Consider the following 115,056-nt stretch of genomic DNA (forward strand, 5'->3'; position numbering starts at 1 on the left):
AAATAATTGACTTTTGTTTTGTAAGCGAGTAAAGTTAGGGAAGAAATTATTATTAAAAAATAAATATGAAACCTTCTTATAAAGAGAGGCGGAGGGACTGGCCCTACGATGCCTCGGCAGCGGACTCGATTTCAGAGTGCTGTGCCAAATCCAGCAAGCATGTGCTTGAAAGATGAGAAGAGCGTTTCTTATAGATGTATAAGACCTCTTCTCGTTGGAAGAGGTCTTTTGTTATTCATTAGAAAAAGGTTGAAACTAGGGAGAGATGGTACTTTGAAAGAAACGAGAGGAAATGGTTTGGCATTATTACCACTTGGGATATTTTTGGCGCTATTTATTGGTTCTGGAATTATTACAGGTGATTTCTATAAATTGCCGATACTTGTAGCAATTTCAATTGCTGTAGGAGTCGCTTTAGCAATGAATCGTAAAGAAAGTTTTCATGTAAAAGTGGAACGATTTGCTAAAGGTGCAGGGAACCCAGACATTATGATTATGGTTCTAATTTTTGTACTGGCAGGGGCATTTTCTGAAACAGCAAAAGGGATGGGTGGCGTTGATTCTACAGTTAACTTAGCGTTATCAATTTTACCACAAGGATTTATCGTAGCTGGCATTTTCGTTATAGGAGCATTTATTTCATTAGCGATGGGAACTTCAATGGGAACAATTGCTGCATTAGCACCAATTGCTGTAGGTATTAGTGGGCAAACTGATATCTCAATTGCACTTACGATGGCTACTGTTGTTGGCGGAGCGATGTTTGGTGATAATTTATCATTTATTTCAGATACAACAATCGCAGCTGTACGTTCACAAGGAACAGAAATGAAAGATAAGTTTAAAACGAACTTTTTAATTGTATTACCAGCAGCTATTATTACAATTGTACTATTAGTAATCATTACTTTAGGAAGTGATACGCAGATTAAAACGCATAGCTTTGACTGGATAAAGATTTTACCGTATGCAGGAGTACTTATTACAGCGCTACTTGGTTGGAATGTACTTATCGTTTTAACTGGTGGAACTGTACTATCTGGGGTTATCGGTCTTTTAGATGGAAGTTATACGTTAGAGAGTTTCTTTAAAAGTGTAACGACTGGAATGGGCGGTATGATGGAGTTAGTATTACTTGCTATTTTAATTGGCGGTATGGTCGAATTGATTCAATATAATGGTGGCATTCAATATTTAATGAATATTTTAACGCGTAACATTCGTTCAAAAAAAGGAGCAGAGTTCGGTATAGCTGGTTTAGTAGGTATGACGAATATGTGTACAGCGAATAATACGATTTCTATTATCTTTACAGGTCCGCTTGCGAAAAACATTGCAGATCAATATGAAATTGATCCTCGTAAATCAGCGAGTGTATTAGATCTTTTCTCGTGCTGTGTGCAAGGTTTAATTCCGTATGGTGCGCAAATGTTAACAGCAGCAGGATTTGCGGCGTTATCTCCAATTGAACTGTTACCATATGCGTTTTATCCAATCTTAGTTGGAGTATGTGGAATCATTTCTATATTAATTGGTTTCCCGAGGTTTTCTAAAGTAGCGGAAAAGAAAGAGTATGATAAAACAGCATAATGAAAATGAAGTGTATGAAAAGTAACGAAAGCCGTACAGAGAATGTTCTCTGTACGGCTTTTTATGTGCGGGAAAAGAGTGGATGATCCCATGCTACCGTATGTTTTTACAAAAGGCTGAATGCAACTCGGTCTTAAGTCTGAGTTAAAAACGGTTCTTAAGCTCGTTATGGAAAAAAGAAAAAATAGTTAAGATAAGAGTATCAAATCGAAGGGAGGCAAGCACAAGATGAAACAATTTCTAGCGTTTATCGCGGCTGGTATTTTAGCTTTAATTGCTCTTGGTAGTCTTGCTGGTATTGTAGGATTCGCAATCGGAGCAGGAGTTGTGTACTGGAGCTATAAATCATTTGTGCGAGCACAATCATTTTTTGGAAAGTTAGCTTGGGGTATTGTTGGTTTGATCGGTTTGTCCATCGCCCTTTCTCATTCCCCAGCATTAATCGGTATTGCAGCATTAGTAGTTTTATACTACGGATACCGTGAGTGGAAAAAAGAAAAAGATGTAGTTGTTGATTCTGCTCCAGAAAGTTCTAAACCATATAGCAACTTTGAAGATGAGTGGAACAAGTTAATGAAAAACTAATATAAAATCAATCAAATTAAATTTATAAAGTAGAAGAGAGGAAGATTATAATGAAACAATCTTTATTCGGACGTGTACGCGATGCAATTTTAGCAGATTTTCATAATGTGTTAGATGAGAAAGAAAGAAAAAATCCAATTGCTATGTTAAACCAATATTTACGTGATAGTGAGCGTGAAATAACAAAAATTGAGAAGTTAATTCAGCGTCATAAAACATTAAAATCTAACTTTGCTCGTGAGCTTGAGCAAGCACGTTATTTCGTGAATAAAAGATCTAAGCAAGCGATCATCGCTCAAGAAGCAGGCGAATTACAACTACATGAGCGTGCATTAGAAGAAGTAGCTTATTATGAAGGGCAAGTAACTCGATTAGAAGAAATGTATGCAGGTGTTGTAGAACAAATTGATGAGCTAGAGCGTCGTCTTTCTGAAATGAAAAATAAATTAAAAGAAATGCACGCAAAACGTATGGAATTAATGGCACGTGAAAATATGGCACATGCAAATCGTCGTATGAATACTGCGATGCATAAAATGGATGAAAATAATCCATTCTTACGCTTTGAAGAAATTGAAGATCATATTCGCGACTTAGAAACTCGTATGAACGAGGAGCATGAACGTGATACATTTGATATGAAGATTGCAAAGCTTGAGCGTGAAATGAAAGAAAAGAATGATGTATCGTTAACGAAAGAGTTAACAAAATAATAGTAGTATATTATAAAACAGGCTTATGATATAGTGATAGGAGAAAAGGTGTTGGAAAGCAATGCCTTTTCTTCTATGTATATGTGACAAGAAGGGGGGAGCTGAAATGAAGAAACATTTTTCAAAGACACAATTAATGGGGATGCTCCTCATCATATTTGGATTCGGTCTTTTTCTTGATATGATACTTGGACATTTTGAACCAGGTGGTCTCATTTTTGCATTTATTATGCTTATGTTTGGAAGGCATTATCGTAAAAAGAATCGTTATGTACGGGGAAATGTATTTTTATTTGTCGGTGGTATCGTATTTTTATTCTTCTTATTTTCATCAGCAGCATTTGTTCTTGTCGTATTTGCTTGTTTAGCTTTAATTGGTTATCAATTGATTCAACAAGGGCATCAGCAAAAAGCAATGAAGGTTGAAATTAAAGAAGAAGGGATTATAGACGAAGAGAAGCAAATATATCGTACAGAACCATATTTAAAAAATATGTTTGTAGGCAATGTACGAATGATGGATCATATTTATGAACTTGAGGATATTAATGTTCAATATGGTGCTTGTGATGTGGAAATAGATTTAACAACTGCTATGATTCCAGAAGGAGAAACGGTAATTGTTATTCGGGGTGTCGTTGGTAATATTCGTTTATATGTGCCATATGATATTGAACTGTCTTTAAATCATTCTGTTATTGTCGGGCGTGTGCTCTTGCCAGGTCATGAGGAGACAGGGTTTAACCGCAATGTTACATTTAGAACAGAGCAGTATAAAGAGGCTCCTCGTCGTATTAAAATTATTTCTTCGCTTGTCGTAGGCGATACGGAAGTGAGGAAAGTATAATGAAGAAACAAAAAAATATTTCGTGGATGTATATTCGTTATTCTATGTTGTCCTCAGTTAGTATCGCACTCATTTGTACAATTGTATATGTATGGAAAAGCGAGCAACAAGTATATGATTTATTATGGAAGGAATCCATCGCTTCTGTTCCAATTGGCTTGTTTATTATGACTACAAGCTTACTTATCGGGGGAATTGTAGGATATGCAATCGGTTACTATATAGAGCAGCGTATACAAGGATTAAATACGTTTCTATTTGAAGTAGAGCGAGGGAATTTTCCGAGTGATGTTTCGTTTACCGCAGATGATGAATTTCATGAAGTGGAACGAAAAGTGATCGGTCTGGCTCGTCGATTAGAGGAGCAAGCTGGACTCTTTCAAAAGGTAACGAATGAACGAGCTCATTGGAATGAAGAGATGAGACAAGAAGCGATTTCCCAAGAAAGGCATCGATTGGCGAGGGAGCTGCATGATTCTGTAAGTCAGCAGCTTTTTGCAATGTCGATGATGATGTCGGCTATTAATGAACAAGTAGCTGCATTTCCAGAAACGACGAAAAAGCAGTTACAGCTTGTTGAAAATATGGTTGTAAATGCACAGTCAGAAATGAGAGCATTGCTTCTTCATTTACGCCCAGTACAGTTAGAAGGTAAGAAATTAACAGAAGGTATAGAAGAATTATTAACAGAACTATCTAGAAAGCAACATATGAAAATTGAATGGTTAATTGAACCGATTCAATTAAAAAAAGGTGTAGAAGATCACTTATTCCGCATTGTGCAAGAGGCGCTATCTAACACTTTACGTCATGCGAAGGCAAAGAAAACAGAAGTGCGTCTTCGAAAAATTGATCAATATGCAATATTGAAAATTATTGATGATGGTGTAGGTTTTAAAGTAGGAGTGAATAAGGCTGGTTCTTACGGATTGAGGTCAATACAAGAGCGTGTTCATGAAATTGGTGGGACATTAAAGGTACTTAGTTTTCCAAATAAAGGTACACAAATAGAAGTAAAAGTACCGATTATGATTGAGAGAGGGGGAGAATCATGATTAAAGTATTACTAGTGGATGATCATGAAATGGTTCGAATGGGTGTATCAGCATATTTATCAACGCAGCCAGATATTGAAGTAGTTGGAGAAGCTGAAAATGGAAGAAAAGGTTCAGAGTTAGCTTTGCAATTAAGGCCGGATATTATTTTGATGGACCTTGTCATGGATGAGATGGATGGTGTTGAAGCAACACGTGCTATTATTCAAGAATGGCCAGAAGCAAAAATTGTAGTTGTAACGAGCTTTTTAGATGATGAGAAATTGTATCCTGTTATTGAGGCCGGAGCGACAAGTTATTTATTAAAAACATCAAGAGCGAGTGATATAGCAGACGCTGTACGAGCTACTTATGATGGAGAAACGGTATTAGAGCCGAAAGTTACTGGTAAAATGATGTCTCGTATGCGTCAGAAGAAAGAACAACCTTTGCATGAGGAGTTAACAGAAAGAGAGTCTGAAATTTTGTTATTAATTGCAGAGGGGAAAAGTAATCAAGAGATTGCAGACGAGTTGTTTATTGCCCTCAAAACAGTAAAGACACATGTGAGCAATATATTAAATAAGCTAAATGTAAGTGACCGGACACAAGCGGTTATTTATGCGTTTCGACATCAATTGACGAAATGATAAAGTGAAATTTTAACCAGTGGGGTGGTCCCCACTGGTTATTAGTTTGTACAAAATCTTTTTATTGACGCCAATAAATGTAAGCGTTATCATTTAGTTGTTAACAGTACATACAAAGGGGAGAATGTATATGCTAGTTCAAACTATATTCGGCATGGGTAAGTCTAAAAAACTAGGGGATTATGTGAACGCATTACAAGCGCTTTGTGAAGAATATAATGTTGAAACAGATAAAATTGCAATTGTTGAGGCGACAGAAGAGTACTATTTATTTTTAGTAAAGCAAGAAGAGTGCTACGATGTTGTCAAAGTAGAAACAGTGGATACAAATATTGATTATTATACGAAAGCGTATAAAATAAGTAGTTTTAATCATAGCGCTTATCAAAAGTAAAAAAACTCCCTTTTGGGAGTTTTTTAGGATGCTTTTACTTCATGAGATTCGGTTAGTAAGGGAACTTTTTTCGCGCCACTTAGCTTAGCGATTGCAAGGCCAATAAGAGCTCCGGCTAATGCAGGTACTAGCCAACCTATTCCTTCATTATATAAAGGGATAAATTCAAAATATGATGTGATAAATGAAACTGAAATACCACCTTGTTTTAATCCATCAAATACGCTTACAATTGCAGCTCCAATTAAAGCACCTACATAAACAGAGCGATATCCACCAAAATATTTATGAAGTAACGATAGTAGAACAAGTACAATCGCAACTGGATATACAACAAGTAGAATTGGAACAGAGATGGAAATGATTTTTGTTAAACCTAAGTTGGCAACTAATAATCCCAATACACAAATGATACTTGCAAACGTTTTGTATGAAAATTTAGTCAATAATGTCGAGAAATATTGACTACATGCAGATACAAGTCCAACACATGTTGTTAAGCAAGCGAGTGTAACGATAAGAGATAATAAAAGTAGACCATATGGACCGAATAATTGTTGTACGATCACAGTAAGTAATTGTCCACCATTCTTTGCATATCCGAGCGAGACGCTAGTTGCACCGAGCCAGCCAAGCGCACCATATACAAGTACGAGGCCAGTAGCAGCAATAAGTCCAGCTTTGGCTGTTGCGATGGCAATGGATTTACGATCCTTTACACCTTTAGAGCGAATGGTATTTACAACGATAATTCCAAATGCAAGTGCTGAAATGGTATCCATCGTTAAGTATCCTTCCATAAAGCCTTTGAAAATCGGAGAAGTTTGATACTCTTGCATTGCAGGTCCTGATTGTCCAAGTGGTGTAAAGACACTTTTAACAAACAATAAGAAAATAGAGAGTAATAAAATAGGTGTTAATATATTTCCAATACGATCTACAAGTTTAGATGGATTCAAACTCAGCCAATATACGATAGCAAAGAAGATGATTGTATATACAAAAAGTACGAGGTTGCTAGAGCGAATCGTTTCTGGTAAGAAAGAACTAGCGCCCATTTCATAAGCAACATTTGCCACGCGTGGAATACCCATAGAAGGACCAATGGCGATGTATACAACTACCGTAAAGAATATTCCGAATAATGGGTGAACATGACTTGCAAGTTGCTGCATACCATTTCCTGATAAAGAAATTGCGATAACTGTTAGTAGTGGTAAACCGACTCCTGTTAGTAAAAATCCAATCATTGCCGGCCAAAAGTTTTCGCCTGCATTTTGTCCAAGCATGGGAGGGAAAATTAAATTACCTGCCCCAAAAAATAAAGAAAATAGCATAAGACCCGTGAAAAAAATATGTTTTTTTGATACAGTGTTCATTGTTTTTCCTCCTTTTTTAAAATTCATTTGTAAGAACACAAAAAACTCGTCCCTAAAGAAAGGGACGAGTTATATTTACCCGCGATACCACCCTAATTTATACATGTAGAAATAATTCTATATGTATACGGCTTTGCAACGTACAACATGATACGTGTTCCTTGTAACGGGGGACAGCCGGTAAGAACTTACTATAACATTCAGTTCTACTTCTCGGAGATGATTTTCGGCTACGCACTGAACGTTGGCTTTCAGCAAATCGCCAACTCTCTGGGGAACAGTTCTATAACGTACTCGTTCTCGTCAATGAATTTTTATTCAAGTATTCTGACAGTATTGTTACATGTTTTTTTTTGAAAGTCAATATTTTTTTGGAAGATATATTTATATCCAGAAATATTGAATGTGATATTTGTTGTAGTAAAAGGAATGGTGAATTGTAAAAAGGGAGTGAAATTTTGTAGAGAATTGTAAAGTTTGTGGAGAAAGTTGATATTTATAGGAGTAAAGAAGGTATTATTTGAATTTACAGAGAATAATACAACAATCCACTTGCTGGAAAGAACAAACCAAAAGAGGTGACTGAAATGCTTGCGATGGGAGTATTATTTGGCATTATTGCTATAATTGGTTTTATGTGGTTATATTATTCGCGTTCGTTTAAACAAGCAGAAGTTTTACTCTTTCAAAAAGGTAGTTTGTTGACAAATCAGTCTAGATATTTAGTATGTCCGAAGTGTGGAAGTGCACAGGCCAGAAGTGGAGGGTATCAAGAGTGTTGCAAAATTAGATTATGAAAGAAGGAAGCCTCACATTATTTTGTGAGGCTTCCTTCCTTACAATTTCATGGCACTCCAAATTGTCCATCGATCTCTTTCGATAATAGGAGATACGTTTTGTAAGGCAGTCTGTACTTGGTGTAAAAGTTGAGAAAGTTCATAGTCTGTTAATTCGTATAGAATGGATCGACCTGTTCGAGGTGATAAATCTTGTAGCAATGCCTCTACGGAATCATGTATTTTTCGTACTTCCCATTGTGTTTGAGCGGGGAATACGTGAAGAAAATATTTTTGTAATTCTTGCTGTATCGTGGTGGTTTTTGGACGTCTTTTTGATTCTATTTCAATGAGTTTTGGGAAGGTAGAGAAAAAATATCCACGGATGTGTTCGGGACTTCCAGGGATCGTACAATCTTCAATAGTTCGGTCTTGTACAATAAGTACACCGTTTTTCTTTAATATACGAGAAGCTTCACGTAGAAATGTAGGAACGTCTTGTAAATGATGAATAACTGCACGCGAAATAACAATGTCGAATGTATCATTAGGATAGGGGACGCTATGTGCATCACCGTGAATGAATGAAATATTTGAAAATCCGCTACAATTTTCTTTTGCAGCCTGTAATATTTCTTTTGAAAAATCAAGTCCAACAACACTTTCTGCTCCCATAAGAGCAAGTTCTTTCGTATAAATCCCGCCACCACAGCCGATATCAATTATTCGTTTATTTTGTATGTCTGTAATATTTTTTATCATTTCTCTCCAAGAAATATGGGCGTTTCGCTGTGCATATGTGTATTTATTATTTGCATCGTGAAAATTAATGGACATGAAAAAGACCTCCTTTCAATGCTTAGTATAGCGTATTTTATAGTGTGTCACGTTTTTGTTTTTTGTATGAAGATTATAAGAGTTTCTTATTGTAAAAGGAGGATTAAGTTGAAAAGGAAATATGTATTGCTGTTATTTGTTATGTTACTAGCATCTTGTAGTCAAGTTGAGCAAAAAAAAGAAACAAAAAAAGTGGAAGAGACGGTGAATGAAGTGAAAGAAACAATAGAGGTAACCGTTATACAAAAAAAACATAAAGAGAAAAAGTTACAGGAATCAGAAGCTAAGGTAGTAATAGACATTATAGATAAAGCTGAGAAACAAGAAATAACAGGTAGCTTTGGTGAACCTGAATATGAAATACAAATTAGTAGAGATGGGAAGAAAGAAACGTATTATGCATGGCTAAGAGGAGAAGACAGACGAGGATGGGTACAACATAAGAAAGCTATGTATATGCTGAATAAAAAAGATACAGAAAAGCTTTTGGCTATATTTCCAAATGTTTCAGAACAAAAAGAAGATGAGAAGCAGGTAGGTCCTTTAACGGAAGTAACAAAAAAAGATTTGCAGATTACCGCGTTTCATATTAAAGCAAGTGATCAAAAAGTGAATTATACGGTACGGTATACGATTTCACAATCACTATACAACAAGTTAGAGAAGGAACGAGAGTATTATTTGCAAGTCATTTATCCGGAAAAAGTTCAAAAATTAATTGGAGCAAAAGAGAGTGAAGAAATTTTAGGTGAAAAGGTAAAGGAAGGATATAAACAGTATGAATTACATGCTACTGTGCAGGTAAAAGGTGCTTCAGAATCACAATTAAAGGCATTAGAAACATATTATGAAAATTATGATTTGAAAATATTAAATAGTAAACAAGAAAAAATAGGTGTTTTTCAAAATATTATTCAAATTGTTAAAGAGTATGGTGAAAAAATGAATTTACAAAGGTAAAGTGAATCTTTATTTAGTCCTTACAGATTGGGGTGAATAAAAATTTGTCAATTTTATATGTACTTTCCTAGGAAATGATAATAGAGAGGGGACGCCCCTCTCTATTACTTTGCTTTTGCAGATGGCTCATTCATTGATTTTCGTGTAATAAGGAAAGAAATCATAAGAGCGGAAAGGATGATAAGGGCAATAAATACGTGATTAGGCAACAAATCTAATAATAATACGTAACTAACGGTATAAAAAATAAGAGTTGAAGCTAAAAACGATAGAGCGCCTATTATGAGAGATTGTAAATTCAATTGTGTGCACCTCCTTTTATTTATATTTTTGGCTAAAAATGGATTATATAAACATTATTTCTAACAATAGAAAAAAAGATGTCATAAATGATGCAACATGAAATAAATGTATTAAGGCAAAAAGAAAGAGGGAAAGAATTAAAAAAAGGAGAGCTTCAAAAATTGAAGTATTAGAGTATCTGTTACGAAAGTTTGAGCCGCTAGATTAAGTCCCATATAAAGATGAAAAAGAAACACATACCATTCATATAAGAGCAGCGTTTGAATTGTCAGAAAGAAAAATACAGGAATGGGATGCAGAAAAGAGACAACAGAAAAACTATTATAAAGTGGATACGAAAACGAAATGGACGGTATTTGCTTGTTATATCGGATTAATGGCTATACTCGGTTACGCAGCTTATGAAGGATATATTGTTTTACAAGAACATTTGCCAACGAGAAATGTATAAAAGAATATTGTCGAAATGATAGGGAGAATTTATACAGGAATTATATTTCTACGAGAGAATGTTACAAGTATAGTCATACATTGTAATAACTTTAGTAGAGAAGGAGTTCTGTATATGAAGAAATTGTTAAATGTATTCGTGATTATTACCGTAATGATCATTGCGAGCTATAGTCTTATGAAAGTATTATTACATTATGCGAATAAGCCCGCTGGGGTAAGTACAACATCTGAAATAGAAGATGTGCAAGAAGAGACAAAAGTACTAGATTTTATTCGTATGACACATGAAAGTTATAATAATTTCTTAAATTATGGTAAAGCAGAGAATTATACAGAAGGGGACTGGAACCAATTTAAACAATGGTTTCAACAACAAGAATCATCGTTAAAAAATATACATACAGACATAAAGAATGAAAAAATAAAACGTGATGTAAATAGAAGCTATGAAATTGTAAAAAAAGGTGTGGAGCTCCAAAATATTGAGTATGTAGTGTATGCACATCGCGTATACCATGACTTAGATATTATTGTAAATAAATATAGAGGTGAAACGAACATCTGGGGGTATACAGAATCTGGAGATGGGAAAGATATAAAGGTAATTGAACAAGCGATACAGTCTAAATAATAAGCTAGCTAGCATTCTAGTTAGCTTATTTTCTTTTGTAAGTGCACTGTTCATATATTTTTCACAAAAACACCGTGTTAATAGTGATTAAAATCACAATCTGTATTATACAATTCAGTTAAACTAAAAACAGTTAAGGAAATAGAGGAGTGGGATACAATGTTAAGTGAAAAAACAATTGAAATCGTAAAGTCAACAGTACCATTATTACAAGAAAAAGGCGTTGAAATTACAACGAGATTTTATGAAATTTTATTTTCGGAACATCCGGAGTTATTGAATATTTTCAACCATACAAATCAGAAAAAGGGAAGACAACAACAAGCGTTAGCGAATGCTGTTTATGCAGCTGCAACGTATATTGATAATTTAGAAGTTATTATTCCGGTTGTAAAACAAATTGGTCATAAGCATAGAAGTTTAGGTATTAAAGCAGAGCATTATCCGATTGTAGGTACATGTTTACTACGTGCAATTAAAGAGGTCGCAGGTGCACCTGATGAAGTGTTAAACGCATGGGGAGAAGCTTACGGTGTCATCGCTGATGCATTCATTAGCATTGAAGCAGAGATGTATGAAGAAGCGGCACATAAAGAGGGCGGATGGAAGGATTTCCGTAACTTTGTAGTTGTTAAAAAAGTGAAGGAAAGCGATGTTATTACATCATTTTATTTGAAACCTGAAGATGGAGGGAAAGTTTCTTCATTCATCCCAGGACAATATGTAACGGTTCAGATAAATATTGAAGGTGAAACATATACACATAATCGTCAATATAGCTTATCAGATGCCCCTGGAAAAGAATATTATCGTATTAGTGTAAAGAAAGAAAAAGGTGTAGATACACCGGATGGTAAAGTATCTAACTACTTACATGATCATGTAAAAGAAGGCGATATATTACCAGTAAGTGCACCTGCAGGAGATTTCGTATTAAATATGGATTCAACATTACCAGTTGTACTAATTAGTGGTGGAGTAGGTATTACACCAATGATGAGTATGCTAAATACGTTAATTGAACAAGATTCAAAACGTAATGTATGTTTTGTTCATGCAGCGATAAATAGCAATACACATGCAATGAAAGAACACGTTGAGGCAGTAGATAATGAATACGAACAAGTTAAAGCATATACTTGTTATTCTGCACCAACTGAAAAAGATTTAGAAATGAAGAACTTTGATAAAGAAGGTTTTGTGGAAAGAGAATGGTTACAAACTATTATTCCGACAACTGAAGCAGAGTTTTATTTCTGTGGTCCAATACCATTTATGAAACATATAAATGCTGTACTAACTGATTTAGGTGTGAAACAAGAACATATTCATTATGAATTTTTCGGCCCAGCAGCAAGCTTACAATAAATTGAACTTTAATAAGCAAAAAACGAGGTGTTATTTTACCTCGTTTTTTATTTGTTCTCGTAATAGTCGATTTACTGTTTCACGGCGTATACCGATCAGTTGACCAATTTCAGTTTGTGTTAATATTTCATATATAGGAATGTCACCTAAATATAGTGTGAACCATTCTTGTAAGCGATGAAGACGTTCTTTTGGCGAGACGGTCGTCAATTGATCGATACGCTGCTGCATCATTCTTAATTTTGATTGTAATTGCATGGCGATATTTGCATATGATGCAGGATTCGCTTGAAGTTGATCGTACCACTCATTACTACTTATAAGTTCAACTTCTGTTTTCATTAAAGCGATTGCTGTACCGTGATATTCCTTCGGTGAAATTAAAGAATGATGAGGTATCGTTTCTCCTGGAACGATAATATTGAATAGAAAAGGTGTTCCATCTTCTTCTATTCTTACTACTTTTAATAAACCTGTTTTTATAAAATATAAAGGACCGTCCTCGCCTTGACGGAATAGTACATCTCCTTTGTGTAGAATCAATGTTAGCCCCCCATTTAAACATTTCTATTACTTTTATTTTAGCGTATATGTATACAGACAATATGTTTTTAAACAGCAATTTCATTGACGAAATATATGCTATTACAGTAGTATACTATTTAGTGTGTAATAGTACTAGCAATGAATACGCTGTAGGGGGTTTAGTATATTGTTAGATGCGATAAAAATGACGGATATGAGAATTCCAGCGAATGCCATCATTCATGTAGAAGAGATGAAAGGTGGAGTCGTGTTATCCGTTGAAGTAGATGGCCAAATTATTTATACGATGGCTTATGATGAAGAAACAGATAGTTATGCTGAATTATATGATCGAAACGATAAGAGGGCGTGCCAAGTACATGAAGATTTTATGGGATGGTCACTTCTTCATTAAAAAAGATGTCAATATGACATCTTTTTTTATTAAACCGATAGAATATACAAAGAAATGAAATATAAGGATAAAATTTGTAATAAATGATTTTGCATTGTTAGCACTTTGTAACTGCAACTGAATTATTTTTTCGCTATCATAAAGATAACAGTCGCAGTCATAGGAGTGGTCAACGTGAAGAAAGTACATATTTCCAATTACATGTTATTATGTGTTTGTCTAATTTTATTTGTTCTCTTAGGAGGATTTTTATATTCATGTGTATAAGAAAAAACGCATTCTAAAAAGAACGCGTTATAAAAAAGAAGTAATGATTAATCTAGTCCCAAGAATAATTAATGTGATACGCAATAAATTAATTACGGCGTTACCGCTTAATTTTGTATTAATATATGCCCCGATTTTTCCACCAATCCATGCACCAGGAATAAGAATTAATGCGTAAATCCAGCTGACATTTCCAAGGGAGATGTGAGTTGCAGAACTTACAATTGCTGATAGAAATACGATAAACATCGAAGTTGCTACAGCAATATGTGCTGGGAATGCAAAAAGTAGCATCATTGCTGGAACAAGTAAAGCACCGCCACCAATTCCAAATAATCCAGATATAAAACCAACTATAAAGGCGATAAAGATAGCGAGAAGCGGTGGGAATTGATAGTGTACAGTGTTTCCTTCGTTATCTGTAAAAGAGCGCTTGATTACAGTCATATTTGATAAAGAAAGGGGTTTTAATTTGTCTCGTAACATAAGAAGAATGGAGACAAAAATAAGAAAAATCCCAAAATATAAAGAAAATGTATCTTGGTTTAAAAATTTATTCGCCCACGAGCCGATGATACCACCAGGGCCACTCCCGATAAATAAAATAAGTCCACTTTTGTAATCTACTCGTTTATGCTTTATATAAGTAAGGGTGGAAGATAGTCCCGTAAAAACGACTGTTACCATTGAAGTTCCTACTGCAAGTTGTGGTGACAGGCTATGTAATCCGATTAATAACGGAACAATAATAATTCCGCCGCCAAGTCCGACTAGACTCCCGACTGTCCCGGCGATTAGCCCGATGAAAAGTAACATGATGTATTCCAAAATTGCCAACTCCTCTATATAACTTATCCACCAATTATTATACACGCTTTTTCATGAGAAAAAGCTTTGTTCACAAAAAAGTCGTCTTCCTAGAAAAATAAGGAAGACGACTTTTAATTAAAAGATTAAATGTAATAAAGAATAAAATAAAGCAGCTAATGAAGCTGAAATAGGAAGTGTGATAACCCAAGTAATTAACATGCGTTTTGCAGTTCCCCATTTTACACCTTTTACACGATGAGAAGCACCAACCCCTAAAATAGAAGAGGAGATAACGTGCGTCGTACTAACTGGTAAGTGAATGAATGTTGCCCCGAAAATAACAAGAGATGATGATAAATCAGCAGCTACACCATTTACAGGACGAATTTTCATAATTTGTCCACCGACAGTTTTAATAATTTTCCATCCGCCGACAGAAGTACCAAGACCCATTGCAATGGCACAAGATAATTGTACCCAGAACGGGATGTCGCTAGAAGTATGATAACTATTCGCCATAAGAGCCATTGTAATAATTCCCATTGCTTTTTGCGCATCATTCGTACCATGTGTATAAGCTTGTAATGCAGCAGTGAAAATCTGGAATATACGGAAGTTTTTGTTCGTCTTCGTTAAATTAAAGTTTTTAAAGACGACTTTAAAAATACTGTATACGATATAACCAATAACAAATGCGATAATTGGTGAAATGATTAAAGCTTCAATAATTTTTATGAATCCTTTAAAGTTTAATGAACTAAAACCAGCAGCAGCGATAGCTGCACCTGCGATGGAGCCAATGATTGCATGCGAAGAACTACTTGGAATACCGTAGTACCAAGTAATCAAATTCCATGCTATTGCTGCAAGTAAAGCGGCTAAAATTACAAGAGAACCATTTTGTAAAGCGAACGGATCAACGATATCTTTCGTAATCGTTTTTGCTACACCTGTAAATGTCATCGCACCTAAAAAGTTCATAATAGCTGCCATAATAATTGCATGTCTAGGCTTTAGAGCTTTCGTTGAAACAGCCGTTGCAATAGCGTTTGCTGTATCGTGAAATCCATTAATAAAGTCAAAAGCTAAAGCGCAAATGACTACTAAAACGGTCAGTATCAAGAGTGTATCCATGATCAAACTCCTTACGCGTTCTTCATAATAATTGTTTCTAATACGTTTGCAACGCTTTGGCAGCTATCCGCTACTTCTTCAAGCTCTTCGTAAATCTCTTTGTATTGAATGATCTTAATTGGATCTTTTTCACGAGAGAATAAGTGCTTAATCGCGTGACGGCGAATATCATCACATTGTGATTCATAATCTTTAATCTTAATCGCATTTGTACGAATGTCGACTAATTTTTTGTTAGACATTAATTCAACAGAGTTTGCAATTTCAATCGCACATTGATTAATTGCTTCTACGAATTTAATCATGTATTCATCAGCTTCTGTAATAGAATACATTTCGAATAGACCAGCACTATGATCTAATCCGTCTAATACATCATCCATACTCATTGCAAGCTGTAGGATGTCCTCACGTTCAATAGGAGTAATAAACGCTTTGTTTAGCTCCATAATGATTTCGTGAATAAATGAGTCACCTTTTGACTCATACTCTTTCATGCGCATAGAAAACTCTTTTAAATCGCTAGCATTTTTAATTTTATACTCCACGAAAAACTGCGCGCCTTCTTTTAAATTTTCGGAAACATTCATTAACATTTCAGAAAATTTATCTTTTTTTGATTTAAAGACCATTATTAGTTACCCCCACAAAAGTAATATATGTAAAATATATTGGCTAGTCAATTCTAACAAAAAACTGTCGTTTTTTAAAACATTTTATCGAAAAGTTTACAAAAACTTAACATAACTCTTATTGTTGTATTAATAATATTAATAATATTAATAATCAATATTGAATATCTTACTTGTAGAATGTCCTTTTCTTGCAAAAAGTATGAATGTGAAAGAAAAGCTTTACACTACAGGAAAGACTACGTTATTATAATAAATTTAAAAGGAGGTATATTCTTCCTTTTGAAAAGAAGAGTGTAAACAAACGAAGGAAGTGAACGAATGAAATTGAAGAACACTCACTTAAAAAAAATGCAGGAGTGGTTCAACAAGAGGAAGAAGCTTCGTAATTCATTAATTGTATTAGGAAGTTTGCTCGCTACTCTATTTATTGCTATAAATATAATAATTTCTATTCAAGACATATCTGAATTAAAGCAAGCTGTTCCGCAGCCGACCTTAATTTATGATGCAAATAATGAAGTTGCGACTAAATTAGCTTCTTCTAAAACAGAAGGCGTAAAAAAGAAAGATATTCCTGATATTATGGTTCAGGCCATTGTTGCAGTAGAAGATAAGGAATTTTTTAACCATCACGGGATTTACTATAGTGGAATTATAAATGCAGTTTTTAAAAATATTACAGCAGGAGAAGTTGTAGCAGGTGGAAGTACAATTACACAACAACTTGCGAAAAATGTATTTCTGACACAAGACCGCACATACTCTCGAAAAATTAAGGAATATTTTTTAACAAAAAAAATAGAGCGTACGTATACGAAAGATGAAATCATTGAAATGTATATGAACCAAATTTATTTTGGTGAAGGTGCTTGGGGTATAAAAAGGGCAGCTAAATCTTATTTTGATAAAGATGTAAAAGATTTAACAATTTCAGAAGCAGCAACGATTGCGGGCTTGATTAAAGCACCATCTGCGTATTCACCTTATAAAAACTTTAACAAGTCAATTGAAAGACGTAATGTCGTATTAAGTTTAATGAAAGAGCAAGGGTATATTTCGGACGAACAGTATAATAAAGAAAAAGAGAGTGGACTTGTGTTAAAACGTGGCGTTGATGATAAATACAAGGGAAAATACTCTCAATATGTAGACTATATTGTTAGAGAGGCGATGGACAAGTACGAATTAACACAAAATGAAATTTTAGCAGGTGGTTATCGTATTTATACAGAGCTTGACCCGAAAAAACAACAGGCCGTAGAAGACGTTGTGAATAATGATAGTTATTTCAAAGATAGTGGCTCAGACCAACTCATGCAAACGGGTGTAGTTCTTATGAATCCCAAAACAGGTGGTATACCAGCTTTAGTTGGAGGCAGAGGGCCGTATCAGTTTTTACAGTTTAACCATGCAACCCAATTAAAAAGACAACCGGGCTCAACGTTAAAACCTTTGGCTGTATATGTACCAGCGTTAGAACAAGGATATGAAGTATACGATATATTAAAAGATGAACCATTTAACATTAAAGAATATAAACCACAAAATAGCGATCATACTTTTCACGGTGATGTGACAATGTATGAAGCCGTAGCAAAGTCGTATAATGTTTCAGCTGTGTGGCTATTAGAACAAATTGGATTAGATAAAGGATTGAAATCTTTAGAGCGATTTGGTATTCCATTAGTGCCAGAAGATCGTACGTATCCGATTGCTTTAGGCGGTATGCATGTGGGGACATCTCCATTTGTAATGGCTCAAGCATACAGTACATTTGCAAATGACGGAGTCCAAGTGGAAGCTCATGCAATTAGGGAGATACAAAATGCTGAAGGTGAAACGCTTGGAAAGTGGTATAAGAAAGAGACACGAGTGACGAGTGAGAAAGTTTCTCAAAAAATGACATATTTATTAAAAGGTGTTGTCGAAAAGGGAACGGGCGAAAAGGCAAAAGTTAATAATGTTGATACAGCAGGTAAGACAGGAACTACTCAAATTGTAAATGGCCCGAGCACCGGTGCAAAGGATTCATGGTTTGTTGGATACACACCAGATTTAGTAGGTGCGATTTGGGTAGGATATGATAAAACCGATAGCGATCATTATGTTCCGGGTGGTAGTCAAATTACGACGACAATGTTCCGGGATATTATGAAAAAAGCGAACGCAAATCCAGCTCAAAAAGCATTTCAGTTATCGCTCATATCTGAGGCTGATTATAAAAAACAATTGACTACAATAGAAGAGGAAAAACGAAGAAAAGAAGAAGAGAAGAGAAGGAAAGAAGAGGAACAACAACGAAAACAAGAGCAACAAGAGTGGCTTGATAAAGTGAAAGAATGGATTCCTTCATTTTGGTAAAAGAAAGAGGCGAATAACGAAATTCGCCTCTTTTTTGTATGAAAAACAAAATGAAACTTTAAATGGTAGAGATTTTCATCTATCTTTATTAGCTATTATTCGTTAAGTATAATGTTCGTACTGCCATAGGATTCGGAATCGTATGTGACACTTATTCTACCTTTGCTTATAGGTTCATAAAGTAATTCTTCTTCGTAATTACCGTTATTCTCATTGTGGATAGAAAGTGTAATTTCATCGATTTTTTTATTTGTATACTGATTTTTAATCGTTTCAGCAATTTGGAGTAACGCCTCGGAACTAGAAGCTTTCGTAATAAGCATTCCTTTTATAACCCTTTTTTCATTATTTGTGGAATTGGAATAAGGGATGTTGCTTTGTTTTGTATACAAAAGTTTGTATGGAGCAGTTTTTCTCTCTGCTTTTGATATAGTGGAATATTTTAGAGTTAAAAAAAATCCTACACATAAAATAATGCATACCATAAGTGCAAACCAAATGCGTATTAGTGACATAACTCTCATTTTCATCCCTCTTTCATATCTTTGACTTCACTATTTATCATACAAAATAAGGATTAAGATAGAGTAAATTTGAGGTAAAGAAACGTAAAGAAGGAGCACTTATCCTCCCAAATAAGTGCTCCTTTCTATATAAAGAGAGATTTAATGCACGGTTAAACGATACATATTATTATAAATATACTTTTTAAGCGAAAATTAGTAAATTCGGAATACAGATAGTGTTGCTGTTGTATCGCCTGTGTTAGGAATAGAAATAGTGTTTGCTGTAGGCTGTATAGAAATCGTTGTACCAGCTTGTAAAGTAACAATTGTAGAGAAAGAAACAGCACTACCGATAACGTTAGTTGAGAAATTACGAGTAGGTGGTTGACCATTGAATGAAATACCGAATCCAAATGGTGAAGACCCTGGGAAAGTTGTAGACGCTGAGAAACTAATATCATATACGCCTGTTTCTAAAATCGTTAAAGTATCTGAAGTATCATTGAAAGAGATATTAGTTAATTCAAACACTTGATTGAATTGAAGGTTTGTTCCAGGTGATATAGTTTGTGGATTTGAGTTTCCGATTGCGGCGATCGTTACAGGAATTGGTGTACCCGCTGGTCCGGTTGCACCAGTAGCACCTTGAGCACCAGTAGCACCAGTAGCCCCTGCTGGCCCTTGAATACCTTGAGGTCCTTGAGGTCCAGTAGCGCCGGTAGCCCCCGCTGGTCCTTGAATACCTTGAGGTCCTTGAGCACCAGTAGCGCCAGTAGCCCCCGCTGGCCCTTGAATGCCTTGAGGTCCAGTAGCACCAGTAGCGCCAGTAGCCCCTGCTGGTCCTTGAACACCTTGAGGTCCTTGAGCACCAGTAGCGCCAGTAGCGCCAGTAGCCCCCGCCGGTCCTTGAGGCCCAGTAGCGCCAGTAGCGCCTGCTGGCCCTTGAACACCTTGAGGCCCAGTAGCCCCCACTGGCCCTTGAACGCCTTGAGGTCCAGTAGCACCAGTAGCGCCAGTAGCCCCCGCTGGCCCTTGAACGCCTTGAGGTCCTTGAGCACCAGTAGCGCCAGTAGCCCCCGCTGGTCCTTGAACACCTTGAGGTCCTTGAGCACCAGTAGCCCCTGCTGGCCCTTGAACACCTTGAGGTCCTTGAGGTCCAGTAGCGCCGGTAGCCCCCGCTGGCCCTTGAACACCTTGAGGTCCTTGAGCACCAGTAGCGCCAGTAGCCCCCGCTGGCCCTTGAACGCCTTGAGGTCCTTGAGCACCAGTAGCGCCGGTAGCCCCTGCTGGCCCTTGAACGCCTTGAGGTCCTTGAGCACCAGTAGCGCCAGTAGCCCCCGCTGGCCCTTGAACACCTTGAGGTCCTTGAGCACCAGTAGCCCCTGCTGGCCCTTGAACGCCTTGAGCACCAGTAGCACCAGTAGCGCCGGTAGCCCCTGCTGGCCCTTGAATACCTTGAGGCCCTTGAGGTCCAGTAGCGCCTGTAGCGCCTGCTGGTCCTTGAACACCTTGAGGTCCTTGAGCACCAGTAGCACCAGTAGCGCCGGTAGCCCCTGCTGGCCCTTGAATACCTTGAGGCCCTTGAGGTCCAGTAGCGCCTTGAACACCTGCAGGTCCTTGAGCGCCTTGAGGTCCTTGAGGTCCAGTGGCACCTTGAGCCCCCGCTGGTCCTTGAGGCCCAGTAGCGCCAGTAGCCCCCGCCGGTCCTTGAGGCCCAGTAGCGCCAGTAGCGCCGGTAGCACCCGTAGCACCTGTTGCGCCTCCGCCTCCAAGACAACCTGATCCGTATTGAACTAGGATAGCTTGGATCTCTGTTATAAGTTTAACTAGTTTGTCGGTCGTACAACAATCTACTTTGAATAACTTAGCGATATACAATAAATAATTAAGCAGGCTTTGTAGTTCAACGTACAACGCTCCGCATGAGAAAGGTGTTGTTCTTAAAATAGTTAATAGATTAGCAATAATAGAATTTCCAATTTGTTTTTGTGCTGGAGATAAATCTAAGCAATTGAGAAATTTTTGTAAGTTATTTAGGGCAGCGATTAAGTTATCGATATTATTTTGAGAAGGGTTTTGAAAAACAGCTTGAATAGCTTGGCCAAGAGCTTGAAGAAGTCTAACAAATTCTGTAAGTTCGGACTTAGAGATGTTAATATGACTACAAGCTCTGACTTCGCAACAGTCATTACCATAAAATACTTTTCCTTTATTTTTATTGTTCATCTTTTCATTCCTTTCTTTCATAGAATCAATAGTCATTACTATATATTAAAATGAAATTTATACTAAATCCGTGATGGACAAACTACCATTTCTAAAAAAATAAGAAATTGGCCCGCTTGGCAAACAAATAAGTAAGATATAGAGAAGGTTTCATATAATGTAAAGAAGGAAAGTTCAACATAAAAAACTGCATGTCGATTGTTAAGGGATTTAACAATTGACATGCAGTTCGTGGATTGGATTTTATTTGTCTTGATTTAATCTTTCAAGGGCTGTTTTAGGTAAGATTGGAATTGAAATAGTAAAAGTAGTACCATCGTCATTACTAGTCATTTTTAATGTACCGTTATGATTTTGAATAATTTTTTTTGTTACTGCCAAGCCGAGTCCTGTACCGGAATCTTTTGTTGAGAAGAATGGATCAAAGATATATTCTTGAATCGCTGATGGAATACCAGTCCCATTATCAGTGAAAGTAATACGAACAAAATTATCTAGGCGGTAACTAGTAATTTGGATAGAAAGTTTTTTTTCCCCTTGAGCATCGACAGCGTTCTGGAATAAGTTTAAAAAAACTTGCACAAGTTCATGACGATCAATATGAACTAAAATATCATCTAATTCGGTAGAAAAATTATAATTAATTGAAATGTTATGTAAAAAGACTTCGCTAGCTAGTAACTGTTGAATATACTCACGTAAAAACGTATTAATGGGAAAGGGTTCTCTTGTAAATTCACGTGTTTTTGAAATAGATAAAAATTTTGTAATGATACTATTTGCGCGATCTAATTCAGGAATAAGTAAGTTTTTAAATAGTTCTTTATTAGATGGAGAAACAGTTTCTTGTAAAAATTGTAAATAACCTCGTACGGTTGTAAGAGGATTACGGACTTCATGTGCAATACCAGCTGCGATTCGCCCTGCTAACGAAAATTTTTCTGCATCACGTTCTGTGTTTAAATAATGAAAGACACTAATAACTCTAAAAATTTCTCCATTATAATCACGAATAATTCGGTTATTTAAAATACCATAGTTTTTGTCTAAAACTTCTTCATTATATATTTCCATGCCTGTTCTTAATGTTTCAAGAGCTTTAATTTTTTCTTCAGGTAATTTTAGTAATTGTTGAATTGGCTTTCCAATTATATCATTTCGTACTACACCAAAATCATCTGCCGCAGCCTGATTACATAAAGTTATATTTCCTTTATTATCAACAAAGGTTACATGATGTGAAAAAGCATCAAAAATATGAACAAAGTATGTTTCAAGTTGTTTAAATAAAAATAATGAATCGCAAGTAAGCTGAAAATCAGCCTCTTTATTCTCTTTTTGTATGTTTTGAATAGAATGAGTTGATCTCGTTTTCTTTATTTGTAAACCAATCTGTGGATTTTTATATGTGAAATGATGCGGTAATTGATTCACAAGTTCTTCATAAAAACGTACTTTATTTTCTAATTCTTCTATTCGTTTTTCATGAGACACAATATCATCTTTTGGAAGCATAAATAAATAACCCCTCAATTTAAAAATTCTTCCATCTAGTATATCATATTTTTATACGGATACTCTTAAAGAAGGGACTACTTAATGAAATTGATTGGTCGAAGTGTTCAGGAAGTGAGTAGAATGGATAGTAGGTGAAGTTAAAAAGGGAGGAATATATTTGCTTTTCATTGGAGTAACAGGGTGGGGAGATCATGATTCTTTATATATAGACCCCTATGAAAATAGAAATAAATTACGAACATATAGTGAGTATTTCCCTATAGTAGAAGTGGATAGTTCATTTTATGCGATGCAACCTGCACGAAACTATACAAAATGGGCAATGGAAACACCGAAAGATTTTTCTTTTATCGTCAAAGCATATCAAGGAATGACAGGACATATGAAAGGTGAAGTTCCTTTTTCTACGTTCGATGAGATGTTTGATGTATATAAACAATCTATTCTTCCTTTAATTGAAGCTGGTAAATTAAAAACGATTTTATTTCAATATCCACCATGGTTTGATTGTAAAAAGAAAAATGTAGATTTTCTTCGATATACGAAAGAAAAAATGGAAGGTTTGCCGTGTGCAATAGAATTTCGAAATCAAACATGGTTTTATCCAGAAATGAGAGATAAGACGTTACAGTTTCTAGAGCAAGAAAAATGGATTCATACAATTTGTGATGAGCCACAGGCAGGGATGGGTTCAGTACCACTCGTATTAGAAGTAACGAATGCAGAGATGGTGTTAATACGTTTTCATGGCCGAAATGTTCATGGCTGGCTTGATAAAGGGGAAAATTGGAGAGCGGTTCGTTGCTTATATCGCTACAACAATAAAGAATTAGAAGAATGGGTAGAAAGACTAGAACAATTAAAAAAGAAGACAAAGGACATATACGTATTATTTAACAATAATTCAGGCGGAGATGCAGCTGATAATGCGAAACAGCTTATGAAAATGATGAACATTACATATGGTGAGCCAAAGCCTGAGCAATTAAATTTGTTTGAGTGATAATAAACAAGAAAGGCACTGTACAAACAGGGGGAATGTACAGTGCCTTTCTATATGAAAAAGAGGGGTAACAATGTTACTGAGCGTTTGGTTGATTCATCAATTGTTGGCTTCGTAATAAATGATAATGGTTATCATTATCATTGTCAATGGTTTTCCTGAAAATAAATAAAAAATTTTTTATGGGATAGTAACGATAGGGAGATCCCTAATAGGAGTTTGGCTAAAGTAAAGAATTGTTTCGAGGTAGATTTCCTGCAAACCCCTGATAAAGTGAAACTTTAATCAGTGAGGTTTTGTTCATCCCCCACTGATTATGAGCCCTCACCAATCGGGCTTTTACGGGCAGCCCGACCTCCATCTAACTTCTTTATTTCCGCTGAATTTTGAGGTGGGGGTCATACTGCCCGTTAATGCGGGATAAAGTATAAAAAAAGAACAGCAATTAATGCTGTTCTTTGCTAGTGATGAATTGTTGTAAATCAAAAGGAGTTATCGCTTGGATAAATTCTTTTGAGATAAGTGTTTGAACAAGAGTACTCTCAGAAATAGAAGCACCTGTTTTCTTTTCATAAGCTTGTTTCAATAAATCAAGTTTTTCAGCCGTTTCTTTCGGTAATTCAATTGTTAAAGTGTTCATAATTTCTCCCCCTTACTATTAGAGTACCACTACAATATAGGAGAGACAAGAAAAGAGAATGTGAAACATAAAAAAGGTTACCATTTATAAATGGTAACCTTTTTTATGTATAAGAGTTATTAAGCAATACCGATATACTTTAAAGTTTTTGATGGAGTACTATGATCAAAGAAGTGTTGTAAAAATGCGATATCAACACCTGATTTGTATGCGCAATATCCCCAAGTTTTTCGAAGTGTATGTGAGCTAATCCCTTCTAATCCAACTTCTTTTGCAGCTTTGTTTAAAATGTACCACGCATGTTGTCTCGTAATAGATTTTGTTCCTTTTTGAGACTTTAACAATGGTTCATTACGTTTCCAAGTTTTACGTTCTTTCATGTAGTCTTCGATTGCGTGCTGTAAGTCTTCATTTACAGCGAACCATTTATGTTTTTTTACTTTTTCATTGTAAAATAAAATGGAATGGCGAACATTTTCGTTTTCATCGATTACATCACTAACTTTTAATTGTAAGATTTCACTTACTTTTAAGCCAGAATTTACAGCTAATACGAATAGTAAGCCATCACGTTTCGAAGATTGTAAAAGTATATTTTTGATAGTTTCTAATTGTTTTTCGTTTTGAATAGGTTGTCCTGCTTGTTTCATTTCACGCACTCTCCTCTTTTATATGTGTAAAGGAAAGGATTAACTTGTTTTTAACTATAAAGGGAGAGTGTGAATTTCATGTGAACTCCTAGTGAAATTAAGACAAATTATTTGACTTCTTTTACTTTTTGTAAATTAAAGTAGAATACAACGCTATTAGTCGTGTTATATACACCGTACTCAGCATGGTGGAGATCTAAAATGTTTTTTACAATAGATAAACCGAGACCAGTACCACCAGTATGACGGCTACGAGATGCATCTAAACGGTAGAAGCGATCCCAAATTTTTTCAAGACTTTCTTCTGGGATAGGATTTCCTGTGTTTTCGATTTCGACTTTTACTGTATCTTCCATTGCTATAACGGAGACTTGTATTTTTTCTCCATCTGGCGTATAGCGAATTGCATTGCTAAGTAAGTTCACAACCACTTGCTCAATACGACTACGATTCGCTTTCACAACTATAGAAGAGTCTACATCTATGTTCACTTGTAAATGCTTTTCTTCCATGCTAAATAATAATTTTGTATAGACTTGTTGAATTAATTCACCGATTGAGAATGTCGTCATATCTAGTTTGTACGTACCTGATTCTAATTTTGCTAATTCTAACATTTCAACAATAAGTCTGTTCATATTTTCTGTTTCTTCTAAAATAACATCTGTGTAATACGTCGTATCTTTACTAACACCATCTTTAATTCCTTCTGCGAAACTTCTAATTACACTGAGCGGTGTTTTTAATTCGTGTGATACACCAGAGATGAATTCTTTCCGCGTTTTTTCTAATTGACGTTCACGTTCAATATCTTGTTGTAATTTTGTGTTTGCAACATTTAATCGATCGATTCGATCTTTTAAATTTACAGATAACGTATTAATACTACCAGAAAGTCCGCCAATTTCATCGTCTGCTGTTACAGGTAATTTCTCGCTAAAATCAAAGTTGGCCATTTTCTTTGTAACGCGATTGATTTTAATTAATGGTTTCACAATGATTTTTGAGTAGTAGAAGGATAACAAAATAATTACGAGAAATACGATGATTAAGGCATAGACATAATAATCTTTTAAAACGAGCATCGCTTCATTAACAGGTTGCAAGGATGCTATCGCAAAAGCATATTCTGTAATCTCTCCATTTTCTATAATAGGTTTTACAAAGATACTATTCTTTATATTCTCCCCGCTATCTATGATATAAGTGTTTAATTGCTGCGAGTTAGCAGTGCCATTTCTAATAAGCTCTGCAAAATATTGAACGGCTTGTAATGTTTCAATATCATTTGCAAGACGAACCTCGGCTTTCGATGGAAGCTGTAACTTAGATATAGTACCAGTAAACTCAATTTGAGTAACAGTTTTGTATCGGTTTGTAAGTCTATTTTTAGAAGGATTACCATTAATAGATGAAAAATCTGAATTGGTATATTCGTTTTGCCAATGATTATAATTTGTTGTCAATTTTATTGGTGTTATTGTTTTGTTTTGTAGCAAACCTACGACGTTTATCACATCGTCTTTTTTCAATCCTAAGTTTTCGAATTTCTTATATTCTTCGGGTGTTAAAAGATTATTAAGCGGAATGGAATATGTTTCATGATTTTTAGGATTAAATACATCAATGTAGTAATTGTTGTCGCTTTTAATAATGCCATTCTTATTTAAAAATTGCATGTCAGCATTTGTTTTATCATGAAATTCTTGTTTTAGTTTTCTAACTTCCTCAGGATCTTTTTCGCTTTTTTCATAATTAGCTACGAATTTTTCAAAAGCAGTTTGAACGGTTTTTACTTTTTTATTGATATAAAATTTTTCTAAAAATAGAGATTGCCCTAGGAAAAAAAGGAGGAATATGATTGTAAATAATGTTGATGTTAATAGAAATAGTTTAAAGACGATACTTCTGTTTTTCACTGCGTCACCTCTTGTGAGAAATACTGTAAATGATTACTTTATTATAACAAACGTTACAAAAAAGTAGAGGAGAAAATCTGTCTCTTTCGAAAGTAGTTTTTAATAAAAGGTCACATAAAAAGAACTCGACAGACGTATGACGAGTTCTTTAATGTATTATTGTTGAATTGCTGCATCTAAAGCGATTTCAATCATTTCGTTAAATGTAGTTTGACGCTCTTCAGATGTTGTTTCTTCACCAGTGAAGATGTGATCGCTTACTGTTAATACAGATAACGCATTTACACCGTATTTCGCTGCTAATGTGTAAAGAGCAGTTGTTTCCATTTCTACTGCTAGTACACCGTAATCTCCAAGTTTTTTCACTATGTCCATGCTCTCACGGTAAAATACATCTGCTGTTAAAACGTTACCAACACGAACGTGTAAGCCTTTTTCAGTTCCAGCATCGTAAGCTTTCTTTAAAAGATCAAAGTTTGCAGCTGGTGCAAAATCAAAACCTGGGAATGTTAAACGGTTCATATTAGAATCCGTACAAGCTGTCATTGCAATAATAACGTCACGTACTTTTACGTCTTTTTGAATCGCACCGCAAGTTCCAACGCGAATTAAATTTTTAACTCCGTAGCTTTGGATTAATTCGTTTACATAAATAGAAATAGAAGGAACACCCATACCTGTACCTTGAACAGATACGCGTTTTCCTTTATAAGTTCCAGTGAATCCTAACATTCCACGAACGTTATTATAGCAAGTAACGTCCTCTAGAAATGTTTCCGCAATATATTTTGCACGTAATGGATCACCAGGTAATAGAATAGATTCAGCAATTTCGCCTTGTTTTGCTTCAATATGTACACTCATGAAAAGTCCTCCTTATAATGTATTGATAGAAATCAATATCATTTGCATTATACACTACGAATCCTTTTAATTAAAATCTTTTAATTATTTGTAATATGTTCAAAGCAGGAGGATTTCATAAATCACAATCTAGAATATATAAGTTAAGAAGTTTTGTATGAACAGAGACAATAAAAATAGTAGGTGATGTCTTGAAAAATCTTGTCATTGGATTTGTTGCTTTGTTATTTATTGTAGTAGGAGGATTTTACATAAAAAAGTATCAAGAAACAACAGAGACTGTAGGTGATGTTCAGGAAGTAAAATGGGATGTGTCAAATGGAAAAGGAAATGAGAAAGCAGATATTTTGTTTCAATTATTAAATAATAAAAATAGCGAAGTACGTGGTGTGAATGATCAAATTCGGGCAGTTATTGTAGACGGACAATTAAAACATGTACAACAAATGAAACCTACATTTGCAGGAAATGGATCATATAAAGTATCTTCTAAAATAGCGAAAGATGAAGGTTATACAATATTTTTATATGAAGACAAAAATAAGTCTGTGCAATCATTTGCGAAGAAAGATTTTGGGAAGGAAATAGAGGAGAAAAATAAGAAAAAAGTAAAGTTTCCAATCGATAGTGTACTTACAAAAAAAATAGGGGAGTATGAAGTTTCTCTTTTATTCGGTGCACTGCATCCGAATGAGCCAGTGACGTTAACATTTCAATTTCAAGCGAAAAAGGGTGAGAAATTGAAATTACATGCAGAGAGAGGAGAAGTGGAGGCGCTCTATATTGTGGATGAAACGAGAGAAAATTTTTTATATGCAATCCCTGTTGATACAGAGGGCCAATTACAATACCGTATTACATTTCCTGCCGAAGGAACGTACAAAATATGGGGAGATTTCTATATAAATGGTAAGAAATATGAAAAAGAATTTATTGTACAAGTTCAAAAAAGAAAAAACAGCTAACTATTTAGCTGTTTTTTCTTTTTCCTATTAATTTTGTTACAGAGAGCATTGTAATTGGTAAAGAATGATTCTTTCTAAATGCTAAATATTTACCGCTCCATGTTGGTTTATATTTTTCTTTAAAATGTCGTAACCCGCTGAAACTATATGTGTAACGAACATTATTAAAGATGGCAGCAGCAACCCGTTCAGACCAGAAAGATTGTGTCGATAAACCTACATTTGAAAGTGGTGCCATACCAATATTAAAAGAGTGGTATTCATTTTCTTTTGCCCACTGGAATAGGTGGATGAAAATTGCATCCATAATGCCGCTAGGCGCATCTGGATAATAGCGCATTAAATCAACAGACAATGATCCGTCTTGATATACGGGCATAAATGTCGTGAATGCAATGATTTTTCCATCTGCATCAGATAATGTAGCGATAGGAGCACGGCTAATATATTCACGATCAAAGTATCCGAGTGAGAAACTTTTCTCTTTTTTTCCACCGAGCCATGCATCTGAAACTTTTTTTAATTCTTCAAATAGTTCATCTGAGAACGGCGGCTGGTGAATAGAGAATATATAGCCTTCTCGTTCAAAACGGTTGAAAGTCGCTCGCATACCGGCGCGTTTTTTTCCTGTTATTGTAAATGCATTCAAATCAACGACAGCTTCTTCACCAAGCTTAAAGAAGTTGTAACCAAAATCATGATATAAACTCATCCATTTACTTTCGATTTGGTAGAATACACAAATGTATCCAAATCGGTCAGCTTCAGCTAAAAACTCTTGTAACACAGTACGGTAGGAGGAAGGATCTCCAATTGGATCACCTAGCACAACAAGACGTTTTCCAGTTATAGAGAAGAGAAGGAGCGCTTTCCCATCACTACTAAAGAAGAATTGTTTATCGCCTAAAAAACCTAAATGACTAAGTACATTTCCGCCATGTTCATCTAAAAAGTTTTGTAATCTTTTATCATTAGCTGGTTGCCCGGGAAATTCATTTCGATAACGATTAGCAATGAGTGAGCCAATCAGTAAAAATGTAGGAACGAAAAAGGCAGCTGCTAATGCACTTCGTTTTACTTGCGTAATATTACGAACGACAAAATCAGGTTTAAAAGCTTCTTTTGCACCTGCAAATAAAATACCTAAGTTTTTATATAAATATAAAGTTATAAGTAAGAATATAAAAACTTTTACGATATCAGAAAGTGAGACTTCCATTTTCTCGCGTACAAATCTTTTGCGAAGCATATATAATACAGCGAGTACAATTAATAAAATAAACGTTTCTTCAATATCAATCCCTTTTAGCGTATTAAAGATAGCTGCTCCGATTAAAGAAATAATCGTCATATAGTAAGAACGTTTTGTTCCATAATATATGCCTCGTGAAAGGATCAGGAGGAGAATACCGAATGTTAGTGATAAGCTAAAAGAAAATTGAATAAGATGTTTTGGAGCTAGAATATGTAAGGCGTGTGCTCTGTTTATACTTGTCGGTAGAATGGTCGATAAAATAACCATTAATCCAGCAAATACTGTTAAAGCAGCAGAGGCCCACGAACCTAGTTTTCCTAGAAAATCACGCTGCAAAGTCCATATAACACCAGTTGTTTCTAATGCAGGCGCAATAAAAGGTTTGTCTTCAAACTTTTTAATGGCCACGCCTGTCATTTCAAAAGCTGCAAAAATAAGACCAAGGCAGAATGGTAAAATGTAATAGACGAGGCGATATAATAACATAGCAGGTAGTAATACGCCTGTATCAATACCATATTGTCCGAGCCCAGTTAAAAAGACAAGGTCAAATGAACCAAGTCCACCAGGTACAAGACTAACAACACCAGCTAAAGCAGCAATTACATACACACCTAAAAACTTTTGAAATTCGATATCAATGCCAAATAATATTAGTATGACGTACATAACAATACCAGCAGATACCCACTCAACTAATGAAACTAATGAGTATAAAACAGTTGGATTTTTCTCTTCTTCTCGTTCATCTTGTCCTTCGGTTTGCTTTGGTTTTCTATTTTTTAGTTTAGAAAAGCCAATGTATATAGGGACGAAAAGGGCGAAGAAGATCAAAACAGGCCATAGCCACGGTTTTTCATGCAAAATAAAACTTGTGTCTAATATTCCAATAAGGCCGAGGAATGAAAGAATAGCGAGTCCGTTAATAAAAGCAGTTGTCATCCAGGCGATACTTTTAATCAGTTTGCCATTTTCTTTTATGTATGGACGATAAAGCATCGTACGTACACCCGCTCCAACGAGACCACCAAATCCAATAAATCCATTTAAGGTATTAGCAATCCATGAGATACGAAAAATCTTTTGGACAGGTATATCAGCTTTTAAATAACGAAGCATAACATAGTCGTAAAAGAACATTGTTGATACGGCAAATGCACCAAGTGTAATGGCTAAAAAGACTCCTCCGGTTGGAATGTTTTTAATTGTATTGATTGCTTCTAAAAAAGAAATGCCTGCTAATTCTTTTTTTGCTTGAAAGAATACAATGGTTAATACAACAAATGGGAAGATAATTTTCCCGATTTGTAAGAAACGTTTCCATGAAAACGACATAAATACAACTCTCCTTGTATAAGAAAACTGAGACAATAATATTATTATGACAAACTTCAAGAAAAATAAAAAGGTAAATTCCTGTATAAGGAAGCTATTTTTTATAAGGGTTATATTTAAAAGAGTATTTCGTTTGTCAGAAAATTAAGTTAAAATGAATTGAAAGAAGGAAGAGAGGGGAAGTAGATGATTATAATAGGTTATGCGGGATATGAGCTAGAGAAAGCAAAACCTAATACGTCAGAAGATTTTTTTAATAGATCTGAAGTGACATATATATTAAATGATAAAGAAAGAATCTTTTCTGTTTTATATGTTCGATATTTTGAAGAAGTTGTACAAGAAATTACTCCTTTTGAAGGAAATCCGGTATGTAAAGTAGAAAATCAAGACATATATTTGCGGGATATTGTAGCGATCTGTTGTTTACTGAAAGAGAATGAGCTTCGCATGCAAAAACGTTTGTATTTAAATAATATAGAAGAATTCCAACAATATTTTGATGAGGAAATAGTCGTGAAAGTACAAGAAATATTGGCTGAATTACATAAAAATAAAAGAGTAGAAATAGAGTGAACTGGCAAAGGAGAGGGAAAAATGTCTAATCTAATGGTGGAAAATCAAACAGAACAAGTTTCTATGTTTTTAGAAGATGTTATTCATTTGATAACCAATTATGTAAATTATCATACGTTGCCTTCTTTATTAGAAGAGACACCGGCAGGAAACGAACAATATTATAAAGGGTTATTAGCGTCAATAAGACGTCTTCTCGTTTTTTGTGAAGAAGGGCATGATGCGTGTTTTGTTTTGTTAAATAGCCAGCCATTTCGAAAGACAGCAGCTGAAAAGATTTTATATAAAATTTATCATCAAGTAATTGCAGAGTTTTTTTCACCAAAGAGTGATCATTGGTATGAAAATAGTCGGTCTGCTTATACAGGGAAAAACTCCATCGTTTTTCAACAAACGCCACCTGCATCTATAGAGCAAGTAATGAAGAATTTAGAAGGTAAATTTCAATTGATGCGTGAAGAACTAGAATATTATGAGACGGATTACCAAACAAAGATGTTACACAAATATTAATTGTGAAAAAGAAGCTAAGGGTACTTAGCTTCTTTTCCTTTTGTACAGTTATATAAGGGGTTTCCTTTGAATATATTTAAGGGGATAGCATTAAGGAGGTGTAACATGAGTCAGCAAGGTGTATTCACAGATTACTTTCATGAAGTAGAAAGCTGGTGTGAAAGTGTTCTTCACGTATTAGATAGCCGTGCAATGGAAGTGTATGATGTCCATATGCTTGCTTATAAAATTCAAACGTTATTAGACCGTATGAAAGAGCATGAGTATGATACAGATGCAGAGTTTATGTATGAAATAAGTGATGATGTAGAACATATTCAGCATCATTTGCAGGAAGTATTCGTGCAGGGAGAAGAGGAATATGAACTATGTGAAAGAGGGGATAGTGAACGAGCTGTTCCAATTGGAGGGCATATACTCCCACCACTACCTTATCCATATAATGCGTTAGAACCGTATATTTCTAGAGAAATTATGATGTTACACCATGATAAACATCATCGTAGTTACGTGGAAGGATTAAATAAGGCAGAGAAAATGATGGAAGAAGCGAGAAAAACAAATCAATTTGATTTAATTAAGCATTGGGAAAGAGAAGCTGCTTTTCATGGATCAGGTCATTACTTGCACACAATATTTTGGAATAACATGAAAAAAGGTGGCGGCGGAAGTCCAAGAGGGGCTCTTTCACACCGGATTGAACAAGATTTTGGAAGTTTCTTGCGTTTTCAAAAACATTTTACAGAAGCAGCCTCTAAAGTGGAAGGTTCAGGATGGGCAATTCTCGTTTGGGTTCCGCGATCGGGAAGATTAGAAATTTTACAGAGTACACTTCATCAATTATTTACACAATGGGATACGATACCGCTCCTTGTACTAGACGTGTGGGAACATGCGTATTATTTACAATACCAAAATCGAAAAGATGAATATATTAAAAATTGGTGGAATGTTGTAAATTGGCCGGATGTAGAAAAAAGATTTGAAAGTGCAAAACAAATAGAATGGACACCTTATTAGACGCAGGTTCTCTGCGTCTTTTTTATTGGAAGGAGAGGGAGATTTCGTTCATATTTTAAAAGGCCAAGCATACACTTGTACAAAAAGTGCCAAAAGGACGTGGGGGGAAATATGAGACGAATTTGTGTAATCATTACGCTTCTTATTATGTACGCAAGCGTTATACCAATTCCTACATATGCAAAGATGAACAGCAATGTCAGTGCTCGTAATGCTGTATTAATGGAGCAACATTCTGGACGTGTATTATACGGAAAAGCAGAACATGAGCCGCAAAAAATTGCTAGTATAACAAAAATTATGACGGCCTTGTTAGCTGCTGAATCAGGAAAAATGAAAGAAAAGGTATTAGTAAGTAATGAAGCGGTCAGGGTCGAAGGATCTGCAATTTATTTAAAGCCTGGACAGAAAGTAAAATTAGAGGATTTAGTATACGGACTCATGCTTAGATCTGGTAATGATGCAGCACAAGTAATTGCTGAAAATGTAGGAGGGAGTATAGAAGGGTTTGTATATTTAATGAATGAAAAGGCGAAACAAATTGGAATGAAAGATACTCACTTTTCAAACCCACATGGTTTGGATGGAGATGGATCCCATTATTCGTCGGCCTATGATATGGCACTTTTAACAAGGTATGCAATGGGGAACGAAACCTTTAAGAAGATTTTTGGGACAAAAACGTATAAATCAGATTCGTGGGATTATCCGTGGAAAAACAAACATAAACTTGTGACGTCTTATTATGAATTTGCAACAGGAGGAAAAACGGGTTTTACGAAGAAAGCAGGCCGGACGCTTGTTACAACAGCATCAAAAGATGGACTAGATTTAATTGTCGTAACTTTGAGCGCTTCTAGCGATTGGGATGATCATATGAATTTATTTGATAAAGGTTTTGAACGTTTCAAACAAACAAACGTGGTAGGACAAGGAGCTCTTGCTGAAATAACTGAAAAGAAATATGCCAATCATGTTTATACGAAAAATAGTTTTGCGGTACCTTTAACTGAGCAGGAAAGAAAGAATGTCGTATTAAAAGTTGAACTTGATAAAAGTGCGAAACTTAAGGATGGAGTAAAGGTTGGAAAGACAGAAATTTATGTTGGCAATGAGAAAGTTGGAGAACGAAATTTATTTTATAGTAAACGAAAGTTAGTAGCTACAACGGGAGTGTATTGGAATAATGTGAAAGAAATTTTTTCTCATATGATAGGTGTTGGAAGCGATGGTTAATCTCGTATGGGTAGCGATGGCAGTCATAGGGATTGTATATGCCATGATAAATGGAACGATGGAAGCAATCAATAAAGCAGTATTTGATGGAGCAAAAGACGCAGTAACAATTTGTATAGGACTCATTAGTGTTTTAGTATTTTGGCTCGGTTTAATGAAAGTTGCAGAGGAAGCAGGATTGTTAAAAAAGTTAGTGTCACTTTTTATGCCGATAGTAAAAAGGTTGTTTCCAGAAATACCAAAGGACCATCCGTCAATGGGATTTATTTTATCGAATATGATGGCTAACTTTTTTGGGTTAGGTAATGCTGCGACCCCTCTTGGTATAAAAGCGATGGAACAATTGAAAGAGTTAAATGGGGGAAAGGATTCGGCGAGCCGTTCTATGGTGACGTTTCTTGCGTTAAATACATCAGCGATTACTTTAATTCCTACTACTGTCATCTCAATTCGAATGACGTATGAATCAGCGAATCCAACTGAAATTGTTGGGGTAACATTCATTGCACAAGTACTTTCTATGATCGGAGCGATTTGGATTGATCGCTATTTTTACCGAAGAAGGAGTAGGAAGGGGCGGAAAAAATGAGTATTGTTAATACGATATCATTATGGGTAATCCCTTGTGTAATTGGTTTTATCCTTTTATATGGAACGATAAAGAAAGTGCCGACGTATGAATCGTTCGTTGAGGGGGGGAAAGAAGGGATTCAAATTGCAATCTCTATTTTACCGTTTATGGTTGGAATGCTCGTATCTATTTCTATATTTCGAGCTTCAGGTGCATTAGATGCAATGATATCAGTAATGAAGCCGATGTTAGATTTAATTCATGTCCCAGCAGAAATTGTTCCACTAGCACTTATACGTCCTATTTCGGGCTCTGCTGGTTTAAGTATTACGACCGATTTAATTGCCACATATGGACCAGACTCATTCATTGGGCGATTGGCTTCTACGATGCAAGGGAGTACAGATACGACTTTTTATATTTTAACAGTATACTTCGGAGCTGTTGGAATTAGAAAAATGGGAGATGCATTAAAAGTAGGACTTTTTGCTGATTTAATCGGAATTATTTGTTCGATTGTGTTTGTTTCTTTAATGTTTAAGTAATACTATTCATTTTTTATGCTATTTCGCTTATAATACGTATACGACCACTATTAAGGTGTTGCTTAATAGTGGTTTTTTTATGCGGTATTTTTGACAAAATAATGAACTTTTATTGTGAGCAATATGAAAAATATGGACAATAATAAAAGGTAAAAACATGGTTTGACCTTTATATGTTTATTATCATCGCTATGTTGTTTAAGTAAGATGAAGCGAAAAGCCGTCAAGCGTATGCGGTTGCCAAGTCTTTCTAATGTAAGGTAAGATAAATTCGAGGTGAAAAAAAGAAATGGAACGATTACAAAAAGTGATTGCGCAAGCAGGTATTGCATCGAGAAGAAAGGCTGAGGAATTAATTCAGCAAGGAAAAGTGAAAGTTAACGGAAAAATAGTGAAGGAGTTAGGAACGAAAGTAACTCCTCAAGATAAAGTAGAAGTAAATAACATCCCTCTTGAAAAAGAAGAACCTGTTTATTTTTTACTATATAAACCAACTGGCGTAATTTCAAGTGTATCAGATGATAAAGGAAGAAGTGTTGTAACAGACTTTTTCCCGGAGATTACACAACGTTTATTCCCAATCGGACGTTTAGATTATGATACGTCTGGTGTATTATTAATGACAAACGATGGGGACTTCGCAAACGTATTAATGCACCCTAGATATAAAGTTGAAAAAACATATGTTGCAAAAATAAAAGGTCCACTAACAGGTGAGAAAATTCGCATGTTAGAACGCGGTGTTATGTTAGAAGACGGAAAAACAGCACCAGCACGTGTGAAGATTATTTCTTGGGACAAGCGTAAAGAAATGGCGATTGTACAATTAACAATTCATGAAGGACGTAACCGTCAAGTACGTCGTATGTTTGAAGCGTTAGATTGTAAAGTAGTGAAACTAAAGCGTGAACGCTATGCTTTCTTAGAAGTAGGAAGCCTGCGACCTGGTGATGCAAGAGAATTGACACCACATGAGGTAAAACAATTACGTGCATTGGCTTCTACAAAGCCTCGCTAATCGATATTGTGAAAATTTCACCAGTGGAATGCTCCGCTGGTGATTTATTAAAAAATACATATATTCATCACTCGTCGAAGAGAGGGGAAACAATATGAAGAAAAATCGCTTATTATTTCGTGTTATTATTCTGCTCATTTTAAGCGGTGCTGTAGGATTTACACTTTATCAAGGGTATTTCACTAAAGAAGAGAAAATGCAAATTGGAAAAGAAGCACCTAATTTCGTTGTAACAGATTTAGAAGGAAAGAAAATTGAATTAAAAGATTTAAAGGGAAAAGGTGTATTTTTAAACTTTTGGGGCACTTGGTGTAAACCTTGCGAGAAAGAAATGCCTTATATGAATGAATTATATCCAAAGTATAAAGAAAAAGGCGTTGAAATTATTGCGTTAGATGCAGATGAAACGGATATTGCTGTTAAGAATTTTGTGAAACAATACGATCTTAAGTTCCCCGTTGCAATCGATAAAGGTGGAGAAATTATAAAAACGTATGGAGTAATACCATTACCAACAAGCTTCTTGATTGATAAAGATGGTAAGGTGATTCAAGAGATTAAAGGTGAACAAACGAAGGAACAACTGGAGGAGTATTTAAAGAAAATCACTCCGTAATAAAGAAAGCCTTTACATACAAGGCGCTTACCTATAGCGCCTTTGGTTTAAAAATTCTGAGTATTGCGGTAAATTAAGACTAGAATATACAATAGTACATATAGATACAGGGGCGGTGAGAGTGTTGAAAGAAATTAAGTGTGAATGTGGACATGTAAATCCGATAGGAACCGTTTTTTGTGAAGCTTGCGGGAAACCATTTGAAAGCAATGAAAATATAAAACTATTGGATATGCGCTATGAGGGAAGCGCCCGGAGATCTCTCACGCAAACAAAAACGATAGTCGATAAAATTTGGAGTTTTTTCTCTTCTGTAAAAGTCGGTGTATGGCTCATTGTAATCACTTTAGCTGCATCGGCGATTGGAACTATTTTTCCGCAAGAAATGTACATAACTCCAGGGATTGCACCAGCTGAATATTATAAGCAAGAATACGGATTTTTAGGGCAATTATACTATCAATTAGGCTTTAATAATTTATACGGTTCATGGTGGTATATGATTTTGATTGCTTCTATCGGTATTTCACTTGTGATATGTAGTTTAGACCGCGTTATTCCACTTTATAAAGCTTTAAAAAAGCAAGGCGTAAAAAGGCATCCTAGCTTTTTAAAGAGACAAAGATTATATGGCACTGGTACACCGCAAGAGGGAGATTTTGACAAAGTTCAAAAGAATTTAAAGAAAACGAACTATAATGTGAAAGTGGAAGACGGAAACGTTTTAGCAGAAAAGGGACGTTTCTCGCGTTGGGGTCCATATGTAAATCATATCGGTCTTATTATCTTTTTATTCGGTGCGATGCTTCGTTTTTTACCGAGTATGTATGTAGATGAAACGCTTTGGTTACGTGATGGTGAAACGAAAGAAATCCCAGGGACGGATGGCCAATATTATTTAAAAAGTGAGAAGTTTATAAAGGAAGTTTATGATAAAAGTAAGGACAAGGAAGTTTTTGATGAAGCAATTGACCGTGTAGGTGATAAAATGATTGCGAAAAACTTCCAAACGAATGCCGTATTATATAAAGCGGTAGGTGAAAAGATAGCTGGACAAAAACCAAAATTGGAAAAAGTAAAAGAAGTTGAAATTCGAGTAAATGAACCGCTGAAATTTGATCAATTTGCTGTTTATCAATTGAGTTATAGAGAAAATGAATTTAAAAGTATGTCCTTCCGTTTGCAAAATAAAGAAAATAATCAAAAGTGGGGACCGATTAAAGTTGATTTAACAAACCCTGCAGAAAAATATGATTTAGGAAATGGTTATTCTTTAGAACTATTAAGCTATTTCCCTGATTTTTATTTTGATGAGAATGGAAGACCAAATACAAAAACAAAATTACCAAACAACCCTGCATTCGTATTTAAAATGTTTACACCTGAAACACCAGATGGTGAAGTGAGTTTTGTTGGTATACAGCAAAATATAGAAGCTGATGGGAATAACAAATATAAAATGTCCTTTGCAGGTGTGGAAATGCAAAATGCAACAGCACTTACTGTAAGGAAAGATTTAACGCTTTGGATTCTCGGTATTGGAGGATTTATATTTATGGTTGGTGTCATTCAAGGTATGTATTGGAATCATCGCCGTATTTGGATACAACGCGTTAATGATGAATGGTGGATTGCAGGACATACGAATAAAAACTGGTTCGGTTTAAAGAAAGATATTGAAAGAGTACTAGAAGGTACAGCAATTCCGCAACCAAATGATAAAGTAGTCGATAAAAAAATTAGTTAAGGTGGGGAAACGATATGGTGCAAATAAGTAGTAACTTTCTCTTTACCGCATTTATTTTATATTTAATTGCCACTCTATTTTTTGGGGGAGCAATTAAAGAAAAGGGTCATAAATGGGCAAACGTAGGAATAACGATTACAATTTTAGGGTTTATTGCACAAACAGTTTATTTTGTAACAAGGTGGATCGCATCAGGTCATGCGCCAGTTAGTAACTTTTTTGAATTTGGTACGTTTTTCGGCATGATGCTTGTCGGAGCATTTATTGTCATGTACTTTATGTACCGCGTAAGTATAATCGGACTATTTGCATTACCAGTTGCGCTTTTATTAATTGCTTATGCAAGTATGTTTCCGAGGGAAATATCACCGCTTATTCCATCTTTAAAAAGTAATTGGTTACATATTCACGTGACGACTGCGGCTGCAGGACAAGCAATTTTAGCAATTAGTTTTATTACGGGCGTTATGTATTTATTGAAAAATGTAGATCAATCAGTGAAAAGTAAACGTACATTTTGGCTAGAGACGGTAGTATTCACACTTGTTTGTACAGTTGGGTTTATTGGAGTAACAACGGTATATTCTAGTATGAAATATGAAGCAAAGTTTCAATGGATTGATAAAAATGAACAACAAGTGGAAATGAAATATAATCTTCCGGCTTTAGTGGGGCCGCATGAAGGGAAGTTACTGACAGAAAATAAATTAGAGCCGACAGTTGAAGTTCCGGCGATTGTAAATGCGAAAAAATTAAATACTGTTATTTGGTCAGTGTTAGTCGGAACGTTACTCTATATTGTATTAAGGCTAATTTTACGTAAACGAGTATCAGCGGCACTTCAGCCGTTAGTGAAAAATACGAATAGCGATTTGTTAGATGAAATAGGATATCGTTCTATTGCAATTGGATTCCCAGTTTTCACATTGGGTGCATTAATTTTCGCCATGATTTGGGCTCAAATAGCGTGGACACGTTTTTGGGGCTGGGATCCGAAAGAGGTTTGGGCACTTATAACGTGGCTTTTTTATGCGGCGGTATTACATTTACGTTTATCAAAAGGATGGCATGGAGAGAAGTCAGCATGGTTAGCGGTAATTGGTTTTGCAATTATTATGTTTAACTTTATTGTAGTAAACTTAATTATCGCGGGTTTACATTCATACGCATAGAGAAATAAAATAGGAGAGTGTATGTCACTTTCCTATTTTATTTTTGTCAACTTTTCTTCTTTTTTGAGAAAAACATGACAAAGTAGCGGTTGATTTTGTAAAATGATGTCGAGGACATTATATACTGTTCAAAAAAAATACATAGTTTTGGAAAAAAATTGAACAAACTTTATTATTCTTGTGAAGCATAATATGGGAAGTGAAACATTTAGAAGATTGCTTAAATAAACGAGAATAGCGCAACATAATAGTATAGAAGGGTAGGTGTGAACCGTTGTGGTAAAAGTACGCAACGGGTAGAAATGGAAAATGAATCAAGAATTTTAATTGTAGACGATGAGGATCGTATTCGTCGTTTGTTGAAAATGTATTTAGAGAGAGAACAATACACAATTGAAGAAGCAGACAATGGTGATACAGCTTTAGAAATGGCACTGCAAAATGATTATGATTTAATTTTATTAGATCTTATGATGCCTGGTAAAGATGGTATCGAAGTATGTAAAGGGGTTCGTGAGAAGAAAGCGACGCCAATTATTATGTTGACAGCAAAAGGTGAAGAAGTAAATCGAGTACAAGGGTTTGAGGTAGGAACCGATGATTATATTGTGAAACCATTTAGCCCACGTGAAGTAGTGCTTCGAGTGAAAGCGGTCTTACGCCGTTCTGTACCAACAACATTCTTTACGCAAGATACAACGACAAAAGATGTTACTGTATTCCCTCATTTAACAATTGATAATGATGCACACCGTGTTACAGCAGATGGTAATGAGGTGAACTTAACACCGAAAGAGTACGAATTACTATTATTCTTAGCGAAAGCGCCTGATAAAGTATTCGATCGTGAGCAATTGCTAAAAGAAGTATGGCAATATGAATTCTTCGGAGATTTACGTACAGTTGATACGCATGTAAAGCGTTTACGTGAGAAGTTAAGTAAAAAATCACCCGATGCTGCGAAGATGATTGTTACCGTTTGGGGCGTAGGTTACAAGTTTGAGGTTGTGAACGACTGATGCTTTGGAGAAGTGTAGTAGGGAAGTTATGGATGACCATATTACTTCTCGTTTCGTTCGTGCTTGGATTTGTTGCGATTTTACTTTCACAGTTTTTTAGAACATATTATGTTGATATGAGTGAAGCTAGGCTTCAAAAGGTTGCAACAAGTGTTTCAGAGTTAATTGAAGAAGGTGCCGATGTCAAAACGATTGAGAATATCGCGTACAAATTCTCTGACCCACTTTCAAGGATCATTATTGTAGAAGATGGTAAAGAAATATCTTCTTCACCGAAACAAGAAGGATTAGTCACTCTTACAATGGATGACTTAAAAGAAGATAAAGAATTAGCGGCTGTTTTTACAGACAAAAAAGAAATTAAGAATAACATTAGAAAAGCCTCTAATAGTAGAAAGAATAAAAATACTGAAAATGATATTATGATTGTCGGAAAACCAGTACAGTCAAAAAATGAAAGTGCAGTGTTTGTATACGAATCTTTACAAGTACCGATACAAGGTATGGAAAGAACGACTGATTTTATATTCTTATCAGCAGGGATTGCGATTATATTAACAACTTTCTTTGCATTCTTCTTATCTACTCGAATTACAGCGCCACTTCGTAAAATGCGTGAGGTTGCTTTTGAGGTGTCGCGTGGGAAGTTTGATGCAAAAGCTCCTATGGTATCCCAGGACGAGATTGGTGAGCTTGCAACAGCCTTAAATCAAATGGGGAAACAGTTGAAGTTTAATATGAATGCCCTGCAGCAAGAGAAAGAGCAGTTAGCTAGTATTTTAAGTAGTATGGCAGATGGGGTTATTACATTAAATCAAGAGGGTGAAGTCGTTGTAATCAATCCGCCGGCTGAACATTTCTTACAAGTTTGGCAAGAAGAAAAAGAGATAGAGCTCAGTAAAAAACTACCTTCTGAACTTGTTGAACTATTCCATCTCGTTGTAGAAAGCGAACAACAACAAGTGGTTGAAATTAATTTACAAAAAGGTAACTATGTAGTTCTTATGACGCCGCTTTACAATCAAACGAAAATTCGCGGGGCTGTAGCTGTATTGCGTGATATGACGGAAGAACGCCGTCTTGAGAAGATGCGTCAAGACTTTATTGCGAACGTATCACATGAACTTCGTACACCGATGGTCATGCTTCAAGGGTATAGTGAAGCGATTTTAGATGATATTGTGCAAACAAAAGAAGAAATTAATGAGTTTGTTCAAATCATTTATGATGAATCCGTTCGTTTAGGTAAACTTGTAAATGAATTGTTAGATTTAGCGCGTATGGAAAGTGGTAATGTAGAGTTACATATAGGTGAAGTTGATATTCATCCTTTCGTTGAAAAAATAGGTCGTAAATTCCAAGGGATTGCGAAGGATAAAGAAGTTGCGTTGACGGTTGATTTCAAAGATTCAATTGAGCAGTACCCGTTTGATGCAGATCGTATGGAACAAGTATTGACGAATTTAATTGATAACGCAATACGTCATACGAACGCAGGCGGACATGTAACACTTGTAATTGATACGAAAAATAATGGTCTTATTTTTGAAGTGCAAGATTCAGGCGCCGGTATTCCAGAAGAAGATATTCCATTTTTATTTGATCGTTTCTATAAAGCTGATAAAGCAAGAACACGTGGGAAAAAAGGTGGAACAGGACTCGGGCTTGCGATTGCCAAAAATATTGTGCAAGGCCATGATGGGAAAATTGCTGTTTCAAGTGTTGTTGGAGAGGGAACTACATTCTCTGTATATTTACCGAATCGTATAATTTAGATATGTGTTTTTAAAGTTGATAATGAATAAAGTTCTACTGTTTTTTATTTTTTTGTAAAATCAATTAAATAAATAATAGTAGAACTTTTTTTCTAACTTAGTCGAATGAAGAATAATGAGAGGGGTGTCGTAAAGCGATGAAATTATATACAAAAACAGGAGATAAAGGAACAACAAGTGTAATAGGTGGCAGAGTGGATAAAGATGATATCCGAGTGGAAGCATATGGCACGATAGATGAGGCGAATTCTCATATTGGATATGCGATGACGAAACTACAAGGCGGGGCTTTCGGAGATATTTACAATGAACTTGAAACGATTCAACATGAACTATTTGATTGCGGGGGAGACTTGGCGATAGTAGGCGAGAAAATTCCTTATAAAGTAAAAATTGAAATGGTCGAAAACTTAGAAGGTAGAATTGATTCGTATATAGAAGAAGCACCGCCGCTAGAGCGCTTTATTTTACCAGGTGGAAGCGAGTCGGCAGCTGCTATTCATATTGCACGTACAGTTGTAAGGCGAGCGGAACGATGTATCGTATCCTTGCAAAAGGAAGGAGAAATAAATGCAGTTGTTCTAAAGTATGTAAATAGATTATCTGACTATTTATTTGCAGTAGCTAGAGTAATAAACGCTCGATTACAAGTAAAAGATGTAGAGTATAATCGCAGTGCAATCGTTTTTCGTAATAAGAAAGAAAAGGAAGTGGAGTGATTCACTTTCTTTTTTGTATAGTTTTTTCTGTAATATACCAAAATAGAGAAGGTATGGTCGTAATTAGAAAACGGAGGATGTATATGAAAGCTTTAAAATATGGCGTCATGTTATTGACAGTACTGTTTTTATCTCAATTACATGTGTACGCAGAGGGAAATCAATGGGCATGGCCTGTTGAAGGGCAGATAAGTGATTATTTTGGGACAAGGCACGGAAAACACTACGGTATAGATATAGCGGCACCGATCGGCGCGCCTGTGTCAGCTATTCAAGAAGGTAAGGTAACAAAGTCTTATTATTCAAGTAGTTATGGAAATGTGGTTTTTATTAAACATGGAGAATATGAGGCTGTGTATGCACATTTAAATAAGAGATATGTAGTTCAAGGGGATTATATTTCAAAAGGAGAAATAATTGGAGAAGTAGGAAATACAGGAGAATCCCGAGGTGCACACTTACATTTAGAAGTTCATCAAGGAAGATGGACGATGGCAAAAAAGAATGCGATGAATCCATTGCTTGTTTTACATGAACAAAGAAATGAAGCAGTTTCTTCATCGTTATACGTCGTCCAAAAAGGCGACACTCTAGTTAGCATTGCGCGGAAATTTAGAATGTCAGTTAAGGAAATTCAAGAAAAAAATGGGTTGCAACAAGAGCTGATTTATCCAAATCAACAATTATATGTAAAGTAAAAAAAGAGCTAGTTAAAACTAGCTCTTTTTTACCAAAAAATAAAGACACATATAAATCCAGAAATAGCTAAGTAGCTATATAAGTAAAATACTTTCGCTCTTGTTTTTTCGTTTGTTCGAAATAGTACAATAGTCGGTTCAATTAAACCAATTGTCAAACAAAGTAAACCAAGAAGCATACAACCGATTGAAATAGAGTACAGGGCGATTTGTGGTCCTTGAAATGGAATCATCCATTTTAATAAAAATGCAATGAGTGCAGTATAGCAAATGCTGCCGATGTATTTATTCAATGGTGCATTAGAACGGAAACCAGGAAGCTTTTTTAAGAAAGAGCGGGAAACAACTTCAGTTTGTAAAGATGTATGCTCTTCTATTATTTTTTGAGCTTCTTTTCCTTTTTGGAAAAGGGATAATATCCAGTTTCGCTCACCTTGAAAAATAAATTGTGAAGTTGTCAAATAATGATCAACCTTTACTTTATTCCAACTCTTCCATGGATGACGCTCACATAATTTTAATTTACTTTCTGTCTTTTTATCATACTGATAAATACTGATGCCATCTTCATCGAAAGCAGCATAGTATGTCTCGCTTGAGAATGTGCCTAAATCAATTGGACAGTAGAAAAGTAATTCTTTTTTTAAGTAAAAGTATTCTTTCCTTAAGTTTTTTTTCATTGTTTCTCGAATAGAGTGTCTCTTCTCTTTCTTCATGACATTTCCTCCATAATCCAGAAAATGTTCTTATCTTAACAATTCAACATCTTATCACTTTTAATTATATATGACTAGGGGATTCATAGGAGAAATGCCGAATACTAAAAAATATGGAGTGTATTGTAAAATATAATGAATGATTTTGATTATGTAAAATTAATAACTTATTTTTAATAAGTTACGATTTTTTTGTTCACAATACGATCATGTTGTTGTATAATGAAGTAGAAAATAGAATATCGGTCTATCTTCGGGGCAGGGTGAAAATCCCGACCGGCGGTGATGAACTATATGTGATTTTGTTCTAAGCCCGCGAGCCGTTAAGGCAGGATTTGGTGTGATTCCAAAGCCGACAGTACAGTCTGGATGGGAGAAGATGGAGGTTCAAGCGTTCAAAAAAGATAGGTATTTGAACGTCTGTTTGATGTGCCTTAAATTCTCCCTTTGTGTAAAACACAAAGGGTTTTTTCGTTCTATGAAAAAGTAGGCATAGCAGAACCTTTCCACTTTCCATGAGATGATCGATGGAAAAGGAGAGAGAAAGATGAAACAAAAAAACAGTGTAGTGCAGATGGTGAGTGTAGCAATGCTAAGTAGTATTGCATATTTACTGATGATGTTGGATTTCCCGTTCCCAGGGCTTCCGCCATTTTTAAAAATTGATTTTAGTGATGTGCCAGCTCTAATCGCTGCGATTATTTTCGGGCCAGTTGCAGGGGTAATTGTAGAAGCGATAAAGAATATTTTACATTACGGGATTCAAGGGAGTTTAACGGGAGTACCAGTTGGAGAAATTGCTAACTTTATTGCAGGATGTTTATTTATTGGACCAGCAGCTTTCTTATTTAGGAAGTATCGTACTGTTAAGAGTTTAACGACAGGATTAATGCTAGGGACAATTACAATGGCGCTCATTATGAGTGTATTAAATTACATCATCATATTCCCAGCTTACACTTGGTTTTTAAATTCACCAGCTATGTCTAGCGAAGCGATAAAAACAACGGTTGTAACGGCAATCTTACCATTTAATTTGATTAAAGGAATTGTTGTAACAATTGTATTTGTAGCGTTATTCTCACGCCTGAAAGTATGGGTATTTGCAAAAATGAAAAATGCATAAATATAAAATAAACCCATTAGTAGTATACAACTACTAATGGGTTTTTATTAAGGAGACTGAAAATAGAAAACAAAAAATACCCCTCAAATGAATGAGGGGTATTTTTTGAAGTTAATAAAAGACTATTCGAATTTTAAAGCATCGCCGTCGAATGATTCGTCAGCAACTTTAATTGAGTCAGTTGGACAACCTTCGAATGCATCCATCATATCTTCAAGTAATACATCTGGAATTTCAACGATACCTTGGTTATCGTCTAATGTTACGAATGCAATACCTTCATCATCATAGTCATAAATGTCTGGTGCAGCAGCGCCACAAGCACCACATGCAATACAAGTATCTTTATCAACGATTGTATATTTTGCCATCTTTTTTCCCTCCTGATAATATGTATGTGAAAAGCTCGCCATAAAAATTATAACCTTATTGTAAAACGGTTTTTAAAACTTTTCAACATAAAATTATAATGATAATCCTTATCAATTAGAGTGTCAACTAATTTCTGCATTATGTCATAAGATTTTCAAAATACGTAAATGTTATTTCGTTTGGTACAATATAATATATACAAGTATATATTGCCCATATGATAAGTTTAATGAGTAACGGTAGATGGCGCAATCATATCAAAAGCAATTAAGTTAGATTGAAAGGTGGAAGCGGTAATGCAACTACAATATACTGTATTGTATTGTTTAAAACAATTGAATGGTGAAAGAACCGTTTCTTCTATTTATTATTTATTAAAGGGAAAACGTTCTTCGCAAACGTTACAAGATGGAAATATGTTCCGAATTTCTTTTTTGTTTGGAATATATAAATCGTTAAATAGAAATGAATATGATCGTGAAGTTGCAAAGTTGTTGCAAGCAGATTTGATTCAAGAAATACATGAAAATACATATTTGTTAACACCTAAAGGTAAAAAGCAGTTACATACATGGGAGGAAGGGTATGCTTTTCCAGCCCATTTGCATGGTTTGCACTATGGTGAATTAGGTGAAACGTTTTGGAAAAGATTATCTTTAATTATTCAAACTGTATCTAATTTACAACAGAATAATACGAAGTTTATTCCTATTCAACAAGATACAGAAATAATGGTTTGGGTGAAACGCTTTTTAACAGGTATGCCGTATAGGCGTAGTGAATTGGCAAAAAGATTATGGAAAGAAATATATACTCTTTTAAGGAAATGTGATGTGGTAGAAGCGACGATTGTAACATATAGATTAACAGGATATGAACGTATCGGTTGTACATTGCAGCAATTAGCAGAAATTACGAAACGAGATGTTTTCAGGGTGTACTTTTTATTTTGGGGTACAATTCATTTCCTTATACAAGAAGTTCGCGATTATGAAAATGAATTTCCGTTATTATCTGAGATTATCTCTTATCCAAATGAGAGAGCTGAATTATTTAGTTTATCAACGAAAAAAACATATAATTTTTGGAGGCAAGGGCGCTCATTAGAAGAAATAGCGACAATTAGAAATCTAAAGGTTGCAACGATAGAAGATCATTTTGTTGAAATTGCTTTGCGAGAAAGAGATTTTTCAATTGAAATGTTTATGGAAAAAGACAAAATAGATAAAGTAACAGAAGTAATTGATGCATTACAAACACGTAAGCTGCGTGAGTTGAAACAAGCGGTTGGAGAGGATATCTCTTATTTTGAAGTTCGTCTTGTATTGGCGCGGATGGAGGGTATAAATGAAACTTGAGGAATATTTATATAGGTGGTTTGGATATTCTGAATTTCGTCCAGGTCAAAAAGGAGTCATTACAGATTTATTGGAAGGAAAAGATGTTATAGCGATGCTTCCGACCGGAAGAGGGAAGTCTATGTGCTATCAACTTCCAGGGCTTATGCAAGAAGGGACAGTACTTGTTGTATCACCATTATTATCTTTGATGGAAGATCAGGTTACACAATTAAAATATGTTGTGAAAAACCGAGTGATAGCATTTAATAGTTTTCGGACATTACAGGAAAAAAGAGAAGCGATGAAAAGATTAGCTTCTTATAAATTTATTTTTGTTTCACCAGAGATGTTGCAGTCGGAATTGTTAATAAGAGAATTGAAGAAAGTTCATATTTCATTATTTGTTGTGGATGAAGCTCATTGTATTTCGCAATGGGGTTATGATTTTAGACCAGATTATAAAAAACTAAATGTAGTTATTGAAAATATCGGGTCTCCTACGGTGCTAGCATTAACTGCAACAGCGACGAAAGATGTACTCCGAGATATAGCAGAGAGTTTGAATTTGGAGAATGTGACGCAGCATGTGTATTCTATTGATCGTCCAAATATAGCAATGGAAGTACAATTTGTGGAGACGATAGAAGAGAAGAAAGAGGCGCTTTTGGAACAGGTGATGTATTTACAAGGGCCGGGGATTGTATATTGTTCAAGCAGAGCGTGGACAGAACGTTTAACGGAATATTTAAGAGGAAAAGGCGTTACTGGTGTCGCTTTCTATCATGGTGGTATGGAACATGAAGAGCGCATGTTAATTCAACAGCAGTTTATGAATGACCAGTTGCAGCTTGTAATATGTACAAGTGCTTTTGGTATGGGAGTAAATAAATCAAATACGAGATATATTATTCATTTCCACTATCCGACTAATATAGCTTCTTATTTACAAGAAATCGGAAGAGCTGGAAGAGATGGTGAACCTAGTATAGCTATTTTACTATGCAGTCCGTTAGATCACGATTTACCAATTTCAATCATTGAAGATGAATTGCCAAGCCAGTCACAAATACAATTTTTATTTTCTTTACTGCAGGAAAGAATGTTTCAAACGAAAGAATTACCAATAGAAGAGGTAGAAGAAATTTGTTATAATGCAGCAAGATTTAATGAACAATATTGGCGTTTCATCCGCTATCATCTTGAAAATCTTGGAATCATACAACAGAGAAAATTAATATTAGAGAGCTTGTCAGATGAAATTATGACAAGATTAATAGCTGAAGTAGAAATCAGGCTACGTAATAAATATAGTGAGCTAGAAAACATGAAATCATGGATACAAGTGAAAGAATGTAGACGTGAATATTTGCTGCGACAGTTCGGTTACAGAAAAGAGGGCGAGTTAAAGAATTGCTGCGACTATTGTCATATTACAAAAACAGATTATAAAAAAAGACAAGCGCAACAATCGGATTTCGACTATAATTGGGAAACAGAGTTACAAAAGCTTTTCGGTCTAGAAAAGATGGGGGAATGATGAACATTCAAAGGCATAATATTGAAGATATGAGTCCGAAAGAAATAAGGCTGAATCTGTATATCACACAGTTCATTATTATCGGTATCGGTTGTTTACTAGCATATATACTATTCCGAGATATAAAATCGGTGTATAGTCTGTGGAAATGGGAACCGGTGTCTATACTTATAATAGGTGGCTTGTTAGCGATTGGTATTGTGTTATTAGATTATGTTGCAATGCGAGTATTTCCAGATTCTTGGTTTGATGATGGTGGTATTAATGATAGGATGTTTCAAGGGATGTCGGTTATGCATCTACTTGTTATTACATTCATTATCGGCTTTGCGGAAGAATTTTTATTTAGAGGTGTAGTGCAGACGCACTTTGGTATTGTAATAGCGAGTTTCGTATTTGCAGTATTACATATTCGGTATATAAAAAAGCCATTTTTGTTTTGTTTCGTCTGTTTCATTAGTTTTGTTTTTGGCTATGTATTTGAATGGACAGGAAATTTGTTTATAACAATCTTTGCACACTTTCTTGTTGATTTTATAATGGGGCTCCAATTAAGAAAATAAATGGAAGGTGGTGGTGAACAACATGAGAAGACGAATTCCTGATTTTGAAGAGGAATTAGAAGTTGAGCGAGTGGAAGAAAAAGAAGGTTTACCGCCGCGTAGTGAAATTCATAGAAATAAAGAGAAAAAACAAAAGTTTAAAATGAATCATATTTTCGTTCGAGTTTTAACATTTCTATTCATATTATTACCAATTAGTATTTTATGGTATACGGATAAATATATTCAGGTGAAAAGTGATGGTAATAACGCTGGAAAAAGTGCATTTGAGGTCATTTTCTTTGATTCAGCTAAATCTCAGTCCGAGGCATCATCTGAGAAAGTTGTCACGCATACGGTGAAAGAGGGAGAAACCTTAGAAAGTATAGCGAAGCAATATTTTTCAGATGAAACTGGGATCGAAGTGATTAAAAAGTATAATGATTTACAAAAAGATGAAGTGAATGTAGGTCAAGAATTAAAAATTCCGATAAAAGATAAGTCCACAAAGCGAGAGAGTTAGTAAAATACTTACTATAAAAACTGGGAATTATCTTTATGAGGAAGGGAGTAAAAAATATATGATATGGATTATCTTATTAAGTACTCTCGTTTGTATTGGTATTATATTTCTTCTTGTAATGTATACGGAAGCAACGCGTGATACGGTGCTAGAACATACTTTAATATTTGAAGAATTTCCGAAAAGTTTTCAAAAAGTAAATGTATTCTTTATATCAGATATTCATAGAAGGGGCATTTCGAATTCGTTAATTGAACAAGTAAAAGGAAAAGTAGATCTTGTAATTATTGGTGGTGATTTAGCGGAAAAAGGTGTCCCTTTATCGAAAATCTCTGCAAATATACAAAAGTTAAGAGCGATAGCTCCTGTATATTTTGTATGGGGAAATAATGATTATGAGATTGAATATCATGAATTGGATGCTTTATTATTAGAAAAGAATGTGAAAGTTTTAGATAATACAAGAGTTGTATTTGAGTCTGAATTAGGAGAGGAAATTTGTTTGCTCGGTGTAGATGATGTTGGCTTGAAACGTGATCGTTTAGATTTAGCGTTGGCTGATTGTAAGGAAGATGGTTTTCGCATATTAATTAGCCACAACCCTGATATAATAAATAAAATATCTGGAAAAGAACAAATTTCACTTGTGTTAAGTGGACATACACATGGAGGACAGATTCGATTATTCCCATTTAAAAAATATTTAAAAGGTGGCGTATATAAGCATTCAAATATGACTCTTTTTGTTAGTAATGGGTATGGAACAACGTTGGTTCCACTTCGCTTCCGAGCACCTGCTCAAACACATATTATTACGTTATGCGGAGGGAAATGATGCCAACTCTAAACGGAAAATATAACATAAAAGCTGTTTCGAATATAATTGGAATTCAACCAAGTACGCTTCGTGCATGGGAAAGACGATATCAAATTATAGCCCCAAAGCGGAATCACGCGGGGCATCGATTATATACAGAAGAGCATATTCAAATTTTGAAATGGTTAATGGACAAGGTTTCATCCGGCATGATGATTGGACAAGCAGTTCAATTATTAGAAGGGAATCGTTTGCAGAGTAATGTTCAAAATGAAATACATTACGATAGAGAAGTTGTTTTAGTGGACGATTTACTACAAGCTTTGTTAAAATTTGATGAAATTACAACTTCTGCATTGTTAAACGAGGCTTTTAGTATTTATGCAACAGAAAAAGTTATAGCAAGTATTGTTCTTCAAGTGTCAAATAAATTGTTAGCGTTAAAAAATAACAATGAAGTTACAATGGTGCAATTCCAATATGTCGTATCATTTTTACAAACGCGTCTAGGGATGGTATATCATAATGCATCATCGTTTTCTTCTATACACAAAGTTGTCGTGTTAGAAAGTAATATGTTGAAAGGGTTTGTTTTCTCAACGTATTTACGATTAAAAGGATATGATGTGATATATATTCGGGCAAGCTTAGCGGAAGATAGTATTTCGTTAGCTGTTGAGCAAATAAGACCTAAATATGTAGTAATCTCTTTTGATGACGGACGAGAACGGAAGAACGCAATGAGCTATGTGGATTTTTTGCAAGAAAAAAATGAGAACCTTTCTGTTGGGATTATAGGAGAAATAGGTGCTCGAGATCAGTTGAACATTCAAACAAGCCTAATTGGTGATACGAAAGAAGAATGGGATAATTGGTTAAACATGTTAGAATAGTTGTTCGAAAAGAACCATCTATTTTCTATTTCATATAATAAAAATTATATTCATTGGTTGCGTAGGGAGGGTATGAGATGAGGCTGGAACGATTAAATTACAATAAGATAAAAATTTTCTTAACATTTGATGATTTATCTGAAAGAGGATTAACAAAAGAAGATTTGTGGAGAAATGCACCGAAAGTACAGCAATTATTTCGTGATATGATGCAAGAAGCAAATAAAGAATTAGGATTTGAAGCGGATGGTCCGATTGCAGTTGAAGTATTTTCTCTACAAGCGCAAGGAATGGTCGTAATTGTAACGAAAGAACATCAAGAAGCGGATACAGATGATGAGTTTCGTGACGAGTTTATTGAAATGCAAGTGACTCTAGATGAAAGCGAGCATATCCTTTATGAGTTTGCTACACTAGATGACGTAATTAACCTGTCGAATCGTTTATATAACCTTGATGTAACTGGCGGAAAATTATATACGTGGGATGGGCGTTTCTATCTTTGGATGGAAGAAGAGGAGCAAATTCAATTACTGAAGGCAGATTTTATAGCTATTTTAGCGGAATATGGTAATCCGTCTACAGCAACTATTTATCGTCTAATGGAGTATGGTAAAGAATTAATGGCTTCTCAAGCAATTGAACAAATACACAATTACTTTGTGAAAAAACAAAACCTTAGCTAATGTAACATAGCTAAGGTTTTGTTTTTTTACCTTACTTAAATGTATCTTTTCAAAGTACTGTACATGAATACAATAAAAAATATTTAAATATTTAAGTATTTTACTTTTCTAAAAGTAATAAAAGGACTATAATGATAGTGAAAACGCTTGCAAAAGAAAATACTTTGTATATATTTGTTAGCGTTTTCTATTGCATTCCAAATTTAACGGTGTATACTAGGCAATGAAGGTTTACTAAACAAGTGAAATTACAGGGGGTTTACTTACTATGGTAGCCGAAAAGGGAACTCAAACAAAAACACAACAACAAAGGGAACAACATTTTGAACTATTGAATTCAACACAAATTGTTATCAGTGAAGCGTTAGAAAAATTGGGTTATCCAAACGAAGTATATGAATTATTAAAAGAACCAGTTCGTATGATGACAGTGAAAATACCAGTTCGTATGGATGACGGGACTGTTAAAATATTTACAGGATATCGTGCACAACATAATGATGCTGTTGGTCCAACGAAAGGTGGAATTCGCTTCCATCCGAATGTAACAGAAAACGAAGTGAAAGCACTTTCAATTTGGATGAGTTTAAAATGTGGTATTGTCGATTTACCATATGGCGGAGGTAAAGGTGGAATTATCTGTGACCCACGTGAAATGTCATTCCGTGAGTTAGAAAGATTAAGCCGCGGTTATGTACGAGCAATTAGTCAAATCGTAGGACCGACGAAAGATATTCCAGCTCCAGATGTATTCACAAACTCTCAAATTATGGCATGGATGATGGATGAGTACAGCCGTATCGATGAATTTAACTCACCAGGATTTATTACAGGTAAGCCACTTGTATTAGGTGGATCACATGGACGTGAAACAGCAACGGCGAAAGGTGTTACAATTTGTATTCGCGAAGCTGCAAAAAAACGCGACATTGATATTAAAGGTGCACGCGTTGTTGTTCAAGGATTCGGTAATGCTGGTAGCTTCTTAGCTAAATTTATGCATGATGCAGGTGCAAAAGTTATTGCAATCTCAGATGCTTACGGCGCATTGCATGATCCAAATGGATTAGATATTGATTATTTATTAGACCGTCGTGATAGCTTCGGTACAGTAACAAAACTATTTAATAATACAATTTCAAACAAAGAATTGTTAGAACTTGATTGTGACATTTTAGTTCCAGCTGCAATTGAGAATCAAATTACAGAAGAAAATGCTAATGATATTAAAGCAAAAATTGTTGTTGAAGCTGCAAATGGTCCAACAACATTAGAAGCAACTAAAATTTTAACAGATCGCGGAATTTTACTTGTTCCAGACGTATTAGCGAGTGCTGGTGGGGTAACAGTATCTTACTTTGAGTGGGTACAAAATAACCAAGGTTACTACTGGACTGAAGAAGAAGTAGAACAACGTTTAGAAAAAGTAATGGTAAGATCATTTGATTCTATTTATGAAACAGCACAAGTTCGTAAAGTGAATATGCGCTTAGCAGCGTATATGGTCGGTGTTCGTAAAATGGCTGAAGCAAGTCGCTTCAGAGGTTGGGTATAATATTATATTGTGAGAAAACGTGATTCCTTTCGAGGGAATCACGTTTTTTTGTTGAAGTATTAGAGTGAGGTGTTGTAAATGGGAAATGAAATGATGGAACGGGTAGAACAATTAGAAGAAAAGGTTAAGAGGTTAGAGGGAGAACTCGTAAAAACGAAGCAAGACCGAAAAGCAAGTACCGCTCGGGTGTTCGGAGAAGGATTATTGTTTTTAATATTTGGTGCGGTTGTAGTAGGACCGATTATCGCTTTTATATTAGTAATTATTAATTGGTTTGTTGAAAAATAAAATAAAAACAAAAAGAACGCTTGTTCTACACGAACAAACGTGCTATACTCTCCTTAGATAAACAAAACGGAAATGATTTTAAGGAGAGATAAATGATGAAAATGACAGTAGACCAAAGATTTATGATGCCAGCAGATGTTGTAGAACGAGTGGAAGTATTAAGAAACAAACAAAGTAAGCGCGGCACATTATTACAATCAGTAAATAAATTTTTCGGTTTAGATACGAAAGAAGATTGTGTTTGGTTTTACGGTTTTTATGGAGTTGCTGTAAGTATTTTATTATTTATGGTGTTCACATCAAATATTTTCGATTTTCTCTTCGCGTAAGAAATATGCTATAAGGACATTGCTACCGAATACATATATAAAGAAAGTAAGGTAATCTTCTGAAGCGGGAGTTGGTAGTAATGGCGATGTTTCCTATAGAGCGTAACTATATTGGATATGGAAGTTCACGACCGGGTATTCCTCTTTCTAAAGTAAGGTTTATTGTAAGTCATGATACGGGGAATCCTGGTAGCAATGCGATTGGGAATCGGGATTATTTTAATGAAATACAGCCGAAAGCTTCGGCACATACATTTATAGATGATAAAACGATATTGGAAATTATTCCTATAAATGAAGTTGCCTACCATGTTCGATATGGTGTGCCGACAGATAATGACTTATATGGGTATGATGCCAATAAGGCTGCCATTGGAGTAGAGCTTTGTTATGGTGGTGATGTTAACTTTTGGGAAGCATATACCCGTTTTACGTGGTATCATGCGTATTTATGTCAAAACTTCGGCTTGAATCCGAAAAAAGATATCGTATCACATAAAACACTTGACCCAGCTAGAAAGATTGATCCTGAAAATGTATTAGGGAAACAAGGTATTAAATTTCAGCAGTTTTTAGCAGATGTCTATCGGATGTACGTTTCGTTTAGATGACAAATATATGAAAAATGAATACAATAAAGATAGGTGCCTACTGCTGTAAGTAGGTTTTTTCTTGTTTTTATAAATAGTGTATTGGTAGAAGACTAGGAGTGAACCGAGTATGCAGAAAGAAACAGCTATTATAATTGGAGGCGGTCCGTGCGGATTAGCAGCAGCAATTTCGTTGCAAAAGGTAGGGATAAATCCGTTAGTAATTGAAAAAGGAAACATTGTAAATGCAATTTATAATTATCCAACTCATCAAACATTTTTCTCCTCTAGTGAAAAATTAGAAATTGGTGATGTAGCTTTTATTACAGAAAATCGTAAGCCTGTTCGAAATCAAGCGCTTGCGTATTATCGTGAAGTAGTAAAGCGTAAATCTGTACGTGTAAATGCTTTTGAACGAGTGGAGAACGTTCAAAAAGATGGAGAAGCTTTTCAGGTTGAGACGACAAAGCTTGACGGAAGTAAAGAAATATATATAGCAAAATATATTGTAGTAGCAACTGGATATTATGACAATCCAAATTATATGAATGTTCCTGGTGAGGAATTGAAGAAGGTAGCTCACTATTTTAAAGAAGGACATCCTTATTTTGATCGAGATGTAGTCGTTATAGGCGGGAAAAACTCGAGTGTAGATGCCGCTTTAGAGCTTGTGAAAGCTGGTGCGCGTGTAACGGTTTTATATCGCGGAAGTGAGTATTCACCAAGTATAAAGCCGTGGATTTTGCCAGAGTTTGAGGCGTTAGTCCGAAATGGTACAATTGATATGCATTTCGGGGCTCATGTGAAAGAAATTACTGAACATACATTAACGTATACAGTTGATGGCGAAGCATATACAATCCAAAATGATTTTGTATTTGCGATGACTGGTTACCATCCTGATCATAGTTTCTTAACAAAGATGGGTGTTCGGATTGATGAAGAGACAGGACGTCCAATTTATGCAGAGGATACGATGGAAACGAACGCTGAAAATATTTTCATTGCAGGTGTAATTGCTGCTGGAAATAATGCAAATGAAATATTTATTGAGAACGGTCGATTTCATGGGGATGCGATTGCGCAAACCATTGCAACAAGAGAAATATAAAAAAGAAGCTGTCGGAATAAACTTCGACAGCTTCTTTTTTAATCGTGCATAAACATGTTTTGGATTGCTTCATGAGAAGTTGTATTCTCTAATGCAACTAATAATTTAATACGTGCTTTTTGAGCGTTTAAACCGTATGTGAATACAATACCCATATCTTTTAATTGTTTGCCGCCACCTTCATATGAATATACATCTTGAACGATCCCGTTGAAACAGCGAGAAACTAATACGACAGGAATTCCTTTATTTATTAGCCGTTCTAGACTAGGAAGTGTTCTTGGAGGTAAATTACCTTGTCCAAGCGCTTCAATAACAATCCCGTCTACCGGAAGATTTTCAATTGCTGCTAACAATGTATCGTCCATACCAGCGTACGCTTTTAGAACGACTACATTTTTAGAAACCTTATTTACTGAATATGTTTCGTGATGTACTAAAGCATGGTGGAATACAACACCACGTTTTGTTACCATACCGATTGGTCCATACTGTGGACTTTGGAATGTTGCTACATTACTTGTATGTGTTTTCGTTACGTTTGTAGCGCAATGAATTTCGTCGTTTAATACGACTAAAACGCCTTTTTCGGCAGCTTCACTACTGCTAGCGACTTTTACAGCTGATAAGAAGTTATATAGACCATCAGCACCTAATTCATTGCTAGAGCGCATTGCGCCTGTTACAACGATCGGAATAGTTGCTTGTACTGTTAAATCTAAGAAGTAGGCCGTTTCTTCTAATGTATCCGTACCATGCGTAATGACTACGCCATGAATGTTGTCTTGTTTTACTCTTTCATCAATGATGACTTGTAATTGTAACATTTCGCTCGGTGTCATATGAGGAGATGGTAGATGAAACACATCTTCAACGATTAAATCAACATCGTCTTCTAAATCAGGAATGAATTTTAAAAGAGGATTTTTTTCACCTGGTTGTACGACCCCAGTTTCTTTATCTTCCTCCATTGCAATTGTTCCACCTGTGTGTAAAACTAGGATTCTTTTCAATGCTTATACCCCTTTCAAGTAAAAAAATACATTTAGAACATAACATGTTTTGAGTAAATTCGACAATGGAAATGTATAAAAGTATGCCTCGAAAATGACAATAAAATGAAATGCTATATGTACGATGTATAAAATTACGAAACGAAATGTGCAAATACAGTATAGGAGGGAGCCATTACGTTGAAAAAGATGGAGAGAATGCTTATTCGTATATTAATAATACAATTCATTTGTCTTTCTGTTGTGCAATTGTTATTTATACATAAGTCATCAGTGAAATATTTATCTAAAATTGTTTATTATGAAGGTGTCATGGTAAAAAACAGAGCAGAAATCTTACGGGTGAATAGGTAGTTTTCATTTTCTTCTATGAAGGATTATGCTACAATAATTGAGGATTTAATGACGTGAAGCAAATGAGAAGAAGCAGGAGAATACCTGCTTTTCGTTTTGTTTTATAAGTGAAAAAATGAGGTGTTACAATGGATAAACGAATTTCAATTGCTATAGATGGTCCAGCAGCAGCTGGAAAAAGTACAGTTGCGAAAGTTGTGGCGAAGAAGCTTTCTTACGTTTATATTGATACAGGCGCAATGTATCGTACAATTACATATGCAGCCCTTGAGCAAAAAGTGGACATTGAAAATGAAGAGCAGTTAATGGAAGTTGTAAAAAATGTGAAAATTGAGTTTCAGCAAGGAGAAAATACACAACTTGTATTTTTAAATGGACAAGATGTTTCGGAAGTCATTCGTACACCTGAGGTGACGAATCGAGTATCGATTGTGGCAAAACATCGCCTTGTTCGTGAAGAAATGGTACGTCGTCAACAAGAGTTAGCAGAAAAAGGCGGCGTTGTAATGGATGGCCGTGATATTGGTACACATGTGTTACCAGATGCTGAAGTGAAGATCTTTATGCTTGCTTCTGTTGAAGAAAGAGCAGAGAGAAGACATTTAGAAAATATGAATAAAGGCTTCGATTCTAATTTAGAGCAGTTAAAAGAAGAAATTGCTCAGCGTGATAAATTAGATTCAGAACGTGAAGTTTCTCCTCTAAAAAAAGCTGATGATGCATTGGAATTAGATACAACTTCTTTATCAATTGAAGAAGTTGTCCAAAAGATTATGAGTATTGTTTCAGGAGTGTTTGCGAAATAAAGAAAGGGCATAGCCCCTTTCTTTTTTTATTTATGAAATGTAAAGGATACGTGAATTGTGAGTCTCTTTCCTTGACAAATAATCAGATTTGTAAGAAGTTAATAAAAGAGGGATAAAACTTTCAGAATATATTCGCTATTATATTTCAAAACATACTTTCTTCAAGATGATTTTGCTGTATACTATTTATATAGGTTTAATATATTTTCTAGTGAAATGTATGAAGCTTACGTATGTGATGATAAATTCTTAAACATGCAAATGAAAACAATTGTTTTCATTTCGTATATACATAAAAAATGCTTTGTCAATTCTGTAGGGAGGTATTTCCATGGTAGAGAAAATGAATGAAGAAGTTATGGATTCAAAAGAATTACAAGTTGGTGACGTTGTTACAGGTTCTGTAACGAAAGTTGAAGAGAAACAAGTGCTTGTAAATGTTGGATACAAAACAGATGGCGTAATTCCAATTAGTGAATTAGCTAACGTTCATATTGAAAAAGCAAGCGATGTTGTAGAATTAGATCAAACACTAGAATTAAAGGTTATTAAGTTAGAAGAGGATGATCTTGTATTATCTAAACGTGCTGTTGATGCAGAAAAAGCATGGGTAGAATTACAAGAGAAATTTACTTCTGGTCACGTATTTGATGTTACCGTAAAAGATATCGTGAATGGTGGATTAGTTGTGGACCTTGGTGTTCGTGGCTTTATACCAGCTTCACTTGTAGAAGTACATTATGTAGAAGATTTTACTGACTATAAAGGCAAAACATTAGCCGTGAAAATTGTTGAATTGGACCGTGAAAAAAATCGTGTGATCCTTTCGCATAAAGCGGTAGTAGAATTAGAACTAGATTCTAAGAAGAAAGAAGCAATTTCTTCATTAAAAGAAGGCGACGTTGTTGAAGGGACAGTACAACGACTAACGGATTTTGGTGCTTTCGTTAATGTTGGCGGTGTGGACGGTTTAGTTCATATTTCACAAATTTCACACGAACGTGTAGAGCAACCTTCTGAAGTATTAGAGCAAGGTCAAAAGGTAAAGGTGAAGGTGTTATCTGTGGATGCTGATACACAACGTATTTCTTTATCAATTAAAGCAGCTCAACCAGGACCTTGGGAAAATATTGCTGGTGAAGTAAAAGCTGGTGATATTCGTGAGGGAATAGTAAAACGTCTTGTTACATTTGGTGCATTCGTTGAAATTTTACCTGGCGTCGAAGGTCTTGTGCATGTATCTCAAATTGCAAATCGTCACGTGAAAAATCCAAATGAAGTATTGGAAATGGGACAAGAAGTAAAAGTGAAAGTACTTGAAGTTCATGTAGCAGAGAAACGTATTTCTTTAAGTATAAAAGAAGCGCTTGAGGAAAATAATGTAACTGAAGATTATAGTCAGTATGAACCGAATGCTGATTCTGCTACTTTCCAATTAAGTGACATTATTGGTGAACAACTGAAAAAATTAAAGAAATAAAGAGGGGTACAAGTGGTAAGGGCAAAACGTAAATTAGATCACATTGAATACGCTCTTTCTACTGGTCAGTCTCGTACGCATGGCTTTCATGATATTGATTTTGTGCATCAAAGCTTGCCAAATTCAAATTATGACACAATAACATGTGAAACAAAAATCGGCGAACTTTCACTAAGTTCGCCGATTTTTATCAATGCGATGACTGGTGGTGGAGGAGAGAAAACGTTACATATTAATGAGCAATTAGCATATGTAGCGAAACATCATAATCTTGCTATGGCTGTAGGATCGCAAATGGCTGCGTTAAAAGATGAAAGTGAGGCTGCTTCTTATAAGATAATTAGAAAGGTAAATCCACATGGGGTTTTCTTTGCTAATTTAGGTAGTGAGGCAACTACTGAGCAGGCAGAGCGTGCCGTTGATATGATTGAAGCGAACGCATTACAAATTCATTTAAATGTCATACAAGAGTTAACGATGCCAGAAGGAGACCGTGACTTTACTGGTGTGCTTCAGCGTGTTGAGAAAATTGTTTTAAATAGTAAAGTTCCTGTCATTGTGAAAGAAGTTGGATTTGGAATGAGTAAGGAAACAATGCAACAGTTAGCGAGCATAGGTGTAACGGCAATTGATATTGGCGGACAAGGTGGTACGAATTTTGCTGCTGTTGAAAATGAAAGAAGACAGCGAATGCTTTCTTATTTTAATAACTGGGGCATACAAACAGCAACCTCGATTATTGAAGCAACCTCTACAAATAATAACCTCTCTTTTATTGCATCTGGGGGTATACAAACAGCGCTTGACGTAGCGAAAGCAATCGCATTAGGGGCGAATACAACTGCTTTTGCTGGATACTTTTTACGCATTTTAATGCAAGATGGCATCGAGAAGTTAGTGGATGAAATTGATCTTCTACATACAGATTTGAAATTTATTATGACAGCTCTCGGTGCGAAGACGATAGAAGAGTTACAATCTGTACCTCTTGTTGTAAAGGGCGAAACGTATCATTGGTTAACGCAGCGTGGTATTGATACGACGCATTATAGTAGGAGATAAAAAATCAACCGTTTGGTTGATTTTTTTGTTTTCTATTCATTTTAGTAATATAAAGCGAGGGATGGAATTGATATTCTAGAAAAATGAAATAATTCCTATATATAAACAGTATCTTGTAAAATTTGCGACTGAGAAATGTAGATAATGTGCCATTGAATTATTGCAGAAGGTTTAATTTTTCTAAGAAAAATAGGTATGGATAAAAATAAAATTTAGAAAGATTTGTATGTGAAATGTTATTTCAATATGAATAGAAATTATGAAGAAATATGTAAAAGACGGTTTCGTACAATATCGAAACCGTCTTTTTGTATTCATTAGTGCTGATTCTGTTTTCGAGCTTGCTCAGGTGTATCAAGTCCAGTTGCACCCGGATATTGTAGTGATTGGTCACGATCAGATTCAACGCGGCGAGATTCTCTTAGTTTTCGTTCTTGACGATCTTTACCCATAATGAATAGCACCTCCTTATTAAAAGTGTTGCTGTTATATGAAAAAACTATGCGCGAAGAAAGTGGATTAACTTTCATAAAAAGTTCCCATAATGGAAAACATAGGAGGTGAAATGATGGAAGGGAGTACTTTTTATTTTGTAGCTTGGATAGGGTGGATTGTCGTAACATTTTTTATGAAAAAGGACTCTATTCGGTGGAAGATAAGCGCCTGTATATTGATTTTTATTATTTGTTCTCCGTTACATGTAACGATTGCTTCATTCACAGTATCAGTAAATGCACTTTTACTTTCTGGTATAGCTTTTATAGGACTCACCCTCTATTCTATTTGGAAAAAATTATATAGCTTACTTTCGGCACTTATTATTGCAATGTTATATACAAGTTTTCATTTGTTAGAAGTATATGATCCAATTTGGATTGTGGTGGACAGGTTGTTTTTGTTAAGTAGTGCTCTTGTATATGCATCCGTTTTATTACATGAGGATCGCATATTACGACTATGTTCTCTTTATATAGGAATGTTACAGGGAGAATTGTTTGTGACAATTATTTTTCGGAAACTGCATTTTCCTTACGATTACGGTAGTTTAGCGTTTTTTGATATCGTTGCTGTTTCTACATTATTCATGGCAATTTTATTTTGGATTGCGAAAGTCTCCGTACACATGGAACAGTTTAAGAGGAAAACACGTAAAAGAAAGGCGAGGGTAATACATGATTGAATATACACCGGCCATTTTATGCGGCGTAATAGCAGGGACAGTAACGAGAGTGCTCATGCTTCGGACAGATACCCGGCAATATCCGACGAGGCTCCACGGGAAAATTATTCATATTGCGATGGGGTTAATTGCGGCGGCTTTAGGAGCGATTGCGATTCCGTCTATATTGAAAAAAGATTTTTCTGCCATTACGTTTCTTACGTTAGCAGCAACACAGTTTCGTGATGTGCGTAATATGGAAAGAAATACATTGCAACAATTAGATGGTTATGAGCTTGTACCACGTGGGAATACATATATTGAAGGAATTGCATTAGTTTTTGAAAGTCGCAACTATTTGGCGATGTTAACGTCGTTTGTAACGACGTTTGCTTATATAGGGTTCCGTTCATGGATTGCTGGAGTAGTTATGGCTATCATCGCATTTTTTATCGCGAAAAAATTAATGTCTGGTAAGAGGTTGCATGATCTTGTTGATATCGAGCATGTTCCACTTCGTTTTGAAGGAGCGGGGCTGTATATTGATAATATTTACATTATGAATATTGGATTGCCAGCAAGACAAGAGGAAATTATGAAGTATGGAATGGGTTTTATTTTAAGACCGAAATCAATTGATGCGATGGTGACAATCTCTAACTTAGGACAACGACAAGCTATTTTACATGATGTTTCTGTTGCTTTAGGAATTTATAGAGATTCTGGTACGCCGGCACTTGTACCTTTAGCAAAGCGTGATTTAGAGGATGGCAGGGTTGGAATCTTTGTCTTGCCACAAGATCAAGATGCGGAGAAAGCGATAGGTGTCATAGGGAACGTGCCGACGTTAGAAAGCGCTGTTCATATGTCATCGGAAGCCCCGAAAGGAAGGGGAGATAAGAGATGATGTTAGAAAGTGTAATTCTTGCAGTTATTACAACGACCCCGGAGAAATTTGCTGGTGGTGCCCCTCTGTTTACTTGTGAATCGACAGAGGAATTAGAATTTGTTGCAAATAATTTAGAGGCAATTCTAGATGGCATTGCGCATCGCTTACAAGAGAATGTATATATTATTGTGAAACATTAGCAACGTGTGTTATAATGTGAGGTGTTTTGATACGTTGAGAAATATTCTGGAATGCAAATCCCTTCTTGCACAAAGAAGGGTTTTTTACATAATAAACAGAAGCAAGTTGAAAGGATGAAAGTATATGCCGAAACCAGTAATAGCAATAGTAGGCCGCCCGAACGTAGGGAAATCTACTATTTTCAATAGAATTGTTGGAGAGAGAGTTTCAATCGTAGAAGATATTCCAGGTGTAACGCGCGATCGTATTTATAGCGCTGGAGAATGGTTAAATCATGAATTTAACATTATTGATACAGGTGGAATTGATATTGGAGACGAGCCATTTTTGACACAAATTCGTCAACAAGCTGAAGTGGCAATTGATGAAGCGGATGTTATCATTTTTATGACAAATGGTCGTGACGGTGTAACAGCAGCTGATGAAGAAGTTGCGAAAATATTATATCGTTCAAATAAACCGGTTGTACTTGCAGTAAATAAAGTGGACAATCCGGAAATGCGCAGTGACATTTATGATTTCTATGCATTAGGATTTGGTGAGCCATTCCCAATTTCAGGTACACACGGATTAGGGTTAGGTGACTTATTAGACGAAGCTGCACAGCATTTTCCAAAGATTGAAGAAGACGGATATGATGAAGATACAATTCGTTTCTCTTTAATTGGACGTCCAAACGTAGGGAAATCATCACTTGTAAATGCTCTTCTTGGTCAAGAGCGTGTAATTGTTAGTAATGTAGCAGGAACAACTCGTGATGCGGTCGATACACCATATAGTAAAGATGGGAAAGATTATGTAATTATCGATACAGCTGGTATGCGTAAAAAAGGGAAAGTGTATGAAAGTACAGAAAAGTATAGTGTACTTCGTGCACTAAGAGCGATTGAACGTTCTGACGTTGTTTTAGTCGTTTTAGACGGTGAAGAAGGAATTATTGAACAAGATAAAAAAATCGCTGGATACGCTCATGATTCAGGACGAGCTGTCGTGATCGTTGTAAACAAATGGGACGCAGTGAAAAAAGATGAGAAAACAATGAAAGCATTTGAAGAAAACATTCGTGCTCATTTCCAATTTTTAGAGTACGCACCGATTGTATTCTTATCTGCAAAAACGAGAAAACGTACACAAACGTTAATACCGGTTATCGATGAGGTAAATGAAAGCCATAGTATCCGTATTCAAACGAACGTATTAAATGATGTAATTATGGATGCGGTAGCGATGAATCCAACGCCAACGCATAATGGTAGTCGTCTGAAGATTTTCTATGCAACACAAGTTGCGGTAAAACCACCAACATTTGTTGTGTTTGTAAACGATCCAGAACTATTGCACTTCTCATATGAGCGCTTCTTAAAGAATCGTTTACGTGAATCATTCGGCTTTGTAGGAACACCGATTCACATTATCGCTAGAGCAAGAGACTAATGGAGAGGATGTGATTTTATGACAAAAATCACAGTAGTTGGAGCAGGTAGCTGGGGAACAGCGTTAGCGATGGTATTAGCTGACAATGGGCATGATGTACGTATTTGGGGAAATCGTTCTGAACTTATGGATGAGATTAATACAAAACATGAGAATAGTCGATATCTTCCGGGAATTACATTGCCAAGCACAATCGTAGCCTACTCTTCTTTAGAAGAAGCATTAGTAGATGTAAATGTAGTATTGCTTGTAGTACCAACGAAAGCGTATAGAGAAGTACTACAAGATATGAAGAAATATGTATCGGGTCCGACTACTTGGATTCATGCAAGTAAAGGAATTGAACCTGGTACGTCAAAACGTATTTCGGAAGTGATTGAGGAAGAAATTCCAGAGGACTTGATTAAAGATGTTGTTGTACTGTCTGGACCGAGTCATGCTGAAGAAGTTGGGTTACGTCAGGCGACAACTGTTACGTCTGCAGCAAAGCGTATGGAAGCGGCTGAGGAAGTACAAGATTTGTTTATGAATAGTTACTTCCGTGTATACACAAATCCAGATATCGTTGGAGTTGAACTTGGTGGTGCGTTAAAAAATATTATCGCATTAGCTGCTGGGATAACTGATGGTCTTGGATTAGGTGATAATGCGAAAGCGGCATTAATGACGCGTGGTTTAACGGAGATTGCTCGTTTAGGAAGAAAAATGGGTGGAAATCCGTTAACGTTTGCTGGTCTAACTGGTATGGGAGACTTAATTGTAACTTGTACAAGTGTCCATAGCCGAAATTGGCGTGCTGGGAATTTGCTTGGAAAAGGACACTCTTTAGAAGAAGTGTTAGAAAGCATGGGTATGGTTGTCGAAGGTGTAAGAACAACGAAAGCTGCGCATGAGTTGGCAGAGAAAATGGAAGTGGAAATGCCGATTACAGCTGCTTTATATGACGTCTTATTCAATGGGAATAATGTAAAAGATGCAGTGGGCTCATTAATGGGGCGTGTTCGAAAACATGAAGTGGAAGCTATACCTGACTTACTTTAAAGAAAAGCGACAGAAGTACAATTGTACTTCTGTCGCTTTTTATTTTTTTGGGTCTTTTCACCATTTTTTTATTTTTGCATAGGATGAAGAGTAACTTGAGGAGAGGGTGAAAAGAATGGATAACAACATTTTTAATAACATTGAAAAAGAAGCGAAAGTGAATAAAGAAGATATTTTTAAATTAGCATCATCTGTACAAAATGCGAATTTACGTGATGAGACTGTACTTCGTCAATTGATTCATCAAGTGGCTCTTATGGCAGGACGTGAGGTGCCGAAAGAACAAGAGGATCAAATTGTAAAAGCGATTATTAACAATAATATGCCGACAGATTTTGGCTCGTTAAGCAAAATGTTTAAAAAATAAAATATGAGAAACAAAGAGTTTGTAAATTGCATATGATAGCCATGAAAGTATGGGAATAGAGCTGTTTTGGGCATATTTGGTCAACCGAAGCGAGAGGTATGCTTGCTTCGGTTTTATTTTTATCTAGACTGGTGGAAATGCTGAAAAACCTATTGATTAAAACTACATATTCTCGATTTGTAGTAAAATGTTCTTTTTTGTATTTGTTTAAAGATTTTAATTTGTTAAAATAGTATAAAAATAGATTGATAAAAAGGGGTGTGTATATGTCGGAAGGGCTTATAAAAATGTGGTTTGCTTTAGGAGCAATTGGATTTATGTTTTTTGCAGTAAGTTTTATTTTACTAAGCAGATATAAAATAAAGAATAAAGTTTTGAAAGGGATTACAGCATTGGTAGCGTACACCCTCATGATTGTGTCAGGAATTGTTATTTTTCTTGTTGTATTTAGTGGACCTGTGCAGCAGTAAAGGGCATGGTACGGAGCGAGTTATATTAGTATGAAAAGGTGATTACTAGTGAAAAAAGTCCATATTATTTTAATATTTTGTTGTATGAGCATTTTAACAGGGTGTCTGTATCCAAAAGAAAATATGAAACAAAATGCTGTTCCTTATGAAGATCAGTTGCAGGTCGTTCAAAAAGCTGTTGCGACATTTAAGGAGCAAAATGACGGGATATTGCCAATTAAGACGCGGGATATGAATACGCCTATTTATCAAAAATATCCAATCGATTTTCAAAAGATTTCTCCGCGTTACATACAAGAAGCACCAGGGAATGCCTATGAAAGCGGGGGAGTATATCAATACGTATTAATAGACGTTGAAACAAACCCAACAGTAAAGTTAATTGATGTGAGGATGGCTGAACAAATTCAGCAATTATCATTAAAGCTTAGGATGTATCGAGATGAACATCAATATCCACCATTTAAAAAGGTAATTTCAGATGGTGTGTATGAATTAGATTTCAAAAAACTTGGATATAAAGATGTACCGCAAGTGACAAGTCCGTATTCTGGTAAAGGCCTTCCTTTTGTAATTAATGAGAAGGGAGAAATTTATGTTGATTATAGAATCGACTTATATGAAGCGTTGAAAAAAAATGAAGGGCAATTTAAGGAGGGGGAAGATATTCGAAATATACTTTCGAAAGATTCTCCGTTTGTACCTGCGTATTCTTTACCGTATACGGTAAAGAATGGAGAACCAATTTTTTTAAAATCATAAGTCATGAACCTTTCTTTTAGTGAATAAGTTCTAGAAGAAAGGTTTTTTATGTTACACAACTTGCGATGCAAACAAAAGGTATTTTTTAATAGTCATATGAAATTGGACAAAATTATATGATATATTGTCCGAACTTCTAGAATACCATTATATTATATCAGATATTATAGGCAACGTTAGAGAAGGTATTAGTTGACTATAAACGTGGAATTATTCCCAAAAATATTGAGGGAGGGAATCACTTGGAAAAGGTAGATATTTTTAAAGATATTGCGGAACGCACAGGCGGTGATATTTATTTTGGAGTTGTAGGAGCTGTTCGAACAGGGAAATCAACATTCATTAAAAAATTTATGGAACTTGTAGTTATTCCTAATATTGAAAATGAGTCTGACCGTCAAAGGGCGCAGGATGAACTACCTCAAAGTGCTGCTGGCCGTACAATTATGACGACGGAACCGAAATTTGTTCCAAACCAAGCGGTTTCTATCGAAGTAGATGAAGGTCTTGAAGTGAATATTCGATTAGTAGATTGCGTCGGATATACTGTTCCAGGAGCAAAAGGTTATGAAGATGAGAATGGCCCGCGCATGATTAATACTCCTTGGTATGAAGAGCCTATTCCATTCCATGAAGCTGCAGAAATCGGAACACGTAAAGTAATTCAAGAACATTCAACAATTGGTGTTGTAATTACAACAGATGGAACGATTGGTGAAATTCCAAGAAGAGATTATATAGAGGCAGAAGAACGCGTCGTAAATGAGCTAAAAGAAGTCGGAAAACCTTTCATTATGATCATTAACACTGTACAGCCGTATCATCCAGATACAGAGCAATTGCGCCAAAGCTTATCTGAAGAATATGATATCCCAGTCATTGCGATGAGTGTTGAAAGTTTAAGAGAAACAGATGTATACAATGTACTTCGAGAGGCGTTATTCGAGTTCCCTGTTTTAGAAGTGAATGTGAACCTTCCGAGCTGGGTAATGGTACTAAATGAAGGGCATTGGTTACGCCAAAGTTATCAAGAAGCCGTTCAAGAGACTGTGAAGGATATAAAACGTCTTCGTGATGTAGACCGTGTCGTATGGCAGTTTAGTCAGTATGAATTTATTGATCGAGCGAGCCTAGCTGGCATTGATATGGGGCAAGGCGTAGCAGAGATTGATTTATATGCACCAGATGAATTATATGATCAAATTTTAAAAGAAGTAGTAGGAGTAGAAATTCGAGGGAAAGATCATTTATTGAAGCTTATGCTCGATTTATCTCATGCGAAAATAGAATACGATCAAGTGGCGGATGCTCTGCGTATGGTCAAACAAACAGGATATGGTGTAGCGGCGCCTGCGTTAGCTGACATGAGTTTAGATGAACCAGAAATTATTCGTCACGGTTCAAGATTTGGTGTGAAATTAAAAGCTGTAGCTCCATCTATTCATATGATTAAAGTAGATGTGGAGTCTACGTTTGAGCCAATCATTGGTACGGAAAAACAAAGTGAAGAACTAGTTCGTTACTTAATGCAAGATTTTGAAGATGATCCATTATCAATTTGGAATTCTGATATATTTGGACGTTCACTGAGTTCTATTGTTCGGGAAGGCATTCAAGCGAAACTATCTTTAATGCCAGAAAATGCGAGATATAAATTAAAAGAAACGCTAGAAAGAATTATTAATGAAGGATCTGGCGGATTAATTGCGATTATATTATAAGAAAAAATCCCTCTCATCGTAGAGGGATTTTTTAATTTTCGCATATAGAATAGGAAAATAAACAGCTATTATCTAATATATTGTTGTAAATTGTCAAGTTTCATCAGATTTTCACATTTTAAGAGTAACAATTTCCTTAAAAATATTGAATTATAAAGGAGAATCGTATAATATAGGCGTTGATAATGATTTATCTACATCTTTGTAGTATAGAATTTGCAAAAATTGCCTACAAATGAAAGTAAGACTCATTTTATGATCATTATACAGTCTTATCTTTGGGAGGAGGTGAATGGCATGAACAAGACAGATTTAATCAATGCTGTTGCAGAAGCAAGTTCCCTTTCTAAAAAGGACGCAACAAAAGCAGTAGACGCTGTTTTTGATTCTATCTTAGAAGCTTTAAAACAAGGTGATAAAGTACAACTGATCGGATTCGGTAACTTCGAAGTTCGTGAGCGTGCGGCTCGTAAAGGTCGTAACCCACAAACAGGTGAGGAGATTGAAATCGCTGCAAGTAAAGTACCTGCATTCAAACCTGGTAAAGCATTAAAAGATGCGGTTAAATAATCCTTACATATTAACAGGGAAGAAGAGTTTCCTTTTTGGAAACTCTTCTTTTTGCTTTTAAAAACATAAATATGCTAGAATGTGTTCGTATCACTTTTAGGTTTTCGGGAGGGCTAGCGGATGGCAAAAGTTAATTTAGAACAAATTGAACATGCAGTACGCCTTATTTTAGAGGCAATTGGAGATGATCCTAATCGAGAGGGAGTACTTGATACACCAAAGCGTGTTGCAAAAATGTACGCAGAAGTGTTCTCAGGTATGCATGAAGATCCGAAAGAACATTTACACAAAGTGTTCGGAGAAGATCATGAGGAGCTTGTACTAGTAAAAGATATACCGTTTTATTCGATGTGTGAGCATCATTTAGTTCCATTCTATGGAGTTGCTCACGTTGCATATATTCCGCAAGGCGGAAAAGTGACAGGGTTAAGTAAATTAGCTCGTACTGTAGATACAATTGCACGTCGTCCACAACTGCAAGAACGTATTACATCAACAGTAGCGAACTCTATTATGGAAGTACTAGAGCCGCATGGTGTAATGGTAGTAGTAGAAGCGGAACATATGTGTATGACGATGCGCGGTGTGAAAAAGCCAGGTGCAAAAACAGTAACAACAGCAGTACGTGGTGTGCTAGAAAATGATGCTGCAGCACGTAGTGAAATTTTATCTTTTATTAAAACGAAGTAAAGAAAAGTGGGAAACTGCTTTTCTTTTTTTTTTTTTTTTGTAAATAAATGATATAGTTTTAGCGAGGCAGAGTGAGAATAGAAAGATTACTTAAAAGAATAGAAGATGTTATGTAGTTCGATAGAAGTTTGGAAAGAGTAGCCAAGTTTTGGTTATAGAAAATAGAGTGTATGTGTTATAATAAGTTTTATGAATTAGAAAACAAGGGTGATTTTTGTGTGTGACATCTACGGAGGGTATGCGGGTATAAGAGAGAAATTGATGGTGAAATTACGCCATCCTTATTTTATAAACTATATTGAAGAACCATTTATTGATGAAGAGAAAATCGCATTGTTATATGGTGCTTTAAAAGGTGCAAATTTACATATAGAACAAATTGAGCATTATGTAGTGACGATTATGCTTGTGCAAATTGCGCTTGATACACATGAAAGAGTATCGAATAAAGCAGGGGAAGAAGCGAATGAATCGCATAAGCGTCGCCAGTTAACAGTGCTTGCTGGTGATTACTATAGCGGGTTATATTATTACTTATTGTCTATGAATCGTGATATTGTTTTAATTCGTGCGCTTGCTGAAGGAATTAAAGAAATTAATGAACACAAAATAATGTTATATCAAAAAGCGCATAAAACGGTGGATGACATAATGGAAAGTGTAGTAATGATTGAGTCTGCACTGTTGCAAAAAACATGTGATCATTTTCATTTAGCGCATTGGAAGCCGTTTATAACGTATGTACTAGGAAAAAATCGTCTCCAAAAAGAATGTGAACTACATGTTAATAAACAACATTCACCTGTTTTTCAAGCTGTTCAAGGGATTGTGAACGATAAAGCAGATGCAGAAACAGTTATGAATGGATGGATGATGAAACTTGGAAAGAAAGAAAATCAATTTTTAGAAAATCACACAGATATAAGCGAAATAAACTCTGTGTTAAGAGATAAATCGAAGACATAAGCAATTTTACATTGGAAGAAGGTACGAGCATGCAACAATCAAAAGAAGAAAGAGTACATGATGTATTTGAGAAAATCTCTGATAAATACGATGTAATGAATTCTGTAATTAGTTTTCAAAGGCATAAAGCGTGGCGTAAAGAGACGATGCGCATTATGGATGTAAAACCAGGTAGTAAAGCGCTTGATGTTTGCTGCGGAACAGCGGACTGGACAATTGCGCTAGCTGGAGCGGTGGGTGAACAGGGCAAGGTTGTTGGTTTAGACTTCAGCGAAAATATGTTATCTGTTGGTAAGCAAAAGGTAGAGGCGTTACAATTAAAACAAGTAGAACTTCTGCACGGGAATGCAATGGAACTTCCATTTGAAGATAACACGTTTGATTATGTAACGATTGGATTTGGTTTACGTAATGTACCGGATTATATGCACGTATTAAAAGAAATGACGCGTGTAGTAAAACCAGGTGGAAAAGTAATTTGTTTAGAAACATCTCAACCAACAATGATTGGTTTTCGACAAGGTTATATTTTATACTTTAAATATATCATGCCGTTATTTGGAAAGTTATTTGCGAAAAGTTATAAAGAATATTCATGGCTACAAGAATCTGCTAGTACATTCCCAGGTATGAAAGAATTGGCTAATATGTTCGAAAAAGCTGGACTTGAACGTGTGCAAGTGAAGCCATTTACTTTTGGGGTAGCAGCGATGCATTTAGGCATGAAACCAGAATCAAAATAGAAAAAAGAAGTTTTAGGTTAAGGTGAACAATATGAAGTTACAACTTATGTACTCTTTTTTACGATCGGATATTAATGTGATAGAAAAAGAATTAAAAAAGACAGTTGCTTCTGAACAGCCATTAGTAGAAGAGGCGGCATTACAACTTATTGAAGCTGGTGGGAAGCGAATTCGTCCTGTATTTGTGTTGCTTGCGGGGAAATTTGGAGATTATAAGTTAGATGCAATTAAGCATGTAGCTGTTGCGTTAGAACTTATTCATATGGCTTCTCTTGTTCACGATGATGTTATTGATGCTGCGTTTTTACGACGTGGTAGTGCAACTGTGAATGCGAAATGGGGAGATCGTATTGCAATGTATACAGGGGACTATTTATTCGCTAAGTCTCTTGAATGTATAACGAATATTGAAATTCCAGAGGCGCATCAGGCGCTATCGCATACCATTTTAGAAGTTTGTAAAGGTGAAATCGAACAAATTAAAGATAAGTATAACTATGACCAAAATTTAAGAACATATTTAAGAAGAATAAAGCGAAAAACCGCTTTATTAATTGCTGCAAGTTGCCAACTAGGAGCGATTGCTGCTGGCGCTAATCGTGATACGGTAAGCCGTCTGTTTTGGTATGGCTATTTCGTAGGGATGTCGTATCAAATTATTGATGACATTTTAGACTTCGTTTCTACAGAAGAGAAACTTGGAAAACCTGCTGGGGGCGATTTATTGCAAGGAAACATTACGCTTCCTGCCTTATATGCTATGGAAGATCCAATCCTTTGTAAGAAAATCAGATCTGTACATGAAAATACAACAGCGGACGAAATGAAAGAAATTATTGAAGCTGTAAAGAATAGTGCTGCTATTGATAAAGCATTTGCGTTTAGTGAACGTTATTTACATAAAGCATTAGAAATGATAAAACCACTCCCACGTGGACAAGCAAAGTATGCATTACAAAATGTAGCAAAGTATATTGGAAAACGAAAATTTTAGTGTTTTTTCTAAAAAATAAAATAATCTCTCTATTTCAAAACTATTGCACAATTGTGATAAGGGTGTTAATATGTGTGTGGGGATATACAATTACATACATAATTCAGAAGTGGAGAGATTTTTTATGGAAAAAACATTTCTAATGGTTAAACCAGACGGTGTACAACGTGCCTTCATTGGGGAAATTGTAGCTCGTTTTGAGAAGAAGGGCTTTCAATTAGTTGGTGCAAAATTAATGCAAGTCACTCCAGAAATCGCTGGACAACACTATGCTGAGCACACAGAAAAACCTTTCTTTGGTGAATTAGTAGACTTTATTACATCTGGTCCTGTATTCGCAATGGTATGGCAAGGTGAAGGTGTAGTAGATACAGCTCGTAACATGATGGGTAAAACAAGACCACATGAAGCAGCTCCTGGAACAATTCGTGGAGATTTCGGTGTAACTGTTGCAAAAAACATTATCCATGGTTCTGATTCGTTAGAAAGTGCAGAGCGCGAGATTGCTATTTTCTTTAAAGAAGAAGAATTAGTTGACTACTCAAAATTAATGAATGAATGGATTTACTAATTATTTTGAAATAATTTGTAAACGCTTTAATCACTGTGATAATAGTAGAAAGTGCAAGGAGAATAGGGGTATTCTTCTTGCACTTTTTTTATTTCTATTAGTTACGAAGTTAGAGCTGTTATGATATATTGATATGTAAAGTAAAGGCCTATCGGAGAATAAGCGAATGGCTGATGTATGAATAACTCTTTCATATTTTTAGAGTAATGAAAGATAAAATTATTGCTTAATATAGCGAGATAAATACATATACGAAAAGAGGAATAACGTATGCGATATATTACAGCTGGTGAATCTCATGGTCCACAACTTACAACGATTATAGAAGGTGTTCCAGCCGGACTGCCATTAGTAGCGGATGATATAAATGAAGAGTTAGCTAGAAGGCAAAAGGGATATGGGCGTGGTAGACGCATGCAAATTGAAACAGATCAAGTGCAAATTGTAAGTGGTGTTAGGCATGGAGAGACATTAGGTTCTCCAATTGCACTTGTTGTTGAAAACCGTGATTTTGCACATTGGACAAAAATTATGGGTGCAGAGCCGTTAACGGAACAAGAGGAAAAAGAAATGAAAAGAAAAGTAACAAAACCAAGACCTGGACATGCTGATTTAAATGGTGCGATTAAATATGGTCATAGAGATATGAGAAATGTACTGGAACGCTCTTCGGCACGCGAAACGACAGTACGTGTTGCTGCTGGTGCGGTTGCAAAAAAAGTGTTAGCGGAACTTGGTATTGCAGTAGCAGGCCATGTAATTGAAATTGGCGGTGTACAGGCTAAAGAGACTACGTATCGTTCAATTGAAGAATTAAAAAGTATTACTGAAGCATCACCTGTACGCTGTTTAGATGAAGAAGCTGGTAATCAAATGATAAAAGCAATTGATGATGCGAAATCAAATGGTGATTCAATCGGTGGCATCGTGGAAGTAATTGTGGAAGGAATGCCAATTGGAGTAGGCAGCTATGTACATTATGATCGAAAACTAGATGCAAAATTAGCAGCCGCAATAATGAGCATTAATGCCTTTAAAGGGGTCGAGATTGGAATTGGTTTTGAAGCAGCACATAGACCAGGAAGTGAAGTTCATGATGAAATTCTTTGGAATGAAGAACATGGATATACACGAAGAACAAATAATGCAGGTGGTTTAGAAGGTGGAATGACGACTGGAATGCCAATTGTTGTGCGCGGTGTGATGAAACCGATACCTACACTATATAAACCTCTTCAAAGTGTTGATATTGATACGAAAGAGCCTTTTACAGCAAGCATTGAACGTTCAGATAGTTGTGCTGTTCCAGCCGCTAGTGTCGTTGCAGAAGCGGTTGTAGCTTGGGAATTAGCGACAGCTTTAATAGAACAATTCGGATTAGATCGTATGGACCTTATTCGTGAAAATATTGAGAAACATAATGAATATGCGAGGGGATTTTAATGGGAAACATACATATTCAAACGAAATCAAAAGAATATGATGTATATGTAGGAAAAGAATCGTTGTCACATTTGACAACAATCGTTCAAAATATGCATCCATCTGTATCAAATATTATGATCATTTCAGATGAAGCTGTTGCATCTTTACATTTACAGACAGTTGTAGATGCATTGCAAGTAGAGCAAAAAGTATTTTCATTTGTCGTACCGAGTGGTGAAAAAGAGAAGTCTTTTGAAAATTTCTACGCGGCTCATACGTCAGCTCTTGAAAATAAATTAGATAGAAATTCTTTAATTATCGCACTTGGAGGCGGGATGATTGGAGATTTAGCTGGTTTTGTTGCTGCATCGTTTATGCGTGGAATTCGCTTTGTTCAAGTTCCAACGACTTTATTAGCCCACGATAGCGCGGTAGGTGGGAAAGTAGCAATCAATCATCCGTTAGGTAAAAATATGATAGGTGCATTCCATCAACCGGAAGCAGTTGTATATCATACGCCGTTTTTACAGTCTCTTCCTGAAAAAGAGTGGCGTTCGGGTTATGCAGAAGTGATAAAACATGCTCTAATTGGTGATGTAAAGCTATATCATTGGCTAAAAGAAGAAGTGCAAACATTAGCAGATCTTCGTGATGAGAAATTAATCCATATATTAACGAAGGCAATTCCTGTAAAGGCAAACATTGTAGCACAAGATGAAACAGAAAAAGGTGTACGTGCTCATTTGAACTTTGGACATACGTTAGGCCATGCTCTTGAAAAAGAACTAGGATATGGAAATATTACTCACGGTGACGGAGTAGCGGTTGGAATGTTATTTGCTATATTCTTAAGTGAACAAGTGTATAAGGTGAATCTTGCTTATGAAGAGATGAAGCAGTGGTTCTTGAAGTACGGCTATCCAAAAATGCCAAGTGATTTAAGTGTAGAACGCCTCGTCGGGTTGATGAAACAAGATAAGAAAGCGAATGCAGGGACAATTCATATGGTACTTATGCAGGAATATGGGGTAGTGAATGTCGTATCTATTCCTGATGAGACTGTTCATATTGCGTTAGAGGCATTTCAAAAGGATATGGTTGAAAAATAAATGATAAAGAGTAGCCATGAAGTGCTTATTTTGAGGTGTTTTCGTAATAGTGACGGTTAGGATAAAAGATTACAGTAAAGGGCTAAAATTGTATTGTAATCGAATTCAATAAAATGACTGGGGGAAGAAAAATGAGAGTAAAAGAACAATTGTTAACTTTGAGAGCATATGTACCTGGGAAAAATATTGAAGAAGTAAAAAGGGAATATGGGTTATCGAAAATTGTGAAATTGGCATCGAACGAAAATCCGTTCGGTTGCTCAGCACGCGTAACAGAAGCATTAACTTCTTTAGCGAGTCAATACGCTCTTTATCCAGATGGACATGCCTTTGAACTTCGTACAAAAGTAGCAAAACATTTAGGTGTTAAAGCGGAACAACTGTTATTTGGTAGTGGATTAGATGAAGTCATTCAAATGATTAGTCGTGCGTTACTACACGAAGGAACAAATGTTGTAATGGCGAATCCAACATTCTCGCAATACCATCACCATGCTGTTATTGAAGGAGCAGAAGTTCGTGAAGTATCACTTAAAGATGGCATTCACGATTTAGATGCGATGTTACAGCAAGTAGATGATCAAACGAAGATTGTATGGATTTGTAACCCGAATAATCCGACAGGTACATATGTAGAAAAACAAAAATTACTTTCATTTTTAGAATCAGTTCCTAAGTCAGCGCTTGTTATTATGGACGAAGCATATTATGAATATGCGGGAGCAGAAGACTATCCGCAAACATTACCACTTCTTGAAAAGTATGAAAATCTTATGGTATTACGTACGTTTTCAAAAGCATATGGTCTAGCTGCTTTCCGTATCGGATATGCAGTTGGTAATACGGAGTTAATCGGGCAGTTAGAAGTAGCGAGGTTACCATTTAATACATCGACTGTAGCGCAATCTGTAGCACTTGCTGCATTAGAAGATCAAGCATTTTTACAAGAATGTGTGAAAAAGAATGAAGAAGGATTACATCAATATTACGCATTTTGTAAGGAATATAACGTATTCTATTATCCATCTCAAACAAATTTCATTTTCTTAAAACTCGGTATTCCTGGTAATGAAGCTTTCGAACGATTAATGAAAAAAGGATATATTGTTCGTTCTGGTGCTGCATTTGGTATCGATGATGGCATTCGTATTACTGTCGGTTTGAAAGAAGAAAATGATGAAATTATAGAGTTACTGAAAGAACTTGTAAATGAGCAAGTACAGAAAGAGGAAACATATTCTTAAGAGATTGTGAAGGCTCCTATTAGAGGAGTCTTTTTTATCGCATTAAAAAAGTTGAAGTTTGGTAATTAAGTTGTTCTGTAAATCACGATTTGTATGGCTCGATAATTAGTGGGAGAAGTTATTTGCACGGTCATAAAAGAAAGCGGTACAATAGAAGAAGATAAGAAGGTATCGGTATCATATCCGAACCTTTTGAACAATTAACTACTCTGTAAGAAGAAGCATGCACATTCTAAAGGTTGCGTTCTAACAATGAGTTGCTTATGATAAATGAACAGAAAAGAATATTTTTTAGAATTAAAGGAGACGTTTATGCAAAAGTTTGAACAAGCTGTTTCATATATTGAAAATGGTGAAGCGGAAAAAGGATTACAATTATTAAAAGAACAATTAAAAATTGCGAATGATGAAGAGAAGTATGATATCGCTCGCTATTATCATACACTTGGATTTACGGATGAAGCGTTAGCTATTACAGAAGACTTACGTTTATTGTATCCAGAGGAAAGTGAATTCACTGTATTTTTAGCAGAATTATATATTGATCTAGACAAAGAAGATGAAGCGATTGAAGTGCTTCATGATATTCCAGAAAATGATGATTTATATGTTCAATCGTTATTACTTGTTGCGGATTTATTCCAAATGCAAGGTTTCGATGATGTAGCAGAACAAAAACTATTAAAGGCGAAAGAAATGATGCCTGACGAGCCTGTCATTACGTTTGGATTAGCAGAGTTATATAGTAGTAAAGGTGAAGAACAAAAGGCAATCACTTATTATGAGTCGCTATTAGCGGAACATAAAGTAATGGGTGGTGTTGTCATTGCGCTACGCCTTGGAGAAACGTTAAGCGCGATTGGAAATTGGGAAGAGGCGATTTCTTACTACGAAGCAGGTTTAGAGGAACAAAAAGATATTCACTCATTATTTGGATATGCCTTCACGTTATACCAAGGTGAAGAATACCAAAGAGCAATTGGTGCTTGGCAAGAACTGAAAGAATTAGATCCTGAGTATGCATCGCTTTACATGTATTTAGCGAAAAGCTATGAAAAAGAAGGGATGCTTCAAGAAAGCTATGAAACACTTCATGAAGGAATTAAAGTAGATGAGCTTTCTGTACCATTTTATGTAGAATTAGCAAACATTGCGGCGAAATTAGGGAAAATTGCGGAAGCAGAGGAAGTACTTCAAAAAGCGCTTGAGTTAGATCCAGGACATTTAGGTGCAACATTAAAATATGCGTACATCTTAAAGGAACAAGAAAAATATGAAGAGTTAATCGCTGTTGTAGAGCGTGCAATTGATAGCGGAGAACCAGATACACAACTACTTTGGGATCTTGCATTTGCAAAAAAACAATTAGAAATGTATTCGGATGCATTAAAACACTATGAAAGTGCATATACTTCTTTTAAGAATCATCCAGACTTCTTGGAAGAGTACGGTTATTTCTTATTGGAAGAAGGTATGCGAAAAGAGGCGAAAGAAGTATTTACTCAGTTAATACAACTAGACCCGACACAAATTCATATTGAAGAATTGTTATATAATTTAGAGGATTTTTCATAAGTTGGAAGGAAACTGAATGCCGCTTCTTGAATCTAAAAAGAAAAGAGAAAGACAGAGGAGGGACTTAATTGCTATGAATACCCCTGTTTCTGTAAACGAGAAGAAGGATTTTGTAAAATGGTTTTTGAATAATTACCAACTGAAACAGCGCGAATGTGTATGGATTTTGAATTATTTAATGAGTCACGACCAATTGATGCATAAAGTCCACTTCGTAGAGCATGCAAAATATTGTCCGCGTGGCTTAGTAATGTCCGCGAATTGTGTAAAAGATACACCGTTTCACTTTTTTAAACAAAATGTTATGACAACAGATGCTGAAAAATCGTTTCATGATATTCGTTTAAATCGAGATGAGGATATTTATATTCAACTCAATTTTAAATCATCGTTTCAAAATGCCAATTACGTAGCTGTATTAGAAGAAAACCCGTATTTACCAAAGCACATTGAAGTAAATGAAAAAGATCGTTTACTTGCAGAAAGATTTTTAGAAGAAAGTGTATTTTCTTTTAGAAGAGAACGTCTTTTGAAACAAATTGATGAAGCGCTGGATAAGCAAGATAAGGAAGCGTTTCATAGGTTAACAGCGGAGTTAAAGATGTTATAGAATTCATTTGGATTCATAAAATTTTACAAATTTCAGACTTTTTCAAGAAAAACTACCTTAATATAGGTAGTTTTTCTTTTTTTACCTCTTTTAGTATGGTTTAATATATATAAAGTGAAAGTTCTGTCATTTATAGGTGGGGGAGGGAAGACATTTGAAATGGATTGTAAAAGATGTGGAACAGTTTGAGCAAGCAAGAGAATATGTAGATACAGGTATTATACCACTTTTATCAATTTCGGCAGCGAAAGAAATGAAAACGGTAGTAGAACAAGGTGAATTTATTGAACTGTTGAGTATGGAGTTGGAAAGAGAATATAAAGGAAGAGTCCTTTTATTACCTGCATTTACGTATTTAGTAGAAAGTCAAAAAAATGAAAAAGGTCGTTTGCAAGAATGGACAAATCATTTACAAAAGCAAGGTTTTAAGCATATTGCTTATGTTACAAGTGATTTTTCATGGAAAGAAGATATGCAAGAATTGCAGGGAGATTTATTTTGGTTTCCTTCATTAGCGTTAGAACAATTTAGTGATCAAGCGAAAAGAGAAGTGATTCATGCACATATAAAAAATATAATGGTAATGTTAGAAGAAAAATGGGGAAAACAATAATAAACAGAAAGTTCTTATTATTATGAGTAGTATGATATTGACCTGTGCATGAGCGTATTATATCATGATAGTGTCCTAGTTTTTATTTTTTATATAATTTATCACGAGGGGACAATTTCTGATAGAGGGGGGAAATTTTCGTGAGCGAGAAAGAACATCGTGTGTCAAGAAGACAGTTTTTAAATTACACTCTTACAGGGGTAGGAGGCTTTATGGCAGCGGGTATTTTAATGCCGATGACGCGATTTGCGCTTGATCCGGTGTTAAGAAAAGAAGCGGGAACGGATATGGTTGCTGTTGCACAAGTAAAGGATATTACAACAGAGCCGAAACGTTTCGATTTTAAGGTGAAGCAGGTTGATGGTTGGTACAAGTCCGAAGAGCCAAAATCAGCTTGGGTTCATAAAGATGAAAGCGGAGACATTGTTGCGTTCTCTCCAGTATGTAAACATTTAGGATGTACAGTGAACTGGAATTCGGACAAAGCACATCCGAATCAATTCTTTTGTCCATGTCACGGGGGCCGTTACACAAAAGACGGGATAAATATTAAAGGCACGCCGCCCCTTGCTCCACTTGATGTATACGAATCTAAAGTGAAAGATGGAACGCTGTACCTAGGAAAAGCGAAGCCAAGAGGGGGTGCAAAGTAGATGCTAAATAAAATTTATGATTGGGTAGATGAAAGGTTAGATATTACACCAATATGGCGTGATATCGCTGATCATGAAGTACCTGAACATGTAAACCCGGCACATCACTTTTCTGCATTCGTTTATTGCTTTGGCGGACTTACCTTTTTCGTTACTGTAATTCAAATTTTATCTGGAATGTTTTTGACGATGTATTATGTGCCTGATATTAAAAATGCTTGGGAATCGGTTTATTATTTGCAAAATGAAGTTGCATATGGGCAAATTGTTCGTGGTATGCACCACTGGGGTGCTAGTCTTGTAATTGTAATGATGTTTTTACATACACTTAGAGTTTTCTTCCAGGGTGCGTATAAAAAGCCTCGTGAGCTAAACTGGATTGTTGGTGTTCTTATTTTCTTTGTTATGTTAGGTCTTGGTTTTACCGGATATTTATTACCGTGGGATATGAAAGCGTTATTTGCTACGAAAGTAGGGATTCAAATTGCAGAGCAAACGCCGCTTATTGGTCCTTACATTAAAACATTACTCGCTGGTCATTCCGAAATTGTTGGCGCTCAAACATTAACTCGCTTCTTTGCTATTCACGTCTTCTTCTTACCAGCAGCACTTCTAGGTTTAATGGCCTTCCACTTCATCATGATTCGCAAACAAGGTATTTCCGGTCCGCTATAAGAGATTGCTAAATTAAAGGGGAAAGAACTAAAGGAGGGAGATTATGCATCGCGGCAAAGGGATGAAGTTTGTAGGAGATTCTCGGGTACCAGTAGCTCGGAAACCAAATATTCCAAAAGACTATTCGGAATACCCAGGGAAAACAGAAGCATTTTGGCCGAACTTCTTGTTAAAAGAATGGATGGTTGGTGCAGTTTTTTTAATCGGTTATTTATGTTTAACAGTGGCACATCCGTCACCGCTTGAAAGAATGGCGGATCCAACTGATGCTGGGTATATACCACTTCCAGATTGGTATTTCTTATTCTTGTATCAGTTATTAAAGTATTCTTATGCTTCTGGCTCATTTACTGTAATTGGAGCGTTCATTATGCCAGGGATTGCGTTTGGCGCATTACTGTTAGCTCCATTTCTTGATCGAGGCCCAGAAAGACGCCCATTGAAGCGTCCTGTAGCAACGGGATTTATGCTTTTAGCAGTTGCATCGATTATCTTTTTAACTTGGGAATCTGTAGCACACCACGACTGGGAAGCTGCAAAAAAACAAGGAGCAATTGTAAAAACAGCACCAGTTGATAAAAATGATGACGGTTATAAATTAATGCAAAAAAATACTTGTTTAACATGTCACGGTGACAATTTACAGGGCGGCGCAGCAGCACCGGCACTGCAAAATTTAACTTTGAAGCCAGAAGAAATTGCTAAAATTGCGAAAGAGGGAAAAGGTTCCATGCCTAAAGGTGTATTTAAAGGTACAGATGAGGAACTGAAGAAGCTTTCGGAATTCGTTGCAAAGTATAATAAAAAATAATAAAAAGCTGACTACAAAAAAATGAAGTGCCCCCCGAAAACGGGACACCGATCAAAACACCTAAACCATCTGTTCCCTAAATTCTTTAGGGGATAGGTGGTTTAATTTTTCTTGAATTCGCAAACAAGTGTAGTAATGAATGTATTCTAGCACAATCTTTCGCACAGTTGTGTTGGATACTTTTGTTATCTTTTGTGAGTAGAAAGCTTCACTATGGGGTTTCTTATTTTGGTGATATATCCATGAGGACACTCCAATCTTTATATAATTCCACGTACCGTATCGCTAGTAATTTTATAAATTGATACTTATATTATAGGTTTTTTATATATGTAAAATAAGGTTTGACCCTAAAAAATTTTCTCAACATTAAAAATCGCTTGTGGTTAAAGAAATTGTGTTAATATTTAAATAATATGTAGGTAGTATATAAAGAGAGGGTGACGGGCGATGGAAACAAGGGATTTCACAAATACAGGATATGCATTATTACAAGAATGGTATCTTGAAATGGTTTCGCAGCATACAGAAAAAACGATTGCCTTGAAACAAGTTATAGATGAAAAATTTAATAGTATGAAAGAATATGACGATCTTTTAGATTATTACACCTTATTTAATTGTCGTTTCCAAATGTTAATCGGTAACTTTGAACATGATCTAGGAAGTCTTTCACATCTTCAGGAGCAACCTGATTCAAGATTGCAATACTATTATCACTTTTTTAAATTCATCTATACAACAGAAATGGGACAGTATCCAAAAGCAGAACATCATTTGAGACTTGCAGAAGAATTACTACCAGTCCTTAATGACGAATTAGAAAATGCAGAGTTTCAATATAGAGTAGGTTTGTACCATTATTATTTATCACAACCCACTTTAGCGGTGAAACATACATCGAATGCCCTAGCATACTTCGAAAAAGATAAAGAGTTACATTCGTTTCATGCGAAGGTTGGAGCCTGTAAGAATACAATAGGGATGTCCCTTATTACACTTGATCAGCATGCTATGGCAGAAGAATATCTAATATCTGCCTTAAGTATACTAGAGGAGGAAAAGGAATCGAAAGCAGCCCTGACGGTTCGTTATAATTTAGGTGTTTTCTATTCGAATCAAAAGCTGTGGGAGATATCTCTACGACATTTAGAAGATGTATATGAAAAATTCAGTTCTCCTCGATTACCGTATCAGAAAAAAGGTATACATACCTTAGCGGAAGTTCATTATAATTTAGGGAATTATGAAAAGGCAAGAATCTTTATTGCTGAAGGGTTAGAAGACTGTACGGAAGAATATCACCACCGTTATAATATCTTGAATGCTTTAGTTGATAAGGTTGCTATCGAAGAATTAGAGCCTATTGTTTTGGAAGCTATTGCTTATTTTAAAGATCAAAATATTTTGAAAGAAATTCAAAACTATTCCGAATTTTTGGCTAATGAGTGTTATAATATAGGAATGAAAGATAAGGCTTCGGATTACTATCGTATGAGTTATGAAGCTAAAATTTCAATAAAGGAAAAGGGGTATTTAAGATGAAAAAGATCAAGATTTTCGTTCTAAGTCTAGTAACTGTCGCTGTATTATCTGTTGGATTAAATAACCCTGAAATTCATCAAAATGCAACACAAAAATCACCTGTTGTACAATATATGACTGAACCAGGTGGAGGAATCTAGTATAAGGTTCATTACCCCATTTAAAAACCGAATAATTATGATTTATAACAAAAAGCCCATTTCGTAATGAAGTGCCCCCGAAAACGGGACACCGATCAAAACACCTAAACCATCTGTTCCCTAAATTCTTTAGGGGATAGGTGGTTTAATTTTTCTTGAATTCGCACACAATTGTAGTAATGAATGTATTCTAGCACAATCTTTCGCACAGCTGTGTTGGATACTTTTGTTATCTTTTGTGAATAGAAAGCTTCACTTTTTAAATGACCAAAGAAGCTTTCCATGACGGCATTATCATGGCAATTTCCTCTCCGGGACATGCTGGTGATAATGTCGTTTTCTTTGGCATACGCTTGAAATTCTTTTGCTGTATAAATACTTCCTTGATCCGAGTGAAGAAGGAAATCTTTTACTTTTCGCCCTCTCATTGCTTGTAATTCAATGATGACACAACTAATAATTTCACGACTAAAGGCATCCATAATCGTTGATAAATACATGGAAGTGTTTTTTCATGCACCACTATTCGGGTTCACTTCAAAGTGTAGTGAGTTTTTTATTTTGATGAAAGAAAGTTTACTATATAATAGAATAGAGTTTGAGGAAAAAATGACTTTGTTTGAAAGGTGTTGGACATACAGCTTGGTTTACTTGTATGCAATGTTAAGGCAACGCTCTGTATTATTATTTTTATTAGTTGTTAACATATTAGGTACAATTTACGGATTTATATGGTATGGAGATCAATTAAAAGAAACCGCTCCTATATTTTGGCCGTTTGTACCCGATAGCCCTATGGCGAGTCTCTTTTTTGTCTTTGTTTTAATTGCTTTCTTAATAAAGAAAAATTGGGGATTAATAGAGGCGCTAGCGATTGTTACTTTAATAAAATATGGAATATGGGCTGTTGTTGTAAATGCGGTTATGATCTATGTAAAAGGTCCTATTGGCCTTATCGGGTATATGTTAATGCTTTCACATTTTGCGATGGCAGTACAAGCAGTGCTATATGCACCGTTTTACCGTATAAAAAAATGGCATTTTGCGGTAGCAGCTATATGGACATTACATAACGATGCAATTGATTATTTATTTTGGCAAATGCCGAGATACGGAATTATGCATTTGTTTGTAGGGGAAATTGGTTATTTTACGTTCTGGCTAAGCATTGCTGTGCTTTGTATGACATATTATTATTGCTTACGTAAGAATCGAAAACAGTTTTCTTTATGATAGTTAGAACATGTAGGGGGAGAAAATGAAGAAAAATACGAGTGGTACAAAAATATTGGATCGATTGACTACGATAATTGTTTCATATAGCATAGCATTTTCTATATTTGCACTCGCAACAACGGCGGTTGTATACGGAAAATGGCTATATTATTTTGAAATTGATTTTTTAAATATTCCAGATTTAGCAGATATGACGAAGGATGATATTAAAAGAAATTATGATGTGCTTATCACATATTTATCTCCGTTTTATGACGGTGCATTACAGTTGCCCACATTAGATATGTCTACAAATGGCCGTATTCATTTTGTAGATGTGAAAAATATTTTAGTAAAGATACAATATGTAATGTATGCGACAATTATAATTGCAATAGTAGGCGGCATGTATTTATTAAAAAAGAAAAATGAAAAGTTTTTACTGCATGGATCGATTGTAACAATTATCTTTCCGATTGCGCTTGTGTTACCAATTGCTATTAATTTTGAAAAGAGTTTTGTATTATTCCATAAGCTTTTATTCAGTAATGATTATTGGATGTTTGATATTGAAACGGATCCGATTATATTAATGTTACCAGAAGAGTTTTTTATGCATGCAGCGTGTGCTATTTTATTATTTATTTTATGTGGTAGCATAATTTGTTATAGCTTGTATAAATATTTCGTAAAAAAGAAAAGGATTTCAAAAGAAAAATTCTCTGTTTAAAGAGAATTTTTTTGTTTGTAAAACGATAATATATTTTTCGGTCCAGTTCTGTTCTATTCTTGTCCACATTAACATATTTTGTACTAGTAGTTATAGGGGGGACCGTGATGAAGAGAACATTAATTGGACTGATTGCATTTCTAATTATCATGTTTCCGTTACGTATATATGCTGAGGAGTGGAGTGAACTAACAGGGTTGTTAGATGACTCATTACAATTAGTGAAGCGTAATGAAGATGAAAAAGCAGTACAAGTATTACAACATTTCTCGGAGCAGTTTGTTATAAAGGGGAATGAAAAGAAGCAAGAGGTAACGCCAGATCAAGTTAGAGTTATTTCGTTAGCGTACGATAGGGCGAAACAATCTCTCGCGGAAGAAGATGTAAGGAAACAAGTTAAAATTGATAATGTGTTAGCCCTGCAGCTCGCTGTCGATGCGCAAGTATCGAAATATCAACCACTTTGGATGGAAAGAGAAGGAAAAGTAATGGATGCCTTTTCTCAAATGGAAAAAGCGATGAAAAAAGAAGATACGGGACAGTTTCAACAAACGTTAAACACATTTTTACATGAATTTAATATTATTTATCCAAGCTTAATGATTGCCTTGCCAGAAAATGAAGTGCAGCGTGTAAATGCCCATTTATCTTATTTGGATGAATTTCGTAACGTTATGTTAAAAACAAAAGGTGGGCAAATGCAATTAGGAATCATTAAAGGGGATTTGCAAAAAATATTTCATACAGTAAAAAAAGATGAAATTGCACCCTCTCTCATTTGGTTTATGACAATTACTGGAGGTCTTATTTTATTCACATTAACTTATGTTGGGTGGAGAAAGTATAAAGGAGAGAGAGAAAAAAGAAAAAGTAATGTACATTCTAAGAATAGATAATGTAATAAATAAAGATTCGGATTGTAAGGTTTATTCATTGACAATGGTGGCAGAAGAAAATAGAATGAGAAGTACTATAATTAAAACTTCAATGGAGGTTCATGATGTTTTATTTAATTTACTTCGCGATCATTTTGATCATACCGTTGTATGCACAGTCAAAAGTACGTAGTGCCTATAGCAAGTATTCACAAGTTTATTCAACATCAGGTATGACAGGAGCAGAAGTGGCTCGGAAAATCTTAGATGAAAATGGATTATACAACGTAGCTGTAGAAGAAACACCAGGTCATTTATCAGACCATTATGATCCAACTGCCAAAACAGTTCGATTATCAACAGATAACTATTACGGTCATTCAGTTGCTGGTACAGCAGTTGCAGCACACGAAGTAGGACACGCAATTCAAGATGCAAAAGATTATAACTTTATGCGTATTCGTCATTCGTTAGTTCCAGTTGCAAACTTTGGATCGAATATTTCTTGGATCTTTATTATGATTGGTGCCTTTGCATCTATGTCTAACTTGTTGTTATTAGGTATCATTTTAATGGCAGCAGGTGTTGTGTTCCAACTTGTTACATTACCAGTTGAGTTTGATGCATCCAAGCGTGCAATGCAACAAATTGAAGCGTTAGGTATCGTATCAACAGATGAATATGGGCAAGCTCGTAAAGTATTAAATGCGGCAGCATTAACATATGTAGCAGCTGCAGCTGTAGCGGTATTTGAATTATTACGTCTCGTATTGATTTATACTGGTATGCAGCGTAGCGATGACTAAAGACTATCAATTTTGATAGTCTTTTTTGTTTTGTGGATTGAATTATATAATGTATTTCAAATAGAAATAATAGAAGTAATGTGGAAAGGCGGTGGGGGAAATGAAATATCCAGACCATTTAGTAAAACAGGTGAAAGAGCGTAGTGCTCCTTATCAATTAGAAGGTTTTTTAAGTGGACAAGGCCCTGAAAATCCGAAAATTATGTTGTTAGGAGAAGCGCCTGGTGAAACAGAAATTCATAATGGGATTCCGTTTAGCGGGAGAGCGGGAAAACAATTAATGGGCTTTTTAGAACGTATTCACGTTACAAGGGAAGAAGTATATATTACGAGCGCTGTTCGGAGTAGACCTTATAAGTGGCGAGAGAAAAAAGAACGAAATGGTGAGATCGTACAGAAAAAGTATAATAGAACGCCAAATCAAGGAGAAATACTCGCCCATGCACCTTTGTTAGATTATGAATTAGAGAAACTAAATCCGAAGCTAATCGTCACACTTGGCAATATCGGTCTTCAACGTTTAACAGGAAAAGGTAAAAAAATCACAGATGTACACGGGCAATTATTAAAACAGCCCATTCAAAAATTAAAGGATATGCAAAGTGCAGAATTTACATGGTCAGAGAAAGAATATCATATTTTTCCGACCTTCCATCCTGCTTCTATTTTTTATAATCGGAGCTTATTGGAGCTTATTTATGAGGATTTAGAGAAACTTAAGCAATATGTAATAAAAAACTAGAAAAGCTAAAAAGCTTTTCTAGTTGTGTTTATGTATGTAACGGATTTTTATTTTCATCTAATGTAAAACCTTCACCAACTACATCATGCACGTCACTTACAGCAACAAAGGCGTGAGGATCTACAGAAGTAATAATATTTTTTAATTTCACGATTTCATTTTTAGCAACAACGCAATACAATACGTTCCGTTCCACTTTTGTATAAGATCCAACAGCTTTTAAAAAGGTTGCTCCGCGCTCCATCTCAGATAAAATCTTAGCAGCAATTTCATCGTTTTTATCTGAGATAATAGTTGCTCCTTTTGCTGCATAGGCTCCTTCTTGCATAAAATCAATCACTTTCGCCCCGATAAAAACAGCAACTAACGTATACATACCCTCGCGATATGATAAATAGGTAAGGATAGAGACGATAATGACGATAGCATCAAACATAAACATCGTTTTCCCCATACTCCAGCCAACATATTTATGAGCGAGTCTCGCAATAATATCTACACCGCCAGTAGTTCCGCCGTATTTAAATATGATCCCAAGACCGATACCAATAAATGCCCCAGCAAATAAAGCTGCGAGTGTCATATCATTTTGTAAGTTTACATGTAAGTTGAGAACTTCGTAACGCTGAAAAATCCATAGAAATAAAGATACGCTAAATGTGCCGATTAGTGTATATATAAATGTCGTTCTTCCAAGTAACTTCCAACCAATAAAAAATATAGGGATATTTAAAATTAAGTTTGAATAAGAAGGGTCAAACTTAAATAGAAAATACAATAATAGTGTAATCCCGGTAAATCCACCTTCTGCAAGGTGATTTTCAATATTGATATTCACAATACCGAAAGAAAAAATAGCGGAACCGATTAAAATAAAAATGATATTTCGAATCTTCAAATTTGATGTCATATAGAAATCCCCCTAATTATGTAAATGGCATTGCTCCGCTGAAACGGTAAAACATAATGATAAGTAATTTCTAGTTGCTAGTGAAAATAGTGAAGGCTATAAAAATCGATTGGTTCTGGTTGATTTTTTGCCAAAAACGCAAAAGAAGTTTCACTTTATTATAATCTTTCCCAAAAAGGGTCGCAAATAGGTGTTTGGCGGGGAATAATATTTGTCAAATCGCGATGAATTGGCTAACATGAAAGAGGAAGGATTAGAGGTGAATTGTATGGAAGCGAAAACGATGAAGGATATGCAGAAAGAAGTAGATGCATATATTGGTCAGTTTAAAGAAGGTTATTTCAGTCCACTTGCAATGATGGCTCGTTTAACGGAAGAAATGGGGGAGCTTGCAAGAGAGGTTAATCATTATTATGGTGAGAAACCGAAGAAAACAACTGAAAAAGAACGTAGTATTGAAGAAGAGCTTGGAGATGTATTATTTGTTATGATTTGTATGGCAAATAGTTTAAATATTGATTTAGAAACAGCACATAACATTGTAATGAATAAATTTAATACTCGCGATAAAGATCGCTGGACACGTATTGATGAGGGAGAGAAAGAATAATGAAAGAAATTAAAGTAATTATAGCTGGACCAAGAGGACGTATGGGACATGAAGCAGTTCTTCTTATGGAAAGAACGGAACATTTTAATTTAGTAGCAGCAGTGGATTATAAACATGGCGGAGAGAAAATCTCTGATTTACCGGGCATGCCAGCGCTAGATGCACCTGTTTACGCAGATTTACATACTTGTTTAGAAGAAGTAGAAGCTGATGTGTTGTTAGATTTAACAACGCCAGAAGTTGGGAAACAACACGTTACACTAGCAGTTGAGCGTGGACTTCGTTCTGTTATTGGTACAACTGGATTTACAGAAGAAGAGCTAAAACAATTAACCGAGACTGCAAAAGAAAAAGCAGTAGGAACAATTATCGCACCAAACTTTGCAATTGGTGCAGTTCTTATGATGAAATTCTCACAAATGGCAGCGAAGTACTTCCAAGATGTTGAAGTAATTGAATTGCATCATGATCAAAAACTAGATGCACCATCTGGTACTGCGGTAAAAACAGTAGAATTGATTCGTCAAAATCGTGAATCAAAGCAGCAAGGTCATCCAAATGAAGTAGAGCAATTAGAAGGAGCTCGTGGTGCAAATGTAGACGGCATTCACATTCATAGTGTACGTTTACCAGGACTTATTGCACACCAAGAAGTAATGTTTGGTGGAGACGGACAAATGTTAACAGTTCGTCATGATTCATTCAATCGTGCATCATTTATGTCTGGTGTAAAACTATCAATTGAGACAGTAATGAATCTAGATCATCTTGTGTACGGTTTAGAGAATATTATCGACTAAAGGGGAGACAACGGATGAAAATTGCCTTAATCGCACATGACAAAAAGAAAAATGACATGGTTTCGTTTGCATACGCATATAAACCAATTTTTGAACAACATGAATTATTTGCAACAGGAACGACAGGGCTTCGTATTATGGAAGCGACCGGTTTAGTTGTAACAAGATATCAATCTGGTCCTCTTGGCGGCGATCAAGAAATTGGTGCAATGATTGCGAAAAATGATTTAGACATGGTAATTTTCTTCCGCGATCCATTAACAGCACAGCCGCATGAACCGGATGTGAATGCATTGCTTCGTTTATGTGATGTATATGCAATTCCACTTGCAACGAATATGGCAAGTGCTGAAATGTTAATGCACGCATTAGAGCGAGGAGATTTAGATTACCGCAAGTTAAGAAAATGAGGGGAACAATTATGAGTGGATTACATATATTAGCGTTTGGTGCTCATGCCGATGATGTTGAAATCGGCATGGCTGGCACTATTGCTAAATATACGAAGCAAGGGTATGAAGTAGGTATTTGTGATTTAACGGAAGCTGATCTTTCTTCTAATGGAACGATAGAGTTAAGAAAAGAAGAAGCAAAGGCGGCAGCTCGTATAATGGGAGTAAAAACGAGACTAAATTTAGCGATGCCAGACCGTGGTTTGTATATGAAAGAAGAGTATATACGTGAAATTGTAAAGGTAATTCGTACATATAAACCAAAACTAGTTTTTGCGCCGTATTATGAAGATCGTCATCCAGATCATGCAAATTGTGCAAAACTTGTGGAAGAAGCTATTTTTTCAGCAGGAATTCGCAAATATATGCCAGAGGTTCCACCACATCGTGTGGAGTCTTTTTATCATTATATGATTAATGGTTTTCATAAACCGAATTTTTGTATAGATATTAGTGAATACGTATCGCAAAAAGTGGAAGCATTAGAAGCGTATGAAAGTCAGTTTTCAACAGGGAGTGATGGTGTGAAAACGCCGTTAACAGAAGGTTACGTTGAAACTGTAGTCGCTCGTGAGAAAATGTTTGGAAAAGAAGTTGGAGTCTTATATGCCGAAGGGTTTATGAGTAAGAAACCGGTTTTATTACATGCTGATTTAATAGGGGGATGTAAATGAAATTAAAAATAGGTATTACATGTTATCCTTCTGTAGGTGGTTCTGGAGTTGTTGGAACAGAATTAGGAAAGCAATTAGCGGAACGCGGGCATGAAATTCATTTTATTACATCGGGTTTACCATTCCGGTTAAATAAAGTGTATCCAAACATTTATTTTCATGAAGTGACGGTAAATCAATACTCTGTATTTCAATATCCACCATACGATTTAGCGTTAGCGAGTAAAATGGCAGAGGTTGCACAAAGAGAAAATCTAGACATTTTACATGTGCATTACGCAATACCACATGCCATTTGTGCTTATTTAGCAAAACAAATGATTGGAGAGCGTATTAAAATTGTTACAACCTTGCATGGAACAGATATTACTGTGTTAGGATCCGACCCTTCGCTAAATAATTTAATTCGTTTTGGTATTGAGCAATCTGATGTTGTGACGGCTGTCTCGCATTCATTAATTAACGAAACGCATGAGCTTGTAAAACCAAATAAAGACATTCAAACGGTATATAACTTTATAGACGAACGTGTATATTTCAAACGTGATATGACCCAATTAAAGAAAGAATACGGTATAAGTGAGAGTGAAAAGATACTCATTCACATTTCAAACTTCCGTAAAGTGAAACGTGTGCAAGATGTTGTGCAGGCATTTGCTAAAATTGTTACAGAAGTAGATGCGAAGTTGCTTCTTGTTGGAGATGGACCAGAATTTTGCACGATTTTACAGTTGGTGAAAAATTTACATATTGAAGATCGCGTCTTATTCTTAGGGAAGCAAGATAATGTTGCGGAGCTACTTGCGATGAGTGATTTAATGTTACTTCTGTCAGAGAAAGAGAGTTTTGGTCTTGTTTTATTAGAAGCGATGGCGTGTGGTGTACCTTGTATCGGAACAAGGGTTGGAGGTATTCCAGAAGTCATTCAACATGGTGATACAGGATATTTATGTGAAGTTGGCGATACAACAGGAGTGGCAGATCAAGCCATTCAGCTATTAAAGGATGAAGAACTTCACCGTAATATGGGAGAGCGAGCAAGAGAAAGTGTTTACGAGCAGTTTCGTTCTGAAAAAATCGTCTCACAATATGAAACGATTTACTATGATGTACTAAGGGATGACAAAAATGGAAAGATTTAAAAAAGCTAGTTCTATTATTGAGACTTTAAAGCAACAAGGGCATGAGGCCTACTTTGTCGGTGGAAGCGTACGAGACCTTATTATCGATAGGCCGATTGGAGATATTGATATTGCGACATCTGCTTTACCAGAAGAAGTGATGGCTATATTTCCAAGACATGTTCCTGTTGGTCTTGAACATGGAACTGTAATTGTAGTAGAAAATGGTGAGCCTTATGAGGTAACCACTTTTCGAACAGAGAGTGAATATGAAGATTTTCGAAGACCTAGTAGTGTTCAATTTGTTCGTTCATTAGAAGAGGATTTAAAACGTCGTGATTTCACAATGAATGCAATTGCGATGACAGAAGAAGGCGAAATGGTCGATTTATTTGCAGGACAGGAAGCGATTCAAAAGAGAGAAATTGTGACAGTTGGAAATGCTGCGGATCGTTTTCAAGAAGATGCCCTGCGAATGATGCGTGGTATTCGGTTCGTAAGTACGTTAGGTTTTTCTTTAGAGACGAAAACGAAACAAGCAATTGAAACATATGGACATTTGCTGGAACATATTGCAATTGAGAGAATTACAGTGGAGTTTGAAAAACTGTTAACTGGCACATATTGTGTGAAGGGTCTCAAAGAATTAGTAGAAACGAAACTATTTTCTCATCTGCCGTATTTACAAATGTCAGAAGAAAGATTGCTAAAAGCTACGCAGTATAACTGGGATTCTTTTGAAACAGACATTGAGGCATGGGCATTTTTCTTATATTGTATCGGGGAAGAACATCCATCTGTCTTTTTACGTCAATGGAAGTTTTCGAATAAAAAAATAAAAGATATCGTCGCAGTTTTATTAACAATCCGTAAGAGAAAGGAGAAGGATTGGGATACAGTTCTTCTTTATAAAACGGGAATTCATATAGCTGAAATGGCAGAAAGAGTATATGAAGCGATGATTGAAAGCTATGATCATACATCTGTTAAACGGGTACAAACGTTGTTTCAAGCATTGCCAATCAAGAGTCGACAAGAGATGAATGTGACTGGGAATGATTTGTTAAACTGGGCAAGTAAAAAGCCCGGTCCATGGGTTGCTGAAATGATTCAAAAGATTGAGGAAGCAATTGTACAAGGAAACGTAGTAAATGAGAAAGAGTGTATAAGGGAGTGGCTGCAAGAATGCAATCTACTATAAGAAAGCAGTTATTGCAAGTTTTTTCGGAAGCCGATGGCGAGTTTGTATCTGGCCAAACGATTAGTGATAAACTTGGTTGTTCAAGAACCGCTGTGTGGAAACATATGGAGGACCTTCGGAATGAGGGATATGAACTTGAAGCTGTGCGTCGATTAGGCTATCGAATTGCAAGTAAGCCAGACAAAGTGACTGCGAATGAAATTCAGTTAGGGTTACAAACGAAACATATTGGTAGAACAGTGTATTTTGAAGAGTCTGTTGAATCAACGCAGCATATTGCAGCAAAGCTTGCTTATGAAGGTGCAGAAGAAGGAACGATTGTTGTGGCAGAAGAACAAACAGCGGGTAGAGGTCGTTTAAGCAGAAAATGGCATTCACCAAAAGGAACAGGAATTTGGATGAGTATTATTTTACGTCCATCGATCCCGGTTCATCATGCACCACAACTTACTTTGTTAGCCGCTGTTAGCGTTGCGCAAGCAATTGAAAAGTGCACAGGTGTAAATGTAGGAATAAAATGGCCGAATGATATTTTAATTCAAGGGAAAAAAGCTGTAGGTATATTAACAGAAATGCAGGCGGATCCTGATAAAATTAATGCTGTCATTATGGGTATTGGTATTAATGCGAATCAAAAGCAAGAACATTTTGATGAGGAAATTCAGCATATTGCTACTTCTTTAGCGATTGAGTCCGGTAAGCCAATTGTTCGTGCGGAGCTTATGCAACAAATCTTTTTACAACTAGAAAAATTATATGAAGAGTATTTACAAAATGGTTTCTCTGTCATCAAAATTCTTTGGGAAAGTTACGCTGTAAGCATCGGGAAAGAAATTACCGCTCGAACGATGAGAGAGACGATTACAGGGGTAGCAAAAGGAATTACAGAAGATGGCGTATTGCTTCTAGAAGACCATGAAGGAAAAGTACATCACATTCATTCTGCAGATATCGAAATTAAGTAAAAGAAGTTCCTTTTTGGAACTTCTTTTTATTTGACTATTACTTTGCCTTCCATTCCTTTAAGAAGATGGTACCGGCATATTAATTCATATGTACCAGTATTTTTAGGTTTCACAGTAATATTTTTTTCTTTTCCTGACTCGACTACGACGTCAATGCCGAGTTTTTTTACTGTAAAGGTGTGCTCACTCTTGCCTTTATTTTTCAATAGCAATGTTGTTGATTCTTCAATTGGAATCGTGATGACGTTCGGTTTAAAGTAATCATCGTTTAGCTCGACTTCAATCACCTTGGCAGACTCAACAGGTTGTGTTACGACGTTAATTGAGGCAAATACATTGAGGGAATTTAAAGTTGTTACTCCCACAAGCATCACAAGAAAACCGATGAATCGAAATAACCATGTGCTTATAGACATTAGCAATTCTCCTTTTGTAAGTATGTTTCCTCAATTAACCTGCATCATTATTTTAAGAGTTATACTATGCATGTAAACAAATTTGTTTATCTTTCTATGCATACGTTATTTAAAAATTTCACATACCGTAATAAGAATAAAAATTATTTTTTCAAAAAAATGTAGTAATTCCTTTTTGGAGTTTGCTATAATTAGTTCGAATATGGGCAGTATCAGAGCGAACTGCACCATGATTCGATGCAATACGAAAAATAATAACTTGGATTCTGCCTTGATCCAATAACGGACTGGGACAGAGGGATGAATAATGCCGACTAACACACAACCCTTCTGCCCTTTTATGGCCAGAGGGGTTTTTTATATGATTTCGGCCATCTCCTCTCTCCTGTATAAAGGAGGAGTAGTTTTTGAAAACAAAAACAGATTTTTTGAAAATGAAAGAGCAAGGTGAGCCGATTACAATGCTAACGGCGTATGATTATCCATCTGCTAAATTAGCAGAAGAAGCGGAAGTTGATATGATTCTAGTTGGAGATTCCCTTGGGATGGTTGTGCTCGGCTATGAATCAACAGTACCTGTAACAGTAGAGGATATGATTCATCATACGAAAGCTGTACGCCGAGGAGCGAAAGAGACGTTTATTGTAACTGATATGCCATTTATGTCGTATCATGTGTCGCCTCAAGATACGATGGTGAATGCACGCCGCATCGTTCAAGAGAGTGGTGCTCATGCACTGAAGGTAGAAGGTGCAGGAGAAGTGATATCAACTATTCATTACTTGACGAGTGCGGGAATTCCTGTCGTGGCACACTTAGGCTTAACTCCTCAATCTGTAGGAGTGTTAGGTGGCTATAAAGTACAAGGAAAAGATGCTGAAAGTGCAAAAAAATTAATAGAAGATGCGAAGAGATGTGAGGAAGCTGGTGCGATAGCACTTGTGTTAGAATGTGTGCCAATGCAGCTAGCAGAATTTATTTCGAAGCAACTAACAATTCCAACGATTGGAATTGGAGCAGGACAAAAAGTGGATGGGCAAGTACTCGTTTATCATGATCTTATCTCATATGGCGTAAATCGTGTTCCGAAATTTGTGAAGCAATATACGTCTGTTCAAGAGGAGATTGTGCGAGGGATTTCACAATACGTAACTGAAGTAAAGACAGGGCAATTTCCGGAAGAAAAACATTCATTCACAATGAAAGAGGAAGAATGTTTAGCGTTATACGGAGGAAAACAATAATGAAAATCATAAATACAGTGCAAGAGATGCAGCAAATTACAAACGAACTACGTGCAAGTGGAAAAAGTATTGGTTTTGTCCCAACGATGGGTTATTTACATGAAGGTCATGCGACTTTATTACGTAAGGCAAGAGAAGAAAATGAAATTGTAGTTTTAAGCGTGTTTGTTAATCCGCTACAGTTTGGACCAAATGAAGATTTAGATCGATACCCTCGTGATATTGATAGAGATGAAAATGTAGCAAAAGAAAACGGTGTAGATTATTTATTTTATCCGAGCGTAGAAGAAATGTATCCAGCAGAACAAACGACAACAGTAGAAGTTGTGAAGCGTACCGATGTGTTATGCGGAAAACAAAGACCTGGTCATTTCGCTGGTGTTGCGATTGTACTAATGAAACTATTTAATATTACATTGCCAACACGTGCTTATTTCGGTATGAAAGATGCACAGCAAGTTGCTGTCATTGAAGGATTTGTCGCTGATTTTAATATTCCGGTTACAATCGTACCGGTGGATATTGTAAGGGAAGAAGATGGATTAGCCAAAAGTTCTCGTAACGTGTATTTATCACCAGAAGAGCGTGAAGAGGCTCCTCATTTATACCGCAGTCTATGTATAGCGAAAGAAAGAATTGAGACAGGAGAACGTAATGCAGAAATCATTACAACTCTTGTGAAAGAGTATATTGAGACGTATACGAAAGGCACTGTAGATTATGCTGATTTATATACGTATCCTTCACTACAAGTAGTGGATAAAATTGAAGGACGAATCATTTTAGCAATTGCAGTTAAATTTGACAATGTACGATTAATTGACAATATAACATTAACGGTTAAATAAGGGGGAGCATCTATGTTTCGCACAATGATGAGAGCGAAGCTACATCGCGCAACAGTAACAGAAGCAAATTTAAATTATGTAGGTAGTATTACAATTGATGAAGATTTAATGGATGCAGTAAATATTGTAGAAAACGAAAAAGTCCAAATTGTAAATAATAATAATGGTGCTCGCTTAGAGACATATGTTATTAAAGGGGAACGTGGTAGCGGTGTTGTTTGTTTGAATGGTGCAGCTGCAAGGCTTGTACAGCCAGGAGATAAAGTTATTATTATTTGCTACGGTCTAGTGGCAGAAGAAAATATTCATAAACAAGAGCCGAAAATTGCAGTATTAGACGATGATAATCAAATTATTGAAATGTTAGGTGCTGAAAAAGCGGGTACGATATTATAAGTAAGAAGGCTATCTCTATTATGGAGATAGCCTTTTTTGTGCATCTTTTCATTAAGATGAGATAAAACGTGGTATAGTAACATTATATAATTTTCTGTTTGATAGGTAAGAAATTGAGGTGTTACATATATGAGTAAGCGTTATGTCGTTGTGGATTTAGAGACGACAGGGAACTCCTGGAAGGATGGGAAAGATAAAATTACCCAAATTGCAGCTGTTGTAGTGGAAGATGGAGAGATATTAGAGATTTTTTCATCTTTTATTAATCCGAAGAGAGAGATTCCACCATTTATTACAGAGTTAACAGGGATTGATGAGAGTATGGTTAAGCAAGCCCCGTTATTTGAAGATGTAGCCCCGATGGTTGTTGAGCTATTACAAGGTGCAGCTTTCGTTGCACATAACGTTCACTTTGATTGGAATTTTTTAACGGAAGAATTAAGGCAGGCTGGATATACAGAAATACATTGTCCAAAAGTTGATACAGTTGAGTTGGCGCAAATTCTTTTGCCAACGGCTGATAGTTATAAATTACGTGATTTAGCTAAACAACACGAATTAGAGCATGATCAACCGCATCGTGCGGATAGTGATGCTCTTGCAACAGCGGAATTGTTTTTACAATTTTTAAATGAAATTGAGAAGTTACCCCTTGTCACCTTGCAATCGCTTTATGAATTGAGTGATGTGTTTCAAAGTGATATAGCGGATGTGCTTTCTGAAAATATTTTAAAGAAAATGATGCATGGTAAAAAAGGAGCAGAGGGATATGAAGTGTATCGAAATATTGCCCTTCGAAAACGGAATTATTCTTTAAACTTAAGTGAAACATGCGCATTTAAATTTGATGCTTTCTTGCATAAGACAATTGATAAACTTGAGTCGAATATGCCAAATTTTGAAAAAAGAGAAAGCCAACAGAGTATGATGAAGGAAATATATACAGCGCTAAGAGATTCTAGGTTTTCACTAATTGAAGCAGGAACAGGAACAGGAAAGACTCTTGCATATTTGCTTCCAAGTATTTATTTTGCAAAGAAAAAAGAAGAACCTGTCATCATAAGTACCCAAACTGTACAACTGCAGCAACAAATACTAGAAAAAGAAATTCCATTATTACAGAAAATAATGCCATTTTCATTTGAAGTAGCTCTTCTGAAAGGAAGAAAGCATTATCTTTGTCTACATAAATTTGAATATGCTTTGCAAGAAGAAGAGAAAAATTATGATATGGCGCTCACGAAGGCAAAAATTTTAGTGTGGTTATTGCAAACGGAAACGGGCGATCGTGATGAATTAAATATTCCTGAGGGCGGAAAGTTACTTTGGAACCGGATTTGTAGTGATGTACATAGTCCGGGTGGGATGCAAAGCAACTGGTTTAGTCGTTGTTTTTATCAACGAGCAAAGAATAGAGCATTATTTGCAGATATCGTTATTACAAATCATGCGTTATTATTTCAAGATTTTTCAAGTGAAGAACCACTGTTTGCTTCATGTGAACATATTATTTTTGATGAGGCTCATCATATCGAGGAAGCAGCGAGTAGAACATTAGGTGAACAGTTCTCCTGTATGTATTTCCAGCTAGTTTTATCTCGTCTTGGTACGCTAGAAACAGATGATGTACTTTCTAAAGTATATAAAATGATGAAAAAATCAGAGCAAGCCTCCCGGTCTACTTTCCGCATGGTAAGTCATAGTTTGAAGGAATTGAAATTTGATGCGGATGAGCTATTCCAAATGTTACGTGCATTCATCTTTAAACAAACAAAGCAGGAACAAGGGATAAGCAATATGCCACTCATTTATCGATATAACACGGAAGTAGAGAAAGGTAAGTTATGGGCTAGTATTACCGAGTTAACAAATCGCTTTGTATATGATGTAAGAAAATTACTCTCTACACTTGAGAAGCAAATTGATATATTGCAAAGTAAATTAGAATGGGAAATGCATGTTGTTACAGGTGAATTTATGCATTTAATTGAGTTGTTGAGAAAGATGGCGCATTCTTTACAAGTACTCATTTTAGAAAAAAATTCATATGTGACATGGATGGAAACTGAAACGAAGGGAACCATTCATTCAACTGTTTTATATGGACAACCTGTTCATATTGGTGAAAGATTTGCTGATGAATTTTTAACAGAGAAAAAGAGTGTTATTTTCACATCAGCAACGCTCACAGTAAACGATTCATTTGACTATATAAAAGAAGAGCTAGGCTTACATGATTTTGCTCCAAATACATTACAGGTCCCATCACCATTCCATTTTGAAGAACAGATGAAATTAATGGTTTCAACGGATGTGCCCTTTATTAAGCAAGCAAGTAATGAAGAATATATTGAATCTGTGTCGGCTCATATTGCAAAAATAGCGAAAGCTACAGAAGGTAGAATGCTTGTTTTGTTCACTTCGTATGAAATGTTGAAAGAAGCGTATAAGAATTTGAAAAATGATGAGGAATTAGAAGGTTATTTATTATTAACGCAAAGTGTGAATAATAAGAGCAGAAGTCGTCTCATTCGTAAGTTTCAAGAGTTCGATAAATCAATTTTATTAGGAACAAGTAGTTTTTGGGAAGGGATAGATATACCTGGAGATGCCCTTAGTTGTCTTGTTATTGTCCGCCTTCCCTTTACGCCTCCTCATCAACCGATGATGGAAGCGAAAGGAGAGTGGTTAAAAAATCAAGGTGAAGACGTATTCGCCAAGTTAGCACTTCCGCAAGCAATACTGCGTTTCAAACAGGGATTTGGTCGTCTTATTAGAACAAGTACAGATACCGGAACAGTATTTGTATTAGATCGTCGTTTGACGAGTGCTTCCTATGGAAAACGATTTTTACAATCAATCCCAACTGTCCCGCTCTATGAAGGTCCTCTAGAAGAATTGTTAGAGCAATTAAAAGAACAGCCAACTGAATAAAATTGGAAGAAAAATACGCCTGAAGTACGTTTACACTTCAGGCGTAAAAAATGTGGGTAGGAGGAATTTTATTTTTCTTACTTCTTGTATACAAAATGTATTGGTTTTCGACTTGAAACCTTTTTTTGCTGTACATGTCCTGCTATAATAGATGGGTGATGAAGCAGGGGTTGTAAAGAATGTACTCTTATTGTAACCGCATTGCGTTCTTCTATAATTAGAAATTTTTGTGTAACGGAGGAGTTTTTTCATGGATAAGAAAATCGAAGTCCTATCAACGACGCGTATTAAATATTCGTCTGACTTGTATAAAATCGTTGATAGTTTGAATCGTACGTTAAAAGAGCAGGACCTCATGTTCGGATTAGCATTAGACGAAAAAGATAAAGAAACAGCTGTATTTACGATTTACAGAACGTAGTGATACAATGAAAAAGTGGATCTTTGCAATCGTTATCGTAATCGTTGCTAGCGGAATATATGGGGCGTATGTTTATAATAAAGCAATGGAAAAGAAAATCCCTAAAGAGGCAAAATCTGTAGAAATTGCAAAAGAAAAAGCAAAGCTTATAAAAGTAAAATCTGTGGATTATTATAACGGAGAATCTTCATATACTGTCGTGCAAGGTACAGATGAAAAAGGAGAACAACTTATCGTTTGGGTGCCTGAGAAAAAAGGGGAAACTATAGTAAGGAAAAAGAGTGAAGGTATTTCTGAAAAAGAGGCTTTACAAAGAACGATTGAACAAGTCGGAGATGACAGTAAAGAGCACAAAAGTAAGCCTAAAGAAATTTTAAAAATAAAATTAGGCTTTGAAAACAATATACCATTATGGGAAGTTACATATATTGATGATGAAAATCGTTATAGTTATTACTATCTTGCATTTAAAGATGGGAAGTTTTTACGACGATACAGCATTGAAAAATAGATGTAGGGGGAACTACAAATGAAATTAGCAAAGCGAGTAGCTGCTTTAACACCATCTGCAACTTTAGAGATTACAGCAAAGGCACAAGCATTAAAAGCAGAAGGTCATGATGTGATTGGATTAGGGGCAGGAGAACCTGACTTTAATACGCCAGAACATATTATGGATGCTGCACATAAAGCGATGTTAGAAGGACATACGAAGTATACACCAACAGGTGGGTTACAAGCGTTAAAACAAGAAATTGTGAAGAAGTTTACTCGCGATCAAGGAATTGCGTATGATCCGTCTGAAATTATTGTATGTAACGGCGCAAAGCATGCATTATATACATTATTCCAAGTGTTACTTGATGAAGGTGATGAAGTTATCATCCCTACGCCATACTGGGTAAGTTATCCGGAACAAGTAAAGCTTGCTGGTGGTAAGCCAGTTTATGTAGAAGGCCTTGAAGATAATGAATACAAAATTACAGCGAAGCAGCTGCGTGAGGCAATTACAGAGAAAACGAAAGCAGTTATTATTAATTCACCGAGCAATCCAACAGGAATGATTTACAGCAAAGAAGAATTACAACAGCTTGGAGAAGTATGTTTAGAACACAATATTTTAATCGTTTCAGATGAAATTTATGAGAAATTAATTTATGGTGGAGCAGAATATACTTCGGTTGCCCAGCTTTCTAATGCATTAAAAGAACAAACACTTATTATTAATGGTGTATCTAAATCTCATTCTATGACAGGATGGCGTATTGGATATGCAGCAGGAAATAAGCAGCTTATTAAAGCGATGACGAACTTAGCGAGTCATAGTACGTCAAACCCTACTTCAATCGCTCAATACGGCGCAATCGCGGCATATGCAGGCTCACAAGAACCTGTAGAAACAATGCGTCAAGCATTTGAAGAGAGATTAAACATTATTTATGATAAATTAATTCAAATCCCTGGCTTTACTTGTATTAAACCACAAGGTGCATTTTACTTATTCCCTAATGTAAAAGAAGCAGTAGCTTTATCAGGATACGAAACTGTTGATGATTGGGCAAAAGCTCTATTAGAAGAGGAAAAAGTAGCTCTTGTACCAGGTACAGGATTTGGTGCTCCAAATAACGTTCGTTTATCATATGCGACATCTCTTGAACAAGTAGAGAAAGCATTAGAACGTATTCACACGTTTATGAAAAGTAAAGTGCAAGCTTAATTGTATATTTTATTAATGTAATACAAAAACCTTCCTACATAATAGGGAGGTTTTTTTGACGAATTGTGGCAAAAAGAAATAGCGAAAGGTGTGTTATACTAGAGAGCGAGGTGTTTGGTGATGAAAAAGAAAATGATGTTACAGTGGTTTGAGCAGGGAAGCATTGCAATTCCAAAATTACTTATGATGCATTATAAAAAATTAGGGTTAAATGAAACGGAATTTATGGTTGTACTTCATGTACATACATTTTTAGAATCGGGCAATTCGTTTCCGACTCCGTCAGAGATTTCAGAACGGATGACGATTACCGAAATGAAATGTATGGAAGTCATTCAGGCATTGATTCAAAAAGGTTTTTTATCACTAGAAGGTGGACAAAAATCAGAAGCGATGATGTGTGAAAGTTATTCTTTACAACCGCTATGGGAAAAAATATTGCATTTCTTAATGAATGAATCAATAGAGGAAGAACAAAAAGAAATAAAGCAATTGCAAGTAAATTTATATACAGTATTTGAAAAAGAATTTGGAAGACCACTTTCTCCATTTGAATGTGAAACGTTGGGAATGTGGGAAGATCAAGATCAACATCATCCGAATTTAATTCAAGCGGCCCTCAGGGAAGCTGTAATGAGTGGTAAGCTTAATTTCCGATATATTGATCGTATTTTATTTGAATGGAAAAAGAATGGTATTAAAACAGTAGATCAAGCCCTAAACCAAGGACGGAAATTTAGAGCAAATCAACAACGAGCGCAGCAAACGACAAAACAAGAGACGAAATTTACTGGAAAAGTGCCTTTTTATAATTGGTTGGAGCAGTAATGTAGGAGGAAGTATATGTTAAATAAAACGCAAATTCGCTATTGTTTAGACACAATGGCGGATATGTATCCAGAAGCACATTGTGAATTAATTCATGATAATCCGTTTGAACTAGTAATAGCGGTAGCGTTATCTGCACAATGTACAGATGCACTTGTAAATAAAGTGACGAAAAATTTATTTCAAAAATATAAAACACCAGAAGATTATTTAAGTGTTTCTCTAGAAGAATTACAACAAGATATACGTTCTATTGGATTGTATAGAAATAAAGCAAAAAACATTCAAAAATTGTGCAGAATGTTATTAGATGATTACAATGGGGAAGTGCCGAAAGATCGAGATGAGCTTACGAAGTTACCAGGAGTAGGTCGAAAAACAGCAAACGTAGTTGTTTCGGTAGCGTTTGGTATTCCGGCAATTGCTGTTGATACGCATGTAGAGAGAGTGAGTAAACGGTTAGCGTTTTGTAGGTGGAAAGATTCGGTGTTAGAAGTAGAAAAGACATTAATGAAGAAAATTCCGATGGATGAATGGAGCGTTACACATCACCGTATGATTTTCTTTGGACGTTATCACTGTAAAGCGCAGCGACCACAATGTGAAGAGTGCCCTTTACTAGAAGTATGTCGAGAAGGAAAGAAGCGAATGAAGGGGAAATAAAGGATGGAGCGAGTGATAGAAATACCGAGAGAATTTCGGTGCTTACCATTTTTTAAAGAAAGTATAAATTCGATTGCGTATTATACAGAACAGTCATTTGAAGAAACAATACAAAAGACTTATTTTATATATGATATGGAAAGACAATATGAACCGTGGAATGAAATTGAAAACAGTATTCCTGTAATGTTGAATGTATGGAAAAATAAGCATGAGGACATTGCTACTTTATTTCGAAACAGAAAGAAACAAGAAGCTGAAGGTCCGATGATTCTTTTTGCAGCACATTTATTATCAATTGTATATTGGCTAAATGAGCAACCTGTTCATAGTTTGAATAAAATAGAAGATTTTACGAGTGAATTGGAAGTGCAACCAGTTAATTTTATAGAGCGATATTCGTTCATTATAAAGAAACCGAATAATTATCATTCTTATATTCAGTTAGCGCAGTTGTATATTGAAATAGAAAAGCTATATGTAAAGAAAATGATAACAAAAAAGAAGTCCTGTTCTCGTTAAGAGAAAGGACTTCTTTTTTGGGTATTAAGACTCTGTTGTAACAACATTTCCGTCTGCGTGAGGTGTATCTCCTCCGGTATTTTGTTGTTGTTCTTGCTGATGCTGTTGCTCTTGTTGTTTCTTAGCTTCTTCTTCAGCTTTTTTTCTAGCTTCCTCATCAGCTTTCTTTTGAGCCTCTTCTTGCTGTTTCTTAGCTTCTTCTTCAGCTTTTTTTCTAGCTTCCTCATCAGCTTTCTTTTGAGCTTCTTCTTGTTGTTTACGTTGTTGTTCTTGTTGTTTTTTAGCTTCTTCTTCAGCTTTTTTAGTAGCTTCTTCTTGTTTTAATTTATCTTCATTGGCCTTTTTCTGAGCTTCCTCATCAGCTTTTTTCTTAGCTTCTTCTTCAGCCTTCTTCTTAGCTTCTTCTTCGGCTTTCTTCGCGTCTGGAGTTCCGCCAGGCGCAGTGAAGGATGCTCCAACTGCAGGGCTTGTTCCAGTACCTTTTTTCGCTACTACAGAGAAGCTGTAAGTAACGCCTGGTTTAATACCACCAAGAGTAGCTGTCGTACCTTTTACTGATAAACTACCACTTGAACCGTCAGTCGCTTTATAGCTTGCTGCATACGCATCAACTTCTGCTGGTCCAGACCAGTTTAGTGTAACTGTGCTAGCGCCATCGAAAGTGACATTAAGACCACTAGGTGCATCTACTTTAATTTGTTTAATTGCATCTTTCTTCGCACCTTTTACATATAACTCTCCGTTTATTTCTTGTACAGAAGAAGGACGTTCGAAACGGGATTTATCTGTAGCAAATTTGCTCATCATTATTTGGAACATTTGCTGTGCAATTCTAGTATAACGATCACTAATGTAGTTTTCTGGGCCGTTTTTTTCGTAACCAGTCCATACTGCCATTGTATATTGCGGTGTATATCCAGCGAACCAACTATCTCTGTTTGCATCAGCTGGTATACCATATTTTTTTATAACGTCTTCATCAAAGTTTTGTGTTCCTGTTTTACCGGCAACATCAACACCTGAAACGTATGCTGTTGGACCAGTACCGCCAGAACCAGGTTTTACGACGTCACGAAGAACGTCAGTCACCATGTAAGCTGTGTAGTCTTGCATCGCACGTTGTTCTTTCGGTTTAAAACTTTTCTTTTTCCCATCTGGGAAGGTAACTTCTTTTACGAAATGCGGTTTATTGTAGTTCCCACCATTACCAAAGGCTGCATATGCACCTGCTACTTGTAATGGAGAACTATCGTTACTACCAATTGCTGTTGATTCAAATGTTTTGCCGTCTTTAAATGTCATACCTAAACCTTCAGCAAACGCTTGTGACTTAGGAAGACCAACCGCTTGGGCTGTTTTTAAAGCTGGGATGTTTAATGACTTTTTCAAAGCTTCACGTAGTGAAACGTCACCTTTGTAACTATTTGTTGCATTTCGTATTTTTTTACCATTGGAATACGTATACTCTGAGTCATTTAATTGATGGTATGTAGACCATTGTAAATTTTCAATTGCTGGGCCGTAGTCAAAAATTGGTTTCATTGTTGAACCGACTTGGCGTTTTAAATCGGTGGCCATATTATGACCTTTGAAAGTAGACTTACTTCCTTTACGCCCAGCTCCAATTGCTCGAACTTCACCAGATTGTGTATCCATAAATACGAACGATCCTTGGAATTGATCATTCGGATACTTAATAAGATTGCCATCCATAATTTTTTCAGCATAATCTTGAGCATCTTGATCAAGTGTTGTATGAATCGTTAAACCATCTGAACCAATATTTACATCAGGATATTCTTTTTCAACTTCTTTTACAACCGCATCTAAAAATGCTTGATACTTCATCTCAGTTATTTCTGAAGACGGTTGAAGACCCTCTGTTACTGGAATCTTAACTGCATTATTCATTTCTTCTTTTGTTATATAACCATGTCGATTCATTAATGACAATACGACATTACGACGATTTGTTGCTCGTTCAACATTTTCCTTTTTGGTTGGATCATAAATGTTTGGACCTTGGGGTAAACCAGCGAGCATAGCAGCTTCATGTAACTGTAAGTCTTTTAAATCTTTACCATAATATTTTTGCGCTGCTGTCGCAATACCATATGAACGGTTACCTAAATTAATCTTATTTAAGTACATTTCTAAAATCTCATGTTTAGAGTATTGTTGCTCTAATTTGTAAGATAGGTACCATTCTTGTACTTTTCTCTTTGCAGTTTTGTCCATCGTTAGAAAATAGTTTTTGACTACTTGTTGTGTAATCGTACTACCACCTTGAGATCCGAAACCTCCAGTGACATTTTCCATAACTGCTTTTGTAGTTCGTTTAAAATCAATACCATTATGATCATAGAAACGTGAGTCCTCAGTTGCAAGGAATGCATTTTCAACTACTTTTGGAATTTGATCATACGTAACGTGGGTTCGTTTTTCAGCACCGTATTCATAGAAAAAGTTCCCATCTTTATCAAGAAACTTTGTTGATAAAGGATTGACGAGTTTTGATTTGTCTAATTTTGGAGCATCCTTCACCATAACAAAGAAAGCGGAAACGCCAGCTACAAGACCAACGATACCAAGAAGTAGACAACCTATAAGGAATTTTTTAAAAAAGGAGCCTTTTTTCTTTGGTTTTTTCTCTGTATTTGTTTCTTGCTTTTGATTTTTTACATGATTTCGTTCTGTACGAGAACGATAATTATCTGACATTATACTTTCTCCTACCTTTCATTCTCTCCCCAAAAGTCGAAAAAAGAGCCTTAGTGATGACTCTATCACGAAAAATAAACCGTGTCTAGTACACGGATATAATCAATCCGAGGGTGATAACCGCATGATAATAAAGATCCATGCTCTTCTATTTCTTCTTTCGTAATCGATTTTCTTCCACCTGTATTTTGACGATTCCAAAATGCAATAATATGTTTTGCATCTAATAAATAAAGTTCATCAAAAAGTGTAAATTTAATAATAACAAATGCAATTCCATTATGAGCGATTACTTGCTTCATATGCTCAATTTGATGAAGGTGGAAGTTTTGAAGTGGAAAACTCGTTTTATTTTTTGTTTCTTTCGCTTCAAAATCGATGTATTTCCCTTTATATACACCGTTGTAATCTGTTGTAGAAGGTTGTTTAAAATACGCTTCTTTTACCACTGCAGCACTTCGAGCGGGGTAATCTACTTTTACAATTTGAAGAGGGGTAGGTTTTTTATGTACGCATGCAATATTATGGGTTAAGTAATATTCATTCGTTTCATTCAATTCCTCTTCAAGGGACATACCTCTGTTACTATAAGTATGTTTTTTAATTGGTGTTTTATGAGGTTGTGAAGCTTGATTGTACCGTTTTCCATTTGGGTAACGAATGGTCATAGTGTGTCCACTCCCAACTTGCTAAGAATTACTTACAAAGGTGATTATAACAAAAAATGAAAAAAGATGTGACCTTTTTCAAGAAAGGTATGATGACTTATTCATGTTTACATGGAATGATTATGAAAAAATTAAACAACATCGTAAAAATACGGTCTGTACAGAGGAAGAAAAAACAATGGTTTACAACATGAAGAAGGAAATAGAAATAGCTAATATGGACAACGTTTCTCGAACGCAGTCTTATCAAGATTATTATGTAAGAAATAGTGAAATTAGGTGGGCTTTTTTAGCGAGTATGGTCTCGAGAAATGCGGGGTGGAATATGACTGATTTACAAGGGAGGTATTATGCTACTGTTTTACCTCAAACAGTAAAAAAACATTTGTTTTTGACTTATGAAGAAGCGAATTGGATTATTTTTTTAGATGTATTTCCTCAGCTGTTGTTATACGAAGAAAGTAAGAGGAGGCAGATCCCACTATTCCATTTGTTACAATATTTTAACGTATCCATTTTTATGGAAAAAGAATGGATGTATTTTTGGGAGAAAAAAGATATAAATAGACTTATGACAGCGCTTATTATAAATGAACAAAATAAAATTCAAAAACCAGTTATTGAGAATGCATACTTTAAAAAACATGTATTCCATACAGCCCTTTTTAAATTACAAGAAATGCTTCATATTAGTGCCGTTATATTCCCAACCGTTGAAGGGAAGGTGTATGGTTTTTCAGTTTATCAATTTGAAACGTTACAAAAGCGTATAGAACTAGGAAAGAAATTAGCAGCGTTACTGTTCCATCCGAATTACAAAAGCTTATTCCATAGATTTGCAGCGCAAACAATACACACAGGATCAAGAGCAGATTATGAATGTTATGTAAGTGAAGCTAGAAAATCTTGTACACCCGCTCTTAGAGAAGTTTATCCTGCTGTTGCACATGATGAAATAAGTATGAGAGATTGGTTTTGTAGAGATACGGAAATAAATGAACTATTTTTACCAGAAGAGTATACGGGTGAAGTTGATATAACGGAATGGTATAAAAGAAAGAGGGAGCAAATCTATATTGCTTCCACCGTAAATCGTTTTGTTAAAAGGATAGATGAGTTCGTGATATAATAAAAAAGAAGTCCCGTCTTCATAAATGAAGACGGGACTTCTTAATGTGAAGTAACCCTACTATGCGTGCTAAACATTTAATCTCAAAACGTAATGAATATAAGAGATTAAGGAAGTTTCACTTTACCCCGCATTAACGGGCAGTAAGACCCCACCTACATTCAGCGAAAGCAAAGAATTTAGGTGGGGGATCAACTGCCCGTAAATGCCCGATTGGTTCAACTAATAATCATTGGGGGGTCACCCCCAATGATTAAAGTTTCACTTTATGTAGCAGGGAAGTTTGGACCATCTAATTTTGGGTTGCCAGTTTCGGGTTTATTTTGTTTATTTTGTTTTTTCTTTTTTTCGTTTTTGTTCTTTGCCATTTTCATGCACCTCCTTTTTGTATTGTTACCATTTCTATAAATGACATACAAAATGATTTCTTTGACGAATAACAACTAGTTTTGTCATGTGGGCAGGAGTGAAGAATCATTCGGCGAAATTACATGACAAAGGAAAAGCAAAGAAGGAGGCGTTTTGTATATGGCGATGGTTCAGAAGGAAGATGTAATGAAAACAATGGATCAAATGTTAAGTTCTCTCGATTTGCTGGAAATGAATATAGGGATTAGAATGAATCATGCATTAAAGGATAAGAGTGAAAAAATATGCAACAAGATAGAAATAACAGAAATGCATATTGAGCATATGGAAAATAAATTAGTGCATCACGAAGAAAAAGGGAATTGGGTGAAGGCATTTCAAAACGTCGTAGTGAGTGCATAATAAGGTGGGAATAAAATGAAGTATGAAGCATTAATACAGTCTTCGGAAAAACTTATGCAACATAATAATGAAGCAAATGTGAAAAAAAGAGAAATGATTGAATACGATTTTTATAAGGATATGAAACCGTTTGTAGATATGGTAGATGAGGAATTAAAAGTGTGGAAAGAATTAGCTTATGAATGGATTAAAGAAGAAAAACCGAAGTATATACATGTACAGCAAATTGATCAAGTGTACGATAATTTACAAACAAATGTGTTGCAATGCTTTGTAAATAAAGGTAAAGGTAAGCGATTCTTTGAAACGCATCAAGCCATTTCGTATACTTTGCAAAATATAATTGAGCAATGTAAGTAACAAGAGGGGAAACCCCCTTGTTTTTTTATGCTTCTGTCACTGTTGTAGGTTTTGTTGCCCCGTTTATTTCTAGTTCTTTTATTACTGTTCGGTAATCTGAAATACATATTTTCCCTTCGAGATACCAATGTCTCGCAAAGTCTAACAATTCATTTACATTCTCTGTGTAATACCCCTTTTTTTGAGAAAACGCTTGTTTTAAATCCCCTAATACCATGTTGATTCCTCCCCCATGAGAATCTTCTTCTTTTTTATCATAGCATGGAAGGGTTTTCTTTTATAATTTTTTAAAAATTTAAACTTCCGACAAAAATAGACACATACTCCGTCACACAAATTATTTTACAAGTACATATTATATATGTAGAAACTTATGTGAAGGAGGAGAGAATGCATGTTTCAACAATCTAACGTATATCAGCAATCTAATCCATATGCACAGCAAAATATGTACCAATATAATACGGATACATATTTACGTTATAATATGTATCCTTTCGAGCCTCATTATGGAAATCAAAATTATTACCAGCCATTTGAAGTATCGTTTATGAATCAACCGCAGCAACCGTATATGAATCAACAACCGCAACCTTATATAAATTCACAATACTATATGCCACCACCATCTCCCTATGGCAATCAACAAGCGATGTTTTATCCACCAAAACAACCGTATCCGACACAAAATAAACAAAAGCAACAGCAGCAACCAAGTCAATTTTCTAGTTTTGTTTCCCAATTTAAAAATTCAGATGGTAACTATGATGTAAATAAAATGATGAATACAGCTGGACAAATGATGAATGCGATGAATCAAGTGACAGGTATTGTAAAGCAAGTGGGAGGCTTTTTTGGTAAGTAATGTCAAAGGTTTGTCTATAAAAAGCATTGGATAGAAAATCAAAGACTAGACAAATTTCCTTAGAATAAATGGGTATATATAACAAGCGGCTTACCCTCTTTTCTCATACTGTAAAGTGTAATCAGATTTTTTTTATGAGAGAGGAGAGAAAAACTATGCATCATTGTCATCCTTGCTTTGGAGGGCATAAGCCTACAGGACCTATTTGTACAACTGCTCCTGTCATTCATCCGACGAAACAATGCGTAACACATTCTTTTTCAACAACGGTGGTGCCACACATTTTCCCGACGCATACAACACATGTACATCATCAACAAATTAAAAACCAAAACTTCTTCCCGCAAACAAATTCAAATGTAAATGTTGTGGACCCAATCGATCCAGGATTCGGCGGATGTGGACCATGTGGCCATGGTCATCATCACCACCACCACGCTCATCAAATATCGCCGTTTGGACCAGGACCAAATGTATCGCCGTTTGGACCAGGACCAAATGTATCACCATTTTTACCAAACAATGTATCACCAGTAGGTCCGAATATTGGACCAAACGTTGGTGGAATATTTAAAAAGTAAATGATATGTTAGAACTAGCGAAATGCTAGTTCTTTTTTTGTAATTGGAGTGTTGATATGAAAGTTATTGCAGTAACAGGCTATAAGCCCTTTGAACTTGGAATATTTAAAAATGATCATCCAGGAGTAGAATGTATAAAAAAGGCGTTGCGTCGTAAATTAATTGCTTTTGTAGAAGATGGTTTAGAGTGGGTTATAATAAGTGGCCAGTTAGGTGTAGAATTATGGGCTGCTGAAGTTGTTTTTGAAATACAAGTAGAATATCCAGATTTAAAATTAGCGGTATTTACTCCATTTTTAGAACAAGAAGAAGGTTGGAAGGAAGATAACCGTGAATATTACGAATTTATTCTCTCTCAAGCAGACCATGTTGATAGTATCACGAAACGTAAGTACGAAAGCCCAGAGCAATTTAAATTAAAAAATCAATTTTTTATTGAAAAAAGTGATGCGCTTTTAGCTGTATATGATGAAGAAAAACCAGGGAGTCCTAAATATATTGTAGAAGCAGCAAAGAAAAAAGGAGAAATAGAAAATTATCACAGTTATTTCATTCTTTTTTCCGATTTACAAGATATAATAGAAGAGGAACAGTGGAATAATGCTGAGTAATATGTAATATAGTACTCGTATATATGATTGACAAAAAGCATTGTTTCTGAAAAAATTTAGTTAATGAAAGTTTTGGCAAAAATTTGAGGTGAAGAAAATGATTTCGGATAAAATTAAATTAACGGCGAAAGATATTTTAGAAAAAGAATTTAAAACAGGTATGAGAGGTTATCAACAAGAAGAAGTAGACAAGTTTCTTGATATGATCATTAAAGATTATGAAGCTTTTCACAAGGAATTTGAACAATTAAAGCAACAAAATGCTCGTTTAAAGCGTGAATTAGAAGAGCAAAAGCTAGCAGCAACGCAAGTTCCACAACAACCAGTTGTACAAACACCAGTTGCACAACCAGTATATAACAACACGAATACGGACATTTTAAAACGTTTATCGAATTTAGAAAAAGCTGTATTTGGAAGTAAGTTATACGAATAATTTCTGGTGATAAAAAGGTTACAGCATTTTACATAGAAAAAAACATTGCAAAATCTTTTTGTTTCCACTATACTAATGGATGTCATAACGTTTGGGTAATCGCTGCAACGCCAACGTTGTAGAGGAAAGTCCATGCTCGCACGGCCTGAGATGGCTGTAGTGTTCGTGCCTAGCCAATTCATAAGCTAGGGTATTCTGGCTGTAAGGCTGGTTTAACGGCAGGGAAAAAACCTAAGTCCTTTCGGATATGGTTTGACTACCTTTAAAGTGCCACAGTGACGAAGTCCTTGAAGAAATGATAGGAGTGGAACGAGGTAAACCCCACGAGCGAGAAACCCAAATAATGGTAGGGGAATCTTTTCCAAGGAAATGAACGATGGGAAAGGACAGGTTGTATAACCTGTAGATAGATGATTGCCACCGGAGTACGAGGCGTGGGCCGTTTGCAGTACAAAGGAACAGAACATGGCTTACAGAACGTTATGAACCAACTATGAAATAACTCAGCTCTCCTTTGTTAGAGGAGGGCTTTTTATTTGTATGAAGTTATAAATGATGAGTTAAAATGGTTAATGAGAAAATTCTTCGTAAAATGTAATAATTAATGGGAGAAATAGCTATTAATTATTGTTTGAATATACATAAGAGGTGAATGCAAATGGGAAAAGTTACTTTAATCGCAACAGCGGCAATGGGTATTGAAGCTTTAGTTGCCCGAGAAGTTCGTGATCTAGGTTATGAATGCCAAGTAGAAAACAGCAAAGTAACATTTGAAGCAGATGAAAAGGCGATTTGTCGCACGAATTTATGGTTACGTACTGCGGACCGTGTGAAAATTAAAGTTGGCGAATTTAAAGCGACAACATTTGATGAGCTGTTTGAGAAAACAAAAGCATTAAACTGGGGAGATTATATTCCAGAGAACGGTGAGTT

127 protein-coding genes, 1 other RNA gene, 3 pseudogenes, 2 riboswitches and 1 other annotated feature (1 of these 134 running past the window's edge) are annotated in these 115,056 nt (G+C 35.6%); of the genes and pseudogenes, 104 read left to right on the forward strand and 27 right to left on the reverse strand.

Annotated elements, in window-relative coordinates; all coding sequences use genetic code 11:
- Positions 1-73 precede the first annotated feature (73 nt).
- A riboswitch (SAM riboswitch) is annotated at positions 74-179 on the forward strand.
- A 94-nt stretch (positions 180-273) separates the two neighbouring features.
- From ACTFSI_RS07400 to ACTFSI_RS07430, 7 genes are all read left to right on the forward strand, one after another.
- A complete protein-coding gene (locus tag ACTFSI_RS07400; protein WP_197225688.1) occupies positions 274-1,590 on the forward strand; it encodes a Na+/H+ antiporter NhaC family protein in 1,317 nt (438 codons plus the stop codon).
- A 228-nt stretch (positions 1,591-1,818) separates the two neighbouring features.
- The gene (locus ACTFSI_RS07405) at positions 1,819-2,175 is read left to right on the forward strand and encodes a lmo0954 family membrane protein (RefSeq protein ID WP_000808648.1); all 357 of its coding nucleotides are present in this window, start codon (positions 1,819-1,821) and stop codon (positions 2,173-2,175) included.
- Positions 2,176-2,225: 50 nt separating this feature from the next.
- A complete protein-coding gene (locus ACTFSI_RS07410; RefSeq protein WP_000814138.1) occupies positions 2,226-2,888 on the forward strand; it encodes a PspA/IM30 family protein in 663 nt (220 codons plus the stop codon).
- 106 nt (positions 2,889-2,994) lie between these two features.
- Positions 2,995-3,735, forward strand: a complete 741-nt coding sequence (gene liaF / locus ACTFSI_RS07415; RefSeq protein ID WP_000716091.1) for a cell wall-active antibiotics response protein LiaF — start codon at positions 2,995-2,997, stop codon at positions 3,733-3,735.
- Positions 3,735-4,790 carry a sensor histidine kinase gene (locus tag ACTFSI_RS07420; RefSeq protein WP_000744319.1) on the forward strand — a complete coding sequence of 352 codons (1,056 nt, stop codon included), beginning with the start codon at positions 3,735-3,737 and terminating at the stop codon, positions 4,788-4,790. Before liaF ends, ACTFSI_RS07420 begins: the two co-directional genes overlap by 1 nt.
- Positions 4,787-5,419, forward strand: coding sequence for a response regulator (locus ACTFSI_RS07425; protein WP_000598709.1), 633 nt, complete (start codon positions 4,787-4,789; stop codon positions 5,417-5,419). The genes ACTFSI_RS07420 and ACTFSI_RS07425 overlap by 4 nt, the downstream gene beginning before the upstream one ends.
- A 124-nt stretch (positions 5,420-5,543) precedes the next feature.
- A complete protein-coding gene (locus ACTFSI_RS07430) occupies positions 5,544-5,813 on the forward strand; it encodes a DUF3992 domain-containing protein (protein WP_308667987.1) in 270 nt (89 codons plus the stop codon).
- Between the two features lie 23 nt (positions 5,814-5,836).
- Here the strand turns inward: ACTFSI_RS07430 and brnQ3 are convergent, their stop codons facing one another.
- Positions 5,837-7,192 carry a branched-chain amino acid transport system II carrier protein BrnQ3 gene (gene brnQ3 / locus ACTFSI_RS07435; protein ID WP_001099145.1) on the reverse strand — a complete coding sequence of 452 codons (1,356 nt, stop codon included), beginning with the start codon at positions 7,190-7,192 and terminating at the stop codon, positions 5,837-5,839.
- Between the two features lie 57 nt (positions 7,193-7,249).
- Positions 7,250-7,508 (reverse strand) — a binding site (T-box leader).
- A gap of 271 nt (positions 7,509-7,779) precedes the next feature.
- On the opposite strand from brnQ3, the gene ACTFSI_RS07440 reads away from it, so the two are divergent.
- Complete coding sequence (locus ACTFSI_RS07440; protein ID WP_000880630.1) at positions 7,780-7,989, forward strand: hypothetical protein; 210 nt, start codon at positions 7,780-7,782, stop codon at positions 7,987-7,989.
- 39 nt (positions 7,990-8,028) lie between these two features.
- Here ACTFSI_RS07440 and ACTFSI_RS07445 read toward each other — a convergent pair whose 3' ends face one another.
- Entirely contained in the window at positions 8,029-8,805 is a 777-nt protein-coding gene (locus tag ACTFSI_RS07445; protein WP_044793705.1) for a class I SAM-dependent methyltransferase, read from the reverse strand.
- Positions 8,806-8,913: 108 nt separating this feature from the next.
- Here ACTFSI_RS07445 and ACTFSI_RS07450 point away from each other — a divergent pair, with 108 nt between their 5' ends.
- On the forward strand, positions 8,914-9,765 hold the full coding sequence (locus ACTFSI_RS07450) for a hypothetical protein (protein ID WP_197225687.1): 852 nt from the start codon (positions 8,914-8,916) through the stop codon (positions 9,763-9,765).
- Positions 9,766-9,869: 104 nt separating this feature from the next.
- On the opposite strand, the gene ACTFSI_RS07455 is transcribed toward ACTFSI_RS07450, so the two are convergent.
- On the reverse strand, positions 9,870-10,067 hold the full coding sequence (locus ACTFSI_RS07455) for a hypothetical protein (protein WP_001053353.1): 198 nt from the start codon (positions 10,065-10,067) through the stop codon (positions 9,870-9,872).
- 87 nt (positions 10,068-10,154) lie between these two features.
- Between ACTFSI_RS07455 and ACTFSI_RS07460 the strand changes: the two are divergent.
- From ACTFSI_RS07460 to hmpA, 3 genes and pseudogenes are all read left to right on the forward strand, one after another.
- Positions 10,155-10,519: pseudogene (locus ACTFSI_RS07460) on the forward strand (site-2 protease family protein); the annotation flags it as partial.
- 114 nt (positions 10,520-10,633) lie between these two features.
- Positions 10,634-11,152 (forward strand): hypothetical protein, encoded by a 519-nt coding sequence (locus ACTFSI_RS07465; protein ID WP_197225685.1) that lies wholly within the window; start codon positions 10,634-10,636, stop codon positions 11,150-11,152.
- 159 nt (positions 11,153-11,311) lie between these two features.
- Positions 11,312-12,520, forward strand: a complete 1,209-nt coding sequence (gene hmpA, locus ACTFSI_RS07470) for an NO-inducible flavohemoprotein (RefSeq protein ID WP_000947718.1) — start codon at positions 11,312-11,314, stop codon at positions 12,518-12,520.
- A gap of 30 nt (positions 12,521-12,550) precedes the next feature.
- On the opposite strand, the gene ACTFSI_RS07475 is transcribed toward hmpA, so the two are convergent.
- Entirely contained in the window at positions 12,551-13,063 is a 513-nt protein-coding gene (locus ACTFSI_RS07475) for a Crp/Fnr family transcriptional regulator (RefSeq protein ID WP_000600573.1), read from the reverse strand.
- Positions 13,064-13,232: 169 nt separating this feature from the next.
- Between ACTFSI_RS07475 and ACTFSI_RS07480 the strand changes: the two genes are divergently transcribed.
- Positions 13,233-13,460 carry a hypothetical protein gene (locus ACTFSI_RS07480; RefSeq protein ID WP_000882907.1) on the forward strand — a complete coding sequence of 76 codons (228 nt, stop codon included), beginning with the start codon at positions 13,233-13,235 and terminating at the stop codon, positions 13,458-13,460.
- A 294-nt stretch (positions 13,461-13,754) separates the two neighbouring features.
- Here the strand turns inward: ACTFSI_RS07480 and ACTFSI_RS07485 are convergent, their stop codons facing one another.
- The 3 genes from ACTFSI_RS07485 to ACTFSI_RS07495 all read right to left on the reverse strand — a co-directional run bounded on the left by ACTFSI_RS07485 (position 13,755) and on the right by ACTFSI_RS07495 (position 16,303).
- Entirely contained in the window at positions 13,755-14,555 is an 801-nt protein-coding gene (locus ACTFSI_RS07485; protein ID WP_440045309.1) for a sulfite exporter TauE/SafE family protein, read from the reverse strand.
- 117 nt (positions 14,556-14,672) lie between these two features.
- A complete protein-coding gene (locus ACTFSI_RS07490) occupies positions 14,673-15,671 on the reverse strand; it encodes an inorganic phosphate transporter (protein ID WP_000380271.1) in 999 nt (332 codons plus the stop codon).
- Positions 15,672-15,682: 11 nt separating this feature from the next.
- Positions 15,683-16,303 (reverse strand): DUF47 domain-containing protein, encoded by a 621-nt coding sequence (locus ACTFSI_RS07495; protein ID WP_000231448.1) that lies wholly within the window; start codon positions 16,301-16,303, stop codon positions 15,683-15,685.
- A gap of 321 nt (positions 16,304-16,624) precedes the next feature.
- Between ACTFSI_RS07495 and ACTFSI_RS07500 the strand changes: the two genes are divergently transcribed.
- Positions 16,625-18,667, forward strand: coding sequence for a transglycosylase domain-containing protein (locus tag ACTFSI_RS07500; RefSeq protein WP_000769280.1), 2,043 nt, complete (start codon positions 16,625-16,627; stop codon positions 18,665-18,667).
- 95 nt (positions 18,668-18,762) lie between these two features.
- Here ACTFSI_RS07500 and ACTFSI_RS07505 read toward each other — a convergent pair whose 3' ends face one another.
- The 3 genes from ACTFSI_RS07505 to ACTFSI_RS07515 form a co-directional block, all read right to left on the reverse strand.
- Positions 18,763-19,191 (reverse strand): hypothetical protein, encoded by a 429-nt coding sequence (locus tag ACTFSI_RS07505; protein ID WP_044793702.1) that lies wholly within the window; start codon positions 19,189-19,191, stop codon positions 18,763-18,765.
- 195 nt (positions 19,192-19,386) lie between these two features.
- Positions 19,387-21,399, reverse strand: coding sequence for a Gly-Xaa-Xaa repeat protein (locus ACTFSI_RS07510; RefSeq protein ID WP_440045310.1), 2,013 nt, complete (start codon positions 21,397-21,399; stop codon positions 19,387-19,389).
- Positions 21,400-21,642: 243 nt separating this feature from the next.
- Entirely contained in the window at positions 21,643-22,914 is a 1,272-nt protein-coding gene (locus tag ACTFSI_RS07515; protein ID WP_197225706.1) for a PAS domain-containing sensor histidine kinase, read from the reverse strand.
- 160 nt (positions 22,915-23,074) lie between these two features.
- On the opposite strand from ACTFSI_RS07515, the gene ACTFSI_RS07520 reads away from it, so the two are divergent.
- On the forward strand, positions 23,075-23,920 hold the full coding sequence (locus ACTFSI_RS07520; protein ID WP_000897342.1) for a DUF72 domain-containing protein: 846 nt from the start codon (positions 23,075-23,077) through the stop codon (positions 23,918-23,920).
- Positions 23,921-24,365: 445 nt separating this feature from the next.
- Here the strand turns inward: ACTFSI_RS07520 and ACTFSI_RS07525 are convergent, their stop codons facing one another.
- From ACTFSI_RS07525 to deoD, 4 genes are all read right to left on the reverse strand, one after another.
- Positions 24,366-24,560: a DUF3924 family protein gene (locus ACTFSI_RS07525; protein WP_001094859.1), complete on the reverse strand. Its 195-nt coding sequence runs from the start codon at positions 24,558-24,560 to the stop codon at positions 24,366-24,368.
- 119 nt (positions 24,561-24,679) lie between these two features.
- Positions 24,680-25,210, reverse strand: a complete 531-nt coding sequence (locus ACTFSI_RS07530) for a tyrosine-type recombinase/integrase (protein ID WP_000806236.1) — start codon at positions 25,208-25,210, stop codon at positions 24,680-24,682.
- Positions 25,211-25,317: 107 nt separating this feature from the next.
- Positions 25,318-27,129 (reverse strand): sensor histidine kinase, encoded by a 1,812-nt coding sequence (locus ACTFSI_RS07535; RefSeq protein ID WP_000797495.1) that lies wholly within the window; start codon positions 27,127-27,129, stop codon positions 25,318-25,320.
- 156 nt (positions 27,130-27,285) lie between these two features.
- Entirely contained in the window at positions 27,286-27,993 is a 708-nt protein-coding gene (gene deoD, locus ACTFSI_RS07540; RefSeq protein WP_000110703.1) for a purine-nucleoside phosphorylase, read from the reverse strand.
- A gap of 176 nt (positions 27,994-28,169) precedes the next feature.
- On the opposite strand from deoD, the gene ACTFSI_RS07545 reads away from it, so the two are divergent.
- Positions 28,170-28,958, forward strand: coding sequence for a hypothetical protein (locus ACTFSI_RS07545; RefSeq protein WP_041184090.1), 789 nt, complete (start codon positions 28,170-28,172; stop codon positions 28,956-28,958).
- Between the two features lie 4 nt (positions 28,959-28,962).
- Here the strand turns inward: ACTFSI_RS07545 and mprF are convergent, their stop codons facing one another.
- Positions 28,963-31,548 carry a bifunctional lysylphosphatidylglycerol flippase/synthetase MprF gene (gene mprF, locus ACTFSI_RS07550; protein WP_000010859.1) on the reverse strand — a complete coding sequence of 862 codons (2,586 nt, stop codon included), beginning with the start codon at positions 31,546-31,548 and terminating at the stop codon, positions 28,963-28,965.
- Positions 31,549-31,734: 186 nt separating this feature from the next.
- Between mprF and ACTFSI_RS07555 the strand changes: the two genes are divergently transcribed.
- From ACTFSI_RS07555 to ACTFSI_RS07620, 14 genes are all read left to right on the forward strand, one after another.
- Positions 31,735-32,124, forward strand: a complete 390-nt coding sequence (locus tag ACTFSI_RS07555; protein WP_000583784.1) for a hypothetical protein — start codon at positions 31,735-31,737, stop codon at positions 32,122-32,124.
- A gap of 21 nt (positions 32,125-32,145) precedes the next feature.
- Complete coding sequence (locus tag ACTFSI_RS07560; RefSeq protein WP_000067566.1) at positions 32,146-32,637, forward strand: YpuI family protein; 492 nt, start codon at positions 32,146-32,148, stop codon at positions 32,635-32,637.
- A 105-nt stretch (positions 32,638-32,742) separates the two neighbouring features.
- Positions 32,743-33,657, forward strand: coding sequence for a superoxide dismutase (locus tag ACTFSI_RS07565; protein WP_000082666.1), 915 nt, complete (start codon positions 32,743-32,745; stop codon positions 33,655-33,657).
- A 111-nt stretch (positions 33,658-33,768) separates the two neighbouring features.
- Positions 33,769-34,893: a D-alanyl-D-alanine carboxypeptidase DacB gene (gene dacB, locus ACTFSI_RS07570; protein ID WP_197225708.1), complete on the forward strand. Its 1,125-nt coding sequence runs from the start codon at positions 33,769-33,771 to the stop codon at positions 34,891-34,893.
- The gene (gene spmA / locus ACTFSI_RS07575) at positions 34,886-35,482 is read left to right on the forward strand and encodes a spore maturation protein SpmA (protein ID WP_000247807.1); all 597 of its coding nucleotides are present in this window, start codon (positions 34,886-34,888) and stop codon (positions 35,480-35,482) included. The genes dacB and spmA overlap by 8 nt, the downstream gene beginning before the upstream one ends.
- Positions 35,479-36,009, forward strand: a complete 531-nt coding sequence (gene spmB, locus ACTFSI_RS07580; RefSeq protein WP_000029511.1) for a spore maturation protein SpmB — start codon at positions 35,479-35,481, stop codon at positions 36,007-36,009. Before spmA ends, spmB begins: the two co-directional genes overlap by 4 nt.
- Before the next feature lie 289 nt (positions 36,010-36,298).
- Complete coding sequence (rluB, locus tag ACTFSI_RS07585) at positions 36,299-37,027, forward strand: 23S rRNA pseudouridine(2605) synthase RluB (RefSeq protein WP_000440555.1); 729 nt, start codon at positions 36,299-36,301, stop codon at positions 37,025-37,027.
- A 94-nt stretch (positions 37,028-37,121) separates the two neighbouring features.
- Positions 37,122-37,643: a thiol-disulfide oxidoreductase ResA gene (gene resA, locus ACTFSI_RS07590; protein WP_197225710.1), complete on the forward strand. Its 522-nt coding sequence runs from the start codon at positions 37,122-37,124 to the stop codon at positions 37,641-37,643.
- Between the two features lie 121 nt (positions 37,644-37,764).
- Positions 37,765-39,390 (forward strand): cytochrome c biogenesis protein ResB, encoded by a 1,626-nt coding sequence (gene resB, locus ACTFSI_RS07595; RefSeq protein WP_000910544.1) that lies wholly within the window; start codon positions 37,765-37,767, stop codon positions 39,388-39,390.
- Between the two features lie 14 nt (positions 39,391-39,404).
- On the forward strand, positions 39,405-40,562 hold the full coding sequence (resC, locus tag ACTFSI_RS07600) for a cytochrome c biogenesis protein ResC (protein ID WP_000250096.1): 1,158 nt from the start codon (positions 39,405-39,407) through the stop codon (positions 40,560-40,562).
- A 302-nt stretch (positions 40,563-40,864) separates the two neighbouring features.
- Positions 40,865-41,581, forward strand: coding sequence for a DNA-binding response regulator ResD (gene resD / locus ACTFSI_RS07605; protein ID WP_000426862.1), 717 nt, complete (start codon positions 40,865-40,867; stop codon positions 41,579-41,581).
- Entirely contained in the window at positions 41,581-43,356 is a 1,776-nt protein-coding gene (resE, locus tag ACTFSI_RS07610) for a sensor histidine kinase ResE (RefSeq protein WP_000964668.1), read from the forward strand. The genes resD and resE overlap by 1 nt, the downstream gene beginning before the upstream one ends.
- Positions 43,357-43,493: 137 nt before the next feature.
- Positions 43,494-44,075 carry a cob(I)yrinic acid a,c-diamide adenosyltransferase gene (locus tag ACTFSI_RS07615; protein ID WP_044793693.1) on the forward strand — a complete coding sequence of 194 codons (582 nt, stop codon included), beginning with the start codon at positions 43,494-43,496 and terminating at the stop codon, positions 44,073-44,075.
- Positions 44,076-44,158: 83 nt separating this feature from the next.
- Entirely contained in the window at positions 44,159-44,773 is a 615-nt protein-coding gene (locus ACTFSI_RS07620) for a peptidoglycan DD-metalloendopeptidase family protein (RefSeq protein ID WP_000645699.1), read from the forward strand.
- Positions 44,774-44,802: 29 nt separating this feature from the next.
- On the opposite strand, the gene ACTFSI_RS07625 is transcribed toward ACTFSI_RS07620, so the two are convergent.
- Positions 44,803-45,489 carry a hypothetical protein gene (locus ACTFSI_RS07625; RefSeq protein WP_000711807.1) on the reverse strand — a complete coding sequence of 229 codons (687 nt, stop codon included), beginning with the start codon at positions 45,487-45,489 and terminating at the stop codon, positions 44,803-44,805.
- A gap of 245 nt (positions 45,490-45,734) precedes the next feature.
- Positions 45,735-45,874: riboswitch (FMN riboswitch) on the forward strand.
- A gap of 162 nt (positions 45,875-46,036) precedes the next feature.
- Here ACTFSI_RS07625 and ACTFSI_RS07630 point away from each other — a divergent pair.
- Positions 46,037-46,615, forward strand: a complete 579-nt coding sequence (locus ACTFSI_RS07630; RefSeq protein WP_000810855.1) for an ECF transporter S component — start codon at positions 46,037-46,039, stop codon at positions 46,613-46,615.
- A 122-nt stretch (positions 46,616-46,737) separates the two neighbouring features.
- Here ACTFSI_RS07630 and ACTFSI_RS07635 read toward each other — a convergent pair whose 3' ends face one another.
- Positions 46,738-46,986 carry a ferredoxin gene (locus ACTFSI_RS07635; RefSeq protein ID WP_001151996.1) on the reverse strand — a complete coding sequence of 83 codons (249 nt, stop codon included), beginning with the start codon at positions 46,984-46,986 and terminating at the stop codon, positions 46,738-46,740.
- Positions 46,987-47,283: 297 nt separating this feature from the next.
- Here ACTFSI_RS07635 and ACTFSI_RS07640 point away from each other — a divergent pair, with 297 nt between their 5' ends.
- The 12 genes from ACTFSI_RS07640 to ACTFSI_RS07695 all read left to right on the forward strand — a co-directional run bounded on the left by ACTFSI_RS07640 (position 47,284) and on the right by ACTFSI_RS07695 (position 57,198).
- Positions 47,284-48,345 carry a helix-turn-helix domain-containing protein gene (locus ACTFSI_RS07640; protein WP_044790502.1) on the forward strand — a complete coding sequence of 354 codons (1,062 nt, stop codon included), beginning with the start codon at positions 47,284-47,286 and terminating at the stop codon, positions 48,343-48,345.
- The gene (locus ACTFSI_RS07645) at positions 48,335-49,864 is read left to right on the forward strand and encodes a RecQ family ATP-dependent DNA helicase (RefSeq protein WP_197225711.1); all 1,530 of its coding nucleotides are present in this window, start codon (positions 48,335-48,337) and stop codon (positions 49,862-49,864) included. The genes ACTFSI_RS07640 and ACTFSI_RS07645 overlap by 11 nt, the downstream gene beginning before the upstream one ends.
- The gene (locus ACTFSI_RS07650) at positions 49,864-50,427 is read left to right on the forward strand and encodes a CPBP family intramembrane glutamic endopeptidase (RefSeq protein ID WP_001025762.1); all 564 of its coding nucleotides are present in this window, start codon (positions 49,864-49,866) and stop codon (positions 50,425-50,427) included. The genes ACTFSI_RS07645 and ACTFSI_RS07650 overlap by 1 nt, the downstream gene beginning before the upstream one ends.
- Before the next feature lie 22 nt (positions 50,428-50,449).
- Entirely contained in the window at positions 50,450-50,929 is a 480-nt protein-coding gene (locus ACTFSI_RS07655) for a LysM peptidoglycan-binding domain-containing protein (RefSeq protein WP_001254344.1), read from the forward strand.
- 58 nt (positions 50,930-50,987) lie between these two features.
- Positions 50,988-51,764 carry a metallophosphoesterase gene (locus ACTFSI_RS07660; protein WP_440045311.1) on the forward strand — a complete coding sequence of 259 codons (777 nt, stop codon included), beginning with the start codon at positions 50,988-50,990 and terminating at the stop codon, positions 51,762-51,764.
- Positions 51,764-52,639: a MerR family transcriptional regulator gene (locus tag ACTFSI_RS07665; protein WP_001142646.1), complete on the forward strand. Its 876-nt coding sequence runs from the start codon at positions 51,764-51,766 to the stop codon at positions 52,637-52,639. The genes ACTFSI_RS07660 and ACTFSI_RS07665 overlap by 1 nt, the downstream gene beginning before the upstream one ends.
- Before the next feature lie 77 nt (positions 52,640-52,716).
- A complete protein-coding gene (locus tag ACTFSI_RS07670) occupies positions 52,717-53,325 on the forward strand; it encodes a genetic competence negative regulator (protein ID WP_001235392.1) in 609 nt (202 codons plus the stop codon).
- A 268-nt stretch (positions 53,326-53,593) separates the two neighbouring features.
- Complete coding sequence (gene gudB, locus ACTFSI_RS07675; RefSeq protein WP_000225176.1) at positions 53,594-54,880, forward strand: NAD-specific glutamate dehydrogenase; 1,287 nt, start codon at positions 53,594-53,596, stop codon at positions 54,878-54,880.
- A 78-nt stretch (positions 54,881-54,958) separates the two neighbouring features.
- Entirely contained in the window at positions 54,959-55,168 is a 210-nt protein-coding gene (locus ACTFSI_RS07680; protein ID WP_000526183.1) for a hypothetical protein, read from the forward strand.
- A 92-nt stretch (positions 55,169-55,260) separates the two neighbouring features.
- Positions 55,261-55,497: a DUF3961 domain-containing protein gene (locus tag ACTFSI_RS07685; RefSeq protein ID WP_001983018.1), complete on the forward strand. Its 237-nt coding sequence runs from the start codon at positions 55,261-55,263 to the stop codon at positions 55,495-55,497.
- A gap of 80 nt (positions 55,498-55,577) precedes the next feature.
- Positions 55,578-56,108 (forward strand): peptidoglycan recognition protein family protein, encoded by a 531-nt coding sequence (locus ACTFSI_RS07690; protein ID WP_001240643.1) that lies wholly within the window; start codon positions 55,578-55,580, stop codon positions 56,106-56,108.
- Between the two features lie 109 nt (positions 56,109-56,217).
- Positions 56,218-57,198 (forward strand): YpdA family putative bacillithiol disulfide reductase, encoded by a 981-nt coding sequence (locus tag ACTFSI_RS07695; RefSeq protein ID WP_001168495.1) that lies wholly within the window; start codon positions 56,218-56,220, stop codon positions 57,196-57,198.
- Between the two features lie 38 nt (positions 57,199-57,236).
- Here the strand turns inward: ACTFSI_RS07695 and ansA are convergent, their stop codons facing one another.
- Positions 57,237-58,211: an asparaginase gene (ansA, locus tag ACTFSI_RS07700; protein WP_000822000.1), complete on the reverse strand. Its 975-nt coding sequence runs from the start codon at positions 58,209-58,211 to the stop codon at positions 57,237-57,239.
- 180 nt (positions 58,212-58,391) lie between these two features.
- Between ansA and ACTFSI_RS07705 the strand changes: the two genes are divergently transcribed.
- The 4 genes from ACTFSI_RS07705 to ACTFSI_RS07720 all read left to right on the forward strand — a co-directional run bounded on the left by ACTFSI_RS07705 (position 58,392) and on the right by ACTFSI_RS07720 (position 61,913).
- Positions 58,392-58,565: a YpfB family protein gene (locus tag ACTFSI_RS07705; RefSeq protein WP_000738062.1), complete on the forward strand. Its 174-nt coding sequence runs from the start codon at positions 58,392-58,394 to the stop codon at positions 58,563-58,565.
- Between the two features lie 128 nt (positions 58,566-58,693).
- Positions 58,694-59,371: a (d)CMP kinase gene (cmk, locus tag ACTFSI_RS07710; RefSeq protein ID WP_000361265.1), complete on the forward strand. Its 678-nt coding sequence runs from the start codon at positions 58,694-58,696 to the stop codon at positions 59,369-59,371.
- A gap of 331 nt (positions 59,372-59,702) precedes the next feature.
- Positions 59,703-60,851, forward strand: a complete 1,149-nt coding sequence (rpsA, locus tag ACTFSI_RS07715; RefSeq protein WP_000229565.1) for a 30S ribosomal protein S1 — start codon at positions 59,703-59,705, stop codon at positions 60,849-60,851.
- Positions 60,852-60,863: 12 nt separating this feature from the next.
- Positions 60,864-61,913, forward strand: a complete 1,050-nt coding sequence (locus tag ACTFSI_RS07720) for a type 2 isopentenyl-diphosphate Delta-isomerase (RefSeq protein ID WP_000251030.1) — start codon at positions 60,864-60,866, stop codon at positions 61,911-61,913.
- Positions 61,914-62,230: 317 nt separating this feature from the next.
- On the opposite strand, the gene ACTFSI_RS07725 is transcribed toward ACTFSI_RS07720, so the two are convergent.
- A complete protein-coding gene (locus ACTFSI_RS07725; protein ID WP_000513900.1) occupies positions 62,231-62,365 on the reverse strand; it encodes a YpzI family protein in 135 nt (44 codons plus the stop codon).
- A 116-nt stretch (positions 62,366-62,481) separates the two neighbouring features.
- Here ACTFSI_RS07725 and ACTFSI_RS07730 point away from each other — a divergent pair, with 116 nt between their 5' ends.
- The 24 genes from ACTFSI_RS07730 to qcrC all read left to right on the forward strand — a co-directional run bounded on the left by ACTFSI_RS07730 (position 62,482) and on the right by qcrC (position 83,206).
- The gene (locus ACTFSI_RS07730; protein WP_000399224.1) at positions 62,482-63,093 is read left to right on the forward strand and encodes a YphA family membrane protein; all 612 of its coding nucleotides are present in this window, start codon (positions 62,482-62,484) and stop codon (positions 63,091-63,093) included.
- Positions 63,086-63,979 (forward strand): YIEGIA family protein, encoded by an 894-nt coding sequence (locus ACTFSI_RS07735; protein ID WP_000575281.1) that lies wholly within the window; start codon positions 63,086-63,088, stop codon positions 63,977-63,979. Before ACTFSI_RS07730 ends, ACTFSI_RS07735 begins: the two co-directional genes overlap by 8 nt.
- The gene (locus tag ACTFSI_RS07740) at positions 63,976-64,161 is read left to right on the forward strand and encodes a capping complex subunit for YIEGIA (protein ID WP_000979054.1); all 186 of its coding nucleotides are present in this window, start codon (positions 63,976-63,978) and stop codon (positions 64,159-64,161) included. The genes ACTFSI_RS07735 and ACTFSI_RS07740 overlap by 4 nt, the downstream gene beginning before the upstream one ends.
- Positions 64,162-64,285: 124 nt before the next feature.
- Positions 64,286-65,596, forward strand: a complete 1,311-nt coding sequence (der, locus tag ACTFSI_RS07745) for a ribosome biogenesis GTPase Der (RefSeq protein ID WP_001125893.1) — start codon at positions 64,286-64,288, stop codon at positions 65,594-65,596.
- Positions 65,597-65,614: 18 nt separating this feature from the next.
- Positions 65,615-66,637: an NAD(P)H-dependent glycerol-3-phosphate dehydrogenase gene (locus ACTFSI_RS07750; RefSeq protein WP_048551571.1), complete on the forward strand. Its 1,023-nt coding sequence runs from the start codon at positions 65,615-65,617 to the stop codon at positions 66,635-66,637.
- A 115-nt stretch (positions 66,638-66,752) separates the two neighbouring features.
- Entirely contained in the window at positions 66,753-67,004 is a 252-nt protein-coding gene (locus ACTFSI_RS07755; protein WP_000369754.1) for a stage VI sporulation protein F, read from the forward strand.
- A gap of 266 nt (positions 67,005-67,270) precedes the next feature.
- A complete protein-coding gene (locus ACTFSI_RS07760) occupies positions 67,271-67,474 on the forward strand; it encodes a DUF2768 domain-containing protein (RefSeq protein ID WP_001288998.1) in 204 nt (67 codons plus the stop codon).
- A gap of 48 nt (positions 67,475-67,522) precedes the next feature.
- A complete protein-coding gene (locus ACTFSI_RS07765) occupies positions 67,523-68,236 on the forward strand; it encodes a hypothetical protein (protein ID WP_049113550.1) in 714 nt (237 codons plus the stop codon).
- A gap of 242 nt (positions 68,237-68,478) precedes the next feature.
- Positions 68,479-69,957, forward strand: a complete 1,479-nt coding sequence (gene spoIVA, locus ACTFSI_RS07770; protein WP_000416519.1) for a stage IV sporulation protein A — start codon at positions 68,479-68,481, stop codon at positions 69,955-69,957.
- A 297-nt stretch (positions 69,958-70,254) separates the two neighbouring features.
- Positions 70,255-70,527 carry an HU family DNA-binding protein gene (locus tag ACTFSI_RS07775; protein ID WP_001043860.1) on the forward strand — a complete coding sequence of 91 codons (273 nt, stop codon included), beginning with the start codon at positions 70,255-70,257 and terminating at the stop codon, positions 70,525-70,527.
- A 120-nt stretch (positions 70,528-70,647) separates the two neighbouring features.
- Positions 70,648-71,217: a GTP cyclohydrolase I FolE gene (gene folE / locus ACTFSI_RS07780; protein WP_001151482.1), complete on the forward strand. Its 570-nt coding sequence runs from the start codon at positions 70,648-70,650 to the stop codon at positions 71,215-71,217.
- 216 nt (positions 71,218-71,433) lie between these two features.
- A complete protein-coding gene (locus ACTFSI_RS07785) occupies positions 71,434-72,183 on the forward strand; it encodes a heptaprenyl diphosphate synthase component 1 (protein ID WP_044790555.1) in 750 nt (249 codons plus the stop codon).
- A 29-nt stretch (positions 72,184-72,212) separates the two neighbouring features.
- Positions 72,213-72,926, forward strand: a complete 714-nt coding sequence (gene menG, locus ACTFSI_RS07790) for a 2-heptaprenyl-1,4-naphthoquinone methyltransferase (RefSeq protein ID WP_001187667.1) — start codon at positions 72,213-72,215, stop codon at positions 72,924-72,926.
- 31 nt (positions 72,927-72,957) lie between these two features.
- Positions 72,958-73,920 (forward strand): heptaprenyl diphosphate synthase component II, encoded by a 963-nt coding sequence (gene hepT, locus ACTFSI_RS07795; protein ID WP_000776082.1) that lies wholly within the window; start codon positions 72,958-72,960, stop codon positions 73,918-73,920.
- A 124-nt stretch (positions 73,921-74,044) separates the two neighbouring features.
- Entirely contained in the window at positions 74,045-74,491 is a 447-nt protein-coding gene (gene ndk / locus ACTFSI_RS07800; protein ID WP_000415885.1) for a nucleoside-diphosphate kinase, read from the forward strand.
- Positions 74,492-74,761: 270 nt separating this feature from the next.
- A complete protein-coding gene (gene aroC / locus ACTFSI_RS07805) occupies positions 74,762-75,934 on the forward strand; it encodes a chorismate synthase (protein ID WP_044790553.1) in 1,173 nt (390 codons plus the stop codon).
- The gene (gene aroB, locus ACTFSI_RS07810; RefSeq protein ID WP_044790552.1) at positions 75,934-77,025 is read left to right on the forward strand and encodes a 3-dehydroquinate synthase; all 1,092 of its coding nucleotides are present in this window, start codon (positions 75,934-75,936) and stop codon (positions 77,023-77,025) included. The genes aroC and aroB overlap by 1 nt, the downstream gene beginning before the upstream one ends.
- A gap of 131 nt (positions 77,026-77,156) precedes the next feature.
- Positions 77,157-78,269, forward strand: coding sequence for a histidinol-phosphate transaminase (gene hisC / locus ACTFSI_RS07815; RefSeq protein ID WP_001264005.1), 1,113 nt, complete (start codon positions 77,157-77,159; stop codon positions 78,267-78,269).
- Between the two features lie 312 nt (positions 78,270-78,581).
- A complete protein-coding gene (locus tag ACTFSI_RS07820) occupies positions 78,582-79,844 on the forward strand; it encodes a tetratricopeptide repeat protein (protein ID WP_001168676.1) in 1,263 nt (420 codons plus the stop codon).
- Between the two features lie 73 nt (positions 79,845-79,917).
- Complete coding sequence (locus tag ACTFSI_RS07825) at positions 79,918-80,454, forward strand: ReoY family proteolytic degradation factor (RefSeq protein WP_001095923.1); 537 nt, start codon at positions 79,918-79,920, stop codon at positions 80,452-80,454.
- Positions 80,455-80,608: 154 nt separating this feature from the next.
- Positions 80,609-81,067: a YpiF family protein gene (locus tag ACTFSI_RS07830; RefSeq protein ID WP_000871301.1), complete on the forward strand. Its 459-nt coding sequence runs from the start codon at positions 80,609-80,611 to the stop codon at positions 81,065-81,067.
- A 140-nt stretch (positions 81,068-81,207) separates the two neighbouring features.
- Positions 81,208-81,720 carry a menaquinol-cytochrome c reductase iron-sulfur subunit gene (qcrA, locus tag ACTFSI_RS07835; protein WP_001290418.1) on the forward strand — a complete coding sequence of 171 codons (513 nt, stop codon included), beginning with the start codon at positions 81,208-81,210 and terminating at the stop codon, positions 81,718-81,720.
- Complete coding sequence (gene qcrB, locus ACTFSI_RS07840) at positions 81,721-82,395, forward strand: menaquinol-cytochrome c reductase cytochrome b subunit (RefSeq protein WP_000932700.1); 675 nt, start codon at positions 81,721-81,723, stop codon at positions 82,393-82,395. It begins immediately after the preceding gene.
- A gap of 43 nt (positions 82,396-82,438) precedes the next feature.
- Positions 82,439-83,206 carry a menaquinol-cytochrome c reductase cytochrome b/c subunit gene (gene qcrC, locus ACTFSI_RS07845; protein ID WP_000554606.1) on the forward strand — a complete coding sequence of 256 codons (768 nt, stop codon included), beginning with the start codon at positions 82,439-82,441 and terminating at the stop codon, positions 83,204-83,206.
- Between the two features lie 60 nt (positions 83,207-83,266).
- On the opposite strand, the pseudogene ACTFSI_RS07850 reads toward qcrC, so the two are convergent.
- A pseudogene (locus ACTFSI_RS07850) lies at positions 83,267-83,419 on the reverse strand (IS3 family transposase); the annotation flags it as partial.
- A gap of 237 nt (positions 83,420-83,656) precedes the next feature.
- Here ACTFSI_RS07850 and ACTFSI_RS07855 point away from each other — a divergent pair.
- Both ACTFSI_RS07855 and ACTFSI_RS07860 read left to right on the forward strand, forming a co-directional pair.
- Entirely contained in the window at positions 83,657-84,751 is a 1,095-nt protein-coding gene (locus tag ACTFSI_RS07855; protein WP_139895775.1) for a tetratricopeptide repeat protein, read from the forward strand.
- Entirely contained in the window at positions 84,748-84,891 is a 144-nt protein-coding gene (locus ACTFSI_RS07860) for a Phr family secreted Rap phosphatase inhibitor (protein WP_138322241.1), read from the forward strand. Before ACTFSI_RS07855 ends, ACTFSI_RS07860 begins: the two co-directional genes overlap by 4 nt.
- A gap of 104 nt (positions 84,892-84,995) precedes the next feature.
- Here ACTFSI_RS07860 and ACTFSI_RS07865 read toward each other — a convergent pair.
- Positions 84,996-85,394 (reverse strand): annotated as a pseudogene (locus ACTFSI_RS07865) (transposase); the annotation flags it as partial.
- 139 nt (positions 85,395-85,533) lie between these two features.
- Between ACTFSI_RS07865 and ACTFSI_RS07870 the strand changes: the two are divergent.
- The 5 genes from ACTFSI_RS07870 to ACTFSI_RS07890 all read left to right on the forward strand — a co-directional run bounded on the left by ACTFSI_RS07870 (position 85,534) and on the right by ACTFSI_RS07890 (position 89,259).
- Positions 85,534-86,124: a DUF1405 domain-containing protein gene (locus ACTFSI_RS07870; RefSeq protein WP_130983641.1), complete on the forward strand. Its 591-nt coding sequence runs from the start codon at positions 85,534-85,536 to the stop codon at positions 86,122-86,124.
- Between the two features lie 25 nt (positions 86,125-86,149).
- A complete protein-coding gene (lit, locus tag ACTFSI_RS07875) occupies positions 86,150-86,836 on the forward strand; it encodes a lipoprotein intramolecular transacylase Lit (protein WP_044790549.1) in 687 nt (228 codons plus the stop codon).
- Between the two features lie 107 nt (positions 86,837-86,943).
- Positions 86,944-87,732 (forward strand): sporulation protein YpjB, encoded by a 789-nt coding sequence (gene ypjB, locus ACTFSI_RS07880; RefSeq protein ID WP_000831600.1) that lies wholly within the window; start codon positions 86,944-86,946, stop codon positions 87,730-87,732.
- A gap of 104 nt (positions 87,733-87,836) precedes the next feature.
- On the forward strand, positions 87,837-88,517 hold the full coding sequence (locus tag ACTFSI_RS07885) for a zinc metallopeptidase (protein WP_044790547.1): 681 nt from the start codon (positions 87,837-87,839) through the stop codon (positions 88,515-88,517).
- A gap of 100 nt (positions 88,518-88,617) precedes the next feature.
- Positions 88,618-89,259, forward strand: a complete 642-nt coding sequence (locus ACTFSI_RS07890; RefSeq protein ID WP_000876864.1) for a uracil-DNA glycosylase — start codon at positions 88,618-88,620, stop codon at positions 89,257-89,259.
- A 28-nt stretch (positions 89,260-89,287) separates the two neighbouring features.
- Here the strand turns inward: ACTFSI_RS07890 and ACTFSI_RS07895 are convergent, their stop codons facing one another.
- Positions 89,288-90,169, reverse strand: a complete 882-nt coding sequence (locus ACTFSI_RS07895) for a YitT family protein (RefSeq protein ID WP_000203308.1) — start codon at positions 90,167-90,169, stop codon at positions 89,288-89,290.
- Between the two features lie 268 nt (positions 90,170-90,437).
- On the opposite strand from ACTFSI_RS07895, the gene ACTFSI_RS07900 reads away from it, so the two are divergent.
- Genes ACTFSI_RS07900 through ACTFSI_RS07930 form a run of 7 tightly spaced genes read left to right on the forward strand, consistent with a single transcriptional unit; the run spans position 90,438 to position 95,992 of the window.
- Positions 90,438-90,779, forward strand: a complete 342-nt coding sequence (locus tag ACTFSI_RS07900; protein WP_002108639.1) for a nucleotide pyrophosphohydrolase — start codon at positions 90,438-90,440, stop codon at positions 90,777-90,779.
- Positions 90,779-91,579: a dihydrodipicolinate reductase gene (dapB, locus tag ACTFSI_RS07905; RefSeq protein WP_197225722.1), complete on the forward strand. Its 801-nt coding sequence runs from the start codon at positions 90,779-90,781 to the stop codon at positions 91,577-91,579. The genes ACTFSI_RS07900 and dapB overlap by 1 nt, the downstream gene beginning before the upstream one ends.
- 14 nt (positions 91,580-91,593) lie before the next feature.
- A complete protein-coding gene (gene mgsA / locus ACTFSI_RS07910; protein WP_000684765.1) occupies positions 91,594-91,989 on the forward strand; it encodes a methylglyoxal synthase in 396 nt (131 codons plus the stop codon).
- A gap of 11 nt (positions 91,990-92,000) precedes the next feature.
- Positions 92,001-92,705 (forward strand): bacillithiol biosynthesis deacetylase BshB1, encoded by a 705-nt coding sequence (gene bshB1, locus ACTFSI_RS07915; protein ID WP_000015666.1) that lies wholly within the window; start codon positions 92,001-92,003, stop codon positions 92,703-92,705.
- The gene (gene bshA / locus ACTFSI_RS07920; RefSeq protein WP_000768296.1) at positions 92,702-93,847 is read left to right on the forward strand and encodes an N-acetyl-alpha-D-glucosaminyl L-malate synthase BshA; all 1,146 of its coding nucleotides are present in this window, start codon (positions 92,702-92,704) and stop codon (positions 93,845-93,847) included. The genes bshB1 and bshA overlap by 4 nt, the downstream gene beginning before the upstream one ends.
- Positions 93,834-95,027, forward strand: coding sequence for a CCA tRNA nucleotidyltransferase (locus ACTFSI_RS07925; RefSeq protein ID WP_044790544.1), 1,194 nt, complete (start codon positions 93,834-93,836; stop codon positions 95,025-95,027). Before bshA ends, ACTFSI_RS07925 begins: the two co-directional genes overlap by 14 nt.
- The gene (locus ACTFSI_RS07930) at positions 95,012-95,992 is read left to right on the forward strand and encodes a biotin--[acetyl-CoA-carboxylase] ligase (protein ID WP_001192044.1); all 981 of its coding nucleotides are present in this window, start codon (positions 95,012-95,014) and stop codon (positions 95,990-95,992) included. Before ACTFSI_RS07925 ends, ACTFSI_RS07930 begins: the two co-directional genes overlap by 16 nt.
- A gap of 26 nt (positions 95,993-96,018) precedes the next feature.
- Here the strand turns inward: ACTFSI_RS07930 and ACTFSI_RS07935 are convergent, their stop codons facing one another.
- Complete coding sequence (locus ACTFSI_RS07935; RefSeq protein WP_000028418.1) at positions 96,019-96,408, reverse strand: cupredoxin domain-containing protein; 390 nt, start codon at positions 96,406-96,408, stop codon at positions 96,019-96,021.
- A 407-nt stretch (positions 96,409-96,815) separates the two neighbouring features.
- On the opposite strand from ACTFSI_RS07935, the gene panB reads away from it, so the two are divergent.
- The 10 genes from panB to ACTFSI_RS07985 all read left to right on the forward strand — a co-directional run bounded on the left by panB (position 96,816) and on the right by ACTFSI_RS07985 (position 105,981).
- Positions 96,816-97,652 carry a 3-methyl-2-oxobutanoate hydroxymethyltransferase gene (gene panB, locus ACTFSI_RS07940; RefSeq protein ID WP_044790543.1) on the forward strand — a complete coding sequence of 279 codons (837 nt, stop codon included), beginning with the start codon at positions 96,816-96,818 and terminating at the stop codon, positions 97,650-97,652.
- On the forward strand, positions 97,652-98,500 hold the full coding sequence (panC, locus tag ACTFSI_RS07945) for a pantoate--beta-alanine ligase (RefSeq protein WP_000691779.1): 849 nt from the start codon (positions 97,652-97,654) through the stop codon (positions 98,498-98,500). Before panB ends, panC begins: the two co-directional genes overlap by 1 nt.
- A 12-nt stretch (positions 98,501-98,512) precedes the next feature.
- Positions 98,513-98,896 (forward strand): aspartate 1-decarboxylase, encoded by a 384-nt coding sequence (gene panD / locus ACTFSI_RS07950; RefSeq protein WP_000490176.1) that lies wholly within the window; start codon positions 98,513-98,515, stop codon positions 98,894-98,896.
- Positions 98,897-99,025: 129 nt separating this feature from the next.
- Positions 99,026-101,830: an ATP-dependent DNA helicase DinG gene (gene dinG, locus ACTFSI_RS07955; protein ID WP_277616592.1), complete on the forward strand. Its 2,805-nt coding sequence runs from the start codon at positions 99,026-99,028 to the stop codon at positions 101,828-101,830.
- A 250-nt stretch (positions 101,831-102,080) separates the two neighbouring features.
- On the forward strand, positions 102,081-102,251 hold the full coding sequence (locus ACTFSI_RS07960; protein WP_000358352.1) for a YpmA family protein: 171 nt from the start codon (positions 102,081-102,083) through the stop codon (positions 102,249-102,251).
- 7 nt (positions 102,252-102,258) lie between these two features.
- Complete coding sequence (locus ACTFSI_RS07965) at positions 102,259-102,762, forward strand: cell wall elongation regulator TseB-like domain-containing protein (RefSeq protein ID WP_000758746.1); 504 nt, start codon at positions 102,259-102,261, stop codon at positions 102,760-102,762.
- Positions 102,763-102,780: 18 nt separating this feature from the next.
- Entirely contained in the window at positions 102,781-103,968 is a 1,188-nt protein-coding gene (aspB, locus tag ACTFSI_RS07970; protein ID WP_000761548.1) for an aspartate transaminase AspB, read from the forward strand.
- Positions 103,969-104,088: 120 nt separating this feature from the next.
- Entirely contained in the window at positions 104,089-104,796 is a 708-nt protein-coding gene (gene dnaD, locus ACTFSI_RS07975; RefSeq protein WP_000728538.1) for a DNA replication protein DnaD, read from the forward strand.
- A gap of 15 nt (positions 104,797-104,811) precedes the next feature.
- On the forward strand, positions 104,812-105,459 hold the full coding sequence (nth, locus tag ACTFSI_RS07980) for an endonuclease III (RefSeq protein ID WP_000933023.1): 648 nt from the start codon (positions 104,812-104,814) through the stop codon (positions 105,457-105,459).
- A 3-nt stretch (positions 105,460-105,462) separates the two neighbouring features.
- Positions 105,463-105,981 (forward strand): YpoC family protein, encoded by a 519-nt coding sequence (locus ACTFSI_RS07985; protein WP_000442681.1) that lies wholly within the window; start codon positions 105,463-105,465, stop codon positions 105,979-105,981.
- A gap of 24 nt (positions 105,982-106,005) precedes the next feature.
- On the opposite strand, the gene ACTFSI_RS07990 is transcribed toward ACTFSI_RS07985, so the two are convergent.
- Together ACTFSI_RS07990 and recU are read right to left on the reverse strand one after the other, a co-directional pair.
- A complete protein-coding gene (locus tag ACTFSI_RS07990; RefSeq protein ID WP_001283129.1) occupies positions 106,006-108,702 on the reverse strand; it encodes a PBP1A family penicillin-binding protein in 2,697 nt (898 codons plus the stop codon).
- Between the two features lie 65 nt (positions 108,703-108,767).
- Positions 108,768-109,370, reverse strand: a complete 603-nt coding sequence (gene recU / locus ACTFSI_RS07995; protein ID WP_000155592.1) for a Holliday junction resolvase RecU — start codon at positions 109,368-109,370, stop codon at positions 108,768-108,770.
- Positions 109,371-109,473: 103 nt separating this feature from the next.
- Between recU and ACTFSI_RS08000 the strand changes: the two genes are divergently transcribed.
- The gene (locus tag ACTFSI_RS08000; RefSeq protein WP_014481621.1) at positions 109,474-110,499 is read left to right on the forward strand and encodes a DUF2515 domain-containing protein; all 1,026 of its coding nucleotides are present in this window, start codon (positions 109,474-109,476) and stop codon (positions 110,497-110,499) included.
- 266 nt (positions 110,500-110,765) lie between these two features.
- Here ACTFSI_RS08000 and ACTFSI_RS08005 read toward each other — a convergent pair whose 3' ends face one another.
- Entirely contained in the window at positions 110,766-110,942 is a 177-nt protein-coding gene (locus ACTFSI_RS08005) for a hypothetical protein (RefSeq protein WP_001982922.1), read from the reverse strand.
- A gap of 85 nt (positions 110,943-111,027) precedes the next feature.
- Between ACTFSI_RS08005 and ACTFSI_RS08010 the strand changes: the two genes are divergently transcribed.
- Both ACTFSI_RS08010 and ACTFSI_RS08015 read left to right on the forward strand, forming a co-directional pair.
- Entirely contained in the window at positions 111,028-111,270 is a 243-nt protein-coding gene (locus ACTFSI_RS08010) for a hypothetical protein (protein WP_001252039.1), read from the forward strand.
- Between the two features lie 15 nt (positions 111,271-111,285).
- On the forward strand, positions 111,286-111,630 hold the full coding sequence (locus ACTFSI_RS08015) for a YppE family protein (RefSeq protein ID WP_000872959.1): 345 nt from the start codon (positions 111,286-111,288) through the stop codon (positions 111,628-111,630).
- A 25-nt stretch (positions 111,631-111,655) separates the two neighbouring features.
- Here the strand turns inward: ACTFSI_RS08015 and ACTFSI_RS08020 are convergent, their stop codons facing one another.
- Positions 111,656-111,847, reverse strand: a complete 192-nt coding sequence (locus ACTFSI_RS08020; RefSeq protein ID WP_000242664.1) for a YppF family protein — start codon at positions 111,845-111,847, stop codon at positions 111,656-111,658.
- 177 nt (positions 111,848-112,024) lie between these two features.
- Here ACTFSI_RS08020 and ACTFSI_RS08025 point away from each other — a divergent pair, with 177 nt between their 5' ends.
- The 6 genes from ACTFSI_RS08025 to ACTFSI_RS08050 all read left to right on the forward strand — a co-directional run.
- Positions 112,025-112,495: a YppG family protein gene (locus ACTFSI_RS08025; RefSeq protein ID WP_000487707.1), complete on the forward strand. Its 471-nt coding sequence runs from the start codon at positions 112,025-112,027 to the stop codon at positions 112,493-112,495.
- Between the two features lie 155 nt (positions 112,496-112,650).
- Positions 112,651-113,076 (forward strand): CotD family spore coat protein, encoded by a 426-nt coding sequence (locus ACTFSI_RS08030; protein ID WP_440045312.1) that lies wholly within the window; start codon positions 112,651-112,653, stop codon positions 113,074-113,076.
- 56 nt (positions 113,077-113,132) lie between these two features.
- Complete coding sequence (locus ACTFSI_RS08035) at positions 113,133-113,687, forward strand: DUF1273 domain-containing protein (protein ID WP_000862920.1); 555 nt, start codon at positions 113,133-113,135, stop codon at positions 113,685-113,687.
- A gap of 97 nt (positions 113,688-113,784) precedes the next feature.
- Complete coding sequence (gpsB, locus tag ACTFSI_RS08040) at positions 113,785-114,123, forward strand: cell division regulator GpsB (RefSeq protein ID WP_000622430.1); 339 nt, start codon at positions 113,785-113,787, stop codon at positions 114,121-114,123.
- A gap of 87 nt (positions 114,124-114,210) precedes the next feature.
- Positions 114,211-114,601: RNase P RNA component class B (gene rnpB / locus ACTFSI_RS08045), an RNA gene on the forward strand.
- 180 nt (positions 114,602-114,781) lie between these two features.
- Positions 114,782-115,056, forward strand: the 5' end (the start) of a protein-coding gene (locus ACTFSI_RS08050; RefSeq protein WP_000521234.1) for a THUMP domain-containing class I SAM-dependent RNA methyltransferase. 865 nt of this gene lie beyond the right edge of the window; 275 of the gene's 1,140 nt are visible here — the first part of the coding sequence; its start codon is at positions 114,782-114,784; its stop codon lies beyond the right edge, outside the window.

It is taken from the genome of Bacillus cereus group sp. MYBK101-2, from assembly GCF_051918845.1.
Classification (GTDB): Bacteria; Bacillota; Bacilli; order Bacillales; family Bacillaceae_G; genus Bacillus_A; species Bacillus_A paranthracis.

Coding starts and splice junctions, on each gene's coding strand:
- ACTFSI_RS07405 (WP_000808648.1), top strand. CDS start 1,819: ATGAAACAATTTCTAGCGTTTATCGCGGCTGGTATTTTAGCTTTAATT.
- ACTFSI_RS07410 (WP_000814138.1), top strand. CDS start 2,226: ATGAAACAATCTTTATTCGGACGTGTACGCGATGCAATTTTAGCAGAT.
- liaF (WP_000716091.1), top strand. CDS start 2,995: ATGAAGAAACATTTTTCAAAGACACAATTAATGGGGATGCTCCTCATC.
- ACTFSI_RS07420 (WP_000744319.1), top strand. CDS start 3,735: ATGAAGAAACAAAAAAATATTTCGTGGATGTATATTCGTTATTCTATG.
- ACTFSI_RS07425 (WP_000598709.1), top strand. CDS start 4,787: ATGATTAAAGTATTACTAGTGGATGATCATGAAATGGTTCGAATGGGT.
- ACTFSI_RS07430 (WP_308667987.1), top strand. CDS start 5,544: ATGTATATGCTAGTTCAAACTATATTCGGCATGGGTAAGTCTAAAAAA.
- brnQ3 (WP_001099145.1), bottom strand. CDS start 7,192: ATGAACACTGTATCAAAAAAACATATTTTTTTCACGGGTCTTATGCTA.
- ACTFSI_RS07440 (WP_000880630.1), top strand. CDS start 7,780: ATGCTTGCGATGGGAGTATTATTTGGCATTATTGCTATAATTGGTTTT.
- ACTFSI_RS07445 (WP_044793705.1), bottom strand. CDS start 8,805: ATGTCCATTAATTTTCACGATGCAAATAATAAATACACATATGCACAG.
- ACTFSI_RS07465 (WP_197225685.1), top strand. CDS start 10,634: ATGAAGAAATTGTTAAATGTATTCGTGATTATTACCGTAATGATCATT.
- hmpA (WP_000947718.1), top strand. CDS start 11,312: ATGTTAAGTGAAAAAACAATTGAAATCGTAAAGTCAACAGTACCATTA.
- ACTFSI_RS07490 (WP_000380271.1), bottom strand. CDS start 15,671: ATGGATACACTCTTGATACTGACCGTTTTAGTAGTCATTTGCGCTTTA.
- ACTFSI_RS07495 (WP_000231448.1), bottom strand. CDS start 16,303: ATGGTCTTTAAATCAAAAAAAGATAAATTTTCTGAAATGTTAATGAAT.
- ACTFSI_RS07500 (WP_000769280.1), top strand. CDS start 16,625: ATGAAATTGAAGAACACTCACTTAAAAAAAATGCAGGAGTGGTTCAAC.
- ACTFSI_RS07505 (WP_044793702.1), bottom strand. CDS start 19,191: ATGAGAGTTATGTCACTAATACGCATTTGGTTTGCACTTATGGTATGC.
- ACTFSI_RS07510 (WP_440045310.1), bottom strand. CDS start 21,399: ATGAACAATAAAAATAAAGGAAAAGTATTTTATGGTAATGACTGTTGC.
- ACTFSI_RS07515 (WP_197225706.1), bottom strand. CDS start 22,914: ATGCTTCCAAAAGATGATATTGTGTCTCATGAAAAACGAATAGAAGAA.
- ACTFSI_RS07525 (WP_001094859.1), bottom strand. CDS start 24,560: ATGAACACTTTAACAATTGAATTACCGAAAGAAACGGCTGAAAAACTT.
- ACTFSI_RS07530 (WP_000806236.1), bottom strand. CDS start 25,210: ATGAAACAAGCAGGACAACCTATTCAAAACGAAAAACAATTAGAAACT.
- deoD (WP_000110703.1), bottom strand. CDS start 27,993: ATGAGTGTACATATTGAAGCAAAACAAGGCGAAATTGCTGAATCTATT.
- mprF (WP_000010859.1), bottom strand. CDS start 31,548: ATGTCGTTTTCATGGAAACGTTTCTTACAAATCGGGAAAATTATCTTC.
- ACTFSI_RS07555 (WP_000583784.1), top strand. CDS start 31,735: ATGATTATAATAGGTTATGCGGGATATGAGCTAGAGAAAGCAAAACCT.
- ACTFSI_RS07560 (WP_000067566.1), top strand. CDS start 32,146: ATGTCTAATCTAATGGTGGAAAATCAAACAGAACAAGTTTCTATGTTT.
- ACTFSI_RS07565 (WP_000082666.1), top strand. CDS start 32,743: ATGAGTCAGCAAGGTGTATTCACAGATTACTTTCATGAAGTAGAAAGC.
- dacB (WP_197225708.1), top strand. CDS start 33,769: ATGAGACGAATTTGTGTAATCATTACGCTTCTTATTATGTACGCAAGC.
- spmA (WP_000247807.1), top strand. CDS start 34,886: ATGGTTAATCTCGTATGGGTAGCGATGGCAGTCATAGGGATTGTATAT.
- spmB (WP_000029511.1), top strand. CDS start 35,479: ATGAGTATTGTTAATACGATATCATTATGGGTAATCCCTTGTGTAATT.
- rluB (WP_000440555.1), top strand. CDS start 36,299: ATGGAACGATTACAAAAAGTGATTGCGCAAGCAGGTATTGCATCGAGA.
- resA (WP_197225710.1), top strand. CDS start 37,122: ATGAAGAAAAATCGCTTATTATTTCGTGTTATTATTCTGCTCATTTTA.
- resC (WP_000250096.1), top strand. CDS start 39,405: ATGGTGCAAATAAGTAGTAACTTTCTCTTTACCGCATTTATTTTATAT.
- resD (WP_000426862.1), top strand. CDS start 40,865: ATGGAAAATGAATCAAGAATTTTAATTGTAGACGATGAGGATCGTATT.
- resE (WP_000964668.1), top strand. CDS start 41,581: ATGCTTTGGAGAAGTGTAGTAGGGAAGTTATGGATGACCATATTACTT.
- ACTFSI_RS07615 (WP_044793693.1), top strand. CDS start 43,494: ATGAAATTATATACAAAAACAGGAGATAAAGGAACAACAAGTGTAATA.
- ACTFSI_RS07620 (WP_000645699.1), top strand. CDS start 44,159: ATGAAAGCTTTAAAATATGGCGTCATGTTATTGACAGTACTGTTTTTA.
- ACTFSI_RS07625 (WP_000711807.1), bottom strand. CDS start 45,489: ATGAAGAAAGAGAAGAGACACTCTATTCGAGAAACAATGAAAAAAAAC.
- ACTFSI_RS07630 (WP_000810855.1), top strand. CDS start 46,037: ATGAAACAAAAAAACAGTGTAGTGCAGATGGTGAGTGTAGCAATGCTA.
- ACTFSI_RS07635 (WP_001151996.1), bottom strand. CDS start 46,986: ATGGCAAAATATACAATCGTTGATAAAGATACTTGTATTGCATGTGGT.
- ACTFSI_RS07640 (WP_044790502.1), top strand. CDS start 47,284: ATGCAACTACAATATACTGTATTGTATTGTTTAAAACAATTGAATGGT.
- ACTFSI_RS07645 (WP_197225711.1), top strand. CDS start 48,335: ATGAAACTTGAGGAATATTTATATAGGTGGTTTGGATATTCTGAATTT.
- ACTFSI_RS07650 (WP_001025762.1), top strand. CDS start 49,864: ATGAACATTCAAAGGCATAATATTGAAGATATGAGTCCGAAAGAAATA.
- ACTFSI_RS07655 (WP_001254344.1), top strand. CDS start 50,450: ATGAGAAGACGAATTCCTGATTTTGAAGAGGAATTAGAAGTTGAGCGA.
- ACTFSI_RS07660 (WP_440045311.1), top strand. CDS start 50,988: ATGATATGGATTATCTTATTAAGTACTCTCGTTTGTATTGGTATTATA.
- ACTFSI_RS07665 (WP_001142646.1), top strand. CDS start 51,764: ATGCCAACTCTAAACGGAAAATATAACATAAAAGCTGTTTCGAATATA.
- ACTFSI_RS07670 (WP_001235392.1), top strand. CDS start 52,717: ATGAGGCTGGAACGATTAAATTACAATAAGATAAAAATTTTCTTAACA.
- gudB (WP_000225176.1), top strand. CDS start 53,594: ATGGTAGCCGAAAAGGGAACTCAAACAAAAACACAACAACAAAGGGAA.
- ACTFSI_RS07680 (WP_000526183.1), top strand. CDS start 54,959: ATGGGAAATGAAATGATGGAACGGGTAGAACAATTAGAAGAAAAGGTT.
- ACTFSI_RS07685 (WP_001983018.1), top strand. CDS start 55,261: ATGATGAAAATGACAGTAGACCAAAGATTTATGATGCCAGCAGATGTT.
- ACTFSI_RS07690 (WP_001240643.1), top strand. CDS start 55,578: ATGGCGATGTTTCCTATAGAGCGTAACTATATTGGATATGGAAGTTCA.
- ACTFSI_RS07695 (WP_001168495.1), top strand. CDS start 56,218: ATGCAGAAAGAAACAGCTATTATAATTGGAGGCGGTCCGTGCGGATTA.
- cmk (WP_000361265.1), top strand. CDS start 58,694: ATGGATAAACGAATTTCAATTGCTATAGATGGTCCAGCAGCAGCTGGA.
- rpsA (WP_000229565.1), top strand. CDS start 59,703: ATGGTAGAGAAAATGAATGAAGAAGTTATGGATTCAAAAGAATTACAA.
- ACTFSI_RS07725 (WP_000513900.1), bottom strand. CDS start 62,365: ATGGGTAAAGATCGTCAAGAACGAAAACTAAGAGAATCTCGCCGCGTT.
- ACTFSI_RS07730 (WP_000399224.1), top strand. CDS start 62,482: ATGGAAGGGAGTACTTTTTATTTTGTAGCTTGGATAGGGTGGATTGTC.
- ACTFSI_RS07735 (WP_000575281.1), top strand. CDS start 63,086: ATGATTGAATATACACCGGCCATTTTATGCGGCGTAATAGCAGGGACA.
- ACTFSI_RS07740 (WP_000979054.1), top strand. CDS start 63,976: ATGATGTTAGAAAGTGTAATTCTTGCAGTTATTACAACGACCCCGGAG.
- der (WP_001125893.1), top strand. CDS start 64,286: ATGCCGAAACCAGTAATAGCAATAGTAGGCCGCCCGAACGTAGGGAAA.
- ACTFSI_RS07750 (WP_048551571.1), top strand. CDS start 65,615: ATGACAAAAATCACAGTAGTTGGAGCAGGTAGCTGGGGAACAGCGTTA.
- ACTFSI_RS07755 (WP_000369754.1), top strand. CDS start 66,753: ATGGATAACAACATTTTTAATAACATTGAAAAAGAAGCGAAAGTGAAT.
- ACTFSI_RS07760 (WP_001288998.1), top strand. CDS start 67,271: ATGTCGGAAGGGCTTATAAAAATGTGGTTTGCTTTAGGAGCAATTGGA.
- ACTFSI_RS07775 (WP_001043860.1), top strand. CDS start 70,255: ATGAACAAGACAGATTTAATCAATGCTGTTGCAGAAGCAAGTTCCCTT.
- folE (WP_001151482.1), top strand. CDS start 70,648: ATGGCAAAAGTTAATTTAGAACAAATTGAACATGCAGTACGCCTTATT.
- menG (WP_001187667.1), top strand. CDS start 72,213: ATGCAACAATCAAAAGAAGAAAGAGTACATGATGTATTTGAGAAAATC.
- hepT (WP_000776082.1), top strand. CDS start 72,958: ATGAAGTTACAACTTATGTACTCTTTTTTACGATCGGATATTAATGTG.
- ndk (WP_000415885.1), top strand. CDS start 74,045: ATGGAAAAAACATTTCTAATGGTTAAACCAGACGGTGTACAACGTGCC.
- aroC (WP_044790553.1), top strand. CDS start 74,762: ATGCGATATATTACAGCTGGTGAATCTCATGGTCCACAACTTACAACG.
- aroB (WP_044790552.1), top strand. CDS start 75,934: ATGGGAAACATACATATTCAAACGAAATCAAAAGAATATGATGTATAT.
- hisC (WP_001264005.1), top strand. CDS start 77,157: ATGAGAGTAAAAGAACAATTGTTAACTTTGAGAGCATATGTACCTGGG.
- ACTFSI_RS07820 (WP_001168676.1), top strand. CDS start 78,582: ATGCAAAAGTTTGAACAAGCTGTTTCATATATTGAAAATGGTGAAGCG.
- ACTFSI_RS07825 (WP_001095923.1), top strand. CDS start 79,918: ATGAATACCCCTGTTTCTGTAAACGAGAAGAAGGATTTTGTAAAATGG.
- qcrB (WP_000932700.1), top strand. CDS start 81,721: ATGCTAAATAAAATTTATGATTGGGTAGATGAAAGGTTAGATATTACA.
- qcrC (WP_000554606.1), top strand. CDS start 82,439: ATGCATCGCGGCAAAGGGATGAAGTTTGTAGGAGATTCTCGGGTACCA.
- ACTFSI_RS07855 (WP_139895775.1), top strand. CDS start 83,657: ATGGAAACAAGGGATTTCACAAATACAGGATATGCATTATTACAAGAA.
- ACTFSI_RS07860 (WP_138322241.1), top strand. CDS start 84,748: ATGAAAAAGATCAAGATTTTCGTTCTAAGTCTAGTAACTGTCGCTGTA.
- lit (WP_044790549.1), top strand. CDS start 86,150: ATGAAGAAAAATACGAGTGGTACAAAAATATTGGATCGATTGACTACG.
- ypjB (WP_000831600.1), top strand. CDS start 86,944: ATGAAGAGAACATTAATTGGACTGATTGCATTTCTAATTATCATGTTT.
- ACTFSI_RS07885 (WP_044790547.1), top strand. CDS start 87,837: ATGTTTTATTTAATTTACTTCGCGATCATTTTGATCATACCGTTGTAT.
- ACTFSI_RS07890 (WP_000876864.1), top strand. CDS start 88,618: ATGAAATATCCAGACCATTTAGTAAAACAGGTGAAAGAGCGTAGTGCT.
- ACTFSI_RS07895 (WP_000203308.1), bottom strand. CDS start 90,169: ATGACATCAAATTTGAAGATTCGAAATATCATTTTTATTTTAATCGGT.
- ACTFSI_RS07900 (WP_002108639.1), top strand. CDS start 90,438: ATGGAAGCGAAAACGATGAAGGATATGCAGAAAGAAGTAGATGCATAT.
- dapB (WP_197225722.1), top strand. CDS start 90,779: ATGAAAGAAATTAAAGTAATTATAGCTGGACCAAGAGGACGTATGGGA.
- mgsA (WP_000684765.1), top strand. CDS start 91,594: ATGAAAATTGCCTTAATCGCACATGACAAAAAGAAAAATGACATGGTT.
- bshB1 (WP_000015666.1), top strand. CDS start 92,001: ATGAGTGGATTACATATATTAGCGTTTGGTGCTCATGCCGATGATGTT.
- bshA (WP_000768296.1), top strand. CDS start 92,702: ATGAAATTAAAAATAGGTATTACATGTTATCCTTCTGTAGGTGGTTCT.
- ACTFSI_RS07925 (WP_044790544.1), top strand. CDS start 93,834: ATGGAAAGATTTAAAAAAGCTAGTTCTATTATTGAGACTTTAAAGCAA.
- ACTFSI_RS07930 (WP_001192044.1), top strand. CDS start 95,012: ATGCAATCTACTATAAGAAAGCAGTTATTGCAAGTTTTTTCGGAAGCC.
- ACTFSI_RS07935 (WP_000028418.1), bottom strand. CDS start 96,408: ATGTCTATAAGCACATGGTTATTTCGATTCATCGGTTTTCTTGTGATG.
- panC (WP_000691779.1), top strand. CDS start 97,652: ATGAAAATCATAAATACAGTGCAAGAGATGCAGCAAATTACAAACGAA.
- panD (WP_000490176.1), top strand. CDS start 98,513: ATGTTTCGCACAATGATGAGAGCGAAGCTACATCGCGCAACAGTAACA.
- dinG (WP_277616592.1), top strand. CDS start 99,026: ATGAGTAAGCGTTATGTCGTTGTGGATTTAGAGACGACAGGGAACTCC.
- ACTFSI_RS07960 (WP_000358352.1), top strand. CDS start 102,081: ATGGATAAGAAAATCGAAGTCCTATCAACGACGCGTATTAAATATTCG.
- ACTFSI_RS07965 (WP_000758746.1), top strand. CDS start 102,259: ATGAAAAAGTGGATCTTTGCAATCGTTATCGTAATCGTTGCTAGCGGA.
- aspB (WP_000761548.1), top strand. CDS start 102,781: ATGAAATTAGCAAAGCGAGTAGCTGCTTTAACACCATCTGCAACTTTA.
- dnaD (WP_000728538.1), top strand. CDS start 104,089: ATGAAAAAGAAAATGATGTTACAGTGGTTTGAGCAGGGAAGCATTGCA.
- nth (WP_000933023.1), top strand. CDS start 104,812: ATGTTAAATAAAACGCAAATTCGCTATTGTTTAGACACAATGGCGGAT.
- ACTFSI_RS07985 (WP_000442681.1), top strand. CDS start 105,463: ATGGAGCGAGTGATAGAAATACCGAGAGAATTTCGGTGCTTACCATTT.
- ACTFSI_RS07990 (WP_001283129.1), bottom strand. CDS start 108,702: ATGTCAGATAATTATCGTTCTCGTACAGAACGAAATCATGTAAAAAAT.
- recU (WP_000155592.1), bottom strand. CDS start 109,370: ATGACCATTCGTTACCCAAATGGAAAACGGTACAATCAAGCTTCACAA.
- ACTFSI_RS08000 (WP_014481621.1), top strand. CDS start 109,474: ATGTTTACATGGAATGATTATGAAAAAATTAAACAACATCGTAAAAAT.
- ACTFSI_RS08010 (WP_001252039.1), top strand. CDS start 111,028: ATGGCGATGGTTCAGAAGGAAGATGTAATGAAAACAATGGATCAAATG.
- ACTFSI_RS08015 (WP_000872959.1), top strand. CDS start 111,286: ATGAAGTATGAAGCATTAATACAGTCTTCGGAAAAACTTATGCAACAT.
- ACTFSI_RS08020 (WP_000242664.1), bottom strand. CDS start 111,847: ATGGTATTAGGGGATTTAAAACAAGCGTTTTCTCAAAAAAAGGGGTAT.
- ACTFSI_RS08025 (WP_000487707.1), top strand. CDS start 112,025: ATGTTTCAACAATCTAACGTATATCAGCAATCTAATCCATATGCACAG.
- ACTFSI_RS08030 (WP_440045312.1), top strand. CDS start 112,651: ATGCATCATTGTCATCCTTGCTTTGGAGGGCATAAGCCTACAGGACCT.
- ACTFSI_RS08035 (WP_000862920.1), top strand. CDS start 113,133: ATGAAAGTTATTGCAGTAACAGGCTATAAGCCCTTTGAACTTGGAATA.
- gpsB (WP_000622430.1), top strand. CDS start 113,785: ATGATTTCGGATAAAATTAAATTAACGGCGAAAGATATTTTAGAAAAA.